A 115343-nucleotide genomic window follows, 5' to 3' on the forward strand; every position below is an offset into this window, starting at 1 on the left:
CTGCTCATGGCCGGCGTGTTCCTGGGCTCGATCGGGTTCCCGGTGATCTTCGCGCTGTGGCGCCACCACCTTCACGTGCGGCGGTGGTCGCTGCACGCCAAGCTGACACTCATCACGACCGTCATCCTCTTCTTCGTGGGCGCGGCGGTGTTCCTGCTGCTCGAGTACGACAACCCGAAGACCTTCGGCGGAATGGATGCCTGGGACACCACCTTCCAGGCGTTCTTCCTGTCGGCCATGACCCGCTCCGGCGGCTTCTCGATCGTCGACATCGGCCAACTGCACGGGTCGTCGCTGGTCGTCGGATCGATGCTGATGTTCATCGGCGGAGGATCGGCGTCGACGGCGGGCGGCATCAAGGTCACCACGCTCGCCGTGCTGGCTCTTGCGGTGTGGTCGGAGGCGAAGGGGCGCCCGAGCGTGCAGGCGTTCGGCCGCCGCATCCCCAGCGACGTGCAGCGCGTCGCGCTGTCGGTCGTGGCGTGGGGCTCGACAATCGTCGCGGTGTCGACCATCACGATCGCCCAGATCACCCGATATCCGGTCGAATACGTGCTCTTCGACGTGGTCTCGGGGTTCGCCACCGTGGGCCTGTCCACGGGCATCACACAGAACCTGCCGGATGTCGCGGTCTATGTGATGGCCGCGACGATGTTCATGGGGCGCGTTGGTACAGTGACTCTCGCCGCGGCCGTGGCCGCGACATCCCGTTCGCAGCACTATTCGCTGCCTGTGGAAAGGCCCATCGTTGGTTGAGCAGATCCGGAGCGATGCTCCCGTCCTGGTGATCGGCCTCGGCCGTTTCGGCGCCGCGTGCGCCGGCGAGCTCGACCGCCTCGACCGCGAGGTGCTCGCGATCGACGACAACCTCGAGCTCGTGCAGAAGTGGTCCGAGCGTGTCACCCACACCGTGCAGGCCGACGCGAAGAACATCGAGGCGCTCAAACAGATCGGCGCGCAGGACTTCCAGGTCGCCGTGGTCGCCGTGGGCTCCTCGATCGAGGCGTCCGTGCTGATCACCGCGAACCTCGTCGATCTGAAGGTGCCGCAGATCTGGGCCAAGGCGGTGTCGCAGAGCCACGGCAAGATCCTCGCTCGCGTGGGCGCCAACCACGTCATCTACCCCGAACGCGAGGCGGGCGAGCGGGTCGCGCACCTCGTCAGCGGCCGGATGCTGGACTTCATCCGCTTCGACGACGACTTCGTGCTGGCCAAGATGTACCCGCCGAAGTTCATCCGCGGCATCGGCCTGAACGAGTCGGGCGTGCGCTCGAAGTACAGTGTCACGGTGGTGGGTGTGAAGAGCCCGGGAAAGCCCTTCCGCTACGCGGAGGCCGACACCGTGGTCACCAACCACGACCTGATCATCGTGTCGGGCACCAACAGCGACATCGAGCGTTTCGCCTCCCTCGACCGCTGACCGCCGCGGCATCCGTCCGCGAGCGTCAGGCGCCGGCGGCCATCTCTTTGGCGCGGGCGAGAGCAGCGTCGGTGGCTTCGGCGAACACGCCGTCCAGGCGAGCGCCCTGCAGCACCGCGATCGCCCGCTCCGTCGTGCCCTTGGGGCTGGTGACGCGGCGGCGCAGCTCGGCGGGGTCCTCCCCCGTGGCATCCAGCAGAGTCGCCGCCCCGATGAAGGTCTGCTCGGCCATCAGGCGCGCGTCGGCGTCGGAGAAGCCCTTGCCGCGCGCGGCTTCGGTGAGGTCCTCGATCAGCAGAAAGACGTAGGCCGGCCCCGAGCCGGAGATGGTCGAAAGGGCATCGATCTGCGACTCGGGAACCTCGATCACCACGCCGCACGTCTCGAAGAGCCGGCGCACCAGCGCGAGATCGTCGGCGGATGCCGCGCCACCCGCCGACAGGCCGGTCACCGCCTTGCCGACGACAGCGGGGGTGTTCGGCATCGAGCGGATCACCGCGACACCCTCACCCACGATCGAGGCGAAGGTGGCCAGGGTGACGCCCGCGGCGAGGCTCACCACGATCACGCCGGGACGGAGGACGGGGGCGATCTCTCGCAGCAGATCGGGCACCATGACCGGCTTCACGCCGATGAGGACGATGTCGGCCTCGGCGGCCGCGGTCGTGTTGGCCGAGGCATCCGCCTCGAGCGAGAGACTCGTGACACCGTCGAGATCGGCCAGTGCCGCCGCCGATGCTGCGGTGCGATTGGTGACCGTCACCCGGGGCGCCTGCCCCGACCGGACGAGCCCCTGCAAGATGGCGCCGCCCATCGAACCGGCACCGAGAATCGCGATCGAAGGAAGCGGAGAAGCCATGTCTCCATCCTCGCAGAGGCGGGTCCGTCGCACGCTCCGATGTGTTCACCTGAGGCCTCTCTGAGCTCACCAGGCGGCGGAGTAGGATGCGGCTATGACGCTCCTCGACGGCATCACCTCCCGGATTCTCGACACCGATCGCCTTCGCGTCAGCATCCTGGAGCGCGTCGGCGACGACCCGTCAGCGCGCGCTGATCAGACCGTCGTACTCGTGCACGGCAACGTCTCATCGAGCCTGTTCTGGCAGGAACTGATGCAGGATCTGCCGAGCGATCTGCGCGTCATCGCGGTGGATCTGCGGGGCTTCGGCGAGACGGAGAGCGCGCCCGTCGATGCCACCCGCGGCGTTCGCGACTTCAGCGACGATCTGTTCGCGACGCTGCAGGCGCTGGAGCTGCCGACGGCTCACCTGGTCGGCTGGTCGATGGGCGGCGGCGTCGTCATGCAGTACGCGATCGACCACCCCGCGCTCTCGCTCACCCTGCAGGCTCCGGTGTCACCGTTCGGGTTCGGCGGCACGCGTCGCGACGGGTCGCGCCTCACCGACGACGATGCCGGCTGCGGCGGGGGCGGCGCGAACCCCGACTTCGTGGAGCGCCTCACCGACCGTGACACCACTGACGAGTCGCCGACCTCGCCGCGGAGCGTCTTCCGGACGGCGTATGTCTCGCCCGACTACACCAGCGAACACGAAGACCTGTGGGTCGAATCGATGAACACCACATCGACGGCGACCGGCAACTATCCGGGAGACGGTGCGTCGAGCGAGAACTGGCCGGGATTCGCGGCGGGCACGATCGGTGTGCTCAACACGATGGCACCGCGCTACTTCGATACCTCGGGCATCGTCGCTCTCTCGCCGAAGCCGCCGATTCTGTGGGTGCGCGGTTCGGCCGACGCGATCGTGTCGGACGCCTCCTTCTTCGACATCAACCACCTGGGTGCACTGGGGGCGATACCCGGCTGGCCCGGTGCCGAGATCGCCCCGGCGCAGGAGATGGTCTCGCAGACCCGTGACGTGTTCGACGCCTACCGCGCCGCGGGCGGGTCGGTCACCGAGGTCGTTTTCGAGGGCGTCGGGCATGCGCCGCATCTGGAGCGCCCCGCCGCCTTCCGCCGCGCACTGCTGGAGAACATCGGCTACATCGGTCGACCCGCCGACCCGGCGCCGCCCACCGAAGCGATCATCCTCAGCTCGTCGGACTGACGACGCCAGCCACTCAGCGGAGGGCGTCGAAGAAGTCGCGCAGCAGCACGCGCGCATCATCTTCGAGGATGCCGCCGACGACCTCCGCCCGCACCGGCAAGCGCCGGTCGCGCAGCACGTCGTACACCGACCCGGCCGCCCCTGCCTTCTCATCCCAGGCCCCGAACACCACACGCCCGACGCGCGCCTGCAAGATGGCGCCGGCGCACATGAGGCACGGCTCGAGCGTCACCGCCAGCGTGCAGCCCTCGAGGTTCCACGAGCCGACGGATGCCGCGGCCTCACGGAGCGCGACGATCTCGGCATGGGCGGTGGGGTCGGCGGTCGCTTCGCGCAGATTGCGTCCCCGACCGATCACGGCACCCGTGGCATCCGCCACCACCGCTCCGACCGGGATCTCGCCGGCCGCGGCCGCCTCCCGCGCGAGGACGAGGGCGAGGCGCATGACCGTCTCGTCGTCGCGGCGGGTCGGCAGGCTCATGCGTTCAGCGTAGGGCCGGACGACGCCATCGGAGGGCGGGGCGGACGCGTAGGCTGAGGCTATGCGCGTGCACGTTGCCGATCACCCCCTCATCACCCACAAACTCACGGTACTCCGCGATGAGCGCACGCCGTCGCCGGTGTTCCGCCAGCTCACCGAGGAGCTGCTCACCCTCCTCGCGTATGAGGCGACCCGCGGCGTGCGCGTCGAAGAGGTCGAGATCCAGACGCCCGTGACGACCACGACGGGTGTGCGCATCTCCGAGCCGCGTCCATTGGTGGTGCCGATCCTGCGCGCCGGGCTCGGCATGCTCGACGGCATGGTGAAGCTGCTGCCCACCGCCGAGATCGGCTTTCTCGGCATGGCGCGCAACGAAGAGACGCTGCAGCCGTACACGTACGCCGAACGCCTGCCCAGTGACCTCAGCGACCGCCAGTGCTTCGTGCTCGATCCGATGCTCGCGACCGGCGGGTCGCTGGGCGCAGCGATCGACTTCCTCTTCGCCCGCGGCGCACAGGACGTCACGGCGATCTGCATCCTCGGAGCCCCCGAGGGCGTCGCGAAGATCGAAGAGCTCGTCGGCGACCGCGATGTGACGCTGGTGCTCGGGGCGCTCGATGAGCGTCTGAACGAGAAGGGCTACATCGTGCCCGGGCTCGGCGACGCCGGCGACCGCCTCTACGGCACCGTGTGACGCCTCACAACCAGCGGCGACGCTTGAAGATGAGGTAGAGCACCGCCGGAAAGGCGACCATCACGGCGAGCGCCACCGGGTACCCGTACTCCCAGTGCAACTCGGGCATGACGTCGAAGTTCATGCCGTAGACCGTGCCCACGAGCGTGGGCGCGAAGATGATCGCCGCCCATGACGAGATGCGCTTGACCTGCTCGTTCTGCGCCAGGTTGACCTCGGTCTGACGGCGCGAGACCAGCGCCGAGTGCACGGTGAGAGCTTTGTCGAGCACGGCGCGGAAGCCGTCGATACGCTCGGTCACGCGAAGGGCGTGGTCGCGGACATCGCGCAGGCGCCGCTGCAGTTCGATGTCGACGTGATACACGTCGTGACCGCGCTGAAGCCACTCGATGATCGGCACCAGCGGGTGGGTCGCGCGGGCGAAGCGGTTGAGCTCGCCGGACAATTCGTAGATGCGCCGCGACAGCGCATCGTCGTCGGCATCCCCGAACAGGTCGTCTTCGATCTCGTCGATGTCGTTCTCGATGCCATCGACGAGCGGTTCGTACTCGTCGACGACACGGTCCAGCACCGCGTAGAGCACGGCCTCCGATCCGAGGGCGAGCAACTCGGGCTGCTGCTCGAGTCGGCGGCGCACCGCGCCCAGATCCGGTGACTCGGCGTGACGGATCGTGATGACGAAGTCGGGTCCGACGAACAGGTGCAGCTCGCCGATGTCGAGCTCCTCGCGCTCGTCGTCGTAGCGCGCCGGACGCAGCACCACGAACAGCGTGTCTCCGTAGCGCTCCACCTTCGAGCGCTGGTGACCGAGGGCAGCATCCTCGATCGCGAGCGGATGCAGTTCGAACTCGGCCGCCACCGAGGCCAGCTCTGCGTCGGTAGGTCGGTAGAGCCCGATCCACGCGAATCCGGCGTGGGCTTCTTGCAGCGCGTACGCCTCGTCGAGCGACGCGGGCGTCGCCACGCGCACGCCCTCCTTGTACACGGCGTTGTCGATCAGGGTCATGGTCATCTCCTCCGGGATGCGCGACGCGCGCGCGGTCATCGTTCGCGTCGAACGCCGAGCGCCGATGCCAACGGGAGTGCGCACCCCGCGACGGGCGGGGTCGCACGCGAGTGCCGCGGAGGGGCCGAATCTCAGAGCGAGAGCATGTCGGCGACGCCCACCGCGGCGCGCCTACTATCGTCTGCCATGGTGTCTCACCGCCTTCGTCCACGGCTCTGCGTGACCGGAACAAGGTCGGGAGCCTCGGCGAGTATAGCCCGCGCGGGTGACGTGTGCGTCACCCTTCGGCGCGGCGGCCCGTCTCCTGCTCCCAGAACTCCAGCTGCTGGGTGAGAGCCTTCGCGAGCTCGAACACTTGCTGAGGCGGAATGCGAACCCGCTGCACCACGCGGCCCGGAACCACGGTGATCGGGGAACCGTCGGCATCCACACCCGCCTGCGGCGGACGCGCGAGCGAGACGAAGTCCATGACGAAGACGTCGGGGGTGTGCCAGACGTTCGCGAAGTCGGCGAAGCTGCCCGTGATGAGCTCCGGCGGCAGATCGATCTCGAACTGGCGGGGCATCTCGTCGCTCATGCCGTGCTCCTTTTCCCCGGGGGTGTGCGGCGAGTCTACGTGCGGTCGGCGTCGACCAGGCGGGCGAACGCGCTCAGGCGTGCGACGCCGTCGGGCGTGCGCGGGAGGTCGTCGAGCAACCCCGTGCTGTAGACGACGTAGGCCGTGTGCTCGGCGCGCGAGACCGCCACGTTCAGTCGGTTCTGCAGCAGCAGGAACTCGAGGCCGCGTGGGGCGTCACGACCACTGGATGCCGCGAGTGAGACGATGGCGACGGCGGCCTCCTGCCCCTGGAACTTGTCGACGGTGCCCACCGGCACCGCGGCGAGGCCGGCGGCGGCGAGCGCTTCTTCGACCATCACCTGCTGTGCGTTGTACGGAGTGACGACGATCAGATCGTCCGCGCCGAGCGGGCGCGGATCGGCTCCCTCACTCGCCGTCCAGGCCCGACCCACCAGGTCGCGCACGATCGCAACCACGGCCTCAGCCTCTTCGGGCGACTGCGTGGCATTGCCGAGGTGGGCGAGCGGCACCGGCACCACGCCCGGTCGGACGCCGTCGAGGCGGCGTGCCGAGGTCGATGCATGAGCGGCGAGGCGCCCGTCGTAGGACAGTTGCGAGACGGGTACGGCGACTTCGGGGCGCATGCGACGGGTCTCGGCGAGGAAGAAACCGCGGTCGTCGGCGATGACGGCCGCACCGTCCATCACCCACCCCAGCGCCGACGTGTCCACCGGTTCGGGGTGCGTGCCTTGACTCACCTGCGGCAGTTGCTGCGGGTCGCCCAGCAGCAGCAACCGCTGCGCGGCGACCGATACGGCGATGGTGGAGGCGAGCGAGAACTGGCCGGCCTCGTCGACCACGAGCAGGTCGAGGCTGCCGCGGGGCACGCGTCCCGCGTGGCTGAGGTCCCATGCTGTTCCCCCGATGACGAAACCGTCGGGGTGGTCGGCGGCGAACGCCGCATAGCCGTCTTTGGCGATCGGCGTGAACGACTCGCTTCCCGTCGGGGCGCCTTTGGTCGCCTTTGCGACACGCTCCGCCGACACCCCCGCCTCAGAGATGCGCTCGAGCATGTTCTCGACGACCGCGTGCGACTGCGCGACGACACCCACTCGATAGCCGTGCTCGCGCACCAGCCGCGCCACGACATGCGAACCGACGTAGGTCTTGCCGGTTCCGGGGGGCCCCTGCACGGCGAGATAGCTGCGGTCGAGGTCGTGCACGGTGCGCGCGATGTCGTCGACGTCGTCACGGGGTGCGGCGTGGCCGCGTGTGAGCGATCCCGATCGTGTGCGTGGAGGTCGGCGAAGGAGAAGGTCGGTCGCGGGATCGCGGGGGAAGTCCGCGGCGCGGACGGGTGACGCGGTGATGACGGCATCGGCCCACTGGTCGATCGCCGCCTGCTGGGAGCCGGCTTGCGGTGGCGCGGGCGGCGTGAGCGCGAGGGGAAGCTCCTGCCACGTGAAGCCCTGGATCGAGTTCTCCTCCACGACCACGCCGTCGTCGAGGACGTCGACGATCCGCACCGATCGGGCTGCGTGGATCCAGCGGGGGCTCGTGTCGATGGGGAAGGGCGCCGGCAGCTCATAGAGCACGAAGGCTCCCCCGCCCGCTGACAGCTTCGTGCCCGGAGCGAGGTCGCCCCGCAGCTCGAGGACGCGACGCTGCACGCGACCGCCTTCGGGGATGTGCCAGTCGCTGAGCACACGGCAGCGGTCGTGGTCGAACACGACCACATCACGGGTGTCTTCCCAGATCGAGACAGGCTCGCGCAGGCGCAGGAAATGGGTCGCCCAGAACGTCTTGGCCTCACGGGGGTAGTAGTCGATCGCGGCCGCGCCCAACTTGAGGGCGGTGACGGCAGCCTCATCGGGGTCTGCTCCGGAGGCCGCGGCATCCGCCCCCCGCGAGAGCGCCTCGGCGCGCGGCGACGGCTCGTAGGGTCGTTCAGTGGCGTCGATGTCGGCAGACGGGACGAGCTTGGCCTCGCGGGCGCGCTCGACGAGCCAGTTGCGCAAGCGCCGCGTCGAGACGCAGTCGTAGCGGTTGTAGTCGGCCAGGTCTGCGAGGATGGCCGCCCCGGCGGCATCTTCTCCCGCGTCGATCAGCTCCCGCGCTTCGACGTATCTCACGATCGAGTCATCGCCGCGCTGGACGTCGCTCGTGCGCACCTCGGCGCCCATGTAGAGGGGTTCGAGCTTCTTGATGGAGTACGAGCGGGATCCGACCCGCAAAGAGCGACGGACGATGGGATAGAGGTCGACGAACACACCTTCCCTGAGGAGGGTGTCGACTTCGGCCTCGCGCACGCCGTAGCGGGCCGCCATCGCCAGCAGATGCGTGGGCTCGTAGGGGGCGTAGTGGTAGATGTGCAGACCGGGGTGGGTGCGGCGGCGCAGGGCGACGAGATCGAGGAAAGCTTCGAGCGCACGTCGCTCCTCGTCGAACGAGTGCGCCCAGAGCGCCGAGTACTGCTCGTCGTCGTCGACCCACCCGAAGAGGTAGTCGATCCCCCACGATGCGCCGACCGCGCCGTCGGCGGACTCCGTGTACAGCGGGTCGCCCTCGAAGTCGAAGAACAGGTCGCCCCGGTCGGGACGCGGCAGAGCGCCGATCGCCTTGGGGAAGACGACCTCGTAGGTCGGCACGGGAGGCTCGTTCGCGGTCACCGCCTGACGCACCCCGCCCGCCGGACTGTCGAGCTGGAGCCGGGCCTGGGTGCGCAATCCCGCGAAGGTATCCGCCGACATGCGCTCGGGCGCTGCGTCTGCGGCCGCGAGTTGATCGATCGTGCTGATGCCGTCGGCGCGCAGCCGGTCGCGCTGCACCGGGCGCATGCCGGCGACGAGCAGGAGGTCGCGGTGGGTGACGACCTCGGCATCGCACGTCGCGCATCGACCGCACGCCACCACCCGCAAGGCGCCCCGATCGTCACCCCAGGAGATGGGCGCGCCACGGTCACCGGCGGCGATATCGCGGTCGGCGATGAGCGCGCGGAGCCGCTCTCTGCGCAGGCGGAACACGGGCATGAGGTCACGCACGGCGTGGGTGGAGGTGGAACCGTCACCGAGGAGCAACTCGACACGCTCGCTCCGGGGGACGCCGAGCCGGTCGAGCTGGTCGACGTATGCCGCGAGCTGCATAAGCGCGGTCACACGGGCGTGGCGGGCGAGCTTGGTGTCTTGGACCACCCATCGGGACGGAGGGTTCGCTTCGGGGTCTTCGCGAACGAGGAAGTCGGCGAAGCCCACGAACTCGTCGGTGGCGAACACCGCCTGGTAGATGACCGCGACGTCGGGATCGGCGAGCGCCGCATCGGTGGCCGCGACAGCCGCGGCGAGCGCCTCCGCATCCGAGGAGCGGGTCTCGGGCAGTTCGACCACGCGGCCGGGATACTGCGCGCGGTAGGCCTCGAGCTGACGCAGCTCGTGCTGCGTCCCCAGTCGGCCGGCGCGCGCGAGGGTGAGGTCTTCGGGTTCGACGACCGCGGCGACGCGCCCGAGCTTCGCATCGAGGGCGCGCAGCCAGGCGAACTCGCACTCGGCCGCAGCCTTCAGATCGCTGGCGCTCCAGACGATGCGCGCTGCCCGGCCGGTGTCTTCGATGTATCGCATGTCGCCCTTCCACCCCCGACGTTAGCCGCAGGCCCCGACACCGCCGACCCAGAACGGCCGCGCGCCGGTGCGACGCACCTGACAGACTGGGAACGTGACCGAGAACCTGCCGTTCGAGAGCATCTACCGGCACGGCTTCGCGCGTGTCGCCGCGTGCACGATCCCCGTCGTCATCGCCGACCCGGCACGAAACGCCGAGGCCGTGATCGACGCCGCCCGGGCGCTGAGCGATGACGCCGTAGCGGTCGCGGTCTTTCCGGAACTATGCCTGACCGGATACGCGATCGACGACCTCGTGATGCAGGACGCCGTGCTCGATGCGGTACACGCGGCCGTCGCCGCCCTCGCCGAGGCATCGGTCGCGCTGCGGCCGCTGATCGCGGTCGGTGCTCCGCTGCGGTTGGGCGACCGTCTCTACAACTGCGCCGTCGTGATCCACCGGGGCCGGATCCTGGGCATCACCCCGAAGAGCTATCTGCCGACCTACCGCGAGTTCTACGAGGCGCGCTGGTACGCCGCGGGAACGGACGCACCGGCATCCGTGCACCTCGCCGGGCAGGAGGTGCCGGTCGGCACCGACCTGCTGTTCGCGGCGACCGACGTGCCCGGGCTCGTCGTACACGCCGAGGTGTGCGAAGACATGTGGGTGCCGATCCCGCCGTCGTCCAACGCTGCTCTGGCCGGTGCGACAGTGCTGCTCAACCTCTCCGGAAGCCCCATCACCGTCGCGCGCGCCGACGATCGGCATCTCCTCGCCAAATCACAGTCGTTCCGTTGCCTCGCCGCGTACGTGTACGCCGCGGCGGGCGCCGGCGAATCGACCAACGATGTGTCGTGGGACGGCCAGACGATGATCTACGAATCCGGCACCATGCTGGCCGAGACGGAGCGCTTCCCCGACGGTCCGCGGAGCGCGATCGCCGACGTGGACCTCGACCGCATCCGGCAGGATCGCCTTCGCCAGGGCACGTTCGACGACAATCGGCGTGTTCGGGGAGGGACGAGTCGCACCGTGTCGTTCACGGTTGATCCGCCGGCATCCGATGTGGGGCTGCACCGCACCCTCGATCGCTTCCCGTTCGTTCCGGACGATCCCGCACGACTCGACCAGGACTGCTACGAAGCGTTCAGCATCCAGGTGTCGGCATTGGAACAGCGAATGCGCGCCATCGGGTCGCCGAAACCGGTGATCGGCGTCTCCGGCGGGCTCGATTCGACCCACGCGCTTCTGGTCGTCGCCCAGGCGATGGATCGCATGGGCCGCCCCCGCAGCGACATCCTCGCGTACACGATGCCCGGGTTCGCCACGAGCGACCATACGAAATCGAACGCCATCGCTCTGGCCGAGGCAATCGGTGCGTCGATCGAGACGATCGACATCCGCCCGATGGCGAACGAACTCCTGAAGGGCATCGGGCATGCGTATGCCGACGGCGAGCCGGTGTACGACGTGACCTTCGAGAATGTGCAGGCCGGCGCGCGCACCGACTTCCTGTTCCGTCTGGCGAACCAGCGCGGCGGGTTCGTCGTGGGTACCTCCGACCTGTCTGAACTCGCGCTGGGCTGGGCCACGTACGGCGTGGGCGACCAGATGAGCCACTACGCGGTGAACGCGGGCGTACCCAAGACACTGATCCAGCACCTGATCCGCTGGGTCATCGCCCACTCCGACGGCGCCGGCACCGCCCTCACCGACGCTGCGAAAGCGGTGCTGCAGTCGGTGCTCGACACCGAGATCAGTCCCGAGCTCGTGCCCGCGGGGCAGGACGGCAAAGTGCAGTCCACCCAGGACGCCATCGGCCCCTATGCCTTGCACGACTTCACCCTGTTCCACGTGTTGCGCTACGGGCTGCGGCCGTCGAAGATCGCCTTCCTGGCGGAGCGCGTGTGGCGCGATGCGGATGCCGGCGCGTGGCCGCCCGGTTTCCCCGTAACCGACCGCTACGCCTACGATCGCGACACGATCGTGCGCTGGCTGCGGGTGTTCCTGAACCGCTACTTCGGGTTCGCGCAGTTCAAGCGCACCGCGATACCGAACGGGCCCAAGGTACTGCCGGCCGGTTCGCTGTCGCCTCGCGGCGACTGGCGCGCACCCAGCGACGGCAACCCCGCCGTCTGGCTGGCGGAGTTGGATCGGGCACTGCCGCCGCGTTGAGCGGCATCCGTCCGCTGCGCTCAGGCCGCAGGCAGGGTACCCACGGCGATGGTGATCACCCAACTGTCGCGGGAGGCGTCGACGAGCGTGTACTTCATGTTGCGGTCGGGGATCCAGCCCTTGAGTCGCCCGGTGTCCAGTCTCACCCGGTCGGGGGCGACGCGGACGCCGCGGCCGTCTGCTTCGAGCACGGCCTGCACCCGCACCCAGTGCTGCAGCAGGTCGGGGATGTTGTTCGGGTCGAACAGATGCGAGTGCTTCTGCATGAGCCGGATATCGGCCGGATCCGGCGTCATGTCACGGATGTCGATGCCGAGCGGCAGGCCGGGATCGCAGATGGCCGCCACCGTGGCCGCACGGTAGCTCGCCGTGACGATCGCGATGGGTAGCTCCTCGCCGCCCCGAGACGCGATCAGACGCGTGTGATACCCGAAGCCACGGGGAGCCTCACGCTCGATACGGATGTCGCTCGGATCGCAGCCCAAGCGCGAGGCGATGAGCTCCTTCGCGAGGATGCGTCGACGGTCGTGCACGGTGGTGCCCGGGTCCCAGCCGAGACGGGCAGCGACCGAGGAGGGCGTGTCGAGGAGTACCGAGGTGAGAGTCATGTCGTCCTTCCGATCCCGCGAACCCGTCGACGCGGTGCCGCGCACGGCGGGATGAGGTGTCGTCCCATCTTTGCTCACCCGCCCGCATTCAGCGCTGCAGATGCGGCGTGAGAAAGGCCCCGCACGACGGGCCACTCGATAGTGTGGGAGCAACCCGCGCATCGCCCACCCCGACGGTGATGTTGCGCTGTGACGCACGAGACGAAGGAACCCGTTCATGTCGACACCTCCGCCCAGCGAACCGCACGCGAGCGACGGCGACACCCCCGACGCCCCGGACGTGCAGCCCACCGACGTACAGCCCACCGAGGTACAGCCCACCGAGGTACAGCCCACCGAGGCCTACCCCACGGCGACCGGCGGATACGGAGACGCATACGTCGCGCCGACCGCCCCGCCGCTGCCCCCGATGCCGCCGAGCCTTGCGCCGCAGGCACCCTACGGACAGCAGCCGTACGGTGCGCCAACGCCGCCGCCGCACGGCCAGGCGCCCTACGGCCAGCCGGGCTATGGCCCGCAGCCGACGGCGCCCGACACGCGCTCCAAGGCGATCGCCTGGACGGCGCTGTCCCTCGCCGCCGTCGGCACTGTCCTCAGCCTCATCGGCCTCGTCCCCGTGCCGTGGGTCGGTCTGGTCGCGGTGATCATCGGCGGCTTGCTGCTGCTGGCGGGCTTCATCTTCTCGATCGTCGGCCTTGCCGGGAAGCGCTACGGCGGCAAGCCGCTGAGCGTCACGGCGCTGGTCCTGTCGATCGTTGGAGCAACCATCGGCTCGTTCGCTCTGATCTGGTCGCTGGTGACCCTGGGGCTGTCGGCCGCGGGGGCATCGATCGATGACATGGTTGCCACACCGTCGCCGGTGCCGTCCGCCGAAATCTCCCAGGGCGGCACGCCGTCTCCCGAGGCTGACGACGCGACCCTGTCGGTGGCCCAACAGGCATTCATCGCCGATGTGCGCCCGAAGGTCAACGACATCTTCGCGGAGGTGGACCCGACGGCGACCCCCGATGTCATCGAGCAGGTCCTGCCCGACTCTACGCTGATCACGATCGGTCAGACCCTGCTGGTGACCGGCGACTCCGGGGTCGAAGACCTCGTGCAGCAGACGATCACCAGCATCGGTGGCGACGAGAGTTCAGCCGACCTGCTGCGCACCCTGTACCGCGAAATCCTCGCGTCGGCGAAGACCTCCCTGCAGTAACGCTCAGCGCACCTTGCGATCCACGAAGGGTCGAGCGGCATCCTGTCGGATGATGCTCGGCCCTTCGGACGTCGAGACGACGAGGATCTGCGCCGGCAGTTGCTCCTTCATGGCCTCGACGTGGCTGATCACCCCGACGGTGCGCCCACCCGCACGCAGGTCGTCCAGGGTGCGCATGGCGAGTTCGAGGGTCTCGGGATCGAGCGAGCCGAAACCCTCATCGACGAACAGCGTGTCGAGTCGGATGCCGCCCGCACGCGAAGTCACCACTTCGCCCAGCCCCAGTGCCAGTGCGAGCGAGGCCAAGAACGTCTCTCCCCCCGACAGCGACTGCGGCGACCGCAGCCTCCCGGTGTGGGAGTCCAGTACCTCGATGCCCAGACCCGAGGCGCGGCCGCGGGCGGCCCGTGCATCGGAGTGGTGGAGCGAATAGCGCCCCGACGACATCTCGGCTAGCCGGAGGTTCGCGGCGGCGACGATCTCTTCGAGCTCCGCCGCGAGCACGAAGGTCTCGAGGTCCATCTTCATCGCATTCGGTGCACGGCCGGCCACGGTGTCGGCCAATCGCCGGATGGCGGCCACCTCGTCGGCGCTGTCGCGCACGCTCTCGATCGCTTCGTCGATGCGCTCCAGGAGCTCGATGAGGCGGGCCTTCATCGCCCGCGCATCGCTGTGCGCCGCGATCGCGGCCGATCGCGCCGCATCGGTTTCTGCGACGGCCGCCGCGGCTGCGGCCAAACGCTCGTCGTCGACGTCGTCGCCGACGGCGTCGAGTTCGAGGTCGAGCAGGCGGGCGCGCGTCGCCGTCAGCTGCGCCGCGTGATCCGCCACGGCCGCCTCGAGCGCGTCGATCTCGGCGGCGCTGCGCACCGCGTCGCGCGCCTCGGCGGCGTCGTCGAAGGGCGACGCCGTGAGGAGCGTGTCGAGTTCTCCGCGCGCGGCGGCACGGGCGCGCTCCTGCTCGTCGCGGAGAGCAATGGCTGCCATCAGAGCGCGAGCGCGATCTCGCTCGGCGACGGATGCCGCGACGCGCGCGGCCACCGTATCGAAGTCACCCCTCGCCGCCGCGACCGCCACCGTCAGCCGGGCGACGTCGGCGGCGGCGGCGCGGTGACGCTCGCGGGTTGCAGCCAGACGCTCGCTCAGCGCGACCCGCTCGACCTCGGCCGAGGCGGCCGCGTCATCGAGTGCGGTGCGGCGAGCGCGGAGTTCGTCGAGCTCGTGCACCGCGGCCACCGCCTCGGAGAGGTCTCCGGCGACGCGGGCGAGGTGCTGTTCGGCCGTCGCCGTGTCCATCCCGGCAGCGTCGACGCGGGCGAGGGCGAGGGTCTCCCGGGCGGCGACGGCGGCCTGGCGCGCCGCGACCTCCGCCGCGGAGGCTTCATCGCGCAGGCTCTCCGCGGCGGTGAGGACATCATCGGTCACCGGGTCATCGCTCGGGCGCGCAGGTTGCGGGTGCGTGGTCGACCCGCACACCGCACACGCCTCGCCCGGCACCAGCGCGGCAGCGAGCTCCCCGGCATAGCCCGCCATCCGACGTCGCAGCAGCGCGCCCACGGTGGCCGTCGCGCTCGCTGCGGCGGCGACCGCCTCGGCGTATCGCGACTCGAACAGCGACAGCTCCTCTGCACGAGCGGTCACCACCCGCGCGGCGTCGAGCACACGGACGAGACGGTCGTGCTCGACCTGCAACTCGCCGCGGCGTGCGGCACGCGGGTCGACGCGGGCGAGGTCGGCGTCGATGCCGGCGCGCTCGGCAGGCACCGTCGCGCGCTGCGCATCGGCGACGACGAGCGCCGCCTCGAGCTCGGCGATCGTGCGCGTTGCCGCCTCGTGCTCGGCCTCGCTGACGGCCAGCTCGCGCTCACGATCGAGCGCGTCTTCGGCTCGCGCGATGTCACCGGTGAGCGCCTCGATATGGACGGGGAGATCGGCCTGGGGGTCGCCGCCGGCGTCGACCCACTGCCTCAGAGCGACCGTCGCTGCCTCGTCGGCTCGCGCGTGCGCCTGCGCGGCACGCTCGTGTGCGTCGAGCGGCGCACGCAGAGTCGCCGCGGCGCGGGCGCGCCCGAGAAGTCGTGCCGCGTCGGCGACCTCGGCAGACCGATCCTCGAGCGCGCTCAGCCGCGCGGAGAGCGCTGCGCGTTCACGCGCCCGCTCGGCCGCGGCGAGGAGCACACTCTGCGCGGCGGCGGATGCCGCGGCATCCGCATCGGCACGGGTCCGCGCGAGCTCCGTCTGCTCGATGCGGTACTCCGCACGCTGGGCGGCGCTCGCGAGAGCTTCGCGGCGCACGTCCAGCGGCACCTCACCGCCATCGCCGACCGCCGTGAGGGTCGGTTCCGACGCGGCACCGAACACGTGGTCCTCGGCGAGGCGCTCCGCCTCGCCGAGGAGCGTGCGGACCCGCTCGGTCTTCGCCTCCCAGGAGCTCTGCACATCACGTCGCTGTTGTTCGAGCTGGTCGCGGTACTGCTCGAACCGCCGCGTGCCGAAAAGTGTCCGCAGCAGCGTCTGGCGCTCGTCGCCGGGGGCGAGCAGGAAACGCGAGAACTTGTTCTGCGCGAGGAGGATCACCTGCTGGAACTGTGCGGCGTTGAGACCCAGCACCTCGCCCAACGCCTCCCCCACGGTGCGCGGCTTGGCTGCGCGACCCACCCACACCCCGTCGACGAATTCGTCGAGTTCGGCGCGGGCGGGCTCGGTGGTCAACCCGCCGCCGCGCTTGGCCGGCCGATCGTATTCGGGCGCCCGAGTCACCCGCCATCTGCGGTCGCCGACCGTGAACTCCAGCCGCACCTCTGTGGGATCGGTGAGGTGACTGTGATCGCTGCGCAATCGCTTCTCGCCGCCCTCGTACCGCGGCACCGTGCCGTAGAGCGCGAAGCTCACCCCGTCGAGGATGCTCGATTTGCCCGTCCCGGTGCGCCCGGAGATGAGGAAGAGTCCGTCGTCGTCGAACGCGTCGAAGTCGACCAGCTGGCGGTCGCGGAAAGGACCGAACCCCGTCAGCTCGAGCCGGTGCAGCTTCATGCGGACCGCCCCCGGCGCGGCCCACCGCTCACGCGAACGCCTCGACGCGCGTGCGTTCGTCGATCACGTCTCGCAACAGCTCGCGCTCGCGCTCGGTCGCCCCCTCGCCGCCGCGCACGTGGGCGAGGAAGGCGTCGACCAACTCGGTGTCGCTGCGCGTCGAGCGCACGCGCTGAGAATACGTGCGCGCATCGGACTCGGGCACCATCGCCGGCACGTGCACCACCTTGGCGCAGTGGGGGAAGCGCTCCTGCAACCGGCGCAACGGGTCGCGTTCGGGCAGGGCGTCTGTGTACTCCACGCTCACCCACGCCTCTGCGTCCGCGGCATGCTCGGCCGAAGTGAGGATGTCGTCGAAACCGCCCCGCAGTGTCACCAGCCGACGAGGGACGGGCAGCGCGAGCCATGTCACGTCGGCGAGCCCGGCGGCATCCAGCTCGACCAGCCACGAGCCTCGGGGCTTATGACCCTCGCCGAAGCTGTAATGCAGCGGCGCACCGGCGTAGCGCACATGCGGGGCGAGCTGCTGTCGGCCGTGGATGTGGCCGAGCGCGACGTAGTCGACGCCGGAGAACGTCGACAGCGGAACCACGTCGAGGCCGCCCTGCTGGATGTCGCGTTCGAGGTGGGGCGTCGGCTCGACCCCGGCGGTGAAGCAGTGGGCGATCGCGACCGAGCGACCGCCCCGCGCGGCGAGGTCGGCGCGCACCAGGTCCATCGCGTGACCGAGCACGTCGGCGTGACTGCGGGCCTGCGGCCACACCGCGCGCAGCAGGGCGGGCTCGAGGTAGGGGATGCCGTAGAGATGCACAGGCCCGTGCGCGTCCGACACGGTGACCGGCGTGCCGATGTCGGCGGGATCGGTGAGCATGTGGATGCCGCTGCGCAACAGTCCGGCCTGAAAGCCCAGGCGCGCCGCGGAGTCGTGGTTTCCGCTCGTGACGACCACCTGCGCGCCGGTGTCGGCGAGCGCCCGCAACGTCTGCGTGAGCAGCGTGTAACAGGCCGCGGCGGGGGTGGCCGAATCGAAGACATCGCCGGCGATGATGACCACATCGACGTCGTGCGCGCGCACCTGATCGGTGAGGGCATCGAGCACGCCGCGCAGCGCCTCGAGCGTGGAGTGACCGTGGAAGGTCCGCCCGATGTGCCAGTCGGAGGTGTGCAGGATGCGCATGACTCCACGGTAGGCGGAGCCGACGACATCGGCCGCGAGGCCCGCGGGTCAGTGCGTATCGAGGTCTTCGGGAGCGTGGCGACGTGCGTTCAGATCGAGCACGCCGATGAGCAGGGCGAGTGCCACGAACACCCCCACCGCGACCATGCCGTAGGCGTAAGCCTCGTGGAACACCTCGAGGCCCCGATGGTCCAGGCTCTGCTGGCGGTAGACGGTCGAGTAGAACAGCGACAGTCCGATGGCCGTGCCGACGGCGGTACCGACGCGCTGTCCGAGCTGGCCCACCGAGCCGGCCAGACCGCCCTCTCGGGTCGGGATGTCCGCCAGGGTGAGCGTCTGGTTGGGGGCGACGACGAAGCCGGCGCCCGCACCGGCGACGATCATCACCGCCGCCATCGCGTACTCCACCGCACCGGCCGGCACGGTGGAGGCGACGATGGCGAGCGCCACGATGCTGACGAGCACGACCGCGAGCCCCCACACCACGAGCGGGCGGCCGAAGCGGGCCACGAGAGTGCCGCCGAACCAGGCGGTGATGGCGCTCGCGACGGCGAAGCCGATCGACACCATTCCGGCGAACACCGGCTCCGTGCCGACGCCGATCTGGAGGAACAGGGTCGTCAGCAGGAACATCGCCGGTATCGCGGTGAAATACGTCGTGATGACGAGCGTGCCGTTGCGAAACGACGAGATCGAGAACAGCGAGAACGGCACGAGCGGAGCACGACCGGATGCCGCGTAGCGGCGTTCCCACCCGGTGAACGCCGCTACGAAGACGACGAAGAGCACGAGGGTCCACCAGCGCCTCGGATCGTCGGTGGGAGCCCCGGTGGTGAGCAGGAACGGCCACATCAGGGTGAGGATCGTGAGGGCGAGCAGCACGAGTCCGACGGGGTCGAGATGCACCCGGCCGGGCGTCGATCGGCGTGTGCGGGGCAGCACGCCGAGCACTCCCGCGATCACCAGGGCGCAGAGCGGAACGTTGATCCAGAAGATCCACCGCCAACCGTCCTGCGCGCCCCCCAGTGCGATCATCAGTCCCCCGAACGTGGGGCCGATGGCCGTCGCGATGCCGATCGTGGCGCCGAAGAGACCGAAGGCTCGGCCTCGCTGGGTACCGACGAAGATCTGTTGGATCGTCCCGATCACCTGCGGCATCTGGATGCCTGCCGCGAGCCCCTGCACGAGGCGCCCGACGATCAGCACCTCGATGGTGGGGGCGACGGCGCACACGATCGAGGTCACCAGGAACAGACTGAGCCCGATGAGGAACAGGGTCTTGCGCGAACGCTGATCACCCAGTCGACCGAAGGGCACCAGCGCCAGCCCGAACATGAGGACGTAGCCGGAGACCACGATCTGCAGTTGCGTCGAATCGGCCCCGAGAGCGTGCTCGATCGACGGCAGGGCGACGTTGACCTTGCTGAGATCGAGGATCGTGAGCGCGGCCACCGATACGCACACCCAGAAGGCGCGCCACCGCTGGCCCTCGTCGAGCGAGATGCTGGCTGTTGCGGGGTTCGTCACCTCTTCACGCTATCGCCCGCGCTCACCACCACGTCTCGACAAGGGACGCAATCACTCGACGAGGCGTCGGCGACGCCGCACCACGAGGATCGCACCACCGACGAGCAGGATCAGCGCCGCCGCGGCCGTGCCGATCACCAGTGCGGGACTCTGCCCGGATGAGGCGAGCGGATCCGACGCGTCGACCGGCGGTGCTGCGGTCACGCTCGGTGAGGGGCTCGGCGTGGGGGTCGCGCCCGCATCCGCCAGTGCCACCGCCGCGGCGCTCGAGGCGCCGACGAGCCCGTCTCGGTAGCCGTCGTACCTCGCCGACACGGCCGAGATGCCCGCGGGTACGACGACCTGTGCGGTGGCGCCGGAGGCTGCCGCAAGGGACATGCGTGCGGCGACGCCGACCCGAGCGCTCCCGCCCGAGACCGGCACGGTGGCACTCCAGCCACCGCCCGAGAACGTCACCGTCCCGGCGACATCGCCGCCGTCGCCAGCGGTGACGGTCGCCGTCACCGTACGCTGCTCAGCGGCGAGAGTCGTGGTCGAGGTGACCGCTGCCACGGGGCCCCACGCGTGCATGGCATCGAGGACCGACTGGGTGACGCTCACAAAAGCACCATGGCGCGGGCTGGCCGGTAGGCCGCCCTGTGCTCGCACCCTCCACTCGGCGCGCTGCGAGAGCCGGTCGTTCTGCGTGCTCGACGCGATCGCGCCACCGTCGGTGAGGAAGGCGCGATAGCCGCCGGCCCCGTAGTTGTCGACGAGGAACACGTAGCCGTCGCCGGAGTTGTTCGGGTCGCCCTCGTTGAGCTTCACGATCTCCGGGCCTTCGCCGGCCTGACCGGTCTGGAGCGAGGTCATGTGGGTGTCGGTGAGCTGCCAGCCGGTCGCGGGATCAGCCGTCCAGTTCGACGAGGTGGTCGGCGCCGTCAGGACCTGGGAGCGCTCGAGGAAGATGTCCTTGCCCGCTTCCAGCGGACCCGCGGCGCCTCCTTCTTCGTTCTTGGTGAAGCGGTAGTAATAGTCGCCGATCTTGGTGACCGTGGAGTCGATGCGGGCGTATCCCGTGTCCTGCCAGCTCGTCGGTGGTGCGGTGAACGTGTGGAAGTCACGGGTGATCACGGCGAACATGCGGGCGTACAGGTTGTCGCTGTTCGTGTGGCTCGCATCGGAGTACAGACGCGACGCGAAGAACACCACGTATGACTGCAGCTGGTCATCCCAATACGCCTCGGGAGCCCACGTCATGCCGGCGGCCGGCTGGTTGACGGTGATGCCGGAGTTCTCGCCGTTGGTGCGGGTCCAGGAGACGAGGTCGGTCGACTCCCACACCTCGATCTTGAGGCTGCCGTTCGATTGAGCCGGCCCCCATCCGGTGCCGCAGCTGATGCACAGGTCGGTAGCGACCATGTAGTACTTGTCGCCGTCCTTCGAGCGAAGGATGTACGGGTCACGCAGACCGGTGGTGTCCGTGGTGGAGGTGATGACGGCCTTACCCCCGTTGACGGGCGTGAAAGTGAAGAAGTCGTTGCCGGTGGTCGCCGCCTGGTAGATCTTCTCGTCGCCGTCGGACTTGAAGTACGCCGCCGCATAGCCGGCATCCGGCGCCCAACGCCCGAGTTCAGCGACGCTGACCGTGAAGGTGCGCTCGGCGCTGGCGCCGTTCAGCACCGCGTGCGCGGTCAGGGTCACGTTGCTATCGCCCGCTCCATAGGCTGGCCGGCTGACGAGCCCGCCGCCGCGGTAGGGATCGGCCACACCGACCGCGGGAGCGGTGTAGGCGGCATCCGTGGGCGTGACGAGCGACGCGTCCGAGGACGACCACGTGATCGCCGCGCCGTTGACGGCGCCGACAGTGACCAGCGGTAGGTTCTCCGTCGTGCGAGGAGCGAGGGCGATCGCGTCGAGGTCCGCCGCGATGCGCGGAGCGACGACGGTGACATCGAAGGTGAGTGTCGAGCCGAGCGAGGTCACAGCGCTCAGGGTGACGGGCGTGTCGCTGGAGATCGCGCGTGTCACCACTCCGGCGGTCGAGACGACCGTCGGAGCCGAGGACGACCAGGTCAGGGTGATGCCGTTCACCGCTGCCGGGAGCGTGAGGTTCGACGACACGCTCGCTAGCGCCGTGTTGGCACCGAGCATCTGGGCGAGCACGTCGCCGCGCAGCAGCGCCGCGGTCGTCGCCGTCTTCTCCTGCGCGGTCGGCATGCTCGCCGACACCTCGGTCGACGAGAGTGCCACGTCCCACAACTTCACATCGGAGACGTCGGCCCGCAGCAGCGGGTCGCCCTGGTAGAGCGAACGCCCGAGGTAGCCCAGCACTGAGCCGGTCGGGATGATCGAGCTCATCGAACGGTTGTGGGTGAGGCTGGAGATGACCACGCCGTCGCGGTAGAGCGTGAGCGTGTTGCCCGAGCCGACCATGGTGAGCGTCGTGAATCCGGGGTTCAGCCCGCCGCCCGCGGGCAGGCGCGACTCGCCGTTGTCGTTGCCGCTCTTGACGCGGATTGCCGCCAGCACCTGGTCGTTGTAGCCGCCCTGCGCTGACCGCGGGCTGAGGAAGATGTGATTTCCGAGCTGGCTGGTGTTCCAGGGCCCCACACCGTCACCGATGACCCACCCGAAGTGGTTGGCGGAGGTCTGCGTCGACACGGTGTACTCGACGGTGAAGTCGTTGTCCGTGCCGGTGATCGGTCCCTGCGGCAGCGCCGCATAGCCGTCTGCCCGGAAGCGCAGCACCGCGTCACCGGCCGCGTCGACGAATGACCCGTCGGTGAATCCGGTGAGAGTCGCGTTGCGTCCGTTGCCCGAGACGTCGAGCAGCGTCGATCCGCTGTGCGACATGTCGTAGTGGGCGGTCGGCGTCGGAACGCCGGCGGCGGTCGCGGCGACGGGCAGCGCCATGCCGACCCCAGTCAGGGCCAAGACACCGGCGACCGCCACGGCGATCGTCCGGCGAACGGTGGCGGCGGATGCCGCGGAAGCGCGCGGAAGTACGGCTGATCTCATCATCGAGACGGTCCTCTTTCGGGGGGGGAGGTGTGTGGGGAAGGGTGAGGTGTCAGAGTCCCTGCGCCAGGCGGTAGTACGCCTGGTTCCAGCGCAGTTCCTTCTGGAATCCGCGGACGGTCGTGTCTTCGTCGATCACCAGCAGTTCTGTGCCGGCCATGTCAGCGAAGTCACGGAAGACCTCGATGCCGACCGCCGTCGTCATGACCGTGTGGTGAGCGGCACCGGCCGTCAGCCAGCAGGCGGCGCTGGTGGCGAAGTCGGGCGCCGGCTTCCAGATCGCCCGACCGACCGGCAGCTGGGGAAGGTCGGGAGCCTCGACGTTCTCGACCACGTTCGCGACGAGACGGAACCGGTCGCGCATGTCGCTCATCGCGACGACCACGGCGGGACCGGGGTCGGCCGTGAAGACCAGACGCACCGGGTCGTCCTTGCCGCCGATGCCGAGCGCGTGGATCTCCAGGCGCGGCTTCTGCGTGGTCAGCGACGGCGACACCTCGAGCATGTGCGCCCCGAGGATCTTCTCGTCGCCCTCGACCAGGTCGTAGGTGTAGTCCTCCATGAGGCTCGCCCCGCCGGGCAGGCCCGCGCCCATCACGTTGGCGACGCGCACCAGGATGGCGGTCTTCCAGTCGCCCTCGGCGCCGAAGCCGTAGCCCTCCGCCATCAGCCGCTGCACGGCGAGGCCGGGCAGCTGCGTGAGGGCGCCCAGGTCTTCGAACGAGGTTGTGAAGGCGCCGAAGCCGCCGGCCTCCAGGAACGTCCGCAGACCGATCTCGATGGCCGCACCGTCGCGCAGCGACGAGTGGCGCTCGGCCCCGGGAAGCAACTCCGCCGCGACGTCGTACTCGGCGAGGTACACCTGCACCAGGGCGTCGATGTCCGACTCGGATGCCGCGGCGACGGCATCCGCCAGTTCGTTGACGCCCCACGTGTTCACCTGCACACCGAAGCGCAGTTCGGCTTCGGTCTTGTCACCCTCGGTGACGGCGACGTAGCGCATGTTGTCGCCGAATCGCGCGAGCTTCAGCGTGCGGGCGGCCTGCCATCCGGCGGCGGCGCGCTGCCAGTCCTCCACCTGCCGGCGAACGGCCGGGTTCGAGACGTGACCGACGACGGTCTTACGCGGAACACCCAGACGCGTCTGGATGTAGCCGAACTCCCGGTCGCCATGCGCGGCCTGGTTGAGGTTCATGAAGTCGAAGTCGATGTCCTCCCACGGCAGCTCGACGTTCGCCTGCGTGTGCAGGTGCAGAAGCGGCTTCTGGAGGGCATCCAGGCCCGCGATCCACATCTTGGCGGGGCTGAACGTGTGCATCCACGCGACGATGCCGATCACCGAATCGTCGCTGTTGGCGTCGAGGGCGAGGCGGCGGATGCTGTCGGAATCGGTGAGCACCGGCTTCCACTCGATCGTCACGGGAAGTCCCGCCAGGCCGGCAGCGACCTGCTGCGACTGGGCGGCGACCTGCTTCAGCGTCTCTTCGCCGTACAGCCCCTGGCTGCCGGTCACGAACCAGACGGTGTAGTTCTCGAGAGTGGTGGAGAGGGTCATGGTGTCTTTCCGGTCGTTGAGCGCGGCACGAGGCCGAGGGGGAATCGTGGGTCAGAGGGCGGAAACGGCCGCGGCCTCGACGGCGAGGCCGGCGCGGTAGCGGTCGAGGTAGGCGGCGAAGCCGGCCGTGTCGGCCGCATCGGGGGCGACGACGGAGGCCGCGGCATCCGCGAACACCACGTCGTCGAGGTAGGCACCGAGCGTGTGGGCCGTCTTTGCGGCGACCGCGCGGCGGAAGGCGGCGAGCACGGCGATGCCCCATGCGCCCCCCTCGCTGGCGGTATCGCCGACGGCGACGGGCGCGTCGAGGGCTGCGGCGAGGAAGCGCTGCGCGACGCCGGCCGTGCGGAATACGCCGCCGTGCGCATACATGCGGTCGAGCTGCACACCCTCGGCGTCGAGCACGTGCATACCCAGAGCAAGCGTGCCGAACACGCCGTAGACCTGGGCGCGCATGACGTTGGCGAGGCTGAAGGCGGAATCGGGGGTGCGCACGAACAGCGGCCGGCCCGCGGTGAGTCCGGCGATCGGCTCGCCCGCCAGGTGGTTGTAGGCGAGGAGGCCGCCCGCGTCGGCGGCGCCGTCGAGCGCTTCGCGCAGGAGCACCTCGAACACGGCGTCGTCGTCGAGCGGCGTTCCGGATGCGGCGGCGAAGCGGCCGAACAGGCCCGCCCACGCCGCGAGCTCGCTCGCACCGTTGTTGCAGTGGACCATCGCGACCGGATCGCCCGCGGGCGTGGTGACGAGGTCGAGTTCGTGGTGCTGGGCCGCGAGCGGACGCTCGAGCACGACCATCGCGAAGATGCTGGTACCGGCGCTCACATTGCCCGTGCGCGGAGCCACAGCATTGGTGGCGACCATTCCGGTACCCGCGTCACCCTCGGGGGGACAGAACGGGATGCCGGGCCGCAGCGTGCCGCGCGGATCGAGCAGTGCTGCCCCCTCGGCACTCAAGATGCCGGCGTCGGCACCGGCCGGCAGCACCTCGGGAAGCAGGGCGCGCAGCGGCGGGATATCCCCCGGCGCCAGGGCATCGAAATGCGCGACCAGATGCTCGTCGTAGTCGGCCGTGCCGGCGCCGATCGGGAAGACGCCCGACGCATCGCCGACGCCCAGCACGCGACGACCGGTCAGCTTCTCGTGGACGTAACCGGCGAGCGTGGTGACCGCGGCCAGCCGTGACACGTGGGGTTCGCGGTCACGCACGGCTTGGCGCAGGTGTGCGATCGACCACCGGAGCGGAATGTTCACGTCGAACAGTGCCGACAGCTCCGCCGCCGCCGGGGCGGTATTGGTGTTGCGCCAGGTGCGGAACGGCACCAGCAGTTCTCCGTCGGCGTCGAACGCCAGGTAGCCGTGCATCATCGCCGAGATGCCGATGGCGCCCACGGTCTCGAGGCTCACGCCGTGGCGACGTTCCACATCGGCAGCGAGATCGGCGTAGGCATCCTGAAGCCCGGCCCAGACCGCGTCCAGCGGATAGGTCCAGAGTCCGTCCTCCAGGCGATTCTCCCAGGCGTGCGAGCCGACGCCGAGCACGGTCGCCGGATGGGCGGCGTCGATGAGGCATGCCTTGATGCGCGTCGACCCGAACTCGATGCCGAGAGTCGTGCGTCCCGTGCGGACCGCGTCGGCCGCGGCATCCTGGATGTCGGTCATCGCCGGTCGTCCGATCCCTGCCCGTACACGTTCTGATAGCGGTTGTAGAGCGCGTCGATCTTGTCCTGCGGGATCGGGATGAGCTCGCCGCCCTGACGGGCCAGATGCACCGTGCGGGCGACGTCCTCGCACATGACCGCTGCCTTGACGGCATCCTTCGCGTTCACTCCGATGGTGAACGGTCCGTGGTTCTGCATGAGCACCGCGCGGCTGCGGTGGCCACGCAGCGTCTCGACGATGCCGCGACCGATCGAGTCGTCGCCGATGATCGCGAACGGTCCGACCGGGATCGGTCCGCCGAACTCGTCGGCCATCGCCGTGATCACGCACGGAATCTCCTCGCCGCGGGCCGCCCACGCCACGGCGTAGTCGGAGTGCGTGTGCACGACCCCGCCGACCTCGGGCATGTTCCGGTAGACGTAGGCATGTGCAGCGGTGTCGCTCGAGGGGCTGCGCTCGCTGCCGGCAGTGCCGGCGATGACGGCGCCGTCGAGATCGCAGAGGATCATGTTCTCGGGCGCGAGGTCGTCGTACGAGACGCCGGACGGCTTGATGACGAACAGGTCACTGTCCGGAACCCGACCCGACACGTTACCGCCGGTCCAGACCACAAGGCCGTAGCGGACGAGTTCGCCATGCAGTGCCGCCACGTCGGCGCGCACCGCGTCGATCCGCTCCTGCAAGGCGGCGTCGATCACGATCGCCTCGCCACTCATCCGTTCCTCCGTTTCGTCAGCGCCCTCTGGAGCAGAACGAAGACGAGGAGGATGCCGCCGGTGATGATCGTCAGGTACTCCGGCTTGATCGAGCCGTCCTTCGTGATGATCATCCAAAGCGCGGCCAGCACGAGCGTGCCGACGACGGAACCGAGCACGTAGCCCACCCCGCCGGTCAGGAGTGTGCCGCCGATGACGACCGCGGCGATGGCGTCGAGCTCCCAGCCGATGCCGGTGACGTTCTGCGCCTTGCCGCCGACCTCGGCGGTGTAGACCACGGCCGCAAGGCCGGCGAGCGCACCGCTGAGGACGTAGATCCACACGCGGGTACGTGCCACCGGGAGGCCCATGAGTTGCGCCGACGATTCCGCGCCGCCGATCGCGTAGATCGTGCGACCGGTGCGGGTGCGGTGCAAGAAGAAGACGGCGGCAATCACGACGATCACGGCGACGAAGAAGCCCGGCGTGAGGACGAGGTCGTTCGTCTTGGGGCCGTCGATGAGCTTGAAGTCCGTGGCCAGCAGGAGGATCGGCGAATCATCCGGTGCGTGCACGGGAACCGTCGAGAGGATCGAGGCGAGCCCGCGTGCCAGGAACATCATCGCCAGCGTCGCGATGAACGGCTGCACGTTGAAGAACTGGATGAGCACACCCGAGACGAGTCCGAACAACGCGCCGAAGACGATCATCAGCACGATCGCCACCCAGCCGTTGACCCCGATCGACATGAGCATCACGCCCGCCACCGAAGTGAAGGCAACGACCGCGCCGACGGAGAGGTCGATGCCGCCGGAGAGGATGACGATCGTCATAGCGACCGCGAGGATGATCGTCGGCGCGAAGCTGACGAGCAGGCTCGACATGGTGCCCAGGTGGAACACGCGGCCGTAGGCCACCTCGGCGTAGACGAGCATGCTGATGAAGAGCACGACCGCCGCGAGACTCGGGATGAGCGACTGGCTGCGACCCCAGAGTCGCGACCATGTCGTGCCCCGCGGGGTGACGATCGTCGCCGTGCCGCCGGACGGCTCGGTGCGTTCGCGAGTGGTGGATGCGTCGCTCATGCGACGACCTCCTTCGGCTGCGTGGACTCGGCAAGAGGGGCCTCGGGGGTGCGTGAGCGGTTACCGCGACGCAACACGAGGGAACGGACGCGCTCGGACTGCAGCAGCACCAGCGCGACGATCACGACCGCCTTGAAGGCCGGAGTGGCCGCCGCCGAGACACCGAGGAAGAGCACGGTTTTGTTCAGCGTGGCGATCAGCAGTGCGCCGATGGTCGAACCCACGATCGAGAACTTGCCCCCGGCGAGCGAGGTGCCGCCGATGACCACGGCCAGGATCGCGTCGAGCTCCATCTGATAGCCCGTGCCCGACACGTCGACGGTCATGACCTCCGACACGGTGAACAGGCCGCCGATCGACGCGAGCACGGCCGAGAGGACGTACACCGCAATGAGGATCGGGCGCGGCCGGATGCCGGCAAGACGGCTGGCCTGCGGGTTGATGCCGATCGATTCGATCATGAGTCCGAGAGCGGTGCGGCGCATCACGAGCGCGACGATCACGACGATCGCGATCGCCAGGACGAAGCTGAGCGGCAGCCCGAGGAACTGGCCGTTGGCCAGGGCGCGGAAGGGCGCGTTCTCGGCATTCGTGTTCTGCCCGCCCGTGATGACGCGGGCGATGCCGCGGCCGGCGAGCATCATGACCAGGGTGCTGATGAACGGTTGCAATCCGACGACCGCGACGAGGAAGCCGTTGACCGCGCCGAGCACGATGCCCAACAGCACGGCGAGACCGATCGCAGCGAGCATCGCCCCGACCGAGGTCGGCTGACCGAGGCCGCTCAAGGTGACCATCGCGATCGCACCGCCGACGGCCATGACCGATCCGACGGAGAGGTCGATGCCGCTGGTCGCGATGACGAACGTCATACCCAGGGCGATCATGACGATGGGCGCCGACACCCGCAGGATGTCGAGCACGTTGCCCGACAGCTGCCCGGTCGTGGGGTTGACGCCGACCGAGAGGTACGACGGGTCTTTGACTGTGTTCAGCGCCAGCAGCAGAACGATGCCGACGATCCCCCAGAACCAGGGGGTGCGCACGAGCGCCCTCAGACGGTTCATGCCTGTTCTCCTTCGACCTTGTCGGCGAGCGCGTCGGCGCGCGCTTCGGCAGCGGCTTCCGAGTCGGCGGCGATGATCGACACGATCCGCTCCGCGGTGACATCGGGGCCGTTGACGACTTCGCCGATCTTCTGGTGGTCCTTCATGATCACGATGCGCTCGGAGAGGCGGACGACCTCTTCCAGCTCCGATGAGATGAAGACGACGCTCATGCCGCCTTCGGCCAGCTCGGCGACGGTCTCCTGGATGTCGGCCTTCGCGCCGACGTCGATACCGCGCGTGGGCTCGTCGAGCAGCAGGAGCTCCGGGTCGGTGGCGAGCCAGCGGCCGAGCAGCACCTTCTGCTGATTGCCACCGGAGAGCAGCCGGATGGGACGGTCGGGATCGTTGGGTCGCACGCTGAAGCGCTCCATGTACATGGTGACGAGGCGATCGACCTCTTTCGCGGGGACGCGGCGCAGCCAGCCGCGCTGCGCCTGGACGGCGAGCATGATGTTCTCGCGGATGCTGAGGTCGCCGACGATGCCGTCTTCACGGCGATTTTCCGTGGAGTACGCGATGTGGTTGCCGAGGCCGGCCACCGGCGAGGCGATGCCCGCCTTCGCACCCTTCAGGCGCACGGTGCCGGCATCGGGCTTATCGGCGCCGAAGATGAGGCGGGCAAGCTCCGTGCGGCCGGAGCCGAGGAGCCCCGCGAACCCGACGACCTCGCCCTTGTGGATCTCGATGTCGGTGGGAGCAAGCGCACCCTTGCGGGCGATGCCCTCCGCGGCGTACACGGGCGTGGCGGTGCGGTCGCGCTCGTCGACCTGACGGTTCGAGCCGAGGGCACGCAGCGCGCCGAGGTCTTTGCCGATCATCTTCGAGATGAGAGCGGTGCGATCGAGGTCGCGCTTGAGGTACTCGCCCACGAACCGGCCGTTGCGCAGCACCGTGATGCGGTCGCTGATCGCGTACACCTGGTCGAGGAAGTGCGAGACGAAGAGGATAGCCACGCCCTGATCGCGCAGCTGACGGATGACGCCGAAGAGGGTCTCGACCTCTGCGGCATCCAAGCTCGACGTCGGCTCGTCGAGGATGAGCACCTTCGACTTGGTGACCATGGCGCGGCTGATCGCGACGAGTTGCTGGAGTGCGATGGAGATGGACTGCAGGGGGGCGCGGGGGTCGAGGTCGGCGAGACCCATCTCGGCGAGCACCTCGTGCGCCCTGGCGTGGGTCTTGCGCCAGTCGATGCCGAACAGTGAACGGGTCTCGTGCCCGAGCATCACGTTCTCGCCGATGGAGAGGTTCGTGCAGAGGTTGACCTCTTGATACACGGTGGAGATTCCGGCGGCTTGAGCGGAGGCCGTTCCGGAGAAGCGGCGCTCCTCGCCGAAGACGAGGATCGAGCCGGAGTCGATCTGGTACACGCCCGTCAGCGCTTTGATCAGCGTCGACTTTCCGGCGCCGTTCTCGCCCATGAGGGTGTGGACCTCGCCAGGCAGCAGGCGGAAGTTCACGTCATCCAGCGCCTTGACGCCGGGGAACGTGATCGACGCGCCGCGGACTTCGACGATCGGGAGGGGTTCGGTCACCACGTGCAGACTTCCTCGTTGAGGGGGTGGGATCACCACGGCGGGTGAGGTGGTGGGACGGGGAGCGCCGGACAGACGCTCCCCGTCCCCGCTTTTTCGAGAGGGTTCGCTCGTCGCGGCTTAGAAGCCGAGACCCTTGTCGAGGGCCGTCTTGGCGGCCTCCGGGGAGTCGAACGTGGCGCTCTTGACGATGATGGTCGAGTCGACCTTCTCGCCCGCGAGGGCCTTCTTGACGGCGTCGACGGCGTCGGTTCCGAAGAAGGGGTTGTACTGAGCGACGAAGCTCAGGTCACCCTTCGACAGCGCCTCGAGGGCGCCCTTGGTGCCGTCGATCGTGGCGATCTTGACGTCGGTGCCGGGCTTGAGGCCCGCAGCGGTGACGGCCTGCGCCGCACCGATGCCCATCTCGTCGTTCTGAGCGAAGATGAACTGGATGTTGTTGTTGTTCGCCTTGAGGACGGTCTCGATGACGGACTTACCCTCGTCGGTCTTCCAGTTGGCGGTCTGCGCGCCGACCTTGTTCCAGCCGGACTTGCCCGACAGAGCGGCGTCGAAACCCTCGTTGCGCTCGTTGACGACAGACAGACCCGGAACGCCCTCGAGCACGAAGTAGTTCGCGCCGCTCGGGAATGCCGTGGCGGCCCAGTCGCCGACCGACTTCGCAACCTGCTTGTTGTCCGGCGCGATGCGGGTGACGTAGAGGTCGGACGACGCGTCGACACCGCGGTCGAGCAGGATGACCGGGATGTTGGCTTCCTTGGCCTTCTTCAGCTCATCGCCCCAGCCCGAAGCCTCGGTGGCGGTCAGCAGGATGACGTCGACCTCGTCGTTGACGAAGGTCGAGAAAGCGTCGAGCTGCGACTTCTGGTCGCTGGGGCTGGCGGCCGGGGCGTACTTCAGGTCGAAGCCGGCGTCCTTGGTGAAGGCGTCCTTGATGGCCTGCTCGTTGGCGTTGCGCCAGCCGCCTTCGGGGCCGACCGCGACGAAGCCGACCGTGATGGGCTTGTCTCCACCGGCAGCGGCGCTGCCACTGCCTGCAGGCTCAGCGTTGCCCGAGCATGCGCTCAGACCGATGACCATGGCGCCGGCGGCTGCGACCGTGAGCAGTCCACGGAATCCGCGTGTGCTGATGTCCATTCTTTCTCCTCCTTGAGAGTTCCCCCGCGGCGATTGCGGAAGATGTGTGGTGCCCCGGGGGGCGCATGGATGGTGCAAGGTCGATTGTGCGCGCTAACAATTCGCGAACACAAGACCCTCTTCGGCTTTCGTTACCAGTTTGTTACCGCGAACAGGTGCGGGGCGAATCCGCGCGCCGCAAGCGGTCAGGCGGAGGGCGCCGCCGTCGAAGACCGCAGGATCAGCTCGGGGGCGATCAGCGCGTGCTTTCCCGTGTCATTGCCATCGATGGCGGCGATGATCAGGCGGAGGGCGAGGGCCCCGAGCGACGCGAAATCCTGACGCACCGTCGTCAGCGGCGGAAGGAAGTGGCGCGCATCGGGGAGGTCGTCGAAGCCGATGACGCTGACATCCTCCGGCACCCGTCGTCCGCGCTCGAGCAGGCCGTGCACGATGCCCAGCGCCATCTGGTCGTTGGCGGCGAACACCGCAGTGGCCGAGGCGAGCTGACGGGACCGACCGATCTCGTAGCCGCGGTCGCTGGTCCAGTCCCCCTGCACCATCGGGCCTTCAGGCAATCCCGATGCCTCGAGCTCGTCACGCCAGCCCTGCCAGCGCGCACGCGCGTCGTACCAGTCGAGCGGACCCGCGACGTGTGCGATCGTGCGATGGCCGAGCGAGATGAGGTGCGACACGGCGGTGCGCGCACCCGTGTACTGATCGACGGCCACCGTGTGCAGGTGCGGATCGGGCTCGGCCTTGATCACGAGCGTCGGCATGTTGGAGCTGTGCTCGCGGAAGAGCTCCAACGCCGACGAGCGCGGAGCGATGACGCACAGGGCATCGATGCCCTGTGCGACCAGATCGTTGATACCGGTCGAGATGCTCTCGGCATCCTCGTCGGAGGTCGAGAAGACGCTCACAGAGTACGCGCTCGCCCGCGCAGCCTGTTCGATGGCTCGCAGGGTGCTGTTCGGTCCCCACTGCACGGGGCTGTCGACCAGCACGCCGATGCGCATCGATTTGCTCGTCGCCAGGGCGCGGGCGATGGAGCTGCGCGTGTACTGCATCTCGTCGATCGCCTGCAGCACCCGAGTGCGCGTGGACTCGCGGATGTTCGGGTGACCGTTGAGCACCCGAGACACGGTCATGTGCGAGACACCGGCGTGATTGGCCACGTCGTAGATGCTGGGTTTGGCCCATCCACGGCCGCTCTGCTCAGCCATCTGCGCCCCTCCCCTGAGAAAGCCTCGCACCCACGCTCTGCCGGCGCGACCGTTCCGATGGAGATCTCACACGCTCGGGAGCGGATGCCTCATCGTTTCACACTCCATCCGACACCCCGCGCGCCGACGCGCCGACGGCGCGAACGCCTCAACATCACGGCACCGACGACCAGCGCGGCGAGACCGAGAAGTCCGAGCTCCACAGAGACGGTGCCGCCGGTCGCCGGCAGCGAAGTCACCCCCGCCGTCCCCGGCAGAGGGGCGATCACGACAGTGAGCTCGACGCCCGACGCGCCCGCCTCGGGCGTCGCGTCGACGAGCGGGAGGCCCTCAGCCACGAGCGCCCTCCGAGGTCCGTTCCTCGACCGCCGCACGGCGGCCCTGCTCGCGGGCATCCGCCACGAGACTGTCGACGCGGCGACGCGAACGCAGGCGACCCCAGAACGCAGCGAGAACGAGGAGGACCATGCCCACGACGACGAGCAGCTGCGATACCGGCGGCGCCCAGAGCGCCGTACTCGCCGACGTTGCAGCCACCGCCGGGGTATCACCACCGATGGTGAGGGCACGCGGCGTGAGCGAAATCGTCGCCGGAATGTAGACGGACGGCCACACGTCGTCGACGACGACCCGAATCGTGCGCCGATCTCCCGGCAGCAGGTCGGCGACCGCCTCCCCCGGCGCGGGGAACTCCACGGTGCGCCCGCCCAGCGCGACGGTGCCGACGGCCTGCACGCGTGTGTTCCCGTCGTTGACCACGTCGAAATCCACCACGGCAGACCCGGGACGCAGGGGGTTCCATCCGATGTGATACGAGCCCGCGGCAGCATGCAACGAGGCCGCCGGCTCGATCGTTCCCGCGACGCGGGCCGCGATACGGAATCCGACCCGACTTTCGACGCCGACGCGCGCGGCGCCATCAGACCGCTTCACCGAAAGCACCGACGCAGTGATTCCCGCCGAGTGATCTCCGGGTTGCGCCGTGGCCGGAACGGCGATCGTGAACGGGACGATCACCGTCGCGCCGGCGGGAACAGTGACGCTGTCGGCGACCGAGATCCACCGGCCGGCATCGACCGAGGCTGCTCCGTCGGCGAGGATGTCGAATCGACCGGTCGGGGTGGTGAAGCCGTCGGCGGCGGTCAACCGGAACGTCACCTCCGCGTCGCCGACGTTGCGTACGGCGAAATGGTCGGCCGCGCTCTGACCCGGATCGAGCCTGACCTCCACCGAACGCCGCCCGTCGGGCCCGCTGGCATCGGCCGGCACGACCGACCACCGAACGCCCGGCGCGGCATCGTCCGCGTGCGCCTCCAGGGCCGGCGCGATGGCGAGAGCCGGCGCCGCGCTCAGCACCACGGCGACGGCGAGCGCGCTGGCGAGACGAGCGAGGCGGGCGACCATGGCCGGTCGGAGGGGGGTGCGCATAAGTGCGGCTCCTCGGGTGGGACAAGAGGGACGAAGGGAGAGCCGGATCGCCGGTCGGCGTCACGGCGACGTCTGCTCGCCCTCCCAGAGAGTGATCGTGATGGTGCCCGAGTACGCGCCGGGGGCGACGGTCTTCGGCACCTTGAGGAGCAGGTCGGCCCCGGCCGTCCAGCTGCCGACAGCGGCGGCGCTCTGCGCGTCGAGCGAGAGCGCGAGGAGCTCGTTGCCCACGAGCCCGACGTTGTTCTTCACTCCCTGCACGGGGTCGGGGTCGAGAACCGTCGTGACCGGGTCGCCCTCGGCCACCTCGCCGTTGCCCTGTGCGATGACCATCTTCGGCGTCCAGCCGAGGTGACCGGCGTCGATGCTGTTCTGGCCGGAGGTGAGCGCACTGGCCTGTCCGGTCACGTACCAGAAGACGCCGGCGGGGACGTTTTGACGGTCGTCGGTGACGGTGACGTCGGGCAGCGCCCCGCTGAACGCACGGATATCCGGATCGGTGGAGGCGACCTCGCTGAGCGCAGTCGATCCGGACGCCACGCTGAGTGTGAGCGCGCCGATTGCATCGATCTGCACGGCGACGCCGACCTGCTGGTTGCCCATCTCATCGTCGTTGTTCGCGGCGAATGCAGAGCCAGCACCGCCGACCACGAGCACACACCCGAGGGCCGCGGCGGCAGCGCGCAGCAAGACGGCGTTGTTCATTGCATGTCTCCGTTCTCCGAACGGCGTCTGTGCCGATCTGGATGCTGTCGACCCGACGGTGGGTCTAGGACTCCGAGAGATGTTAGCGATAACGATCAGCGAAAACGGTAACGCTTTCATAACGCGCCGAGCCGAGACCAGCGAGAGGACCTCCCCCTCGTGACGACGCACAGATGGACCCTTGACACCCTCTCCGACCGCCCTCTACGGTTGGCCGCGCCGGCATTGTTTCCGGTAACACAAGCGCCGACCGCTTCACGGTCGTCGACAGAGCGATGGTGCCCACCCCGCGCCGAGACGGAGAGGTCTCGGCGCCCCTCTGGCGGCGCCACGGTGATCGAAGCGATCGAGATGATCGATCGAGATGATGCAGAGGAGCCCGCGCATGACCACGCGCCCCAGAGCCCGATTCCCCCATTCCCGCGCGCGGAGCTCCCGATTGAGAACCCGCGGCGGCGCCGCCCTCACGGCGATCGCACTCTCGGTCGCGGGTGCCGTCGCGCCGATGGCCGCCCACGCGGATGCCGGGTCGAGCCCGATCATCCACTATTCCTTCGATGCGGCGTCCGGCACCTCCGTCGCCGACACGAGCGGCAACGGAAACGACGCGACACTCCGCCTCAGCGGCGCCAGCGTGGCGGACGGGATGCTGTCTCTGCCGGGCGGATCGTCGGCCACCGCTGCCTACCTCGACATCCCGACGAGCTCCCTCGTGGGCAAGAAGAACGTCACCATCTCGACGTGGCTCTCGCCGCGCACCGGTGCGGCGAACACCGCCGCCGCCTTCATCGGTGCTCCGCTCGCGTCCGGCGCATCGTTCTCATCGGGCTACTGGCTGCTCAACCCCACCAACCCCGCGGGCTACGTGAAGTCCGTCGTGACGAACGGTACCGACGCGGGCGCACCGTGGGGTACCGAGGTCGGGGCAGGGTCGACGAGCGCCGCCACCTCCGGAGCGCGCACCCCCGCGGGACTCAGCCTCTACACGACCGTCATCGACGGAGCGAACGGCCAGCTGCGTGTCTACCTCAACGGCACACGGATCGCGCAGAACACGATCACCCGCGATCTGTCCTCGTTCGGATCCTCGCTGGTGGCCACCCTGGGCCGTTCCACCTACAACGATCCCGGCTGGAGCGGGCTCGTCGACGACTTCGCCGTCTATGCGAGCGCGATGTCGGATGCCGATGTCGCGAGCCTTTACAGCGCTCAGGCTCTCGATCGCGCCGTCGCCGCTGTCACCGTGCCGAGCACCGTGACCGACAACTTCACCCTGCCCACCCGCAGCGCCGGTGTCGCGGTGGCCTGGCAATCGGATGGCGCCGCCATCGCGTTCTCGGGCGGATCGGCCACAGTCACCCGCCCCTTCGGTGGCGCGGGCGATGCCCGGGTGACCGTGACCGCCACATTCACCAGCGGCACGGCGACACGTACGCGCACCTACACGGTGCTCGTCGCCCAGCAGCTCACCGATTCGCAACGCGTGACGCAGGACCTCGCGGCCCTCAGCGTGCCGGGTCTCGACGACATCCGGACCAACTTCTCGGTCCCCACGCTCGGCGCACAGGGCTCGGCCCTGACCTGGTCGGTGACCACCGGTGCCGCATCGGCGACGGTGCGTGATGGCGTGCGCTCCGACTCCCGCACCGTCGCCGTCGCCCGTCCCGCCGCGGGCGCCGCGGCGGCGACCGTCGAACTGACGGCGACCGCGCACAGCGGCACCGCCAGCGCGACCCGCACCTTCACCGCGCGGGTGCAGCCCATGCCCGGGGGCTCCACCCTCACCGAGGCCTACTTCTGGACCTTCTTCACGGGTGAAGGCCAGGGCGCCGAACGCGTGAGCATCGCGGCATCCAAGGGCAATGACGCCCTGAGCTGGAACACGCTCAACGGGGGCCAGCCCGTTTTCACATCCACTGTGGGCACGCAAGGCTTGCGTGACCCGTTCATCCTCCGCGCACCGGGCGGTGACCGGTTCTACATGATCGCCACCGACTTGAAGGTCGACGGCCTGGCCGGTGGTTTCACGACGGCGCAGATCTCCGGCTCGCGGTACATCGAGGTGTGGGAGTCGAACGATCTCGTCACCTGGTCGGCGCAGCGACACGTCAAGGTGTCCAGCGATTTCGCGGGCAACACATGGGCTCCCGAGGCGTACTGGGACGACGAACTCGACACCTTCGTCGTGTTCTGGGCCTCCAACCTGTACCCGACGGCGAACGATGCCGACCGCACCGCGGTCACGTACAACCGCATGATGTACGCCACCACCGACGACTTCGTGACGTTCTCCGACCCGAAGCCGTGGATCGATGTCCGCCGCGGCGCCGGTCTCGGCACCATCGATTCGACGGTGGCCAAGGTCGGCGACGTCTACTACCGGTTCACGAAGGACGAGGCGAGCATGACGATCCGCGAGGAGAAGTCGACGAACCTGCTCGCGACGATCGCCGGGTCGCTTCCGGGCGCAACGGGCGCGGCAGACCAGTGGACGCTCGTCAAGGACCAGGTCGCCACCGGTCTCGCCAACGGCGAGCCCAACGGCCTCTATTCCAGCGGCGAAGGGCCCAACATCTTCCCCGCGAACCCCGGTGACGTGAACGGGCTGAACTGGTTCTTGTTCATCGACCAGCCGAACTACCACGGAGGCCCGAACCACTACGTACCGTTCGGAACCACCTCCCTCGACGGCGCCGCGTGGCAGCCGCTGGGCCAGAAGCTGCGTCAGGGCCTGCCGCAGAACGCCGATGGGGGCAAGCCACGCCACGGCACGGTGCTGCCGATCACCCGTGCCGAGTACCAGAAGGTGCTCGCCGCTTACGCACCGGACATCGCGGTCGCGTCGGTGTCCGCGATGGACGTCACGACGACCGCCGGCACCGCGCCTACGCTGCCGCGAGCATCGCTCACGACCGTCAGCGGCGCTGCGCGCACCGTCGACGTCGTGTGGGACGCCATCGCGCCTGCGGCCTACTCCCGACCGGGGACGTTCACGGTGCGCGGCATCGCGCAGGATGACTCCCGCATGCCGGTCGAGGCTACGGTTACCGTCACGGCCGCCTCCCACGTCGCGTTCACGACGACGGCACGGTGCGTCGTGGGCAAGGTGGCACTGGTGGTGACGGCGACGAATGAGGGCGGTGGAGCCGCCACGATCGCCCTGCAGTCGCCGTACGGGTCGAAGACGGCCGCGCTCGCCGACGGCGCCACAGCGTCGTACGCCTTCACGACGCGCATGACGACCATGCCTGCGGGCTCCCTGTCGGCGACGATCACCCAGAGCGGGATCACCTCGACGGTCGCGGTCGCCTACGCAGCGCGCAGCTGCGGCTGACACCTCGACATCCGCTCGGATAGGCGGCGGGGTCCGCGCTTTCGGCGCCGGGCCCCGCCGTCGTACCCTCGATGCATGTCCGTGGACGATTCGACCCGCGATTCCAGCCCTGCCGTCGCGGCCGCCGCGGTCGACGCGGTCGGCACCGTCGTGGACGCCGTCGACCGCGCGATCGACGAGATCACCGGGATGCCGACCGACGACGGTCGCATCGAGGTGTTCGCCCACGGTGGCGCGAGCCTCATCGGTGAGCGGCGCGGGCCGGTTGACGCCGCGCGCACCGTCGTGCTCGTGCACGGCATCGGGATGGGGCGCAAGGTCTTCGGCGATCTCGTGCAGCGCCTCGAGGAGGACACACTCGTCGTGGCCGTCGACCTCCCCGGCTACGGCGATTCCCCCGAGCCGCAGCGCACGCCGACGATGGAGCGGATGGCCGATCTCGTGGCGGCGTACCTGCGACACCTGGACCGCGGGCCCGTCGTACTGCTCGGCCATTCGATGGGCACGCAGGTCGTCACCGAGGTCGCCGTGCGCCACCCCGCGGCGGTGTCGCACCTCGTGCTGGTGGCGCCGACCGTCGACCGGAGGCGCCGGCATCCGTTGACACAGCTGTCCCGCCTGGCCCGCGATCTGTGGGGCGAGAGCCCGAAGGTGCTGCTGCTCGGCGCACGCGAATACGTCCGAGCCGGGCCGCATCTGCGGCGCAAGATGCGGGCGATGCTGGTGCACCGCCCGGAACACGCGTTTCCGCGGGTTGCGGCGCCGGCGCTGGTCGTGCGCGGCGAGCGTGACCTGGTCGTCCCCCCGGAGTGGTTCGAGGAAGTGGTCGCGACCCTTCCGAACGCCCGTTCCTTCGTGGTCGAGGGCCACCGTCACGAGACTCTCATCCGCACGGCCGCGCCGATGGCGGCGGAGCTTCGACGGTGGCTGGCCGCAGGGTGAACCGTGGCGGGGGTCAGGTTGAGGAGAGCTCGGCGACCAGCCGTGTGATGGTGTCCTCGTCCGCCGCGACTCCGGTCTCCGCCAGGCGCGTGCGCACGGCCTTGTCGACGGTCGCGGTGTTCTCGCCCTGAACATCGGCGCGCAACTGGGCGACGATGCCGTCGAGGCGCTCCTGTTGCGTCGTCGCGTGCATCTCGAGACGCGGTTCGTCCTGCGAGTTCTCCGCCCCCGCCCCGCCGGGCTCCTCTGCGGCGCTCACTGCTCTGCCTGCTCGTCGGTGCGCAGATCGGGATCCATCCCCGCCTGGATCGCCGCGCTCTCCACAAACCCGTCCGGCACCGATACGGGGTCGGCGGTCTCGCGCTGACCCGACTCGACGGTCTCGCCGTCGGCCACGCTCCCGCTTTCCCACCCGCCGGCCGGGTCGGCGTTGATCACGCCCTCGGGCAGGTCGTCACGATCGTTGGTCATGGGATTCTCCTCACGTCGAGTGAGAACACTGTCTCCGCTCGTTCCGGCGCCGCCCAGGCCCTTGACGTCGCCGACCGAGACAGAGTAGTCGGGGCGTCGTCGCATCTCAGACGGCGCGTTCGGCGAGCAGCGCGCGATGCTCGGGGTGCGCGGCGAACCAGTCGGCGACATACCAGCACACCGGGCTGATCACCCGGTGTCCGCTGGCGGCGACCTCCGCCACCGCACGCGCGACGACCTCGCCCGCATATCCGTGACCGCGGAACGTCGGCACGGTGTAGGCGCGCGTCATCGCGACAGTCCGGCCGTCATCGCGGTAGTCGAGGACGCTCACGATGTCATGGCCCTTGCGCAGGGTGTAGCGCGACGCGTCGGTCTCGTTCGTGAACGAAAGATCATCGCGTTGCTCTGCGGTCATGGCGTCTACGCTACGCCGAAGCCCGCGCCACGAGGGCCGGGCGCGGCAGGGCGGACGGGATCAGCGGGCAGAGACGCGAGCCACGCGTCGACCTCGCGCTGGCCGCGGAGTCGCACCACGGGGTCGCCCGCTGCGATGCGCGCCTGCATGCGGGCACGCGTCTTCGGATAGCTGGTCCACGCCCACCGGATGATGTTCTCCTCCGGTTCCCACCGGAACCACGACGCGATGCGCTCACGGTTGCCGTGCCAGAGCTCTTCGCGCAGGATGCCGCGGCGCACGGTGCGCGCGACGACCCGCCGCATCACGAGGTTGCGAGGATGGTCCAGCCAGACGACGATGTGCGCACCGCCGGGGGTGCCCGGCTCCATCAAACCCTCGAGACGCGTGTTCCAGTTGCCGTCCGCCACCCAGCCGTCGGGGTGCGCGTCGAGGAAGACGCGCACGCGTCGGCGGGCCTCATCGACGTCGCGATAGGTCCATCCCTCGTCCCAGAACACCTCGTCGAGTTCGAGCCGCGGAACTCCCGTGCGCGCGGCGACCATCTGCGCGAGCCGCGACTTTCCCGAACCCGATGTCCCGACGATGCGGATGCGGGTGGGGTGGGAAGCGTTCACGACCATGCACTCTGTCACATTCCGTCATCTTGCGGCGCCGACACCCGTGCGGTTTGACACATCGCGACGCGGTTCGTCATAATCGGCCTCATGACTGACAACGCACGCACTCTGTCCGCCCTGGAGGCGAACGGACCTGCCGGCATCATGATGATGCCGCGCGTTGCCCTGTGTTGCCGAATGTGCCACTGACGGTGAACCCCGCCGGGTGCGCCCGCCGACTCTGACCCACTCGGTCGGTCGGCCGCCACCCCCCGAGCACCGCGCCGCGCACAACGCGGATGCCGGCTGTCTCGCACTGGCCCTCGCATCGCATCCGATGCGGACCTCTCCGGGCCCCTCGCAACACACGCTCGAACCCGCTCTCGGCTCACTGCCCGGGTTCCGCCTCCGAAGGACATTCCCGTGTCGAACACCGCTCTTCTCGCCTCGCCCGCCCCCGTCCGCCACCTGCACGCCGTCAGCGACACCGCTCCGCGCCGCCCGGCTCTCGCCGTCCCGGCCGCGCCGCCCGCCCCGACCACGGCGACCGGCAGCATCCCGGTGGGCACCGCCCCGCGCGGCTTCGCCCTGTACGTCGGCATCGATGAGGTCAAAGCCGCCGCCGACGGCGTCTCGCTCTCGACTCTCGTCGAGGCCCTCCGCCGCACGCTCGGCGAACTCGCGCCCCACGCCGAGACATACGCCACGGTCGCTCTGGCGCCTGCGGCAGCCGGCGGCCGCGATGTCGACGTCGTGCGCCTCGCCCTGCACGAGCCGAGCGCCGTCGCCCGCACCAAGCAGGACGAGCCCGAAGACGATCACGTTCCCGGAGGCGTCACGATCGACATCTCGCGTCGACGCGTGCACATCGAGGGCGAGTCGGCGCAGCTGACCTTCAAGGAGTTCGAGCTGCTGCAGTACCTCGTGCTGCGCGAGGGACGCACCATCGAGCGCACCGAGCTCGTGTCGTCGCTGTGGAGCCACGCCGACGCCGACGACGCACCGGGCGAGCGCACGATCGACGTGCACGTGCGCCGTCTTCGCGCCAAGCTCGGCCGGTACGAGGAGATCGTGCGCACCGTGCGCGGCATCGGCTACCGCTTCGACCGTCACGCCGACGTCGTCATCCGCTACGGTCACGGCACGCCCTCCCCCGACCGGTTCTGATCGCCGCCGGCGGCCGACGACCGCCGGAGTGTCGGAGGCGGTGACATAGGGTGGCCGCATGACCACGCGGGAGAGGATGCCGGTGCGCCCGCCGGCGCCCCCGCGACCGGCATCGACACCCGATCCGCGGCCCGCGCCGTCCCGACCGATCGAGACCGAGTACCGGCCCGCGACGCCGATCGACGCCGCCCGGGCGATCCGTTACCAGCAGCGGGGAACGCACGACCCGTCACAGCTCGACGACCAGGGCGTCATCTGGCGGGCGATGCGCACACCAGAGGGCGTCGCGACGATCGCGATCCGCGTCGAGCGGACGCGGATCCGCGCCGCCGCGTGGGGCGGCGGAGCGTCGTGGAGCCTCGATCAGCTTCCCCGCCTGTGCGGCGCGGACGACGATCCCGACGGCTTCGAGGCGCACCGGCATCCGGTGATCGCCGACACCCACCACCGGCACCCCGGCCTCCGCCTCGGGCGCACCGACCTTCTGTTCGACGCGCTCGTCAGCGCGATCTTCGAGCAGAAGGTGACCGCCGTGCAGGCGTTCGGTGCGTGGCGGATGATCCTGACCTGGTGCGGGGAGCGCGCCCCCGGCCCCACCCCTCGGCCGATGTTCGCTCCGCCCGCCGACTGGCACCGCATCCCCAGCTGGACATGGCACCGGGCGGGACTCGAGCCGCCGCAATCGCGCACCATCGTCGAGACCGCCGCGCGGCGCACGTCGCTGGAGCGGACGGCGCACGATGCGACCTCCGCCGATCGGGCGCTCACGAGTCTGCGCGGCGTGGGAGCGTGGACGAGTGCGGAGACGCGCATCCGGGCGTTCGGCGATGCGGATGCCGTCAGCGTCGGCGACTACCACCTCGCCCATCAGGTGGGCTACGCGTTGACCGGACTCCGCGTGGACGACGACGGGATGCTGGAGCTTCTCGAGCCGTGGCGGGGGCACCGCCAGCGGGTGATCCGCCTGCTCGGTCTCAGCGGCCGCCTCGAGCCGCGTCGGGGTCCGCGCCTGGCGCCCGAAGACCACCGGGCCCGCTGACGGGGCGGACCGGCGCGGCATCTCCTAGGCTGACACCATGACGCACAACGGGTGGCCACGCGGCCGCATCGGCTGGATGATCGGAACGATCGTTCTGCTGGCGGCCGGCGTGCTGTTCGGTCTCATCATGCAGAACGTGTGGCTCGGCCTCGTGCTCGCCGTCATCATCTCCATCGGCTGGCTGATCGCCTACGAGTCGTGGCGTGGACGCAGCCCGCACCTCGACGATCCCTGGGACGACGGCGCTCAGCTCTGACGCATCGGCGACGCGCTCCATCACGCGCAGTCGCGTTGCCCGCAGGGATGAGCCGACCCCTAACATGAGCGCATGATCGTGAGCTCCCGCATCCTCGCCTTCGGCTATCGCGCGGTAGCCGCGCTCGTCATCATGATCGGCATCGCGCGCGTGTCGGGACTGTGGACGGCGAATCCCAGCTGGTCTTCGTTCCTCTACTACACGGTGCTCAGCAACGTGCTGTGCCTGGGCTGGATGGTGGCCTCGGCGATCGTCACCCTGCGCGACGCGCAGCGTGAGGGCTGGAGCGGAGCGTCGACACCATCGGCGCGCGGAGCCGCCGCCGTCATGGAGGCGATCACCGTCACGATGCTGATCTACCTCTTCGTCTTGACCCCCGCGCTGTTCACGCAACCGGGCGCCTACCAGCCGTTCACCCTCACCGACAACCTGGTGCACATCATCACGCCGATCCTCGTCATCGTCGATTGGCTGCTGTTCGTACCGAAGGGTTTGCTGCGTCGCTATGACCCGCTGCTGTGGGCGCTCATCCCCTACGCCTACCTCGTCTTCGCGTTCGGGTGCAGCGCGCTGGGCGGACGGTTCGCCGGGGGTACGAGGGCACCCTACCCGTTCATGAATGTCGCCACGAACGGCGTCGGCGGGGTGGCGCTGTGGATCGTCGGGCTCACGGTCGCGCTCATCGCCGTCGGCTACGCGTTCTTCGGCCTCGATAGGCTTCTCGCCCGCACCGGACGCGAACCGCGCCCTGCCGGCTGACCGCTCACGCGCTACATCTCCTCGTGGGTGTCGGGGTCGCCGCCCCACAGCCGACCGCGCTCCAGCGCGCTGATCGCCGTGATCTCGGCATCCGTCAGAGTGAAACCGAACACATCGGCGTTCTCCGCCTGCCGCGCAGGTGTCGCTGACTTGGGAATCGGCGTCGCGTCGAGCTGGGTGTGCCACCGCAGCACCGCCTGAGTCGGCGTCGCGCCGTGGGCCGCGGCGACGTCGGCGACGACCTGCTCCGTCAGCAGTTCGCTGCGCCGCGCCAGCGGGCTCCAGCTCTCGGTGCGGATGCCGTGGGCGGCGTGGAAGGCACGCAGCGCACGCTGCGGAAAGTAGGGGTGCATCTCGACCTGATTGACGGCCGGCGTCACGCCGGTCTCGTCGATCAGGCGGGTCAGCATCGCTTCGGTGAAGTTCGAGACACCGACCGAGCCGACTTTGCCTTCCTTCTGCAAGTCGATCATCGCGCGGAAGGTCTCGACGTAGCGGTTGACGCTCGGGTTGGGCCAGTGGATGAGGTACAGATCGATGCGCTCCAGACCGAGTCGCTCGAGCGACGCATGGGCGCTCTGGATGGTCTCCTCGTAGCCGTGCTCGCGTCCGGGCACCTTCGTCGTGACGAGGAGCTCGTCTCGGATGCCGCTCTGGCGAACGGCCTCGCCGACCTCGGCCTCGTTCTCGTAGTTCACGGCGGAATCGAGCAGGCGGTAGCCCGTCTCGATCGCCGCGACGACCGCGGCGATGCCGTCGCCTTCGCGCAGGTTGTAGGTGCCGAAGCCCAGCTCGGGAAAGGCGACGCCGTCGTTGAGGGTGACCGTGGGAATCGTGACCATGCCCCCACGCTACGCGCCGGTGGCTCCGCGTGCGCGGCGGTGTCAGTCGCCGATGAGCTCTTCGATGACAGTGAGCACCCCGGCATCCGCGTTGGACGGGGCCCGGAAGCGAGCGACGGCCGCCACGTCGGGATGGGCGTCGGCCATCGCGTACGACCACTCTGCCGCCTCGAGCAGTTCGATGTCGTTGAGGTAGTCGCCGAACGCCGCGGTCTGTGCGGCGCTCACTCCCAGCGCCGCCTGCAACGCGCGCAGAGCCACGCCCTTGTTGACCGTCGAATTCATGATGTCCACCCACCGCTCGCCCGACACGACCACCCGGTGGGTCTGGGCGAGGTCGGCGAAAGCCGGAGCCGTGTGCTGCTCGCCGCCGTCGACGTCGTAGATGGCGAGCTTCAAGATCTGGTCGTCGACCGCGAGCAGATCGGGCACGACCTGCATGCGCGCGTAGTAGGTGTCGACCTCGGACAGGAAAGCGGGGTCCGTGTCTTCGACATAAGCGGAGCGTTTGCCGCACACCACGAGTCCGGCGCGCAGGGTGCCGTCCGCGACCAGCGCGCGCAAGCGCCGCACGACGGATGCCGCGACGTCGGGATCGACCGCATCGGAGCTGACCTCGACATCCCCGCAGACGACGTAGGCACCGTTCTCTGCGATGAAGTCGAGTCCGGCCTCGACGCCCGTGAAGGCGCGCTGCAGAGTGGCGAGCTGGCGACCGCTGGCCGGCGCGAACGCGATGCCGCGCTGGCGCAACCGATCGAGCAGGGGCCAGAGGCCGTCCGGGATCGACCCGTCGGGCCGCAGCAGGGTGCCGTCCATGTCGACGGCGATCAGTCGAATGTCGGCGGCACTCACCCCTTCATCCTCCCCCACCGCACGTCGGCGGCGAGCGCCGCGAGCGGGGGATAACCCGAAGACGATCCGGGGGCGGGCACCCCTGCGTCGGCAGGCGGGCGCGCCCTAGCGTGGAGTCATGACCCAGCCTCCCTCCATCGGCGCCCCGCCGGCGCCGGCATCTGTGCCCGTGACCGCGACCGCCCCCCGCATCGGTCTGCTCGCACATCTGGGCGCGATCGCCCAGGTCGCCGCGATGGGCGTCGCAGGCACGGTCGTCTTCTCGGTACTCCTGGTGCTGCTGAGCGTCGGCGTCGGGTTGCTGCCCGCCCTCGGCATCGGCGCGTTCCTGCTCGTCGGGCTGGTCTACGCGATGTGGGCCACAGCATGGCTCGAGTACGCGCGGGTCGACGGGCTCTACGGCTACGGCCTGCCCGTCCCCCCGCTGCGCTCCAGCGGTCGGCCCGGCTTCAGCGGGTGGCTGCGCACCCTGTGGCAGCAGTTCGCGGACGGGTCGATGTGGCGCGGGATCGCATCATCGGCAGTCACGACGATCCTCGGACTCGTCGTCCTGTCGGTCATCGGCGCACTGGCCTCGAGCGTCGCGCTGCTGTTCACCCCCCTGCTCGGCAGCGCCACGGTGCGCATCCCCGTCACCGACACGTACGTGGGCGGCGAGTGGGCGATTCTCGTCGGCGTTCTCGGCGCGATCGTCTCTCTCGCGATGCTCGTGGGCGCGGCGCTGCTGCACGCGGTGCTGACCCGCGCGATCCTGGTCCCGAGCCGCGAAGCCATGCTCCTCGAGCAGGCCCGCACGGCGGGAACGCAGCGCGAGAGCGCCGTGCGGGCAGGCGAGGTCGAGCGCACACGCATCGAACGCGACCTGCACGACGGCGTCCAGCCCCGGCTCGTTTCGGTGGGAATGACGCTGGGTCTGGCGCAGCAGAAGATCGACACCGACCCGGCCGCCGCGAAGGCGCTCATCGATGAAGCCCACACCTCCACCAAGGCCGCCATCACCGAGCTTCGTCAGCTGGCCCGCGGCATCCACGCGTCCGTCCTCGACGACCGAGGACTGGATGCGGCGCTCAGCGCCCTCGCCGCCCGCTCGCACGTGCCTGTGCAGTTGGACGTGCGCCTCCCCGACCCGCAGACGGGTCGGTGCAGCCGCACGGCCGAGGCTGCCGTCTACTTCGCCATCGCCGAATCGCTCACCAACGCCGCCAAGCACTCCCGCGGCAGCGAGGTGCGCGTCACCGTGCGCCTACGCGACGCGCCCGAGCAAGCCGTGCCCACGCTCTGGGTGCGCGTGGAGGACAACGGCGTGGGCGGAGCGCAGGTGCTTCCGGGCGGCGGACTCGACGGCATCGCCCACCGCATCGCCGCCGCCGGCGGCATCAGCCGACTCGACAGCCCGCAGGGCGGACCGACCGCTCTGGAGGTGAGCGTCCCGTGCGCATCCTGATCTGCGAAGACTCCGCGCTGCTGCGCGAGGGGCTCGTACGCCTCCTCGACGATGCCGGCCACGACGTCGTCGCGGCGCTGCCCGACGCCAGCGATCTGACGACGACCGTCGCCGAGGTGCGGCCCGACCTCTGCATCCTCGATGTGCGCCTGCCGCCCACGTTCACCGACGAGGGCATCCGCGCGGCCGTGCACCTGCGCCGCACCGATCCCCGCCTGGCCGTGCTCGTGCTCAGCCAGTACGTCGAGGAGCGCTACGCCGGCGAGCTGATCGCCGGCCAGACCGGTGCCCTCGGCTACCTGCTCAAAGACCGGGTCGCCGACGTCGGCGAGTTTCTCGAGGCCGTCGAACGCATCGGCGCCGGGGCCACCGTGCTCGACCCCGAAGTCGTCGCCCAACTGCTGGCCCGCCGTGGCCGCGATGCGCGAATGGATCGCCTCACCGACCGGGAGCGCACCGTGCTGGCGCTCATCGCCGAAGGCAAGAGCAACCAAGCCATCGCCCAAACGCTCTTCGTCACCGAAGCCAGCGTCGAGAAGCACATCACCTCGCTGTTCCAGAAGCTCGATCTGGAACAGGACGAACACGGCAACCGCCGTGTGCTCGCCGCCCTCATCCACTGGGAGAACGGAACGAACCGATGACCACCACGCTCACTCCGCCTCCGGTACCGCCGGCGCCGCCGTCCGACGGTGGCGTCACCGGGCCCGTCTCCCCGCAGCCCCCCGCACACAGACCGGGCTCGCGCGTCGTGGCGATTCTCACGATCGTCCTCGGCATCGCGCTCATCCTCGGCGCGCTCGGCACCTCCGTCCTCGCCGCGATCGGCACGAGTCAGCGCGGCGCGAGCGGCACTCTCACGGCGGATGCCGTCGGCATCCAGAGCCTGAAGGTCGACGTCGCGGCAGCCGATCTGACGATCGTCTACGGCGGCGAGAGCGTCGTGCTCGACGTCAACGGCGCGGCGAGCGACTGGCGCGTGCGCCGCGACGGCCCGACCCTCGTCGTCGCGACCCAGCGCACCTGGTGGAGCGCTTTGCGCCCCTTCAACGAGAGCGACACGGCGGTGCTCACGCTCCCCCAGTCGCTCAAGGGCTCTGCACTGGACGCCGACCTCTCCCTGAGCGCGGGCTCGCTGCGGGCCGACGGTGACTTCGGCCGCCTCGACGTCACCGTGAGCGCCGGCGCGATGAACCTCTCAGGACGTGCAGCGACCCTCGACGCCGAGGTATCGGCGGGCCGTCTCGTCTTCGATCTGGCCCGCGTCGACACCGCTCGACTCAAGCTCAGCGCGGGCTCCGTCGACGGAAGCCTCGCAGGCTCGGCACCGAGCGCCGTGTCGGTCGACCTCAGCGCAGGTCGGTTGGCGCTCGTCCTGCCGGACGATCGCTACGCGGTGTCGTCCAATGCGTCGGCCGGTGACATCGAGAACCGGCTGCGTGTCGATTCGACGTCACCGCACCGGATCACCGTCGGGGTGTCGGCGGGCTACGTATCGCTGCGCTCCTGAGCACGCAGACCGATTTCTGACAGGACCGTATGCGAACGGTATGCACTCGGTAGACGGTCCGCCCCGCGCGGGCGGACCGTCATACGCTCTCTTCATCGCCTCCCCGACGACCGACTCCATGATCAGACGGAGGGCGAAGCAGGACTCTCCCCCTGCGACTGTGGTGCAACGGATTGCAGGGCCGGTCGTCCATTCGGACGACCGGCCCTTTCTCACAGGACACACATCTGCCCACCCCTCCCGCTGAGCGCTAGCGTGGTGGCGTGAGCACTCCCATCGACGCCACCCGCACTCCCGCCTGGGCCGCCCTCTCCGACCGCGCCGCGAGCTTCGCGCCGGATCTGCGCGCCTGGTTCGCCGCCGACCCCACGCGGGTCGAGCGCCTGACCCTCGACGCCGCCGACCTGCACGTCGACCTCTCCAAGAACCTGGTAGACGACGACATCCTCGCCTCGCTCCTCACGCTCGCCGACGATGTGCACCTCGGCGCGCGCATCGCCGCAATGTTCCGCGGCGAACACATCAACACCACCGAAGATCGCGCGGTGCTGCACACGGCCCTCCGCCGTCCCGCGGGCGCGACGGCCGAGCTGGTCGTCGACGGCCAGGATGTGGATGCCGATGTGCAGGCCGTGCTCGAGGCGATGAGCGCTTTCGCCGATCGCGTGCGCTCGGGCGAGTGGACGGGCATCACCGGCAAGACGGTGACGCACGTCGTCAACATCGGCATCGGCGGCTCCGACCTCGGGCCCGCAATGATCTCCGCGGCCCTGGAACCGTATGCGACCGCCGGCATCGACGCCCGCTTCGTGTCGAACATCGATCCGTTCGACCTCGCCCACAAGACCAAGGACCTCGACCCCGAGACGACGTTGTTCGTCGTGGCATCCAAGACCTTCACGACCCTCGAGACCCTCACCAACGCACGCCTCGCACGCGACTGGCTGTGGACGGGTCTGGCTGCCGCCGGCGCCATCGACGGCTCCGACGCGCAGAACCAGGATGCTGTCGCGCACCACTTCGTCGCGGTCTCGACGGCCCTCGACAAGGTCGCGGCTTTCGGAATCGACCCGGCGAACGCCTTCGGATTCTGGGACTGGGTGGGCGGGCGCTACTCGGTCGATTCGGCCATCGGACTCTCGCTCATGGTCGAGCTCGGCCCCGACGCGTTCCGTGAGCTCCTGGCCGGGTTCCACGCGATCGACGAGCATTTCCGGACGACGCCGTTCGCCCGCAATGTGCCGGTGCTGATGGGACTGCTCAATGTCTGGTACACCAATTTCCTCGGCGCCCAGTCGCACGCCGTCCTCCCGTATGCGCAGCAGCTGAGCCGCTTCGCCGCCTACCTCCAGCAGCTCACGATGGAATCCAACGGCAAGCGCGTGCGCTGGGACGGCTCGCCCGTCACGAGCGACACCGGCGAGATCTTCTGGGGCGAGCCGGGTACCAACGGGCAGCACGCGTTCTACCAGTTGATCCACCAGGGCACGCGGCTCATCCCCGCCGACTTCATCGGGTTCGCCAACCCGGCGTACGCGCTCACCGACGACGGCCGCGACGTGCATGGGCTCTTCCTCGCGAACTTCCTCGCCCAGACGAAGGCCCTCGCCTTCGGCAAGACGGCCGAAGAGGTCGAGGCGGAGGGCACGACCGGCGCTCTCGTCGCGGCGCGCACGTTCCCCGGCAACCGCCCGACCACGTCGATCTTCGCGCCAGCGCTCACGCCCCGCGTGCTCGGCGAGCTCATCGCCCTGTACGAGCACATCACCTTCACCCAGGGCGTGATCTGGGGCATCAACTCCTTCGACCAGTGGGGTGTCGAGCTCGGCAAGCAGCTCGCACTGCAGATCGCGCCCGCGATCGAGGGCGACGCCGAGGCGACCGCCGCGCAGGACGCCTCGACCCGCGCCCTGTTGGAGTACTACCGCGCTCATCGCAACGCCTGAGGGGCGCGGGCGCGGTTCCGCGCGGTCAGGCGAGGCGGGTGTGGAAGCGTTCGCCCGCGGCACTGAAGATGCTGAGCACCTCGGCCGCCCCCTCGGCGGTGGCACTGATCGAGTGGGGCACGCGGGTGTCGAACTCCGCCGCCTCCCCCGGTTCGAGCAGGTGCTCGGTGCCGTCGAGGGCAAGACGCACCCGTCCGCTCAAGACGTAGAGCCACTCGTAGCCGTCGTGGATGCGGGCGGCGGGCGCGCCGTCCAGCGGCGGGTAGACGATCTTCAGCGCCTGCACCGGTGACTTCTCGAGGGTCAGCGGCGCGATGAGCATCCCGTCCCGGCGCTCCACGGCGCGGCGCACCCGAGGGTCGGGCGTCTCCGCGGGGACGAGATCGTCGAGGCGGATGCCGAGCTGGCGTGTCAGCGGCAGCAGCAGCTCCAGGGAGGCGTGACGCTTGCCCGCCTCGAGCCGCGACAGGGTGCTCACCGAGATGCCCGCGGGCATCGCGAGCTCTTCCAACGTCCAGCCACGCGCTTGTCGTGCGGCGCGCAGTCGCGCACCCACCTGGTCGATCCCCGATGCCATGTTCACATCTTGCCATTCCTGCAAACCAGATTGCTGAAATCCTGCCCCGTCGCGCAGAGTGGAGACATGCGAGAACGAGAGTGGGATGCCGTCGTCATCGGCGGCGGAGCGGCGGGCCTGAGCGCCGCGCAGATGCTGGGCCGGGCGCGGCGACGCACCCTGGTGATCGACGGCGGGCGTCCGCGCAACCGCTTCGCGCCGCAGATGCACGGCGTCCTCGGCCACGACGGCGTCGCCCCCGGCGACGTGCTGGCGCGCGGCCTCGAAGAACTGGCGCGCTACGGCGTGCGCGTCGAGGCGGGCGAGGTCGCCGGCATCGTCGACGACGGGCTCACCCTGCGCGTTCTCCGCGTCGACGGCACCGTCGACACCGCGCGGGCGGTCATCATCGCCAGCGGCATCCGAGACGAGCTGCCGGCCGTGGACGGCATCGAGCAGTTGTGGGGGCGGGGCGTGCTGCACTGCCCGTACTGCCATGGCTACGAGGTGGCCGATGCGCGACTCGGCGTGCTGGCGACTTCGCCGCAGAGCATCCACCAGATCGAGCTCGTGCGACAGTGGACCGCCGACCTCACCGCGTTCACGGCGGCGATCGAGCCTCTCGGCGAGGAGGTGCGCGTTCGACTGCACGCCCGCGGCATCCGCATCGTGTCGACGCCGATCGTCGGGCTCGTCGCCGAGGACGGGGTGCTGCGCGCAGCCCGCGATGCCGAGGGCATCGAGCACGACATCGATGCCCTTTTCGTCGCGGCAACGCCCGTCATCGATCTCGACTTCGCGGAGCCGCTGGGCCTCGACCGCGCCGATCAACCGGGCTCCCCCGTTGCCGTCGACATGCTCGGAGCGACCAGCCACCCGCGGGTGTGGGCGGCGGGCAACGTCGCCGCCCCCTATGGAAACGTGCCGGTGGCGATGGCGACCGGATCGATGGCCGGAGCCGGCGCCAACGCAGCCCTGGCCGCGGAAGACGCCGAGCTCGCTGTGCTCGAGCGCGCGCGACAGCGAGATGCCGACTGGGAACTGCGCTACGCCGAACGCGACCGGATCTGGTCGGGGCGGGTCAACCCGGCCATGGCCGATGTCGTGACGAACCTGCCCGTCGGCACCGCGCTGGAGATCGGATGCGGAGAGGGCGCGGATGCCGTGTGGCTCGCCGAACGCGGCTGGCGGGTCAGCGCGGTGGATGTCTCGGAGACGGCGATCCGCCGTGCGGCGGGCGCCGCCCGCGAACGGCGCCTCGGCGAGCGCCTGTCGTTCTTCGTCGGCAGTGGCGCGGCGGCGGCACCGGCCGGGACATTCGACCTCGTCACCGCGAGCTTCCTGCACTCATGGGAGCCCGACTTTCCGCGGATCTCACTGCTGCGCGAAGCCGCCGACCGGGTGGCTGCCGGCGGTCATCTGCTGGTCATCTCGCACGCTGCACCACCGCCCTGGTCACGCCACGGCATCGGGGACAGCCAACAGCACGAGCACGGTCCACGACTGCTCTCACCCGAGGAGGAACTCGGCCTGCTCACCCTGGCGCCCGACGAGTGGGAGCCCGTCATCGTCGGCATCCGCCCGCGCGAAGCGCAAGGTCCCGACGGTGAGAGCGCGCTACTCGACGACGGGGTGCTCCTGTTGCGCCGCCGCTGACGCGGCCTCGGCGGCGCGCGCCACCCAGACGGGCGTCGTCCCGTAGCGCTGCGACGGAATCAATCGCCCCGCGGCGCAGTCCACCACCAGGGCGGCCAGGCGTGCGTCACGGGTCACCGCGCGCTGCGCGCCGTGCACCCAGTGGGCGCAGATGCGGTGATAACCGGGGGTTGCGGCATCCCAGAACGCCTGCGCCGCGGGTACGGCGGCAATGGCCGACAGCTCGACCGTCTCGAGCTCGTCGCGGGACTCGTACGAGTAGATCGCGGTGCGCTCCGGTCGGCGCCGCTCGAACGCGGCGATCCCCGCCGGGTGCATACGGCCTTCTGCGGTCAGTTTCTCAATGAGCGCGATGTTCACCGCGCTCCACGTCGACGCGGACTTGCGGGGCGTCCAGCGCTGGACGCGCGCATCGTCGTCGAGACGGCGGCTGATGGAGTCGATCCAGCCGAAACACAAGGCCTCCGGCACCGCGTCCTCCCAGAGAAGCCCCTGTTCGGGATGCCCCTTGCGGCGGCGCACCATCCACAATTCGGTAGCGGAGTCATGGTTCTGCTCCAGCCAGGCGCGGAAGGATGCGGCATCCGCGAAGAAGACCGGCTCACCCCCGTCGACGCCCATGGCGCGACGCTACCAGCGACGGCTGACACGCAACAGAGATCGCTCGCGAGACGGATGCGGGGTACACCCCGGGACCGACGACGCCGAGCCTGCCGCCGCGAAGACTGGAGGACATGAATGCACCCGTCCTGTCCGCCACCGGCCTGCTCAAGCGCTACGGCGATCTCCTCGCACTCGCGGGCGTCGACGTGACCATCTCCGCCGGCGAATCCGTCGCGGTGATGGGCGCCTCGGGCTCGGGAAAGACCACGCTGCTGCACTGTCTGGCGGCGATCATCCCTCCGGACGCCGGCTCCGTGCGCCTGAACGCACCGAACGCGGCGCCCGTCGAGCTGGTCGGAATGACCGAGAATCAGAGATCTGCCGTACGCCGCACGCAGCTGGGCTTCGTCTTCCAGGAGCACCTTCTGCTGCCCGAGCTCACGGCCGTCGAGAACGCCGCCCTCCCGCTGCTGCTGCAGGGGATGCCGCGCACACCGGCCGAGGCGCGGGCGGCCGGGTGGCTGGCGGCGTTGGGACTGTCCGGCATGGAGCAGCGCCGTATCGGCCAGCTCTCCGGCGGTCAGGCCCAACGCGTCGCGATCGCACGCGCTCAGGTGACGGGCGCGCCGATCGTCTTCGCCGATGAGCCGACCGGGGCACTCGACTCGCGCACCTCCGACGAGGTGATGTCGGCCCTCTTGCACGCGACCACCGGCCAGGGGCGCAGCCTGGTCGTCGTGACACACGACCCCGGCGTCGCCGCGCGCTGCGACCGCACCCTGCAGATGGTCGACGGCCGCATCGCAGCGCCGGGCGCGGTCACCGGGGTCAGCACCATCGGCGCCACCGCCCCGGCCGGTGAATCCCGATGAGCGCGATCCTCAGCGGCGTCCCCACCTCGGCGCCCTCGCGCGGGGCGCTTCGCCGCGCGCTCACCCTCACCGTCCTGCTCGCCCGCCCCGCTCGTCAGGGCCGTGCCGCGCTGGTGCTGCCCGTCGTCGCCTTCGCCGTGACCGCGGCTCTGCTGCTGGTCGTCGCCGGGGGCGTGCGCATGTTCTTCACCGACCCTCGCGCCGCGGGCGAGACGGCGCTGCTCTACCAGACGCTCAGCGCGCTCGCTCTCGTGCTGCTCACGGTGCCCATCGCGACGCTCGGCGCTGCAGCCGCGCGACTGTCGGCACGCCGGCGCAATGACCGGCTGGCCACCCTGCGGCTGCTGGGCGCGACCGTCGGCGAGGTCAGCACCATGACGGTCGTCGAGGCGGCCGCGACGGCGCTGCTGGGCGGCATCCTCGGGGTCGGACTGTACGCCGCCCTGCTCCCGGTCGTGGGCGTGCTCCCGTTCTTCGGTGGTCCGATCGGCGCCTCCGCCGCGTGGGCGGGCCTGGATATCACGCTTGCTGCGGTGGGCGCCGTGGTGGTGATCGCGACGGCGAGCGCGGCGCTGAGCCTGCGCCGCGTGCAGGTGACACCGCTGGGCGTCGCCCGCCGCACCGATCCTCCCCGCCGAAGGACCGCCGCGCTGATCATGGGGGTGCTGGGCGTCATCGCCGTGGCTGTGCTGGTGTCGAACATCTCGACGGTCGTACAGGTCTGGGGCGTCGCCATGGCCATCGTCGTGCTGCTCGGCCTTTTCGGCACCGCTCTGCTCATCGTGAACCTGATCGGCACGCCGCTGGTGGCGGCGCGCGGGCGGACGATGGCCCGCACCACGTCGTCGCCGGCGCGGCTGATCGCGGGGCGAGAGCTGTCCGCCCACGCCGCCTCCGCATGGCGCCGGGTGTCGGGCATCGCAATGATCGCTTTCATCGCGGTGGTCGGCGGTGCGGGTGCAAGCCTCGCGACGCTGGCGGGCGACGAGGGCGGGAGCGCGGCCGGGGCCGTGATCTTCGACGACATGCGCACGGGCGTGCTGGTGACCCTCGCCGTCGGATTCGCCCTGCTCGCCTGTTCGGTAGGGGTGACGCAGGCGGCCGCCGTGCTCGAAGATCGCGAGCTCATCGTGGGGCTCGACCGCCTCGGCATGCCGGAACGCGAGCTCGACCGTGCCCGCGCCCTGACGGTCATGGTGCCGCTGCGCTGGGCGGCCGTCGGCGGAGCGGTCGTGGGGGTCGTGCTCGCGCTGCCGATCGTCGGCGTCACCGTGCTGGTGGCGCCCGTGTCGCTCGTCATCATCGCGGCGACCTTCGTCGGCGGCATCCTGCTCGTGCGGCTGTCGCTGCTGGCCTCACGGCCGCTGGTCGCGGCGATCCGGCGGGGCTGAGCCGTCTCGGCGAGGCCTACTCAGTCGAGCCGCGGACGGTTCCATTGCCCCGGCTGGTCAAACTCGGCGTAGCGGACGTCCATGCCGCCTGCCACTCCCGCCCCCAGCGCGACGGTGCAGACCAGCAGCGAGAGAGTGGGGTAGCCGAACGGGCGGTTGTCACGCACGATGGCGCGGTCATCGGTCGACCCGACCGCGCTCGTCGCCTCGAGTGTGTCGAGCCACCTCTCCCACCAGCGCTCGTCATCGGCGGCGGGAACAGGGAAGGCATCGCGCCACGCGACGATACGGGCCGTGCCCTCGTCGTCGACGTCGTCGTGGGCGATCATGTGGATGCCGGGACTCAGCGCCACGCGGCGGACGGCCGCCCCATCCCACATCGTCACGGTCACGCCGCCGGCTGTCGCTTCGACGAGGTTGAAGCCCTGCGTGTGCGGCGGGTCGCTCGGGCTGCGGCCGGCGACCGCATCGAGCACGATCCTGCCGCGCGAGCGAGGCGGTTCGGCCGTGCCGGTCGGGTCGATGGGCAGAACATCGGCGCGGTTGAGGATCACGGCGACCCGGCGCGAGGCGGCATCCGCTGCCAGCCACGCGCCGCCCGCACGCCGATCGCGTACGCCCTGTACCTCGGGACGCTCCGGCCACCAGGGACCGAGCGGATCCCAGGCGCGGTGAGGGTCTTCGTCGCGCACCGCGAGCAGCCGCACCGGCTCATCCGGGCCGGTCGGGACGTGGACGATGACGGTGCACACGGTGGTGACGGCCTCTCCGTCCGCTCCTCGGCACCCGCCGCATCCGGCGTGGGAGGATCGGACCATGTTCGTTGTGGTGGGCGTGACGGGCGGCATCGCCGCGTACAAGACGGTGCACCTCGTTCGCGCCCTGGTGACCAACGGGCACGAGGTGCACGTTGTTCCCACCGCCGATTCGCTGCGCTTCGTCGGGACGACCACGTGGGAGGCCGTCAGCAGAAATCCTGTCACGACGAGCGTTCACGACGATGTGGCGCGCGTACGCCACGTCGCCCTCGGCACCTCTGCCGATCTCGTCGTCATCGCTCCCGCGACCGCCAACACCCTCGCGAAGATGGCGGCCGGCATCGCCGACGATCTGCTCGGCGTGACACTGCTGGCCACGACCGCACCCGTCGTCGTCGCGCCCGCGATGCACACGGCGATGTGGGAGCACGCCGCGACGCGGGCCAACATCGCGACGCTGCGCCGACGCGGCGTGCACATCGTCGGCCCCGCCGACGGCGCGCTGACCGGCGGTGACAGCGGCCCCGGACGCATGGTCGAGCCCGATGAGCTCGTTACGGCGGCGCTGACGGTCGCGGCACCGCGAGCCGCCGACCTCGCGGGCCTTCGCGTGGCCGTCTCGACCGGAGGCACCCGCGAGCCGATCGACCCCGTGCGCTACCTCGGCAACCGCTCGAGTGGTCGGCAGGGCGCCGAGCTGGCCCTCGCCGCCGCCGAGCGGGGCGCCACCGTGACGCTCGTGGCGGCACATACCGACGACGGCGTGCTGACCTCGGCATCCCGCCATCCCCGCATCGACGTGGTGCGCGCGTACACCGCCGACGCTGTGCAGGCGGCGATGACGAACGCCGCGACCACCGCGGACGTGGTGGCCATGGTCGCCGCGGTCGCCGACTTCCGCGTCGCGGAGGTGTCTCGGCACAAGATCCGCAAGGAAGACGGCATCCCTCGTCTTGAGCTCGTTGCCAACCCCGACGTCCTGGCGGGCCTGGTCGCGGCGCAGCGGCCGGGGCAGACGGTGTTCGGCTTCGCCGCCGAAACTGCGGAGAGCGACGACGATCTGCTCGCCCGCGGCCGCCGCAAGCGCGAGCGCAAGGGGGTCGACTTCCTCGCCGTCAACCGCGTGGGCGAGGGCCACGGCTTCGAATCTTCGGAGAACCGGGTGATCCTTCTGGATGCCGCGGGCGCCGTGGTCACCGACGTCGCCGGGTCGAAGCGCGCGGTCGCCGACGCGATCTGGGACGCGGTCGTCGCGGCGCGTTGAACGGTGCGGCGCGTGTGACCTCGTCACTGCGCGTCTCGCTCCACGCCCGGAAGACGCCCAACGACCGGGGGCGGAACACATCCCCCGGTCGTTGAGCGGGCGCAGCGAGTCGAATCGCCCCGCGCCGCGTCAGGCCTTCTTCTGCACGTCCAGCAGCGGTGCGCCGTGGTCCACCGGGCCGAGCTTCACCGGGTCGACGGTGTCGAACGTGTCGCCGTTGAGGACGATCACCGGGGTGATCAGCGGGTAGCCCGCCTTCTCGATCACGGCGCGATCGAAGGTCACGAGCGGCGTGCCGGTCTCGACGCGGTCGCCGTTCTTCACCTTGACGTCGAAGCCTTCACCCTTCAAGTTGACCGTGTCGATGCCGACATGGATGAGGATCTCGGCTCCGTTGTCCAGCTGAAGACCGAACGCATGACCGGTCGGCTGCGCCGCGACCACGACGCCGGCGCCCGGCGCGTAGACGGTGGTGCCCGTCGGTTCGATCGCCACCCCGGGACCCATCACGCCGCCCGCGAAGACGGGGTCGGGTACCTTGTCGAGTGCCACGACGGTGCCGTCCAGTGGTGCGGCGACCTGGATGAGCTCACCCACAGCGGCGGTGCGCTCGGCGACCGCGGTCGCTGTCGCGGTGCCCTCGCCCGCCACCCCGGCGAGCTGGCCACCACCGGCGACGGCCGGGATCGTGTCACGCGCCACGCTCGGAGCGACCGACGTCGCACCGGCGGTCGCGACAGCCGCTGCAGCCTCGGCCGGCTCGGGGTTCTTGTAGCCCGAGATGATGACGAGCACCATGGCGACCACGAAGGCGCCGACGACGGCGACGAGGTACAGGCCGATCGGGTTGAACGCCGGGATCGTCAGCAGCGAGGTGAACACGAACGCCTGCGTGGTGATGCCGTGGGGCAGACCCAGCAGCAGCGATCCGACCCCGATGATCAGACCACCCGTGAGGCAGCCCACCAGCATCCGCGGATAGATGCGCTTGTACCGCAGATGGATGCCGTAGAGCGACGGCTCGGAGATGCCACCGAGCAGACCTGCGGCGAGCGCGCCCGTGGCCGTCTGCTTCATCTGCTTGTCCTTCTCGCGCCAGGCGAGCACCAGCACACCGGCCGTCGCGCCGAAACAGGCGAAGTTCCACGCACCCATGGGGCCCTGGATGAAGTCGTATCCCAAGGTCTGGATGTTCAGCAGCATGATCGCGTTGATCGGCCAGTGCAGGCCCAGCGGCACCATGAACGGGTACGCCAGCGGGATGACGATGGCGAAGATGAACGGGGAGAACGTGTTGATCGCGCTCAGCGCGTTCGCCAGCGCCGCACCGGCGTACACGCCGATCGGGCCGATGAGGAAAGCCGTCAGCGGGATCATCACGAGCATCGAGATGAACGGCACGAAGATCAGCTGGAGGTTCTCCGGGATGACCCGCTTGAGCCCCTTGTAGACGAGCCCCAGCACGGCCGCCATCAGCAGCGGCGGGAACACCTGCGAGCTGTAGTCGAAGATCGTCAGCGGCATGCCGAAGACCTGCACGGTCGTGATCTGCGATCCGAGGAAGGTCGTCTGTACCGCATCGGCCGTCTTGCCCAGTCCGGTGAACCCGGGGAGCATCGTGACCGCCATGATCGAGAAGCCGACCCACGGGTCGGCGCCGATCTTCTGCGACGCGTTGTAGGCGACCATCAGCGGCAGGAAGATGAACACGCACTGCCACATGAGGTTGACGAACGCCCACGACGGCGGCAGGACCACACCCGGCGCGTTCCACGCCGGGATCCAGCCGAGGGTCGCCGCGAGCGCCATGAAGGTGATGAACAGTGAGGCACCGAGGAGCGCGCCCAGGATGGGGCGGAACGAGTCCGAGAGGAACTCGAACAGGGTGTCGAGCCACGCGTTGGTGCCGCGCGGCCCCTTGGAGCGCTCTCGCGCCTTGATGTCGGCGTCACTGTCTCCTGCGCCCGCCGCCGGGGCGGATCCGCCGCCCGCCATGACGGGCAACGCCATGATCTCGTTGTAGACGGTCTGAACGCCGCCGCCGATGACCACCTGGAAGCGGTCGCCGGCCTGCGGGACAGCGCCGAGCACTCCCGGAATTGCTTCGACGGCGGTCTTGTCAACCTTTTCTCCGTCATTGAGCTGGAAGCGCAATCGTGTCGCGCAATGGGTCAGACTCGCGATGTTTCCGGGTCCGCCGACGGCGTCGACGATCTCGGATGCCGAATTGGATGCCATTTTTTCGCCTCTTTTTCGTTATGCGACGTCCTGTCGATGACGATCTGTCGCAGGCGACTATATCTCCGCTCCAGGACCGGCCGCAGGGCTCACGCCGTGCCAAAAGGAGGTACTCCGACCGCACCCGCGGGCTCGTCCACGCCCAGGATTCACTCAGGTTCTGTGCCGGGGACGTCCAGAAAACGTTGTGAAGCTGTGACCTTCGTGTCCACCCGAGGACGCACATCGCTCGCGCTGACGCGCCTGGGCGGTGCTGATTCACCGGAAGTTCTCCTTTATGCCCCGTATGCCTTACCGCTCCGTGACGTCTGCCCTTCTCGGCCTCGGCCTTGTGATCGGCGCCGCGACCACCACCGCGGGGGCCCTGCCGGCCTTCGCTGCATCCGAGATTCCCGCCGCATCGAGCGGCACCGCCACGCAGACCACGTCCGCCCCGCTGAGCGCGATCACCGCCGGCGGCGTGACCGCGATGAGCCAGGCGCAGGCCGCCGTCGCCGCCGCCGCGAAGGTGACGATGGACGTGTCCGCCTCGGGCCTCGACATCGGGACGACCGACACGGTGGTCGACACCACCAAACTCGGCAGCCTCATCAGCAAGCTCCGGGCGATCGATGTCACCCCCGCGATGATGATCCCCTCACTCACCTCCGAGGCGTCCGCGGAGACCGACGCCGTTGTGGCGAAGACCTCGTCCCTGCGCAGCGCACTCGAAGGCGCCGTCCAGCGCAAAGCGGCGGCGGATGCCGCAGCCAAGGCCGCCGCCGAAGCAGCCGCCGCCAAGGCCGCCGCCGATGCCGCCGCCGCCGCGCAGGCGAAGGCCGAAGAGGAAGCCGCCGCGAAGGCGAAGGCCTCCGTTGCGTCGTCGTCGTCGCGCCCCGCGGTCGACGTCAACGTCGACCCGGCATCGGCTCAGGGCATCGCCCGCTCGATGGCCGCCGCCAACTACGGCTGGGGCGACGATCAGTTCGCCTGCCTCGTCTCGCTCTGGAACCGGGAGTCGGGCTGGCGCGTGAATGCTGCCAACGGCAGCGGCGCGTACGGCATCCCGCAGGCCCTCCCCGGCAGCAAGATGGCCTCGGCGGGTGCCGACTGGGAGACCAACCCTGCGACGCAGATCGCGTGGGGCATGGGCTACATCGCCGGGCGCTACGGCACGCCATGCGGCGCGTGGGACCACTCCGAGTCCTCGGGCTGGTACTGACAACCGCTAGCTCATCTGATCCGAACGGCCCCGACGATCGCGTCCGGGCCGTTCGGCGTCTCGACCCGTTCTAGGGTGGGCGCATGACCTGGCAGACGCGCGGAACGCGCGCGGTGTACGAGAATCGCTGGATCCGCGTCGACGAGTACGACGTCGTCGGCCCCCACGGCGAGGGCATCTACGGCGTGGTGGAGATGCAGCACCCCGCCGTGTTCGTTGTCGCGATCGACGACGACGATCGTGTGTGTCTGCTCTCGCTCGAGCGTTTCACGACCGGCACGTCGTGGGAGGTTCCTGCCGGGGGCTCCGACGGGGAGGAGCCGCTGCTGGCCGCTCAGCGCGAGCTGGCGGAGGAGACCGGACTCACGGCACGGGAGTGGACGCCGCTCGGCACGATGAACGCTCTGAACGGCATCGCACGAGCGTCGGAGCACGTCTTCCTCGCGCGCGGCATCGCGCGCACGAGCGACGCCGCCACCACGCAGCACGAGGAAGGCATCGACGAGGTGCGGTGGGTTTCCTGGGGCGAAGTGCTCGAGATGATCCGCGCCGGCATCATCACCGACGGGGAGACGATCGCGGCGCTGGCATACGCCGGCATCCACCTCGGCCGCTTCTCCTGACACGCGCTGAAACAGACAACGGGTGGGGGCTCAGCCCTGCCGGCCCTTGAATCGCGGGTTCAGCTTGTTGATGACGAAGACGCGACCGCGGCGGCGGACGACCTGCGCGCCGGGCTGGTTCTTCAGGGACTTGAGCGAGGCACGGACTTTCATGGCGACTCCTTATTGAGAATCTTTGTCAATAAGAGGCTAAAGTAGGACGGCCCGTCCGTCAACGTGAAAGCAGGCTCGTCGTGCTGCCCTCCCCTCTCATCGTCGCCGGCGTGTGCAGCTCAGAACGGCGGATCTACGCGGCCGGACTCGCGGCGGCGACGCGGCGAGGACTGCTGCGGGTGGCCCCGTCTCGCGGACAATCGATGCAGTCCACACCTTCGGAGCCTCTGCCCGTGAAGATCACGCACGACCGGCGCGACGTCGAGCGTTTCGTGATCGACGCCGATATCGAAGTAGATGTGCTGCACCTCGACGTCGTCATGCGCGCCCCATCGGCCCCGATCGTCTGCGTCGTCGATGCGCGCCACATGCTCGACGACCTGCGCAACCCTGCCCCCCTGTCCGACACGGCGGCTGCCGGTGATCCCGACGGGGATGTCGGCGGGAGGGCTCGACGAGCGGTCACCCTCCTCGAGGCCGCATCGCTCATCTGCCTCGTGCGGTGGGAGCGGGCGGAAACGGCGGAGTTGTCGCTGCTGATGGCTCTCGCATCGCATCTCGCGCCGCGGGCCCGGGTGCGACTGTCGCGCGGGCCGGCCGAAGATCTGCAGGCGTTGGCCGGATCCTCCCCGCACGGCGATGAATCGACGACGCTCGAGCGCAGCGGGTGGGTGCACGCCCTGAACGACGAGCACGATCCGTACATGACCGACCCCCGCGTCAGCACCCTCCGCTACGAGCGGTTGCGCCCCTTTCATCCGACACGGCTCACCTGCGCGCTCGACGAGATCGATTCGGGACGGCACGGCACCGTCATGCGGTCGGCCGGGTTCTGCCGCCTGGCAACGCGCGCCGGCATCCTCGCACGGTGGGATCAGGTCGGATCGGCGATGTGGATCGACCCGCAGGACGCCAGCATGGAAGCGAGCCTCACCGCTCAAGACCTCGCCCTCACCGGCATCGATCTCATCCACAGAACGATCATGTCGACGCTCGACGCGGCACTCCTCTCCGACGCCGAACTCGAAGCCGGGCCCGCCGGGTGGGCGCGCTTCGATGACCCACTGCCCGAGTGGCCCCGCGTCACCGACGACAGCGTGCCGCGCGACCCGCCGATCTGAGGCATCCTTCCGCAGGCGCACGCCTAGTCGCTGGCTGCGCGATCGTCAACCCACTGCCGCTACGGCGACGTCACTTCTAGCCTTGAGGCAGAACTACCAGAGAAAGGACGACACCATGGGTCTCGACGACAAGATCAAGAACGCGGCTGAGGACCTCGGCGGCAAGGTGAAGGAAGGCGTCGGCAAGCTGACGCACAACGAGCGCCTCGAAGCCGAGGGCGAGGCCGATCAGGCGAAGGCCCACGTCAAGAAGGCCGGCGAGGACGTCAAAGACGCGTTCAAGTAAGCCGCACTTCTCTGAATGGACGCCCTCACCCCGTCTCGGGTGGGGGCGTCTTCCTATGCTGCGCGAGACTCGCCGCCGTAGAGTAGAGCCCCAATGTCAGAGCACATCGAGCCCTTCTTCACGGTCGTCGCCATCGTGTTCGAGATGCTCGGCGCCCTCGCGATGGTCGCGGGCTTCGTCATCGCCGTCGTGCTGGCGCTGCGTTCCCTGCGGCGCGACCGCAACGGCCACGGTGCCTATCTGGTGCTGCGAAACACGCTCGGTGCAGCGATTCTGCTGGGCCTCGAAGTGCTCGTCGCCGCGGACCTGATCCGCACCATCACCTCCAAGCCTTCGATCGAGGATGCCGTGATCCTCGGCCTCATCGTCGTCATCCGCACGGTGCTCTCGATGTCGATCCAGATCGAGATCGAAGGCACGCTCCCCTGGCGTCGGGCGCTGTTGACCAGCGGCGGTCAGGTCCTTGCTCAGACGGTTGCGCGCGAGCGCGCGGCAGACCGCGACGCGCGCGAATCCTGACGCCCCGCGCAGGTCACACGCCGCCGCCGGGCTGAGCTCCGGCCACGCGGCGTGCCGCGAGCGTGCGCTCGCGCATCGCAAGGAACAGCGGGAAGACGAAGGCGAACGCGGTGACCAGAGACGCCAGGACGTACAGCCACGGGCGGCGCATGCCGAGCCTGCGCCCCTCGACGATGATCAGGATGCTGCCGGCCACCGCCGCCACCATGATGTCGACGCCGATCGATCCCACCGCCGGGCCGGATTGCACGAGGTCGAGCAGGTAGTTGCGCATGAGTACCACCGACCACACGTTCAGCGAGAAGGTGCCGACCAGGCCGGCGATCGCCAGGACGAGGTAGGTGAGGGCGAGAGGAGACCAGCGAGGCGTCATGGGGACATTCTGCTCCGCGACGCGGCGGGGTCGGCGACGGGCTACGAGCTAGGACGACACGGTGACGAGCACGCGGTGCCACCCGGTCGAGCCATTCGGTGCGATCGGGGCACGGTCCTGGCTCTGGAGCTCGCCCTTCTTGTTGCGCGCCCGCACCGCGATGTAGTGCGTGCCCGGCGTGGCATCCCATTCGTACATCCACTGCACCCACGTGTCGTCGTTCACCGCGTTCGAGAGCATCGCCGGAATCCAGGCACCGTCGTCGATCCTCACCTCGACACGATCGATCCCCACGGTCTGAGCCCAAGCCATGCCCGCCACCGCCACCCGGCCGGGAGCCACAGGGGTGTCGATCTTCGGCACATCGACGCGCGATGAGAGCTTGATCGGCGCCTCCGCGCTGTATCCGCGCGGCGTCCAGTAGGCCTGATCGGCGGCGAACGTGGTGACCTTCAGTTCGGTCAGCCATTTGGTCGCCGAGACGTAGCCATAGAGGCCCGGCACGACCATCCGCACCGGAAAGCCGTGCTCGGCAGGCAGCGGCTCGCCGTTCATGGCGACCGCGAGGATCGCATCCAGCCCGTCGTCGGTGAGGGAGGCGAGCGGAGTGCTCGCGGTGTAGCCGTCGATGCTGCGGGAGAGCACCATGTCGGCTCCGGCCTGAGGGCCCGCCATCCGAAGGATGTCGCGCACCGGCACGCCGAGCCACGTCGCGTTTCCGACCAGTCCGCCCCCGACCTCGTTCGACACACAGGTGAGGGTGATGCCGTACTCATCGACACCCATGTTGAGCAGCTCGTCGAAGCTCAGCTCGACGCGTCGGTCGACCATGCCGTCGACGACGAGCCGCCACGTGTTGGGGTCGATGGTCGGCACCGTCAGTGCGGTGTCGACGCGGTAGAAGGCGGAGTTCGGGGTGAACAGGGGTGAGATGCCCGGGACGTTCAGCTCAGCCCCCGCAGGGATGCTCACGCGCGAGCGCGGAGTCGGCAGTCGCACGGCACCGCGGAGGGCATCGATCGACGACGTCGCGGCCGTGACGACGCGAGCGGTGACACCGACGATCACAGCCGAGACGCCGGCAACTCCGGCCAGGCGGAAGAAGCCGCGGCGATCGACGGAGCGGTCGGGGTCGCCCTCGACATCCATTCCCCCTCGCCAGCGTCGCAGGCGACGCCCGAGCACGGTGAGAACGAGGGATGCCACGACGGTGGCGACCACGGGGGGGAGGAACGAGAACGGCGTGACGACCGCGCGCGTGACGATCGCGGCGATCGACAGGGCGCCCGCGATGCCGAGGGCGACCACGCCGAGCGGGCGGCGCACGTACTGCAACACCCCGCCGATGGCCGAAGCGATCACCACCGCCAGGCCGAGTCCGGCCAGCAGAGCGATCTTGTCGTTGGATCCGAAGGTCGCGATCGCGAACTCTTTGAACGGCTGCGGCACGATGTCGATCACAAAGCCCCCGACCGCGAGGATCGGGCTGGCGTCGCGGGCGACGAGGAGGGCCAGCAACTCCGCGGTAGCGAGGAAGACCGCTCCGCTCACGAGGCCGGCGAGCGCCGCCAGGGCGATGGACCTGCCGCGGCCGGTGTGCGTCGTCACAGTGATCTCCTGCCGCCGGGGTCGGGGTACGGGTGTTGTTCGACGCGGAGAGCGGATCGGATGGGCGGGAGGGCGGATGCCTAGGCTGGCATTCCGGATGCCGCGTTGTTCGACGCCAATCACTCTGTCAGCGCGCCGGAGGATTGGCCGCGGCTTTCCGGGACCCGCGTCGGGACTCGCAGCGGCATCAGCGCCATGCAAGTTGTCAGTAGCCGAACATCCCCGCCCCGGTTGGGCCGGACGCGAGGTCCGTCGGAGATCAGATCACCTTCTCCAGGTACACAAGATTGACTAGCCGATCAGCGTTCTCGTCGACCTACCTACACGAGAGGTCGCCGTCCGTCTCTCCCGCCAGCAGATCGTTGGGTGGCGCAGCGCTCGTCCGCACCGCTGGCGGGCGGCGCGGATCAAGGTGCGTGAGCCGCGATACTCTCCGAAGGTGATCGTCATCTACCCCGACACCAATGCTCTGCACTCCGATCTCCTCATGCAGCGCAAGCTCAGTAGTGAGCTTCTTGAATTGCTGGACGAGGGTGTCGTGGAGGTGCGTCTCTCCCCGGTTGTCGTAGCGGAAGCGGATCGTCAGGTTCGCGAGAGCGTCGAGGCGACACGTAAGGACATCACCACATCGGTCACGAAGGCGAAGCGTGGTCTCGGTCTCCCCGAGGCATCAACGAAGGCACTCCTCAGCGCGCTCGCGGGGGAGATCACCGCGATGGGCGATAAGGCTCTCGCACCGCTCCTGGCGCACGATGCCTGCGAGGTCATCGAGTGGTCGGGCGTGAGCGCGCAGCACCTCGTCGAGCGCGAGTTGGAGAGACGGAAGCCCGTGCTCGAAAAGAGTGGTCAGTCGATCGGTCTCCGCGACACGATCATCTGGCACGGGTTACTGGAACTGCTCGAAACTCTCGACAGCGACGATGACTTCGTCATCTTCGTTAGCGCGGACGGCGGGTTCATTAAGGACGGTGGACTACATGACGAACTCGAAGAGGAAATTGACGGCGCCTGGTGGGACGGCAACCGCCTGCGCATTGCGTCTTCTCTGGCGTCCGCCGTGCTCGAAGCGGGGAGGCTCGCGAGCCTGATCGGTGAACGCGAAGGCACACTGAGCGCCGCGCTCATTGACTACGTTGAGCGCTTCGATGGGATCGAGTGGGGCTCATTCCCCCGAGACATGAACGTGACCCACCACAGCGCGAACGTCCCCTACGGGATGGAGGACGCGCTGCTGATTTCTGTCGATGGCGTGGAGGTCGACCATGTCGGTGACGGTAACCCGGCGGAATGCATCGGGTACGCCGACTTCACGTTCAGTGGGCGAATGTCGCCGATGGATTACTTGGACGCTGACCACTCGAACCTCGACATGACCGGCGGTGACATCAACGGGTACGAGGTCTCCGTTGAGTTCACCGCGCGCGCAGAGATCATCGCTGAAGTCGAGTTCGATCTGGAGCCGCTGTACGCGGAGGTCATCGGCGCTTCCGTGTCATGGTGACCGTTGCTCAAAGCCGACGGGCTGACACTACCTAATCGGCTGACTTCCCGCGTCGTCTCACAGCTTCTCGTCCGTTGCACCCCCGTCGACGTCTCGTGGTTCCGCATCTGGGTCTTCGTTCGACAGCCACGGGACCAGTAGCTGAGAGATGGGGCGTTCTCCAGCCTGCAGATCGCGTTCCATCTGATCGAAATCCGCTCCGGTGGGGACCCTCGACAGCGTCAGCGAAGCTGCGAAATCGAGCCGAGCGCCGGCGCGACTGATGGATTCGTTTAGCGCGTCTATGGCAACGTCGCGCAGTCGAGCAGCGAATCGGCCGAAGGAGATTGCTCGCCAGGCCTTCTCCGGATCAAGTAGGCCCTCGGTCAACATTCCTCTACCGGCCCAACCGATGGTTCTGGTGCCCTTCAGCACGATGTCATTCGACATCTTGCGGTGCACCGCAAAATCGAATCCTGAGTTGTTGCCATGGTTCCCCATCACGAAGCTCGAAGCGATTGTGATGTCGCGGTCGCTCATACGGATGAGACTGAGCGCCCGTTCGAGATCGCGCCGAAGGACTCTCGGGAGCGATGCGATCACTAAGCAACGCAAATCTAACTCTTCGACGCTCCACGTGCGTGGACCCTCAAATCGATCGCGGTCGGCGACGATGTAGCAGTAGCGGCCGCGATGTCTGATGATCCGCTCAGCGTCCAAGATCTTGATTCCGAAAGCTACGGGCTCGTCGTCCGGATTGTCCAACGCGCGGTAATACTGCACTTCGAGGTGAAGGTCGCCATCGATGAGGCGCCACAGCGCGCTATCAACGAAATCTCGTATGGAGTCCGCAAGCCGCAAGTGGTGATAAGAGGTGGACGGCAGAGCGTCGCCGATGAGCTGAGTCAGTTCTGGCTCAGCCGGTTCTATGGCGACGTCAAACCCGTCATTTGATCCCCGTCCGTATGGCAGTGCATAGGTCCGAAGGTCCTGGAGAAGCATGTGCTCGCTGGGACCTGGATAGGGGCGATCCTCGGCTGGCTGGACAGAATTGGCAGTTCTGGGCCGCGTGACACGGCGCCTTGGCACCCGAACGAAGTTTTTGAAGGGATCGTCAAGCATCGGACTCACCTTGCGCGCCCCCGCTCGCGCCCGACCCGCGGCGGTATCGCGCTATCTGATCTGCGATCATGTCAGCCTTGTGCCCTAGATTCGCGTCGTCCGCAAGGTGTTCGACGAGATACTCGGCGATGAAGAGTGCATATAGGTCGTCTTGGATGCCGTGCCCGTGAGACGCGAGCGCCGAGACGATCGCGCTCTCATGCGGACGCCACCTCGAGCCGTCCCACGTGCGCTCATCCCGATGGATCTGACGCGCCTCGAATATGCGTTCCATCTCAATTGAGCGCCGGCTTCTCTCCAGACCACCAACAGTCATCGCGAACGTCCCGTCAACGAATGACGCGGCCGTCAGGAGGAATTCAGCAACTTCGCGTTTGTCCTTCAGCAGGATGTCCCACATAGACTTGATCTCCAGCCAAATTCCCTTGCCGTCGAGTTCAAACATGAGCAGCGCGTAGCCGGCCAGATCCATTGCAGTGATCAGCGGCTCAACGGCGAAGACCACGCGAGTATTCATCTCGTGGCGCTCAAGGTCGGCAAGTATTCGCATCCGCGCAGGCTCCATCTCCAGAAGCGCCGATCGATACAAGATGAACGCCCGATCGCGGTCGCCACTGAGGATGGCGCGGAATGCTCCGTCCACGACGAACTGATAGAGCTGCCCGTATAGGTCAGGCTCACGCGGCTCGAACTTCTTGATCCGGAGTTCCGGGAGCAGGGCAGCGAGCGTGGCGAGCATTGCTGTGTGAGCATCACGGGGATCTACGACGGACGTTCCCCGCTCGGGCCATTGAGGAACACTCGCATTGTCGTTCCGGAAGCCATCCAACTTCGTCAGCGCGCGCCGAATTGTTGGCGCGTGCGTCTCGATCTTGCTCAGTAACTCAAGTGACGCCATCCCGGTGACTGCTGCAAGATCGTGCCTCCCCTTCTCCGCGAACTGCGCGACCTGCGCCGTCGTCCGGCGGCCAACTTCCTCCAGCACTCCCGACTCCGTGGCCAGCAAAGCTTCGGCCATGCTTCGCGCCGCGAAGTGGTCGATCCACCAGCGAGGGGTTACACGACGTCCCTCCGCCTCGGTCTCACGACGGATGGCGGTTGAGAACTCCTCGAGCATCTGTCGGGTGAGGGTGGGAAGGTGACCGCGATAGAGCGCATTCGGATCGGAAATTGCGGCCTCGAACTCTCCCGAAAGATCTCGACCGATGATCGAGCGCGCCGCGTACTCGAGACCAAGCACCATCTTGGTGAGGGGCAGAACAAGGCTTTCTGCGGCTGCCATCTGATTGATGCGAATCTGATAGTCCGGCGCGTCACCTTCGGCCACCTGGACCGTCATCGCTACATCGCGGATGACATCGTCCCAAGCGGACTCAATGGCAAGAGCCTCGTCGATCTGGAGTCGGGCAGCGAGGTTTGCAACGAGGTCCGCTATGGACTCCGTGATGGCCAGCGCGTTGGCGCCCGCCTGGGACTGAAACCCAACCTGCAGACTCTTCCGCAGGAGTCGCGCGACCGTGTTTTCCAACCACAAATAGTCCGGCTGCAGATCTGGCGGGTAGGTCACGGATGCGTTGAGTGCCAGTTCCAATCGACTGTGGTCGATTGTCAGCCAGTTCGAATGACTCGGCACCCGGTCCCACCAGTTGCTGTCAGTTGGTATGGCGTACTTCCAGGATGAGTAGTTGCCGACGACACCCAGCAATTGCCGGGTGAGCGACATTGGCGCACTGGCGTTTCTCAGCTCCTCGTGCCCGAGAAGGTCCACAAGATGCCTGAACGATGCCAAAGCACTGTAGACCCTGTAATGCGCCTCCGATTGACGGTGCGGCAAGGCGCGAGTCCGCGAACCGGTTGCTTCGCGAATGCCGTCCGCAATCTGGCCCAGCAGCTGCGATGACAGCTTGGAAGGATCGAAATAGTCGAAGAGACGGCTCGCCAGCACTACGAGTCCCACGCAGGCGAGCGCAGCCAGGAATCCGACGACGACGAGAGTCATCCCGGCCACCGCGTAGCCCAGAACCCCTGCCACGAGAACTACAACGCTCGTCCCGATCGTAAGAATCACGATCTTCAGGTATGCCTCGCTGTTTCGCTCAGCAATGAACAGCTCCCGTACGTCGCCCGGAACCGACTTGTAGATTGTCGATGCGATTACGCCGATCGTCGCGTAATACAGACCGAGAAGGGTCGCGCCGACGCCAATGGCCGCGGCGACCAAAGCCGACGCAGTCTCTTGGAGTGAAGAGTCGGGTGGTTCGAACCACCCAGTGGCGGACCCCCACTCGGTCCCGCGAAGGACCAGGGCTACGACCTCAAGCGCCACGACCAGCGCAATGGACAACGCCATTGTCGCCAGGCTCCGGCCCACGATCCGTCCGGCCGCGGTAGCGCGTACCCGTCTGCTAGCGAACCAGCTGCGAACACTGGCAACCGCTATTGCCCATCTCGCCGCTCGACGACCATATAGCTGTCGCCGGCTCCAGAATCTAGGAGAACCGATCTCCTTGAGTCGGTTGAGGTCGCGGTGAATCATGTGTGCCTCGCCGACTGCCCCCGCGCACTACGCACAACTTGGCCACCATACGACCATTCCAGGGCCACATAGTCCCAAGTTGTCATGAGTCCGCCACAGTGCTTGCAAAGAGCTCCGCCTGCTCAAGCACCAACTCCACGGCCTTCGCCTCGGCGTCAGGCGGATAGTCGTACCGAGCGAGGAGGCGTCTTACCTTGGAGCGCATCGCTGCGCGGACACTCTCCTTCTGATCCCAGTCGATGACCACGCTTGACCGCACCGCCCAGACGAGATCGACCGCGATCCTCTTGAGCGTGTCATCGCTCATCTGCAGCACCGCGGCGTCGTTCTGAGCGATCGCGTCGTAGAGGGCAACCTCGGCCGCAGACAGACCCAAGCGCTCATTGCGCTTCGTGTCGTCCCGCATCTGCTTGGCGAGCTTCACCAGTTCGGCGATGATCTCCGCTGTGGTGAGGGATCGGTTCGTGTAGCGATTGATCGCCTCATCGAGGAGCTCGGAGAACTTCCGTGCCTGCACGAGGTTGGTGCGCTGCACAGTGCGGATCTGATCGTTGAGGAGGCGCCGCAACAGCCCCATCTGGAGGTTCGGCTTCTCCTTGTCGGCCAGCGAGTCGAGGAACTCGTCGCTGAGGATCGACAGCTCGGGAGTCTCGACGCCGGCCAACTTGTAGATGTCGACGACCTGGTCGGCGGCGACCGCTTCATTGAGGAGCTGACCGAGTGCAGTATCGATCTCAACAGCTCCGGACCCACCGCGTCCGGAATCGGGGTTCTGGATCTTGAGGATGGCGGCACGCACGTCGGTGAAGAGGCGCATGTCGTTACGGATAGCGGCCGCTTCGTCGCGGGCGCCAGCGAGGGCGAACGCCTTGGCAAGCGCCAACACCTGATCGCTGAAGCGCGCCGTACGGTCCGGGTCGGCCATGACGAAGTCGAGCACTTTGGCGTACTCGGCGAGCCGCTGGGAAGCCGAGAGCATCGGCGACGAGTCGTAGTCGACGCCGTGGAGCAAGCCGCGGATGATGTCGTGCTTCTCCAGCATGACGTGGACCATCTCGTCGATGGGCACACCTGCCTGGTCGCGGTCAGAGGGCGAGTACTCGGCTAGCGCGGCCTGAAGGTTCGAGAAGACTCCGATGTAGTCGACGATGAGCCCGCCGGGCTTGTCGCGGAAGGTGCGGTTGACCCGGGCGATGGCCTGCATCAGCCCAGCGCCCTGCATTGTCTTGTCGACGTACATCGTGTGCATGCTCGGCGCATCGAAGCCGGTGAGCCACATGTCCCGCACGATCACCAGCTCGAGATCGTCGTCTGGATTCTTGGCGCGCAGTTTCAGATCCTTGCGGACGTCCTTCGAGTGGATGTGCGGCTGGAACTCCGGCGGGTCGGCAGCTGAGCCGGTCATGACGACTTTGATCTTGCCCTTGGCTGGGTCGTCGGAATGCCAGTCCGGTCGAAGTGCCACGATCTTCTCGTAGAGGCGCACCGCGATACGCCGGCTCATCGTGACGATCATCGCTTTGCCGAACAGCGCCTCGCGCCGCTTCTCCCAGTGATCCACGATGTCCTGGGCAATGAGGTCGAGGCGAGAGTCCGCACCGACGATCGCCTCAAGCCTGGACCAGCGGGACTTCGCGGCGGTGGCAGCGTCTTCTTCGACCGTCTCGGTGATCTCCTCGGCCAGCTCATCCAGGGCTTCGAGGTCGGCGTCGGAGAGGTCAACCTTCGCTAGCCGCGACTCGTAAAAGATCCTGACCGTCGCCCCATCCTCGACGGCCCGAGTGAGGTCATAGACGTCGATGTAGTCGCCGAACACCGAGCGCGTGCTCCTGTCACCGGACTCGATCGGTGTGCCAGTGAAGCCGAGGTAGGTCGCACCGGGCAGTGCATCACGCATGTGCTTGGCAAGACCAGCCTTGAGACGCCCCTGGCGGTCGAGGTACTCCCCGAAGCTGTACTGGCTGCGGTGTGCTTCGTCAGCCACCACAACAACGTTGCGGCGGTCGGTGAGCACAGGGTTGGCGTCGCCGTCCTCGCCGGGTGCGAACTTCTGCAGCGTCGTGAAGACAATGCCGCCGGAGGCGCGCTTCAACTTGGCGCGCAGATCGGTGCGCGTGGCCGCCTGCACTGGTGTCTCTGGCAAGATACGAGCGGGGGCGAACGTTTCCCCGAACAGTTGATCGTCGAGATCGTTGCGGTCGGTGATAAACACCAGCGTCGGGTTGGCCATCCGCGGATCGCGCATGATCTTCGCGGCGTAGAACACCATCTCGAAGCTCTTGCCGGAGCCCTGCGTGTGCCAGACGACGCCGCCTCGGCGGTCACCGTCGGGCCGGGATGCCTGCACCGTGTGCTCCACGGCAGCGTTCACTGCCCAGTACTGGTGATACTTCGCGACGCGCTTGACGAGCGCTCGAGTCGGCTGCTTCGTGGTCCTGTCCGTCGCGGTCTCGTCGCTGAACACGATGAAGTTCTGCAGCAGATCCAGGAACCGCTTCGGCTCGAAGACTCCCTTCAGCAGCACCTCGAGTGCTGGGCGGTTGCTCACCACTTCGCGGCCCTCGATGGTCTTCCACGGCGCGTAGTGCTCGAACGCGCCGGTGTAGCTGCTCATCGCTGCCGACGTACCGTCGGAGATGACCGTCACTGCATTCGGGACGAAGACCGACGGGATGTCCTTGCGGTACGTCTGCACCTGATTCCACGCCGACTTGAGCGTCGCGTGCTCGGCAGCCGGATTCTTGAGCTCTAGGAGCGCGAGCGGCACCCCGTTGACCAGCGCCAGCACGTCGGGCCGGCGATTCTTGCCGTTCTCGACGATCGTGAACTGGTTGACCACCACCCAGTCGTTGTTGTCGGGCTGATCGAAGTCGACCAGCCACAGCCGCGTCGTGCGTAGCGTCCCGTCCGCGTCGCGGTGCTCGACCGGGACGCCTTCGGTGATGAGCTGATGCAGTCGGTAGTTCTCGTCGATCGGGCTCTGCGACTCAGCCCGCCGCACCCGCTTGATCGCCTCGTCGATCAGGGCAGGGGACGTGCCGGGGTTGATCCGCCGGATTGCGTCGCGCAGACGTCCCCAGAGGAAGACGTCCTCGTAGGACGCGCGCTCTGCATCGGGCTCTCCCGGTGCAATGTCCGGGCCATGAATTGTCCGGTAGCCCAGCTCCGCGAAGTACTCGAGCGCAGCCAGCTCAACGACGTTCTCGTTAAACGCACTCACAACGCCACCTCCAGCGTTGACTCATTGACCCAGCGCGCCAGGACGCTAAGGGCGGCCAAGTACTCCAACGCTTGCTCCTCGGGCAGCTCCTGATCCACCTCGTGAGCGAGCGGGTTGCGGATCCCCGCGAACACCCCCTCGGCGAACATGCGCGCACCGCGCTGTACCGACTTGAACGTCCTGCTGCCGTCGTCCGGCATACGGTGCAGCCGCGGACTCTTCGGCGCCGCCGACTGCTCGCTGAACGCCTGGTTGAAGAGGTCAGCCTCGCTCACATCACGACGCCCAAGCTTGTTCTGCGTCTCCGCGTTCAGCTTGCGGATCGCCCCCTCGACAGCCTCACGGTAGTGCCCGGAGTTCCAGAGAGATGAAGCACCACTCCAGATCCACGAGTGCAGGTTCGCAGCTGACAGTTCGGGCGCGTCGTCCCCAAGGTTCTCTCGGATCTCTTCCTGGCGCTCCAGTTCCGCCTTCGCGCGGATGGCAGCCTCGCGGTGCCGCGTCCATCGGTTGCTACTCCGCAACTCGATCTCATTGCGCCACCCGGGGATAACACGGTCGAAGATCTTCTCGACGACCTGCGCCTGCTGTGACACCTCGGCGTCTGGCGCCGCCGTGCTCGACTTGTTGGAGATCGAGACGTACCCGGGCCCGCTGCGGCTGTTGTTGGTCATGACCGTTTGCTGGATGAACTTGTCGAGCTCCCCAATGGCCCACGCGACATTCAGGCCGGTCACGGAACGACTCCCTCGACAGGAACTCGGACACGACCCGAGAGAATCTCAGGGAGTAGCGCATCACGGAGAGCAACAAGGCGAGCTGATTCCTCGGACAGCGCGTCCATACGAGCGAGCATCGGCCGAACACTCTCGGCAAAGCGCTCCTGCTCGTCGGGGGGCACGATCGGTGCGCTCCACGTTGGCATCGCGTCTTTCGCGAGGTGAAGGACGGTCGTTCCAGTGACATGCGCCCGGCAATGCTGACGGAAGGCCTCGCTACTCAAGAGACCGTGAAGGTACTCGACGGGCATGCCCGCCAGTGGGCGCACGATGGCAAGGTCCAAAGAAGCAACGAGCGTGTCGTACCTACCTGACCTGGGCACTCGAACGCCTCTCCCGACTATTTCCGCGCCCTGAGTTAGGTCTGTCTGAGCGACAACGATCTCGCCTGGGCGGACCTCCTGTTCGGGCTTGTGTGGACCGGTGTACGGCTTCAAGCCGCTCTCCTTGTAACCCCCGTTGCGGTCGACGCTCTTCAGGGTGACGAGAGCTGTACTTGATTCCTGCAGCTCTGAACTCTTGTATGAGCGTCCATTCACGGCCCTGGCGAGTTCTCCGAGCGGCGCATACACAACCTCGTGAGATGAAATGACTTGCTCGAACAGAGCGCTTATCAGTGCCACCAACGTATCCGCCGCGTGGCGATTCGACTCGATCTTGTCGTCGAGCGCGCCGAGAGTCGCGGTGATGGCGCGCTGCTCTCCAACGTCAGGTAGCTCGAACTCGAAGTCGCCGATCTGTCCACCGCTGATGTGTGGGACTGCTGAACCGGTCTGCACCCCAATCACGTAGTTCGTGAACTCAGCGCTTCCAATGACCGCACCTAAGAACCCTTGGTCAAGGGAATCGCTCTTCGTCCTCAGCCGCGCGACACGTTGCACCAAGAGGGACGGAACGTCCTCCTCACGAACTACCGAGTACTTGAGTCCCGCTTCGATCCACGGACGATCCATTGCGATAACGGCATCGCCCACGGCCAGCTGATAGCGCTCGAATTCGCCGACACGTGTTCTGGGGAAGCGCTTGGCACCGCCCCAGCGGAGACGGCCCTGTCCAATGTTGTCACCACGCAGTAGTCGCACATCGGCGGGCTCCTCGCTGAACTCCGCGCTCCTAAACGCGAAACCGAACGTCATGTCCACAACGTCAGAAAGCCGCGTCATGATCGCAGAGCCCCCAGCCGTCGGCGGACCTCAGTCTCAAGCTCCCGTCCGCGTTCGAACTCGGAGTACAACTCCTTCGTCAATCGCTCGATCTTCTCGTCGATCGGCTCGCTGTCGGCCTCGGCCTCGGTGGCGCCGACGTAGCGGCCCGGGGTGAGCACGAAGTCGTGATTGGCGATCTCTTCCAGCGACGCGGCCTTCACGAAGCCCGGCACGTCCTCGTAGTCGCCGTCGTGCTCGCGCCAGGCGTGGTAGGTGCCGGCTATCTGCGCGATGTCGTCGTCCGTCAGCACGCGCAGACGGCGGGACTCCATCGTGCCGAGCTTGCGGGCGTCAATGAAGAGCACCTCGCCGCGGCGCTCACGGTGACCGTTACCGTGCCGATCCTTACTCACGAACCAGAGTGAGACAGGGATTCCAGTGTTGAAGAAGAGCTTGTCGGGCATCGCGACGATGCAGTCCACGAGCTCCGCTTCGACGAGCTTGCGTCGGATCTCACCTTCGCCGCTGCTCTTCGACGAGAGCGACCCGTTCGCAAGGACGAAGCCCGCTGCGCCCTTCGGGCTCAGGTGATAGATGAAGTGCTGCACCCAGGCGAAGTTGGCGTTGCCCTGCGGGGGCGTGCCGTACTTCCAGCGCGGATCGTCGGCGAGCTTCGCATCCCACCAGTCCGAGACGTTGAAGGGCGGGTTGGCGATCACGAAGTCGGCGCGCAGATCGGGGTGCAAGTCTGCGGTGAAGGAGTCGTCGGAACGAGGCCCGAGGTCTGCCTCGATGCCCCGAAGTGCGAGGTTCATCTTCGCGAGCTTCCACGTCGTGTCCGTAAACTCCTGCCCGTAGACAGAAATGTCGGTACGCTTGCCGCCGTGCGCCCGCACGAACTCCGCGGACTGCACGAACATGCCACCAGAGCCAGCCGCAGGGTCGTAGACACGTCCCTTGTACGGTTCCAGCATCTCGACGAGCGTCTTGACGACCGAACGAGGCGTGTAGAACGCTCCGGCGTCCTTGCCAGTCTCCTTGCCGGCGAACTGCCCGAGGAAGTACTCGTAGACGCGACCCAGCACGTCGTCGGCACCGTGATCGTCGGTCGCGGTGAAGCCGATGGAGCCGATCAGGTCGACCAACTCACCGAGGCGACGCTTGTCGAGACCATCGCGCCCGTAGTTGCGCGGGAGCACGCCGCGAAGCGATGGGTTCTCCTTCTCGATGAGATCCATCGCCTGGTCGATCTGCTGCCCGATCTCGGATTGCTTCGCGACTGACTGGATGTATCCCCACCGCGCTAACTCCGGCACCCAGAACACGTTGTGGCTGGTGTACTCGTCACGGTCCTCGAGGAAGGAGGCGAGTCTCTCGGGCTTGATCCCCTCCGCGACCAGCTCACCCTCAAGGGCACTGCGACGCTCCTCGAAGCGGTCGGAGATGTACTTGAGGAACACGAGCCCGAGCACGACGTGCTTGTACTCACTCGGCTCCTGGTTCCCACGCAGCTTGTCGGCGGCCTCCCAGAGGGTCTGCTCTAGAGACTTCTGGGGCTTCGGCTTCGCTACTCGGGCCATCTCACACTCTCTCGAAGGAGCACCGTAGCTCCTGACTCTCACTACACGGGGATGAATGTCACGTTATCGCGAGGGGCGGACGTGGTCCGGGATGGACGTCACGCGTGGCGAAGTGGCGAACGGGCAAACGGTGAGGGTCACCATCTTCTTACTGACAGACATCCGCTCACGCGTCGGGAGTTCGGTCCCGCTCGTCGCCGAGTTCGACCCCGAAGCGATCAGCGACATCCGCGAGCGGCACATCGCGCATCCCGGCGCGTTCACGCACGATGATCTCGACCTCACGATCGTCGATCGACTCGATTAGGTCCTCGACTACGCGATCCAGATCACGTTCGCCCAACGCGGCGAGCCTTGCGATCTCCGCTGCGGCGTCGGCGAGCGAGTAGAGACGCACCCAGGGATGCTCACCGTGACGCGCGACCACGACCGACTCCCGCGTATAGGAGTGGCCGTCGCCTGCGACGAGCCAACGCTCCTCACCCTCCGCGTTGATGAAGAAGTCCACCACGCACTCACCGCACGGCATCTTGTAGACGCCGGGCTTGGATGGCGCCGTCTCCCTGGCGCGCTCGATCATCCCCCTGATGATGCGTTCCCAATCCTCTGCCTGGCCTTCGATCCGCATTGCGACCTCCCGATTTCGAACCGGGTAGTTTCGCATCCAACGACGGAGATGTCCACGCCGTTATCGAGTCCCGTCGACTCCGACGGCGGCGCGACGTACGCGTGGATGCAAGTTTCGGGCCCGGAGAGTCGACTATCTGGCTGAAAGATCCGGCGCGGAGGCTGGCAGTAGATCGCCAAGGTCAACACTGAGCACTTGCGCGATCGCGAGGAGTGTCATCAGTCTCGGATTGGCGAGCGTGCCCGGCCTTGACTCGCCCTTCTCCAGCTTGTGGTATTGTACCTGCTCAGGTTCGCCTCATAGGCAACGCGGTCCTGACTGTAACCGCGAGCAACGCGCTGACGCTGGATGTTCGTCCCGATGGCCCGGGCGTAGTCATCCCACTCCGGGCTTGAGGACGATGCGCTGCGCACCTTCTCAGGTTCACGGCGAGGCTTGTTCCGTATGGCCTAATCGGTATGGCAATCTGGCGTTCATGATGCGTGAACGGGCGGAGCACCCGGCCTTCCGCACACTCACGAAGGACCCATTCCTCGAGGCTCTGCTCACTCTTCTTGCCGAGCCCAATGGTTCGTCTCTCGCCGCACACGCGTACGAGACCACACGAGACTGGTGGGACGAGCACGAGCGGGGGCCAACCGGTGACGAACTCCTGGCCGCGATGTTCGCGCCCGATGACTGGCGCCAAGTCGTCGATGACCCGTCCCGCCCGCTACCCGAGCGTCAGCACCAGCTCGCGCTTGTCCGCCAATGGCTCATCGTGTCGTGGGCGCGCGCCGGCGCCATCAGTGTCATGTTCGGACATGACACCGAAATCCGACCGGGCTTCTCCATCGACGTCAGTTGAGCCACTTGAGGCGCGCGACGGCGCAGGTAGCGGAAGATCGAGGTCATCGGGCACCAAGCGCGCTCGATTCAGGATGGAGTTGCGCGGCGCTCCCCAGGACGGCGGCGCGTCCCAACTACTTGGCATGCGCACCGTATCAAGGTGCCGTAGAAGGCACGCCCGGTTGGACCGGGCCGAAGCGAGGAGCGCCTTATCGAGGCCGCAACTGATGGTCTTCACCCCGTACGCCTTCTTGGCTCCGTAGGCTGCCATGACGGCATCCTGACTTCGCTCCACGACCAGCCGCGAGATCTCCCGCAGGTGCCGACCGCCCGTTCCTCCCAGCACACCTGCCACAGCCGCCTGCATGATCTCGACCTGATCCCGCGACTTGTATCGCGGGCTCAGCAGGTACCTCAGATACTCCGGATCGATCAGGATGCCAGTGAGCGCGACCGCCTCGGGGTAGAGGCAGAGCAGAGCGTCTTCGTACGCCCCTTCAAGCGAGACGCCGAGCTCGTCGGCACGTAGTTGAGCGCGCTCTGCGGCGTGAGGCGAGTCCCGAAGCGCCGCAAGGAGGAGCCTCACCGCGAGTTGCAGTTCCCCGGTGTGGAGGGAGATGCCGTGGAACCAGAGCTTTCCGCTCATCCATCGCTCTGCTCGACCGAACGCTGAGTGCATGGACACGTCGATATCACGTCCGGAGAGATGCCAGCGGCGATGATGGAGACAGACTCCGGCCCCGCGTCTCCGAGTTGTGGTCGGCGTTCCAGCTGAGCATCGTAGACACTCGGTGCGCGGCGTCTGGGGTTGAGAGCACCGTCGGCAACTGCCCGGACGCCACCCGTAGTGGCTACACCTCACGAACATGCAGTGCTTTCGGTCATTCTTCTCGAAGTAGCCCATTGCGAGCCCTCCGAGCGCCTCGACGAGACCCGGTACCTTCTCGACGTCGGGATTCGTCTCTGGCAGCTTGCCGAGGTCTCGGATGTGGAGCCGCAGGTCGCGAAAGGTTAGACCGTTGGCGGGAGCAAGTCGCCCGACGTAGCCGACGACCGTCTCTCCGGGCAGCGGTCGGATGAAGACCGGAAGCGCGACAGGCCGGATCACTGGCCGGGCCCCTCGTCGAGTTGGCGCCGCGCACGGCGGCGGCGCTCGTCATCCATCGCCGCCCGCAATCGGCTGAAGTTGAGGCGCTCCGACTCCGACTCCATGGCCTCGATCACGGCCAGCTCGATGATGCCTGCCACTTCGCCGACCCGGCCGTGGCTGGCTTCCCAGAGCAACTCGGCGTCGTCGACGATTGAGCCCGACTCCTGCGAAACCAACTTTGCGTTGGCCTCCAGATCCTCGAGCAGCGCGCACCATCGATCGCGATTGCGCTGATTGTTCAACTGGTGTGCGTCGAGGTCCATGATCCTGAATCGGGTCGCCACCTGGGCTGCCCAACCTCCGTCCAGGAGCCCCGTGTCTTCGACGTTGGCGCCGACGTACACGAAGGTCGCCTGGCACTTCTCGGATAGCTGCTTGAGATAGTTCGTCGCATCAGAGGCGCCCTGCCGGTCCTGATTCAGGTTGTGGATCTCGTCGATGATGATGAGTTCGGTACCGCACCGCTCGACGACGTCTGCCAGGCCGTTGAGTAGTTCGGGGGCGGTCATCCGCGGGCGCGTCGGCCGCCCGAGGAAGTGGTGGAACTCGACGAGCAGCGACTTCGGTGTGCAGTCAGACGGTGTCGACACGTAGATCACTGGGATCACGCTCCGTTGGCCACGCGGGTTGCCGCGGACCCGGCGCTGAATCTCGAACTCCTTCGCGAGGCGGGTGACGGTCGTCGACTTCCCCGCGTTGGGGACACCGTTGATGATGAGGCCGAACTTGCCGCCGCGTTTGCGAGCGTTCGCCACCATCCGCAGTCGAAGCTCGTCTCTGATCGGCTTGACCTCCGCGGTCAGAGAAATGCGACCGTTCGCCATGAAGTCGAGTCGGCGCAGGCAGTACGCGGTTCGCTCGCCTTCGCTGAGCGCATCAAGTGCGTCGCGAGTCATGACCTCTGGCTCGATGAGTTGCTCGCCCACGAAGTCGGACCAGCCCTCCTTCGTCTGCCAGTTGGGCTTCTTCAGCGAACCGATGCTCAGATCAATCATCGATCCGTCCTCGGGTCTCTTCTGTCTGGCTACTGAATCCGCTCGAGGCTGACCACAACCCTTCGTCGTCGATCTCGAGGAAGCCATTGCCGCCAGTACGCCTGAACCGCCCGCCCGGGGCCACGGCCTGGTCGGCTGCGTCCTCGTCGGTCGGCGGCTCTACGTGCTGATTCGACAGCGCCATTGGATCGGACATCGCGGCACGCGCTCGCGCGTCTGACCGTCCTGCGTGCGGATCACCAAACCGACCGCGGCGAATGCCTTCTTTGAGCGCAGCGGAGACCCGTCGCGGGTCAACACCCTGCGTTCCGTCGCTTGACCGGAGCTGGCGATGCAGTTCATCCCGGAAGGGCATCTCGGCATCGCCCGCTTTCCACAGAAGCGGAATGAACTCCTCGCCGTACTCGAGCCAGACCGTATAAAGATTGAACGGGTCGCGACGAATGGTCCACTTCCGACCGGCGGCATTCGGGGTCACGGCCACGACGTCACGCAAGCGTCGCGAGGAGTACCGACGCCGACCGATGTTGACGCCGTAGTCCTGGATCGTCCGATCCTCTCGTGGGAGCAGACTGATGTACTCCTCACGTCCGAACGGGATGGGCAGGTCGGGAGTGATCTGTCGCAGCAGAGTGACGGTCTCCATGGGCGTAAGCGCGCGACTCGGACGCAGCGGGTCACGCAGCCCGTCGTGGGGGCGGTGCATCCAGTGGACAGCGATCCAGTCGTCGAGCAACTCCTGGGCTTGCAGGAGCGTCGGAGGCGGATGCGGGGCGTCGCCCTTCCCCCGGTGCTCTACGCTTCGGCCCACGTGGCTGCGAAGGTACTGCGCGAACTCTTCGGCTACTGAACCGAAGTTCGCCTCGACATGCGGCTTTCCCGTTGGTGTGTACGGGTTGCACTCGATGATCGATATTCCCAACCGCTCGCAGGCCTCGGTGAATGCCGTCGATGTGAAGATCTTGCCGTGGTCGACAGTGATGTTCTCCGGGAAGATCACCGGCACCAACGATCGATAGCGATCAAGCTCCTCCTGACTGATCCCGTGTGGATCGGCCCACGCCGCTGACACTAGCTCCCGCGTCTCGCGGGCGCCTTGGGGCCGTCGCTCGTAAGGCGTGAGTGCGCGGGCGAGCAGGGTCACGAGATCGACGGACTTCGTTCCGCCGGCGCGCAGCACCGCGGCCATCGGCGTGCGACTTCGGATCTCAAACAGGATGGTCATCTCCGGGCGCTCAACCCCATTGCGCGTCGTCACGCTCCCGTTCTCCAGCGTGATCTCCGCGTCGAACTTGGTCGTGTCGATCTGGGTGTGCTCGCCGAGGCGCGGCGACTCGTGCTGCTGAAACTCGCGCTGCGGGCGGTTGGCGAGGGAGGCACGCGTCTTGGCCGACCTCGTCAGGTGCTTCGCTCGCGGCATCTCGCTCACGATGCGATCGAGCGTTCGATTACTCGGAATGTCGAACGGCGGATTCTCTCCGTACCGATCAGCGATGGCATACAGGATGTCGTCGACGATGCGTCCGCGTGTCCCGGTGGATTGCCTATCTGCTTGGCGGCACACGTCGGCGACGATTTCGAGGAGGAGAGGATCTCGACTCCTCTGCGTCTTAGTCCGGTATCGCTTGTCGATCAGCCCCAGCGCACCGAAGTCGCGGTACCCCTGCAGCTTCCGCCAGACAGTGCGGGGATCGACCGACCCTCCAGGCATTTGCACCCCAACGGCGTGCACGACCTCGGCAATGATTCGGTTCGTCTCATCTGCGTCTCTTCGCGCTGAGCTGAGGAACTGATCGAGCCGGGTCACGTGCGGCAACCACAGCTGGATCTTCGCCTGTTGGGGCGACGGCAGCGCCTTCAGCGAGTGTGGATCGAACGTCCGGACCTGACGAAGTTCTCGTTGCGGCCACTCAATGGATGGGTCCCTTTGCAGCTCATTGATGAGGGCCACGCGAACGTACCCCTCGCCCACGGCACGCAGACGGGCTGACGCCGCGTCGTACGCGATCAATTCGAAGGCCACTCCGTCCCAGAGCAGCCGGCCACCGAGCTCGAGATTCATCGCCATCCCCTCCCTGCGCATACAGCAACGGATTCGAACTCGAGTCGACGCCCAAGATCCACCTCGAGCGCGCCGTGCCAGATCGCCGCGAGGAGCAAGCCGCGCGCGGGACTACTGGTTCCGCCGAAGTACGACTCCCAGTCGCGGAGCGTGCGCGCCTCACCTCGGCGCGCCGTGAGCATCTCCGCGACCGACCCAGGGCAAACCCATCGCGTGTAGCGATACCCGGAGAGAAGACGGAGGTTCCACTCCTCAACCCTCGTCAGGTCCGCAAACAACCGGTAGTGCATCTCCAGCGAGGCGGCCCAGGCAGCCGTTATCGCGAAGAGTTCGGCGTCACGCGCCTTGATCCGTCGGCGGGGACGAACGTCGACGATGAGCCGTGACCCGTCCGACCTGCGGATCAGGAAGTCAGGGAAGTGCATCATGCCCAGGCGACCCAAGCGAAGCTTGAACGGCTGAGTGGCAATGTCGACCACGTCGGGATCGCGATCGAGAACCGACAGTGCCGTCTTCTCGTAAAGCGACTCGAACCAGTGGTGGCGTCCCGTCGTCGCCGACCAGTAGACGCCTGCGTAGTTCTGCCGCCCCGGGTACGCCCTGGAGAGCCGGATCGGAGCGATGCTCGACAACTCGAGTCCACTCAGCTGCTCGGCGTCGATGTCACACACCCGGCCGTCATACTTCACCTCGACGGTCACTGCCGCGAGTTCCGCGTCGGTGTGCTGGGATGGCGCGAAGCTTGTCAGGATCACGTGCGAGGTCTCTCGTAGTCGAGGTTCGTGAGCCTGACAATGCGTACGTCGGGTACGCGCTCGGCGCCAAGCTACGGCGGCGGATGCCCGACGCGTTGCGCGACGCGCCGGGCGACTGACAGATTCAATGGCGCGGATGACAGGCACCTGACTCCACTGACAGATCACGTGGCGCGGCTGACAAGATGCGTGGCAGCGGACAGCCGCGTACTCGACTTTCGTATGAATCACGAAAAGGTAACGGAAATCGCTTGTGGACCGTTATCTGGCCGTTATAGAGTGCTCGCACGGTAGTTGTTTTGCTGTGGCAGCTACCGGCATGTGATTGCAGGACACTCTTGGTGCAAGGGACAAGGGCCGGTCGGAAGCCTCTCCGACCGGCCCTTACTCTTGCCCGCGGCACAGGCCCCTCCGGCCCCGCGAGATGCGCCGCTTCCTCCCCAGCACACCGCCTCCGACGGTTGTCCACAATCGACTTCTGACCAGGGATTCATCTCCTTCCAATGTCGGAGGTGCCGGGCAGAATCGATGTATGGAAGCCACCGATCCGCTCTTGCCGCCGGGTGACCGCGCGCGCCTGAACGAGATCGTCGATGGCCTCGTCGACCGGCGCCGGCGCATCGCCGCACTGCAGGGCGAAGAAGCGCAGCTGCTGCACGCGGCGCAGGAGTACGCCCTGGCGCAGCGGCGAGCCCTCGACGCTCGCCCCGACGCGCCGGACGACATTGCGCTGCGGTCAATCGCCGCAGAGATCGGCGCCGCGACCGTGCAATCCGACCGCACGGTGCACGCACGGATGGGTGACGCGGCCGCGCTCGTCGAGCGCTTCCCCATCACCCTCGCAGCCCTGCGTACCGGGCGGATCAGCCGTGCGCACGCTGCCGTGATCGCGGATGCCGGTGCGAACATCGACGCCTCAGAAGCTCGCGCCGACTACGAAGCGGCTGTCCTTCCCGTGGCCGAACGCGAAACGGTCGGGCGGCTACGCCCGGTCGCGCGACGCTTGGCCGACCGCTGCCATCCCGTCGCCGTCGACGAACGCCACCGCCAGGCGCGACACGAGCGCCGCGTGTGGGTGTCCGACCGTGACGACGGCATGGCCGAACTCGGCCTCACCGGCCCAGCGCACCTTGTGCACGGAGCATTCGATCGCCTCACCCAACTGGGGGCGGCTGTCATCGACGTGCGCCGGCGCGACGGGGCGAGATCCGTCGAACCACCGTCGAAGCCCGACACACGACGGCTCGATGAAGTACGGGTCGACGTCGCGCTCGATCTCCTCCTGACCGGCCATGCGACGAGCGAAGCCACCGCGGCGAGCATCCCCGAAGCCGAGGTGTTCCGCGCCCGCATCCAGGTGACGATTCCGGTGCGCACCCTGATCGGGGCAGCCGACCGTCCCGCGGACCTCGCCGGCTACGGCCACCTCGACGCGGCGACGGCTCGCACCCTCGCCGCCGCAGCGCCGGGCTGGGATCGACTGTTCACGCACCCGGTCACCGGAGCAGTGCTCGCTGTCGACCGGTACCGCCCCACCAACGAACAACGGCGTTTGCTCCGCGCGCGCGACGAACACTGTCGCTTTCCCGGATGCCGCCAACCCACCTCGCGCTGCGACATCGACCACACCATCGCGAGAGAACACGACGGCCCGACGGCGGTCACGAATCTCGCTCATCTGTGCCGCCGACACCACACGCTCAAACACCACTCCGCCTGGCGAGTCCGGCAACGGCCGGACGGCACCCTCCAGTGGACCAGCCCCACGGGGCGCGAATACGACGATCGTCCCGCGCGCACGCTGGCATTCGAGCCTGCCCCGTTCTGAGCACCCACCGGCCGCGTGATGGAATAGCGCCATGACCGACGACGCGATCTCTCTCACCCTCGACGGCGAACCCGATCTGCCGAGCGCGATCCTGCAGGCGATCTACCGCATCACCGGGCGTTCCACCGTCGAGCTGCGCCGCAGCATCCAGAACCACGAACCCCTCTTCACCGCGGCGTTGTTCCGCAACGACCACATCGACGTCGTCCCGCGCCTCGAGAAGACCATCGCCTACGTCACCGAACTCGGCTTGCCGTTCACCCTGCACGAACAGGTCGACGGCACGCGCGAGGAGATCGATCTAGCCACCCTGCGCAATATCCTCGAAGGCACCGACGGCCAGTTCACCTGAGTGCGCGAAAACCCCACCGCACGAGAGCCGGCGGGGCTCAGACGCCGCCGCCGCCCCCGCCGCCTCCGCCACCACCGGCCGATCCTCCGCCACCGGAGCCGCCTGAGGTCGACGACGAGGACGTCGCCGCGCTCGACAGCGTTCCGATGCTCGACGAGAACGCCGACGCGTCGAACGCTCCCGTCCCGTAGTACCAGATCGGGCCGGCTGCTCCTACCGTCGTGTACAACACGGCCAGGTGCTTCGACCACTCCTTCTCTTGACCGAACACCACGGCGTAGGGAAGCAACTTCTCGTACAGCGCCAGCTTCTGCCGCGGGTCGTTCACATCCACGGGCACCCGCTCGGCGCCCTCCGGCGACTGCAGCATACGGATGCGGTCAGCTTCGGCCCACCGGATGAACTCTTCGAGCCCGCGCAGATGATCGCGCGTCTCGGCGCCCAACGCCGACAGCGGCTTGCGCGAGCACATGCCCACCACGACGAACGCCACGACCACGGAGGCGACCATCACCGCCCACGGCACCGCAGGCTGCACATACGAACCGAGCGCAAAGATTCCCGTGACCACCGCCACGGCCGCCCCGCCCACGGCCAAGAGAAGAGGCAGCCACCGGTCGCCCGCCGCCACCGGGCGCCGCAACCCCCGCGAGACGAGCTCGGCCTCCGCCGCCGCCAGGATCTTCTGCGCCACCTTCGAGAACCGACTGTCCTGCTTTCCGAACTGGTACTGCGCGCCAGGCATCCCCCCGGGGAAGAGTCCATCGAGCAGCATCTGACCGTCGCCGTCGGCCTTGTATCTATCGACGAGCTCGGCCGTCAGCTTCGCCTTACCGAACGGGCCGTCTGTCTCCAGAATGCGGATCGATCCCCGCACCGCCTGCTCGAGCACCTCCGCCGGAATCGCCTTCGAACTCTTGCCGAGCAGCACGGCGCTCTCCAGCGCATCCACGATGCGCGGCGGGTCGTACTCCGCGATGATCGTCGGTCGCCCGGGTTCATCGGCCAGCCGCCGACGACGCGCTCGCACACCGAGTACGCCCGCCGCGACCACGACGATGCCCGCAACCCCCTGCGCCCATCCCGCCGGCGACGCCAGATAGCTCGTGTCGAACGTCGAGAAGGTCCCGTCCGCGAAGCCCACCGCCATCGTCAGTGTCTCGTGTGGCTGCACCTCGTCGGCGACCGCCGTGATGACGGCGCCGCCATCAGCATCCGCACCCTGCGTGATCGACGCGCACGAGGCTTTCGCGCCCTGCACGCCCTGGTAACAGGACATACGGCCCGACAACTCCGACGCCAACTGCGCCGAAAGATGCAATCGAGCGGTGACCTGCCCGAAGGTCTGCGCCCAGTCGACGCCGTTGACGTCCCAGTAGAACTCCAACCCGGTATCGCCGAACACCCACGTCACGTTCTCGAGCGTGTACGTGATGACGAACGTCTGCGCACCGTGCAAGAAACCGTCGTCGCGCGAGACGATCGCGTAGGCGCCGTCGTCGGTATCGGTCTCGCTCGGCCTCTCCCGCCCGTTTTCGTCGGTGATCGACACCAGGTGTGGATGCAGCGGCTGGCCGTTGTATGCCGTCGGGATCGACCGCCGGATGCCGTGGTTCTGATCAGCCTCGGGAAACTGCGCGACCAACGTCTCCACCACCCGCAGACGGCTCGTGCCGTCGCTGCCGCGCGTCAGGGTGTAGTCGGCGGTCATCGACGAGAACGTGAAGTCGTCGACGCCGGTCTGCGCCGCCGCGGCGGGCGTGAGGGGCGCGAGCACAAGTGCCAATAGGAACGCACCGAAAAGACCCGTCAGCCCTACTCTCATGCGCCGCATATGCTCAGCCTAAACGGCGCCATATCAGCCGCCCAGTACAGTGGACGCCATGACCGATCGTCGCCTCGCCGTGGCTGCATGGGAGAGCCTCTTTCGCGCGCAGCACGAAGTCCTGCGCGAGATCAGCGACGACTTCAGCGAAGACGAGCTGACGCAGGCCGAGTACGACGTGCTGCTCACCGTGGTTCGCGGTGACGACAGCACGGCGCGGCTGCGCGACGTCACCGCCAACATGCTGATCAGCCAGCCGAGCGTCTCGCGACTCGTCGACCGCATGGTCGCGCGCGGCCTCATCAGCAAGTGCGCCGACCCGCTCGACGGCCGTGGCGCGATCGTCCGCGCCACGGAGAAGGGCTCCAGCGCGTTTCGTCGCATCGCCACGGCGCACGGGCGCTCGATCGCCGAGCGCATGTCCGTGCTCAGCGACGAAGAACTCGCGCAGCTGCACGAACTGACCGCGAAGCTGCGCGGCGCGTAGAGCCGGGCGCCGTCACCGGGTACGCAAACCGCCCCGGTGCCGAGATGGGCACCGGGGCGGTTCGACGGTCGAGTGACTACTGCTCGACGGGCTGGGGCTCCTGCGACGACTCGTGCGCCCGGATCGTGCCGGCGGAGCCGTCGGCGACGACCTGGATCTTGCGCGGCTTCGCCTTCTCACTCACGGGGATGGTCACCGTCAGCACACCGTTGCTGTACGTGGCGGCGATGCCGTCGGTGTCGATGCCCTGGCCGAGGTTGAGCTGACGCAGGAAGCTCGTGGTCTCGCGCTCGCGCGTGATCCACTTCACACCCTCGCGGTCGCTCAGCGTGCGCTCGGCGCGGATCGTCAGCAGCTGTCCGTCGACGTCGATGTCGACCGAACCGGGATCGATACCCGGAAGGTCGGCGCTCAGCACGTAGTGGTCGCCGTCGCGGTAGAGGTCCATCGGCATCCGGCGCGGTCCGCGGCGCGTGTCGAAGAAGCCAGCCGCGAGGCGGTCGAGGTCACGGAACGGGTCATACGTGGCCATTGTTCTCTCCTCCATCTCGATGAGTCCGAAAGTTGAGCCCCAACGGCTCAACTAGCTCCAGATTAGCACTCGAGGCAGGAGAGTGCCAACGGTTCACGCAGGGCGAACGCGCGAGAAATCAGCACTCGACTACGTTGACCGCGAGACCGCCTTCGCTGGTCTCCTTGTACTTCGTCGACATGTCGATGCCGGTCTGACGCATGGTCTCCACGACGGCATCCAGCGGCACATAGTGAGTGCCGTCACCACGCAACGCGAGCCGGGCAGCGGTCACCGCGGTCGATGCCGCGATCGCGTTGCGTTCGATGCACGGGATCTGCACCAGCCCGCCCACCGGATCGCACGTCAGTCCCAGGTGATGCTCCATCGCGATCTCGGCGGCGTTCTCGATCTGACGATTCGTGCCGCCCATCACCGCCGTCAAGCCGCCGGCGGCCATCGCGCAAGCCGAGCCCACCTCGGCCTGACACCCGCCCTCGGCTCCCGAGATCGACGCGTTCGCCTTGAACAGTGACCCGAGTGCCGTGGCCGTCAGCAGGAAGCGTCGGATGCCGCGGCGACGGTTCGCCTCGGCGAGCGCCTCCGAGGGGGCGGCATCGGCAGACGACGCATCCCCGTCCTGGGCGTGCAGCCCGAGCAGCGCCGAGCCGACTAGCTCGCCGTACGGGGTGACCGCGTTCTCGGCGCCGAGTCCGGCATCGGCGAGGAAACGCCACCAGTACATCGCGACGGCAGGAAGGATGCCGGCAGCCCCGTTCGTCGGCGCCGTGACCACCCGACCGCCGGCCGCGTTCTCCTCGTTGACCGCGAGCGCGAACGCCCCGAGCCACTCCCCCGGCAGCTCGCGACCGGACGCCTCCACGCTCTCCAGTTGCGCGCGGATCGCGCCGGCACGACGCTTCACCCTCAACATGCCGGGCAGGACGCCGTCGGCATGCAGACCGGCGTCGACACAGGCGGCCATCGCGTCCCAGATGGTGTCGAGGCCCTCCGCGACCTCGCTCTCCGAGCGCAGCGCCTCCTCGTTTCGGCGGGCGACCTCCGCGATCGTCAGACCGTACTCGTCGCAGACATCCAGCAGTTGCGCCGCCGTCAAGAAGGGAAGCGGAGTGGATGCCGCGGCCACCGCGCTCACCTCACCCTCGCGGCGGATGAACCCGCCGCCGATCGAGTAGTAGGTGTCTTCGCAGAGGATGGCGCCCGCGGCATCCCGCGCGATCAGCGTCATTGCGTTGGGGTGACCGGGCAGACGCGTGCGCGGGGCGAGCACGATGTCGTCGCGTGCGAACGCGACGGCGGCGCGGCCGTCGAGCAGCAGCTGCGCGCCGTCGACCCAGCCGGTCCACGCACCCCGCACGAGAGCGGGGTCGACCGTCTCGGGGGCATGGCCCTGCAGTCCGGCGACGACGGCATCGGGCGTACCGTGGCCGATGCCGGTGGCCCCCAGCGACCCGTACAGGGCGCACTCGACACGGGTGATCGCGCGGGCGCCGTCGGCCGTCGAGGCCTCCACCGCACGGCGCGCGAAGTCGCGGGCCGCGCGCAGCGGCCCCACGGTATGGGAACTCGACGGTCCTACTCCGATGGAGAACAGTTCGAATGCCGAGACGTACGCACTCACTCTTGGAGCCTACGCCGACAGCTACGCTGAGCAGTCAGAGGAGCACCATGACCGCACTGACGACGCCCGATGCCGACCGCCCCGCCGCCCTCGAGGCCTGCGAAGCGATCGGCCGCACCGACGACGGTTTCCTCGCCCGTTTCGACGCGCAGTTCCCGCGCCTGCACGCGCTGTTCGCCCGCCTGTACGGGCAGCGCGCCGACGGCCTCGAGCAGCTCGCCGCAACGGTGGCCGCGGCATCCGCTTCGTGGAACGCACGCCCGCTCGATCTGAAGGTGCGCGATGCGCAGCGTGAAGCCGATCAGGACTGGTTCCAGTCCGAACGGATGCTGGGAGGCGTCTGCTACGTCGACCGGTATGCCGGAAACCTCGCCGGCATCCGCGACCAGATCCCCTACTTCCGCGAGCTCGGGCTGACCTACCTGCACCTCATGCCGCTGTTCGACGCTCCCGCGGGTGACAACGACGGCGGCTATGCGGTCTCCAGCTACCGTCGTGTCAACCCGAGCCTGGGCACGATGCAGCAGCTCACCGAGCTCGCCGCCGATCTCCGCCTCGCGGGCATCTCGCTCGTGCTGGACTTCATCTTCAACCACACCAGCAACGAGCACGAGTGGGCGCAGAAGGCCGTTGCGGGCGACCCCGAGTTCAGCGATTTCTACCTGATCTTCCCCGATCGTGAGATGCCCGATGCCTACGAGCGCACGACGCGAGAGATCTTCCCCGACGACCATCGCGGATCTTTCGTGCAGCTCGAGGACGGCCGCTGGATCTGGTCGACCTTCTACCGCTACCAGTGGGACCTCAACTACGCGAACCCCGCAGTGTTCCGCGCGATGGCGGGCGAGATGCTCTTCCTGGCGAACCAGGGCGTCGAGGTGCTCCGGATGGATGCCGTGGCCTTCATCTGGAAGCGATTGGGCACCTCGTGCGAATCGCTGCCCGAGGCGCACCTGCTGCTGCAGGCGTTCAACGCGGTACTCGCGATGGCCGCGCCCGGGATGGTCTTCAAGTCGGAGGCGATCGTCCACCCCGACGAGGTCGTCAGTTACGTCTCACCCGACGAGTGCGAGCTGTCGTACAACCCGCTGCAGATGGCCCTCACGTGGGAGGCATTGGCCACCCGCGACGGTCGCCTCCTGCAGCAGGCCATCGACCGTCGGCACGACCTGCCCGCCGGCACCGCATGGGTCAACTACGTGCGCAGCCACGACGACATCGGCTGGACGTTCGCCGACGAGGATGCCGCGGAACTCGGCATCGACGGCTACGCGCACCGCCAGTTCCTCAACCGCTTCTACACCGGCCGCCACGAGGGCAGCTTCGCCCGCGGGGTCGCATTCCAGGAGAACCCCGCGACGGGCGACGCCCGCGTCACGGGCACGACGGCCTCGCTCGCCGGCGTCGAGTCGGGTGATATCGGCGGCGAGGATCGCGTGGTCCTCGCCCACGCTCTTGCACTCTCCACGGGCGGCATACCGCTGCTGTACCTCGGCGACGAGGTCGCCCAACTCAACGACTACACGTACGCCGACGACCCGGTGCGGCGCGGCGACTCGCGCTGGGTGCACCGCGGCAACCGCCCGCGCGACGCCTATGCGCGGCGCGGCGACGACACGACGACCGCCGGGCGCATCTTCCGCCGCCTGACCAAGCTGATCTCGGTGCGCCAGCAGTCTCCCGAACTCGCCGGCAACACGCTCATGCCGTTCCACACGCCGCACGCCGCCGTCATCGGCTACCAGCGCCCCGGCGCACCGTCGCGCCTGCTGGTGCTGGCCAACGTCGGCGACGCCGAGGTGGCGATCGATCCGCTGACCTTCTCCGGCTTCGAACGCATCGGGTTCGACCTCGTCCACGACACCGCGCACGATCTCGACGAGGGTCTGATCCTGCCGCCGCACGGTTTCGTGTGGCTGCGGGTCACCCCGGTCTGAGCCGCACGTGGATCAGAAGCCGAGCAGGCCGCCCTGCGGACGGAACACACCCGCGCGGGCGAGTGCAAGGTAGAGCAGGCATCCGAGGCAGAGCCCGAAGACGGCGTTGAGGAAGGCGGCGACGAAGGCGGCGGCGGCGGCGATGGGCAGCGCCCACGCGACGCCGGCGACGTGCAACAGAAGTCCGATCGTCACCACCGCGAACCCGATCACCTGGGCGAAGCGCGGGGGCCGCGGGTCTTCGAGGTCGGTGGGCGGCTGCAGGCGCGGGCGGATGGCCGCGCGGTAGAGGGCACCCCACGGCGCGGTCTGCGGAACGGCGAAGCCCCACACGAAGAGCAGATCCACGACGACGAGCAGGACGAAGGCCGGGTCGCTCACCCGCTCGCCGAGCGCTGCGGCCGGCTGCGTCGACGAGCCGACGAGCGCGAGGAAGACGCCGACGAGCAGCAGCAGCGCCGTGAGGGATGCCGCAAAGCGCGGCCCCCGTGGGTCGATACCGGCGGGGCGGAGGGACGACGGGGCGTCGGAGGAGTTCACCACGGTGCCACGTTAGGCGGATCGGCTGCCGGAACAGCCTGCACCGTCACAGTTCTTCATGCTCACCGCTCTTCATACTCACGGCGGCGTCACCCCGGAAACACGAAAGCCCGCGGAGATCCGCGGGCTTTCGTCAGTACTGTCTCAACACAGTGTGCGCCCGAAGGGACTCGAACCCCTAACCTTCTGATCCGTAGTCAGATGCTCTATCCATTGAGCTACGGGCGCAGTTTCGGCAACCTCTCAGAGGGCCGAGGAACAGCTTATCCTAACCGCGGGGATCCGCCGAATCGGCGGCTACTCCCACTCCCCAGGGTCGATGGCAGCCGCCTCAGAGCGCTCCGCGACGTCGTCCGGTTCGACACCGGCTGCTCGCTTCTTCTGCTGAGCGCTCACGCTGCGGCGATGCGCCCGCAGCTTCGGCAGGTCGACCAGACGCAGCGCCTGCATGCGGGCCGTGCGCATCCGTTCGTAGTCGGGATCGAGATCAGGACGGGCCGCTTCGATGCGCAGCGTGCGGTCGATGTTTCCCGCCACCTCCGACCAGGCGGCATCCCGTGCATCGTTCACCAGCTTGCGCAGCTCTACCTCGTCGGCGGCGCGGAGGCGCAGCTCGTGCGCCACATGCAGCGACTGCTTCTGACGCCGACGGAGGTTGCGCACATCGCGGCTGCGGTAGTCGTGCGTACCGTCGGAGTCGCTGTGCCGCCCGCGCGCCGTGCGCCGCTCCCGCTCGGTGCGCGCTGCATCGGCTTCAGCCTCGGCGGCGAGCATCTCGAGCGCCGCCTTCGCCTCGGGAAGATAGCGATCGGGATGGAAGTCCTCGCCGTCGGCGAGGATGTGCACGAGGATCGTGTTCTTCAGGCTCAGCCGCGTCGCCGCCGACGCGATGTACAGCCCCTCCGCGACGACGTCACGGGTGCGTATGCGTTTGCTGCTGTCTGCCACGACACTCCCTCACCCCCGATCCTACGGAAGAGCGTTAGCACGCGTGCGATGACGCGACAACCCCTTCTGCCTCGGGCGGCTTCTTCGTACCCTGGAGTCCCTACCCACGAGAGGAGTCGACCATGGGATTCATCGATGACGCCAAGGACGCTGCGGAGACGGCGGGCCGCAAGATCAAGGACGGCTTCGAAGACACCGTCGACCGCGTTTCCGACAAGGTCGACGAAGTGAAGGCGGATGCCGAGGTCAAGAAGGCCGAAGCCGAGCGCGACTCCGTCCACAAGCGCAACGAGATCAAGGAAGAGATCCGCGGAGACGAGTGACGTTTCCGAAACGAGGAAGGGCCCCGGGGGAGATATCCCCGGGGCCCTTCCTCGTGTGCAGGCGCGACGGGGGCCTCAGCGAGTGATGCCCGCGATGCGCCAGGAGGCCGACACGGACGATCCGGGCTCGACGACGAGAAGTCCCGCGTCGTAGTCGTAGCGCGGCGCGTTGAACGCGTCGGGAGCGCACGTCATCGGCTCGACGGCGAGCCCGGCCCGATGGCCGGGGTCGATACCGCCGTTCGACAGCAGCGGCAGGTCGGCCGTGTGGATCTGCACCCACGGGCACGCTCCATCCCAGACCATCTCAACACCCGTGCCCGAGGGGTCGACGACCCGCACCGTCGCCACGCCGTCGACGCGCGAAAGGCCGGTGAAGGCGTGGTCGATCTCGACGTCGCCGAGCACGCGCGGGGAGCGCCAGTCGAAGCGATCCGAACCGGCGACCTCCGCCAGCCCGATCGGAGCGAGCTGATTGTCGGTCACTTCGAGAACCTGGTCGGCCGGCAACGTCAACGACCACTCGTCCAGCGGCGCCGATCCGGCCACGAGATAGGGATGCGGGCCGGTGCCGAACGGCGCGGCATCCGCGCTCTCATTCGTGGCGACGACCGTCTGCGTGAGGCCGTCGGCACCGAGGCGATAGGTCGTCTCGACACGGAGCCGCCACGGATAGCCCGCCTGCGGAACGACGACCGCGGCGAGAGTCACCGCGTCCTCGCTCTGCGAGACCACCGCGAAGTCGAGCCAGACGGCCAGGCCGTGCAGCGCATTGGGCCTGCCCGGGTCGGTCAGGGCGAGTTTGTACGTGACGCCCGCGAACGTGTAGACGCCGTCGACGACCCGGTTGGGCCAGGGCGCCAGCGTCGCTCCGCGATAGGCGGGGCGCACCTCGTCGGCGGCGAACGGCACGACGAGATCGCGCCCGTCGAGCGTGAGTGAACGCAGCGACGCGCCGACACTGGCGATGTGCGCTTCGTACGATCCGGACCGGAGGACGACGTCGGTACCCGAAGCGGGAACGGACGTCGGGGGCGTCTGAGCAGGTGACTGTGGCATCGTGAACATCGTAGTGTCAGGCACCGTCGCCGGTGGCGACCGGCCGGTCGGGAGTATTCGACCACTGGCTCCACGAGCCCGGGTAGAGCGCAGCCTCGTGTCCGGCGATGGCGAGCGCGAGCACGGCATGCGCGGCCGTCACCCCTGACCCGCAGTACACACCGATCGTCTCGCCGTCGAGCTCCTCGTATTTCTCGCGGAGCTCACCGGCGCTGAGCAGGCCCGCACCGGCGGCGAGGTTCTCGGTGGTCGGGGCGTTACGCGCACCCGGGATGTGCCCGGCTGCCGGGTCGAGCGGTTCGACCTCACCGCGGTAGCGCTCGGGCGCCCGCGCATCGAGCAGGACGCCGGTCTGCGCCAGCTCAGCGGCCGCATCGATGTCCAGACGCGCCCGGTGACCGGGGGTCAGCGTCGCCGTGCCGGGCGCGACCTCCACATCGCCCTCCTCGAGCGCGCCGCCGCTGTCGCGCCACGCACGCAGACCCCCGTCGAGCACCCGGACGTCGACACCGCCGTCGGAGAGCATCCACCACGCGCGCGCCGCGGCGAACGAGTTCCAGTCGTCGTACACGACAACCCGATCGCCGTCATCGATCCCCCAGCGCTGCACGGCCCGCTGGAACGCCTCCGGCGACGGCAGCGGATGCCGCCCCTCCTCGGGCGCCCCGTGCGCGGCCAACTCCTCATCGAGGCTCACATAGATCGCCCCGGGCACGTGGCCGGCGCGGTACGCCGCACTGCCGTCGGGAGCGTCGAGACGGTAGCGCACATCCAGGACGACGGGCGGCTCGGCGGACGAGAGCTCCACGGCCAGCGCGCGGGCATCGATGAGGAGACTGTTCATGAGGTCGACGTTACGCCCGTGACGGCACGCGGGCGGATGCCGGTGGGTCCGGCATCCGCCCGCTCGATCATCCGATCAGCCTCGACTCAGCTGAGTCGACGACGGCGCCATGCGAGAGCACCACCGGCGGCCAACAGCAGGAGCCCCATGATCGCTCCGGTGATCAGCCCGTCGGGTGTGCCGCCCGACGCGGGCAGCGTCGATCCGCCCGCCGCCGGCTGCGGCGTCGGCGATGCCGTACCGGGGCCGGGGTCGACAGCGGCGGCGAGCACCGTGATGCCCGCCGAGGCGATGACGTCACCGGCGACGCGCACCTGGATGGTGTGCGCCCCCGGCTCGAGGTCGGCCGGAATGGTGACCTGCGTCGAGAACGATCCGCCGGTGACGTCCGCCTGCGCGAGCGCCCGGTAGGTGCTGGCGACACCCACCTCCACGCGCGAGGCGGCGATGTCGCTGCCGGTCACGGTGATCGTGTCGCCGGCGTGCACCTGCGTCGTGCTGAGCACAACTGACGGATCCTGTTCGACGGGGACGTCGGACACCGGCGCGAACGCCCAGTTGTCGACCTCGAACAGCTTCGCGTCGGTACCGCCTGCGGCAGCCGCGGCGGCCGTGGGCTGGGCGAACACGAAGAAGACGTCGTGCGTGCCGGTGGCGCCCGTGACATTCGCCGACACGGTCGTCCACTCGCCGACGGTTCCGGTGACCGGAATCGTCGCGACGACGGGGCCGTCGACGTTGTCCAGACGCACCTGGATCGACGCCCCCTCCACGAGGGGCTTCACGCGTGCCGACACCGACTTCGCACCGTCACCGAAAGCGACCTGCGACAGCGCCGCGAAGTCGCCGTCATCGATGCTCGACAGTGCCATGTTGCCGCTGCCGTTGTGCTCCGGGAACTCCGCCGACGGCTGGGTCGTCGCCGCCGTCTTGATGCCGAGCTGCCAGGCCAGCGTCTCGGCCTCGAACGTGCGGTACGGGTTGAAATTCTCGACCTGGGCGACGCCCTTGCGGGTGCCCACGACCGGCTTGATCGTGCCGTCCGCGTTGAACTCCAGTTTGTCGATGTGCACAGAGCGGTAGCCCTGCGTCTTTCCGGCTGTGCCGAGGGCCTGTGCCCACGCGGCCCCGCGCGTCTGCGCGTGGTAGGTGAAGTAGGTCTCGCCCTTGTACGTGAACATGTCGGAGTGGTTGTTGCCGCCGTTACCATCGCCGAAGAACGTGCTCTGGTTCTGGAAGGCCACGCCCGCATATTTCGAGGCCGGCAGCTTCATCGGGTCGTCGGTCATCATGTACGCGATCGCGCCCGTGGGCGGGTACAGGCCGTCCTGGGGACGCACCTGGAAGTTCGACGAGTACGAGTAGTAGTACTTGCCGTCCCGCTTGAAGATGGACGATGCCTCGAACATGCCGGGGCCGTCGATCTCGACCGGGTCGCCGTCGAGGGTGACCATGTCATCTTTCAGCTTCACGACACGCGTCGACTTCGGGTTCTGCGGACCCTGGACGTTGGCACCCGTGCCGATCTGCGAGTTGCCGCCGAAGTACAGGTAGGCCTGACCGTCGTCGTCGATGAACACCTCGGGGTCGAACAGCCACATCCCGGCAGGGAAACCGCCGCCGTTGATGTAGTCGCGCGACACGGTGTCGGGGATGATCTTCTTGCCGACGGGGTCGGTCCACGGCCCGAGCGGCGAACCGCCCACGACCACCGCGGTGCCGGTGCCGTTGTCGCAGAAGTACAGGTAGACCTTGCCGTCCTTCTCGATCGCCGCCGGAGCCCACGAGTTGCGTGACCACGGAGCGGCCCCTCCGGGGCCGGCGATCGGCACGGAGCCGTGATCGACCCAGTTGACCATGTCGGTCGTCGACATGACGTTCAGCGTCGTGATCGCGCCATAGCCGTTCGACTGCGTCGGCAGACCGTTGGCGTCCTTGCTGTTCGCCTCGTACTGCTGCGTGTCATTGGTCGAGTAGATGTAGAGGCGACCGTTGTAGATGAGGTGGTGCGGGTCGGCGCCGAACTTGTGGCCCACCAGCGGGTTGTGGTCGCCGAGGGGCTTGGTCTGCACCTTCTCGAGCGAGGTGAAGCCCGGGGTCGCCGGGGCGTCGGAGATCTTCACCAGCGAGAGCTCGTCGACCTGGAAGTCCTGGAGCGCGTTGGAGTTCCACGGGGTCTCGACGAACAGCCAGTCCATGCCCGGATGCCGCTGGTCGGCGACGAACTCCTTGGAGAACGATCCCCACTGGCCCTTCGTGAAGTTCTGGCCGTGATCGTCGCAGCCGTTGAAGTTGGCCGGGCAGAAGGTGAAGTTGAACTGCTGCGTGTCGGCGCCCTCCGTGTACTTGAGCTTCGCGGACAGGCGGTAGCCCGCCCCGGCCTCGAGCTTGCCGGTGACGCTGGCGAAGGGACCGGACTGCGTGTTCTCGCGGCCCGAGATCTTGAGCGCGTTGGCGCCGCTCGCGGCATCCGTCGTCAGCGCCAGCGTACCGCCGCGCGGGGACTGCCAGCCGGTGAAACCATCGACGAACCGGCCGTCGGGCAGCAGGTTGCCGGGAACGACCGGCACTTCGGGCACGCTCGGCGTGGTCGGTGTCGTGCTCTGGACGGTCAGCGACGCGTCGTCGACGACGAACGAGGCGACCGTGGCGCTCCACGGCGTCTCGACGAAGAGGTAGTCATACGTATCGACGGCGGGCGTGAAGGTCTTGGTCACCGTGAGCCACTCGCCGGACTTCGCCTGCCCGCTCACCACAGGAGCGCACGCACTGCGAGAAGCCGTGCAGAGGGTCACGTTGACGTTCTGCGTCGCGGGCTCACCGGTGTACTTCACCGACAGCGAGAGATCGTACGAACGGTCGGTCGTGAGTTGCCCCGTCACGGTCGCCGCAGGGCCGGACTGGAATCCGGTTCGCGCAGAGATCTGGATGGCGCCGGTGCCCGTGCGCGCATCGGAGCTGGCGGCGAGCGTGCCGCCGAACGGGGCGCTCCACCCCGTGATCCCGTTCTCGAACGTGCCGTTGGTCAGCAGTTGAGTGGTGGCCGCCGTGGCAGGCGCGGTCGTGAGGGCGGACAGCACGAGTGCGCCGATGCCTGCCAGCGCGCCCGCGCGTCGCAGCACCGCCCCGCGTGACCGAGTGGGTGGTTTTCTGTGGTGACTCACGTCGATGACTCCTTTGATTGGGTACCTCGGTGCGCCCACCGCAGGAGTCTCGGCGTTCAGTGACACCACGCAACACGAGGTGTACACTTTCGCCGTTCCGGACCGAGGCGGCTTCGCCGCCTGCGCACAGTCAGGAACACTCCGACGGCTCCTCGGACGGGGGATGCACGGATACGTGCAGCGGCGGATCGTGCCGGCAAGCACGACCCATCGGCCCCCGACCGGGGAGTCGTCCGGTCTGTGCGGGAACGGCAGCGCTCGGGTGAGCGACACTGCCCCCGACATCCCGTTTCGGATGGAACGTTCGCGATGTTACCGGTACCAGAGTGGCGAGGCAACGTTTTCGCGGCCATTTCTCCGGGCTATCGATAACACGGCCCGGAGGCCTGGACACGCGCCGCCGCAGGGGCGCATACTTTCAGCATGACTGAAGGATTACAGGAGGCGGCGCCGTCTCGGCGGGAATGGATGGGGCTGGCCGTGCTCGCGGCCGGCCTGGGCATGATCGTGCTCGACGGCACGATCGTCGGCGTCGCGATGCCCGACATCATCCGGGATCTTCGTCTCGACCTCACCGATGCACAGTGGGTGTCGAGCCTCTATGCCGTTCTCTTGGCGGCTCTCCTGCTCTCCACCGGCAAACTCGCAGACCGCTTCGGCCGCAAGGCTCTCTTCCTGCTCGGCATCGTGGTCTTCGTCGGCGGGAGCGTGTGGGCCGCGGCATCCACCACGGGAGGCGCTCTCATCACGGCGCGCGCCGCGCAGGCCGTCGGCGCCGCGTTCATCATGCCGTCGACTCTGTCGACCGTGAACGCGGTGTTCCGCGGCCGCTACCGCGCGGCTGCCTTCGGAGTGTGGGGTGCCGTCATCTCCGGAGCAGCCGCGATCGGGCCTCTCGTGGGCGGAGTGCTCACCCAGTACGCGTCGTGGCCGTGGGTGTTTCTGGTGAATCTGCCGCTGGGCGCGGTCATCTTCGCGCTGGCGGTGTGGGCGGTTCCCGAAACACGCGGCTCCGGTTTCCGCCGCGGCGCCGACGTCGACGGCGCCCTGCTGTCCGCGATCGGCTTCGGTGCGCTCGTCTTCGCGATCATCGAGGGACCCGACCTCGGCTGGTGGTCGCCGAAATCAGATCTGAAGCTCGGTTCGTGGGTCTGGCCGGCATCTGCACCGATCTCGATCGTGCCCGTGTGTCTCGCGGTCGCCGCGGTGGCTCTCACTCTGTTCGTCCTCTGGGAGCGGCACCGCGAACGCGTGCAGCGTGACGCCCTGCTCGATCTCCATCTGTTCTCCCTGCGGACGTTCTCGTGGGGCAACGTCACGGCCGCGATGGTGGCCGTCGGCGAATTCGCGATCATCTTCGTCCTGCCGCTCTACCTCACGGCATCCCTGGGCCTGTCGATCATGCAGACCGGGCTGGTGCTCGCCGCGATGGCGTTCGGCGCCTTCGCGTCGGGGGCGGCGGCCCGACACCTCGCCGCCCGCTTCGGCTCCCCCGGCACGGTGCTGATCGGGCTGGCCCTCGAAGTCCTCGGCATCCTGATCCTCGCGCTCATCGCCGGTGCAACCACGCCCGGCGGGCTCATCGCCCTGCCACTGGTCGTCTACGGTCTGGGCCTCGGCCTCGCGTCGGCGCAGCTGACGGGCACCGTGCTGCGCGACGTGCCGGTCGAGATCAGCGGTCAAGGCTCGGCGACGCAGTCGACCGTCCGTCAGATCGGCACCGCTCTCGGGACGGCATTCGCCGGGGCGGCCCTGTCTGTGTCACTGACCCTGACGCTTCCCGGAGCGCTGACGGCTGCCGGGATCACCGGTCCCGCGGCATCCCAACTCGCCGACGCCACCCGCACCTCTGCGGGGACCCTCATCTCCCAGCTGCGGGCGGAGGGCACGGCGAGCGCACTCGGCACGCAGACGGATGCCGCAGTGCAGGCCCTCTCCGCGGGTTTCGCCGACGCAACCCGCTGGTCGTTGTTGATCGCATCGGCGTTCTTGTTGCTCGGACTCATCGGCGCCGCCCGGCTGCGCGCGATCGACCGGCGCTAGGCTCGGGCAGATGCGAGCGGAAGAGGCCAACGCGCAGGGTGTTGTCACCACACACGACGATCCGCGGTTTCGCCTCTACACCTTCGCGAGCGCGGAACCGGCGGTGACGGCGACGGACATCTGGGACTGTGCGGTGGATGCCGCGCTCGAGACCGGCCATCGCGGGGACGAATCGTGGCTGTGGTCCCTGGCGCTCGTCTGCGGTGACGAAGAACCCGAGACGCTGACCTGGCTCTCCGGCTACGACTATCGAGAGCCGCCACGGTCGCCTCGCCAGTGGGCGGCACGCCGCGTCATGCAGGACCGGTACCTGTCCGCGCAGGCCCGGACCGGGCGGCCGGTCGTCCTGCCGGACGGCCTGCGGGTGATCCGCATGTTCCTGGGGTGGGCGCAGAGCCCGCTCTGGGAGAGCTTCACCGAGAACTACCCCGCCTCCCCCGCAGCACTCGGGCTGAGTCCGGCGCTGGTCGGCGACCTCGACTCCTGGAACGCACGCTGGAACGACCACGATCCCGAAGAGCCGATGCCCGACCATGCGGCATTCCTCGACGAAGGGCGGCGGCTTCACCGGCGGGTGCAGGCCGAGCTCGACGGCATCGCGGAGGTCCGCCCCGAGTTCGACCGCGGGTAGGCTCGGGCCCATGCGCATCGCTGTCACCGGGGCATCCGGAAAGCTGGGAACCGTTGTCGTCCGCGAGCTCAGAGAGGCCGGCCACGACGTCATCGGTATGGACGTCGTCGGCACGCGCGGCGGGGGCTTCGTGCAGGTCGACTTCACCGACTACGGCCAGACGGTCGACGCCCTCCAGGCCGTCGACGACCAGCACAGCGGTCTCGACGCGGTCGTGCATCTGGCGGCCATTCCGGCTCCCGGCATCCGCTCTGACGTGGCGACGTTCCACAACAACATCGCGGTGACCTTCAACGTCATGTGGGCCGCGATCCGCCTCGGCATCACGCGCATCGTCACCGCGTCGAGCGAGACGGTGCAGGGGCTCCCGTTCGATGTTCCGCCGCCCTACCTGCCCGTCGACGAGGCGTACGACGCCCGACCGGAGACGGTGTACTCGCTGGTCAAGCACCTCGAGGAGACGATGGAGAAGGAGCTCGTGCGCTGGCACCCCGAGGTGTCGATCACCGCACTGCGCTTCTCGAACGTGATGGTTCCCGAGGACTATGCCGAGTTCCCGTCGTTCGACGCGGATGCCACCCAGCGCAAGTGGAACGTGTGGAGCTACATCGATGCGCGGGACGGCGCCGCGGTCATCGCCCGCGCGCTCGAAGTGGCACCCGCCGGTTTCGACCACTTCCTCATCGCCGCGGGCGACACCGTGATGAGCCGCCCCAACAGCGCGCTCGTCGCCGAGGTGTTCCCCGACGTGGAAATCAGAGGGGAGCTCGGCGTCAACGACTCGCTGTTCTCGACCGCCAAGGCCGAGCGCCTGCTGGGCTGGACACCGCACCACTCCTGGCGCGACGAGGTCTGACCCGGCGACCGGGCGCTAGAGCCAGCCCTTCTCCTGCGCGATGCGCACAGCCTGCGACCGATTCGACGCGCCCAGCTTGCCGATCGCGGCGGAGAGGTTGTTGCGCACCGTTCCCGACGAGAGGAACACCTCGGCGGCGATCGCCGGAGCATCCCGACCGTCGGCGGCGAGCCGGAGGATCTGGCGCTCACGATCGGTCAGCGGATTCGCCCCCTCGAACAGGCTCATCTCGGCAAGCGCCGGGTCAACCACACGAAGACCCGCGTGTACCCGGCGGATGGCATCAGCGAGCTGCTCGACAGAGGCGTCCTTCACCACGAAGCCGTGCGCACCGGCATCCAGGGCGGCCCGCAAGTAGCCGGGACGTGCGAACGTCGTCACGATGAGGACGCGGGTGCCGGGGCTGACCGATCGGAGAGCGCGCGTCGCCTCCAGGCCGTCCATGCCGGGCATCTGGATGTCCATCAGGCAGATATCGGGGCGGGTCGCCGCCACCACGCGGATGGCCTCGTCACCGTCGCCCGCAGCTCCCACCACTTTCATGTCGGGTTCGAGATCGAGCCACGCTGCGACGGCGCCGCGGAGCATAGCCTGGTCATCGGCGAGGACGATGCTGATCGGCTCGACGGTGTCTGCGCTCACCACGTGACCTCCACCGCCGTGCCGCCCTGCCTGACCGGGCTCACCGACATGCGCGCCCCGGCCATCGCCGCGCGCTCGCGCATGCCCCTCATCCCGTTGCCTTCCGTGCCTCGGATGCCGCGGCCGTCATCGCTGACCCGGAGCCCCCCGGGATCGATCCGCACCTTCACGACGGAGGCGTCCGCGTGACGCAAGACGTTGGTCGTCGCCTCCCGCAGAATCCAACTCGCGGTGATCGCCTGCGCGGGCGAGAGCGCTTCGGCGTCGCCCTCGACGACGAACCCGACGCCCGCAGACCGCAGCACGTCACGACTCGTGACGAGCTCGTCGGCGAGCGTCGCACCGCGTACCCCGGCAACGGTCTCGCGCACCCCCGCCAGCGCTTCCGCCGTGAGCGCCTCGATGTCGGCCAGCTCGGCGTCGGCTCGCTCCGGGTCGGTCGCGATGAGTCGGCGCGCCAACTGGGCCTTGACCCGCACCACGGTGAGCGAGTGCCCGATGAGATCGTGCACGTCACGCGCGACCGCTTCGCGCCCTTCGCTCGTGGCGAGCTCGACTTCGAGCTGCTGGGCCTGGACCGAGCGGACGATCAGCGCCGTGGTGACGGTGTTGACGGTCGCCAGGAGCACGATGATCGCGAGCACGGCCACGTAGTCGATTCCGTCGGGAAGCAGGATCACGACCGCGCCCGCGACACCGATGCCTCCGGCGATCGTTATCCAGTGCGCGGAGCGCGTGAGACCGTACGACGCGAACGACATGATGAACGGCACGAAACTGAGGGCGTTTCCGCCCACGGCGGGGATCGTCAGGGCAGCGCAGGCGATGAGTGCCGCGAAAGCGACCCACTGGATCGGTCGCGGCGGGGTGAGAAGTCCCCCGCCGTCGCCGCTCATGCCGTTGAGGAACGCGGCGATGTAGACGACGACGAAGGAGACGAGCGCGATCCAGCCGGTGACGATCCAGCCCGCACCGACCGCGGACCGCAGCAACCCGGCGACGGGATAGATGAGGAAGACCAGCCAGACGGCGGCCATCACCCAGCCGTACCGTTCCCACACCGAACCGGAGCCCTTGCCGCGAACGCGCGCCTGCTGCAGCGTCATGGTCTCGACCCTACCGACGTGCACGCGCGCGCTTCACACCCCAAGCCACCAGGGCCCCGAAGACGACGGACCAGACCACGATGTTGAGTGCGACGGCCCACGGCGGGTCGATCTGACCGGTCGTGAGCACACCATCGGTCAGCGGCCATCGTGCCAGCGCGACCACCCCGTACATCGGGGTGAACCGCGCGATGTCGAGCATCACACCGTCCAACGGCATGAAGACATTGCCGAAGAATCCGAAGAATGTCAGCGAGATCGACGCGAGTGTCGCCGCCCCGTCGGAGCGGAACACCAAACCCATGCCCAACCCGTACAGCCCGAACAGCAACGCCCCGCCGAGAATGAGGCCGGCGCTCGCCGCCCAGCGCCATCCGTCCGCCGCCTGCGCTCCGGTGGCAGCGCCGACGATGAAGACGAGCCCTACCGCGAGCGCCGCGCCGGCCATCGCTGTGATGAGCTTCGTCACCGCGTATCCCGCGGTGCGAAGAGGAGTCATCGCCAATTGGCGACCCCATCCCTGCGCCGCCTCGACCGCCGCATTCGAGGTCGTCGAGGTCATCGCGACGGCGGCGCCGTAGGCCGCCATCGAGACCATCACGTAGAAGCGGACGTTGCCGTGTCCGGCCGGCATCGCTCCGTACGAAGCTCCGGCGCCGAACAGCGCGTACATCCCGACGGGCATGGCGAGGGTGAAGGCCAGCGTGTACGGGTTGCGCAGTTGGCGCAGCGCCTCCACACGCAACATCGTGGGCGAGATCGTGAGCGCGTGAGCCATGGGTCAGTCCTCCGTCAGAGCCGTGAAAGCGGTTTCCAGCGTCGGCGCGGTCACCTCGAGGTCGCGAGCGCCGGCGCGCAGCAAGACGAACGCAGCGGCATCCGCGTCGACAGCACGGAGCCGGATCCTCCCGGCATCCTCGCGAAGTTCCGTCACACCGTCGGTGGCGGCGAGAGAGGCGACGAGCCGTGCCGCGGCGTCGGCGTCGGCGGGGAGCGTCGCAGCGACGGTGCGCGCGCCGAGGCTCGCCCTCAGCTGCGCGGTCGGGGCGTCCGCCACGATACGTCCGCGGTGCATGACGACCGTGCGACGGGCGAACTGCTCAGCCTCCTCGAGGTAATGGGTGGCGAAGACGATGGTGCGCCCGGCATCCGCTTCCGCCCGCATGACGTCCCAGAAACGATGCCGCGCGGTCACATCCATTCCGGCGGTGGGTTCATCCAGCACAAGGATGTCGGGATCGGCCACCAGCGCCAGTGCGAAGCGCACCCGCTGCTGCTCTCCCCCCGAGCACTTCGACACACGGCGCCGCGCAAGCGGCTCGAGTCCTGCCCGCCGCATCGTGTCGGGCACGCGCCGCAGGGCCTGGCGCCCGTGCAGCGACGCGATCACTTCGACCGTCTCGCGCACTGTGATATCCCCCAGGAGGCCGCCGGTCTGCAACACGGCGGCAATGCGACCGGATGCCGCGGCATCGACGGCCCGCTCGCCGAGTACGCGCACGGTGCCCGCACTCGGGTCGATCAACCCGAGCAGCAGGTCGAGGGTCGTCGTCTTGCCCGCACCGTTCGGGCCGAGCAGAGCGACGATTTCTCCACGCCGGACCGTGAGGTCGACGCCGGCGACGGCGCGGACGGTGCGCACGCCGACGCCGAACGATCGCTCGATTCCGTCGAGACGAAGGACGATCGGCGCCTGGTCGCCCGCGAGAGCGGCGGGCGTCGCGGGCGAGGCTGCGGTCGCGGGCGCTGGGGTCATGGTTCCACCCTCGCCGAGGGCAACGCGCTGGTCAGGAGGGCGGTGTCATCCGCTCGACATGACACGTGTCACGTCGGCGCCCACACCCCGGCGCGCGACCGGCTCAGGGGCGGAGCATCACCTTGAGCGCTTCGCGACGATCCATCAGCTCGTATCCGCGCGCAGTGTCGTCGAGACTCAGCTCCACGTCGAAAACGCGACCCGGGTCGACGGAGCGGTCGAGGATGCCGGGCAGCAGCCGCTCGGCGTAGGCGCGCACCGGCGCGACTCCCCCGGTGATACTGACGTTGCGCGCGAACTGGGCGCGGCCGATCGGGCCGTCGCTGTACTGCGGCACGCCGACGCGGGCGATGCGCCCACCGGCGCGCACGATGCCGAGCGCCTGCTCGAACGCCGGCAGATGACCGACGGCCTCGAGTACGGCGTGGCATCCATCGCCATCGGTGAGTTCCCGCACGCGCTCGATGCCCTCGTCGCCGCGTTCCTCCACCACGTCGGTGGCCCCGAACTCGCGGCCGAGGTCAGTGCGCGAGCGATGACGGCCCATCAGAATGATGCGCTCAGCGCCGAGCAGCCGGGCCGACAGCACGGCGAGCAGTCCGACGGCACCGTCGCCGATGACCGCAACCGTAGTGTCGGGACCGACTCCACCGGTGAGTGCGGCGTGATAGCCCGTACCGTACACGTCGCTGAGCGTGAGGAAGCTGGCGAGGAACTCGCTGTGCTCATCACCGGGCACCGGCACGAGAGTCCCGTCGGCGAGCGGCGCCCGCAGCATCCCGGCCTGTGCGCCCGCCGTGCCCCGGTTGGCCAACCCCGCGAGGCGGCAGGAGGTGTGCAGCCCTTCGCGGCAGAACGTGCACACGCCGCAGGAGAACACGAACGGCACCACGACGAGGTCGCCGGGACGCACGGTCGTGACGTCGGCACCGACCTCTTCGACGATTCCGAGATACTCGTGCCCCATCGATGATCCACCTTCGTCGGGCGCCATCGAGTGGTACGGATGCAGGTCGCTGCCGCAGACGCAGGTACGTACGAGACGAAGGAGAGCATCGGTGGGCTCTTCGATCCGAGGATCGGCGGCGTCGATCACTCGGACGTCACCGGCACCGAACATATAGGCAGCACGCATAGGTCAAGTCAAACACGGCGCGCGGGTCGACCGCGCTTGGGTTTTTCGGCAGACAGTTCCAAGGCCATTGCCCGCGGCGGGTGCGAGGCCAGACGCTGCTCGACGTGGGCGAGCCACCGCAGTTCGCCTTCGGCGGCGAAAAGCGCCGCAGACAACGGCAACGCGGCGATGACGGAGGCGGGATCGCCGGCGTCGACCTGGGCGTACCTCGCGGTGAGATCGTCCCAACGCGCACGCGATGCGACTTCCTGCGCCCGCACGACGGCGGCGATATCCACGCCGGGCAAGGTCGCGGCGAGCGTCAATTTGAGCGTCAGCTCATCGCGAGTACCCTCGGTCCGTGCGACAGGAGCATCGAGCCAGTCGCGCACCGCGGCGGAACCGGCGCGGGTGATGCGCCAGTACACGTGCCCCTCGGCATCCACCTCGTCTTTGGTGACGAGGCCGTCGCGCTCCAGGCGATCAAGCGTGTTGTAGATCTGCCCCACGTTCAACGAAGAGATCGAGCCGGTGCGGCGATCGAACTCGGTGCGCAGCTGATATCCGTAGCAGGGGCCCTGATCGAGGATCGCCAACAGGCTCTGTCGAACCGACATGCTCCCCCGATGCGTCGCTGTGTTATCTGCTTTCCCAGTATATGCATACACGGAAACGGCACTCGCTCGAAGAACACGCGCACCACATCTGCCCCACAGCATCCGCTGAGGCCCGCCCGCTACCGTCGGGATCATGGAAGCGACACCGCATGCCCTGTCCGTCTCGACCGACGAGGGAGTGGCGACGTTCTCCGCCGAGCAGCTGCGGATGATGCGCGACGAGTTCCAGCGGTTTCTGCTCGAGTACCAGTTCGGACTCCGCGAGGTGGAGACCAAACTCGGCATCCTGCGCGACGAGTTCTTGCTGATGCACGACTACAACCCGATCGAGCACGTCTCCAGTCGGGTGAAGACGGCCGACAGCCTCGTCGACAAGATCACGCGGAAGGGCGTCGAGCCCACGTTCGACGCGATCCGTGCGCAGATCACCGACATCGCCGGCATCCGCGTGACCACGAGCTTCACGAAAGACGCCTATCGCCTGTTCGACCTCCTGACGCAGCAGGACGACATCGTCGTCCGCGAGGTCAAGGACTACATCGCCCGACCCAAGGCCAACGGCTACAAGAGCTTGCACGTGATCGTGGAGGTGCCGGTCTTCCTCTCCTCCGGGCGGGTGGACGTCGCCGTCGAGGTGCAGTTCCGCACGATCGCGATGGACTTCTGGGCGAGCCTGGAACACAAGATCTACTACAAGTACGCCGGCGCCGTTCCCGACGGCCTGCTCGCCGAGCTGACGGATGCTGCCGACTCGGCCGCGCAGCTCGACGCGCGGATGGAGCGCCTGCACGGCCAGCTCCACGGCGCACCGTCGCCGGTCGTCCGCGCCGTCTGAGCCTGCACAGAAGCGGGGTTCGCCGCCGGGTGATCCCGCTCAGCCCAGGGCGGCGCGCCAGTCGGCCAGCAACCGTGCCGTCGTGCGGGTGTGCAACCACGGCATCTCGGGCGCCTCGGTGCGGCCGTCCCGCAGCGCGAGGATGGTCGCGTCGGCCTCGGCGGCCATCGGGCTGACGGTCGGGGTTCGGATGTGCTCGACCGAACCGTCGGGGCGGCGCAGCACTGCATCCGCCGTCGAGACGATGCGGCTGCCCCACACGTTCGCGATCTCCAACACACCCGCGGTGCCGCGGATGACGGCCGTCCGCGGCAGATCGGCGGTGATCGCCGTGGCGATCCGCGCCTCGAACGCACCGAACGCAATCCGCGCACGCGCCTGTTCGTCGACGGCGCCGACCACACCGTCCACCTCGACGACGACCGGCTCGGCATCGATGCCCGCCCAGGCGGCGAGACCCACGACGAGGGATGCCGGATAGCACCCCACATCGAGAATCGCCCCGCCCGCGATCTCGGGATCGAACAGGCGGCCCTCGTGCACGCTCGCGGCGAAGCCCAACGTCGAGTCGACGGAGATCAGCTCGCCGAGCACCCCGGCGGAGATCAGCGCGCGCAGGCGGTCGGCAAACGGCCCGAAGCGGTACTTGAACGCCTCGACGACCGGAAGGCCGACCCCGCCGGCGTGCGCCAGCACGTCTTCGGTTTCGGAGACCGTCACCCCCAGCGGCTTCTCGCACAGCACGGCTTTTCCCGCGGCGAGGGCGGCGTTCGCGAGCTCGGCATGGGTCGTGTGCACCGTGCCGATGTACACGGCATCCACGTCGCCCCGCGCGAGCACCTCGTCGTAGGTGCCGGCGACCGGGGCGCCGTGGGCATCGGCGAAAGCCCGCGCCCGCATGCCGTCGCGCGCGCCGACGGCATGCAGAACCCCGTGCTCGGCCTGCGGCAGCGCCGCGACGAAATCGCCCGTGATGACACCGGCGCCCAGGACCGCCCAGCGTGCTCTGTCGCTCATCCCCCCACGCTAGCGGGGTGTCACGCCCGCAGTGCCCGGTCGAGGTCGTCCACCAGGTCGTCGACGTCTTCGATGCCCACCGACAGCCGCACGACCTCCACCGGAACTGCCGCGTCGGTGCCGCGGACGGAGGCGTGCGTCATGGCATCCGGGTAGTTGACGAGCGATTCGACCCCGCCGAGCGACTCCGCGAGCTGGAAGAGCCGGGTCGATTCGGCGAACCGGCGCGCCGCCGGGCCCGACTCCAGCGCCACCGAGACGATGCCGCCGAAGCCGCTCATCTGCCGCACCGCGATGTCGTGGCCCGGATGGTCGGCGAGCCCCGGATAGAACACGCGGGCGACGCGATCGCTCGACGTCAGGAACGCGGCGACGGCGGCGGCGTTCTCACTGTGGCGCTGCATCCGCACGGCCAGAGTCTTGATGCCGCGCGTCGTGAGCCACGCGTCGAGCGGTCCCGAGACGGCACCGACGGCGAACTGCAGGAATCCGATCTTCTCGGCGAGCGCCTCATCGTTGACCACGAGCGCGCCGCCCACGACATCGGAGTGACCGCCCAGGTACTTCGTCGTGGAATGCACGACGACATCGGCGCCAAGGGCGAGCGGTCGCTGCAGCGCCGGGGTGGCGAAGGTGTTGTCGACGACGACGAGCGCACCCGCGTCGTGTCCGATGCGGGCAAGACCGGCGATGTCGGTGATGCGCAGCAGCGGATTCGACGGCGTCTCCACCCACATCAGACGCGGCGCGCGCTCGGCGACCGCGGCGCGCACGGCATCCCCATCGCTCATGTCGACGACCCGCAGCCGCACTCCCCACGGTCCGAGCACGCGCGCCAGCAGCCGGTAGGTGCCGCCGTACACGTCACTGCCGAGCAGCACCTCGTCGCCCGGCGCCAACGCGGCCCGCAGCAGAGTGTCTTCGGCGGCGAGCCCCGACGCGAACGAGAACGCGTGGGCACCGCCCTCGATCGCCGCCAGCTGGGTCTGCAGCGCGGTGCGCGTGGGATTGCCGCTGCGCCCGTACTCGTAGCCCTGGCGGAGCCCGCCGATCCCGTCCTGCGCGAACGTCGTGGAGAAGTGCACGGGCGGGATGACTGCCCCGGTGCTCTCGTCGGGGTCCTGCCCGGCGTGGACGGCGAGACTGGCGAAACGGCGGGCGGCGTCGGTGGTCATGCGGATGCTCCTTCGGTGAGGGTGTCGAGGTGGATGCCGCGGGCGTCGAGCCACGCGTCGTCGTAGAGCTTGGTGAGATAGCCACGGCCGTGATCGGGCAGCACGACCACGACGACGGCGTCGGCGGGGAGCTCCTTCGCGGTGCGCAGCGCGGCGACCACGGCCAGCCCCGACGAGCCCCCGACGAACAGCCCCTCCTCGCGGGCGAGCCGGCGGGTCATGGCGAAGCTCTCGGCATCCGACACCCGTTCGAAGCGGTCGACGACGGTGGCGTCGAAGGTCTCGGGGAAGAAGTCCTCGCCGACGCCCTCGACGGCGTAGCCGTGGATCGGCCCTCCCGAATAGATGGATCCCTCCGGGTCGGCCCCCACGACGACGACCTCGCCCCGCGAGACTTCTTTCAGGTAGCGCCCCGTGCCACTGATGGTGCCGCCGGTGCCGATTCCGGCGACGAGGTGGGTGACGCGACCGTCGGTGTCGCGCCAGATCTCCGGGCCCGTCGTCTCATAATGGGCGCGCGGACCGTTCGGGTTGGCGAACTGGTTGGGCTTGAACGCGCCGGGGATTTCGCGGGCGAGCCGGTCGGAGACGCTGTAGTACGAGTCGGGATGCTCCGGCGGGACGTTCGTGGGCACCTCCACGACCTCCGCCCCGTAGGCCCGCAGCACCGCGGTCTTCTCCCCCGTGAACTTGTCGGGGACGACGAAGATCATCCGGTACCCGCGCTGGAGCGCGACGAGGGCGAGACCGACGCCGGTGTTGCCGCTGGTGGGCTCGACGATCGTGCCGCCGGGGCGGATCAGCCCGTCGCGCTCGGCCGCGTCGATGATATTGCGGGCGATGCGGTCCTTGGCGGAGCCGCCCGGGTTGAAGTACTCGACCTTCGCGAGCACCGTGGCCTGCACCTCGGCGGCGACGGCGTTCAGACGGACGAGCGGGGTGTTGCCGACGACGTCGGCGATGTGCGAGGCATAGCGCATGCGGGTGTCCTGAAGATGATGCCGCGGCGCGGATCGCGCGAGAAGGCGGCGGGCTGACGGGTCGTCGAAGGGAGCGCGAAGCGCTCAGCGACAACAACGACAGGTCAGGCTCACCCGAGGATGCTAACCCGAGGTGACCGGATGCCGCGAAGTGTGACGACCGATCCGTCACATTCTGCCCCGCCGCCCTACTCTGTGCTGGTGGGCACGCATGACAACACCGATGAGTACGGCTTCGACACCCGCCAGGTGCACGCCGGCGAGGTCGACGAGCGCAACCACGGCGCCCGCATCACCCCGATCTATCTGACCGCCGCGTACCGTTTCGACTCGTTCGCGCAGGCCGAAGACCGCTTCACCGGGGCGGAGGCCGGGCAGGTCTACTCCCGCAACCTCAACCCCACGCACGAGGTCGCAGAGCGGCGCATCGCCTCGCTCGAAGGCGGCACCGGCGCGATCGTGGTCGGCTCCGGTCAAGCTGCCATCACCGCACTGCTGCTGGGACTCGCGGGCGCGGGCGAGCGCATCGTGTCGACGGCGAGCATCTACAGCGGCACCCGCATCCTGTTCGACCGCACCTTCGCCCGCCTCGGCGTCGCCGCGGACTACGTGCGCGACCCCGCCGACGAGGCCGAGTGGGAACGGCTCATCACTGCGCAGACCAAGGCGATCTTCGTCGAGACGATCCCGAATCCGAAGAACGATCTCGTCGACGTGGCCGCAATCGCGCGCATCGCCCGGCGCCACACGATTCCCCTCATCGTGGACAACACGGTCGCCACGCCGTACCTGATCCGACCGATCGAACACGGCGCCGACGCCGTCGTGCACTCCTCGACGAAGTTCCTCACCGGTCACGGGGCAGCACTGTCGGGAGTCATCGTCGACGGCGGCCGTTTCGACTGGGCGGGCTCGACGCGTTCCTACCCGGGCCTCACCGACCCCCTCGCCGCAGGTCGTTCCTCGCTGGTGGAGAGCCACGGCGCCCGCGCGCTCGAGGCCTATCTGCGCTTCGGCATCGTCAACGACTTCGGCGCGGCCCTCTCGCCGGTCAACTCGTTCCTGCTGCAGCAGGGCATCGAGACCCTGTCGCTGCGCATGGCGAAACACCTCGAGAATGCCGAGATCGTCGCCGCCTGGCTCGACGCTCACCCGGCCGTGGAGAGCGTCGACTTCGCTGGCCTGCCCACGAGTGCGTACCACCGCATCGCACAGGAGCGCTTCGGCGGCCACGCCGGCTCGGTGTTCGCCTTCACGGTGCGCGGTGGGCGGGATGGGGCCGAGCGGTTCTTCGACGCGCTCCGCCTGATCAGCCGTATGACGAACATCGGCGACGTCCGTTCGATGGCGCTGCATCCCGCCACCACGACGCATGCCTCCTTTTCGGCCGAGGAGCGCGCTCGGCTCGGCATCGGCGACGGCCTCATCCGCTTGTCGGTCGGCATCGAGACGGCGGCAGACCTCATCGCCGACCTCGACCGGGCGCTGGCGGCGGCCGCCGCATCCTGAACGCCTGCTCCCGGTCGGCGGATGCCGGAGATGTCGCCGTATTGCGCGTTTCGGCGCCGGCGTGCGTCGAGGCGCCTAACGTGGATGTATGACCTCGTCGCCCACCGCACCCATCGACGTGCCGTTCGACGGTCCCGCAGCGCGGAGCACCGACCTGTCGTCGCCGGGGTTCTCGTCGTCGCTGTCGGCGGATGAGTTCAAGGCGTTGTTTCGCGGTCACCCCGGCGGCGTCGCCGTCATCACCGCCGACGCCGGCAATGGGCCGGTGGCCCTGACCGCGACGAGCGTGTCCAGCGTCAGCGCCGAGCCGCCGCTTCTGATCTTCTCCGTGTCGTCGCAGTCGTCGTCCGCCGCGGTCCTCGTGGCAGCCGAAACGGTCGTCGTGCACCTTCTCGACGCGCACGACCTCGACCTCGCCCGGCTCGGAGCCACGAGCGGCGTCGACCGGTTCGACGGTTCGCGGCCGTGGTCGCGTCTGGTCACCGGCGAGCCCGTGTATCACGATGTCCGGGCCTGGGTGCGCTGCGCGATCATCGAGCGGATGGATGCCGGCGGTTCCACCGTCTTCGCGGCGCACGCGCTGCAGTCACAGCTCGAGCGTGACGTCGACGCGGGCGCGCACGGCGACGCGTTGGTCTACCACAACCGCACGTGGCACCGCCTCGGCGACCACTCCCGCATCTCCTGAGACAGGCCCGCTCACGCGTCGGCGGATGCCGATGCGCCCACCGCCGACAAGAACCCACCGACGAAGCTGTCGCCGAGCCCGATCGTGGTCGGCGCGTCGGTGGTGACGACGACCGCCGCCACACCGACGGCATCCGGTCGGTGCGCCTGGACGGCAGCGACGACCCGCTCCCCGTCGGGGTGGCGCGGCAGACGTGCGGTCTCGGCGAGATCGTCGCCGTCGAAGACGTCGCCGAGACGGTAGCGCGTGGCCGACACCCGCACCGCAGCATCGACGGCGGCGCGGTGGCGAGCGGCGCCCGGGCCGACCGCGATCGACCAGAAACGCGTGTGCACGACGAGCGCCGGCACCGGGATGAGCCGGTGCGCCTGGTCGAGGGCGTCGGCGACGTCGACGGGATCGGTGAGGTCGATGTCGCGGCGGACATACTCCTGAAGTTCGTCCTCGTTCATGCCGTAGACGTCGATGCGTGCGAGCAACCGATCGCGGACGATCGCGGCGAACTCCCGTCGATAGAACCCGGCATCCTCGTAGTAGACGAGCGCGCGCGCTGGCAAACGCACCATCGCGGTCTGCAGCTCGTCGAGGCGATGTTCCAGCAGGGCGGCGTCCTGCATCGTGTTGAACCCGGAGATCAGAAACGCATCGGCATCCGCGAGCTCGCCGCCGAGCTCCGCAGCGATCGCCATCTCGCGGTTGGGACGATCGTTCGCGACGATGACGCGGTTGGCCGCCGGCGCGACGACATCGCCGTCGGCGAGGTGGACGACCGATCCCGCGGGGTACTGCACGATCAGGTGCGGGTCGAGAGTGTCGTCGGTGGCTGAGCACACCCAGTCGATGATCGGCGGCATGAGGCGGCGCACGTTGTCGTCGATACTGACGAGGTGCTGCGTGCTCGGGATGCCGAGATTGGCCAGCGCGATGCCCGCCCGCACCCCCGTCCCGCCGAGGGTCACCACCGCCTCGAAGCGCGCGGCGAACCGCTCGAGGATGTCGGAGGAGGCGGCGAACCGCTCTCCCCCGACGCCTCGGTCGACGAAGGCGAGGATCGCGACGAGCAGACTGCGCTCGTCGTCGATGGGCGCGGTCGTCGACAGCTCGGCGCGGCGCACATCGTGCTCCGCCGCCAGAGCGCCCACGACCGCGGCATCCCATCGGATCTCGTAGTCGACG

100 protein-coding genes and 1 tRNA gene (2 of these 101 running past the window's edge) are annotated in these 115343 nt (G+C 68.4%); 37 read left to right on the forward strand and 64 right to left on the reverse strand.

Annotated features, from left to right (window positions below; genetic code table 11):
* Both ITJ43_RS07650 and ITJ43_RS07655 read left to right on the forward strand, forming a co-directional pair.
* Positions 1–756, forward strand: the 3' portion of a protein-coding gene (locus ITJ43_RS07650; protein ID WP_228495661.1) for a TrkH family potassium uptake protein. It extends 636 nt beyond the left edge of the window; only the last 756 of its 1392 coding nucleotides appear in the window; its start codon lies beyond the left edge, outside the window; its stop codon occupies positions 754–756.
* The gene (locus ITJ43_RS07655; protein WP_005049780.1) at positions 749–1420 is read left to right on the forward strand and encodes a potassium channel family protein; all 672 of its coding nucleotides are present in this window, start codon (positions 749–751) and stop codon (positions 1418–1420) included. Before ITJ43_RS07650 ends, ITJ43_RS07655 begins: the two co-directional genes overlap by 8 nt.
* A 25-nt stretch (positions 1421–1445) precedes the next feature.
* On the opposite strand, the gene proC is transcribed toward ITJ43_RS07655, so the two are convergent.
* Positions 1446–2279: a pyrroline-5-carboxylate reductase gene (gene proC / locus ITJ43_RS07660; RefSeq protein ID WP_194583265.1), complete on the reverse strand. Its 834-nt coding sequence runs from the start codon at positions 2277–2279 to the stop codon at positions 1446–1448.
* Positions 2280–2373: 94 nt separating this feature from the next.
* Between proC and ITJ43_RS07665 the strand changes: the two genes are divergently transcribed.
* Complete coding sequence (locus tag ITJ43_RS07665) at positions 2374–3486, forward strand: alpha/beta hydrolase (RefSeq protein WP_194583266.1); 1113 nt, start codon at positions 2374–2376, stop codon at positions 3484–3486.
* 13 nt (positions 3487–3499) lie between these two features.
* On the opposite strand, the gene ITJ43_RS07670 is transcribed toward ITJ43_RS07665, so the two are convergent.
* Positions 3500–3967, reverse strand: a complete 468-nt coding sequence (locus ITJ43_RS07670; RefSeq protein WP_194583267.1) for a nucleoside deaminase — start codon at positions 3965–3967, stop codon at positions 3500–3502.
* A gap of 61 nt (positions 3968–4028) precedes the next feature.
* Here ITJ43_RS07670 and upp point away from each other — a divergent pair, with 61 nt between their 5' ends.
* A complete protein-coding gene (gene upp / locus ITJ43_RS07675) occupies positions 4029–4661 on the forward strand; it encodes a uracil phosphoribosyltransferase (RefSeq protein ID WP_194583268.1) in 633 nt (210 codons plus the stop codon).
* A gap of 4 nt (positions 4662–4665) precedes the next feature.
* On the opposite strand, the gene ITJ43_RS07680 is transcribed toward upp, so the two are convergent.
* The 3 genes from ITJ43_RS07680 to ITJ43_RS07690 form a co-directional block, all read right to left on the reverse strand.
* Complete coding sequence (locus ITJ43_RS07680; protein ID WP_194583269.1) at positions 4666–5667, reverse strand: magnesium and cobalt transport protein CorA; 1002 nt, start codon at positions 5665–5667, stop codon at positions 4666–4668.
* A gap of 277 nt (positions 5668–5944) precedes the next feature.
* On the reverse strand, positions 5945–6244 hold the full coding sequence (locus ITJ43_RS07685; protein ID WP_194583270.1) for a DUF3467 domain-containing protein: 300 nt from the start codon (positions 6242–6244) through the stop codon (positions 5945–5947).
* A 35-nt stretch (positions 6245–6279) separates the two neighbouring features.
* Positions 6280–9840 carry a TM0106 family RecB-like putative nuclease gene (locus tag ITJ43_RS07690; protein ID WP_194583271.1) on the reverse strand — a complete coding sequence of 1187 codons (3561 nt, stop codon included), beginning with the start codon at positions 9838–9840 and terminating at the stop codon, positions 6280–6282.
* Between the two features lie 94 nt (positions 9841–9934).
* Between ITJ43_RS07690 and ITJ43_RS07695 the strand changes: the two genes are divergently transcribed.
* A complete protein-coding gene (locus ITJ43_RS07695; protein ID WP_194583272.1) occupies positions 9935–11995 on the forward strand; it encodes an NAD(+) synthase in 2061 nt (686 codons plus the stop codon).
* Positions 11996–12015: 20 nt separating this feature from the next.
* Here the strand turns inward: ITJ43_RS07695 and ITJ43_RS07700 are convergent, their stop codons facing one another.
* Entirely contained in the window at positions 12016–12603 is a 588-nt protein-coding gene (locus tag ITJ43_RS07700) for a hypothetical protein (protein WP_194583273.1), read from the reverse strand.
* Between the two features lie 217 nt (positions 12604–12820).
* Here ITJ43_RS07700 and ITJ43_RS07705 point away from each other — a divergent pair, with 217 nt between their 5' ends.
* The gene (locus ITJ43_RS07705; RefSeq protein WP_194583274.1) at positions 12821–13804 is read left to right on the forward strand and encodes a hypothetical protein; all 984 of its coding nucleotides are present in this window, start codon (positions 12821–12823) and stop codon (positions 13802–13804) included.
* Positions 13805–13807: 3 nt separating this feature from the next.
* Here ITJ43_RS07705 and ITJ43_RS07710 read toward each other — a convergent pair whose 3' ends face one another.
* The 15 genes from ITJ43_RS07710 to ITJ43_RS07780 form a co-directional block, all read right to left on the reverse strand.
* A complete protein-coding gene (locus ITJ43_RS07710; protein ID WP_194583275.1) occupies positions 13808–16837 on the reverse strand; it encodes an AAA family ATPase in 3030 nt (1009 codons plus the stop codon).
* A gap of 28 nt (positions 16838–16865) precedes the next feature.
* A complete protein-coding gene (locus tag ITJ43_RS07715) occupies positions 16866–18014 on the reverse strand; it encodes an exonuclease SbcCD subunit D (protein WP_194583276.1) in 1149 nt (382 codons plus the stop codon).
* A gap of 48 nt (positions 18015–18062) precedes the next feature.
* Positions 18063–19541, reverse strand: coding sequence for an MFS transporter (locus ITJ43_RS07720; protein WP_194583277.1), 1479 nt, complete (start codon positions 19539–19541; stop codon positions 18063–18065).
* Between the two features lie 51 nt (positions 19542–19592).
* The gene (locus tag ITJ43_RS07725) at positions 19593–22544 is read right to left on the reverse strand and encodes an immunoglobulin-like domain-containing protein (RefSeq protein WP_194583278.1); all 2952 of its coding nucleotides are present in this window, start codon (positions 22542–22544) and stop codon (positions 19593–19595) included.
* A gap of 49 nt (positions 22545–22593) precedes the next feature.
* Positions 22594–24096, reverse strand: a complete 1503-nt coding sequence (gene araA / locus ITJ43_RS07730) for an L-arabinose isomerase (protein WP_194583279.1) — start codon at positions 24094–24096, stop codon at positions 22594–22596.
* A gap of 51 nt (positions 24097–24147) precedes the next feature.
* Complete coding sequence (locus tag ITJ43_RS07735) at positions 24148–25755, reverse strand: xylulokinase (protein ID WP_194583280.1); 1608 nt, start codon at positions 25753–25755, stop codon at positions 24148–24150.
* The gene (locus ITJ43_RS07740; RefSeq protein WP_194583281.1) at positions 25752–26471 is read right to left on the reverse strand and encodes an L-ribulose-5-phosphate 4-epimerase; all 720 of its coding nucleotides are present in this window, start codon (positions 26469–26471) and stop codon (positions 25752–25754) included. Before ITJ43_RS07740 ends, ITJ43_RS07735 begins: the two co-directional genes overlap by 4 nt.
* Entirely contained in the window at positions 26468–27535 is a 1068-nt protein-coding gene (locus tag ITJ43_RS07745; protein WP_228495608.1) for an ABC transporter permease, read from the reverse strand. Before ITJ43_RS07745 ends, ITJ43_RS07740 begins: the two co-directional genes overlap by 4 nt.
* Positions 27532–28602, reverse strand: coding sequence for an ABC transporter permease (locus ITJ43_RS07750; RefSeq protein ID WP_194583282.1), 1071 nt, complete (start codon positions 28600–28602; stop codon positions 27532–27534). The genes ITJ43_RS07745 and ITJ43_RS07750 overlap by 4 nt, the downstream gene beginning before the upstream one ends.
* Positions 28599–30182 (reverse strand): sugar ABC transporter ATP-binding protein, encoded by a 1584-nt coding sequence (locus ITJ43_RS07755; RefSeq protein WP_194583283.1) that lies wholly within the window; start codon positions 30180–30182, stop codon positions 28599–28601. The genes ITJ43_RS07750 and ITJ43_RS07755 overlap by 4 nt, the downstream gene beginning before the upstream one ends.
* 117 nt (positions 30183–30299) lie before the next feature.
* Entirely contained in the window at positions 30300–31316 is a 1017-nt protein-coding gene (locus ITJ43_RS07760) for an ABC transporter substrate-binding protein (protein ID WP_194583284.1), read from the reverse strand.
* 185 nt (positions 31317–31501) lie between these two features.
* On the reverse strand, positions 31502–32521 hold the full coding sequence (locus ITJ43_RS07765) for a LacI family DNA-binding transcriptional regulator (protein WP_194583285.1): 1020 nt from the start codon (positions 32519–32521) through the stop codon (positions 31502–31504).
* A gap of 89 nt (positions 32522–32610) precedes the next feature.
* The gene (locus tag ITJ43_RS07770) at positions 32611–32859 is read right to left on the reverse strand and encodes an LPXTG cell wall anchor domain-containing protein (RefSeq protein ID WP_194583286.1); all 249 of its coding nucleotides are present in this window, start codon (positions 32857–32859) and stop codon (positions 32611–32613) included.
* Positions 32852–33949, reverse strand: coding sequence for a WxL protein peptidoglycan domain-containing protein (locus ITJ43_RS07775; protein ID WP_194583287.1), 1098 nt, complete (start codon positions 33947–33949; stop codon positions 32852–32854). Before ITJ43_RS07775 ends, ITJ43_RS07770 begins: the two co-directional genes overlap by 8 nt.
* Positions 33950–34009: 60 nt before the next feature.
* The gene (locus ITJ43_RS07780; RefSeq protein WP_194583288.1) at positions 34010–34654 is read right to left on the reverse strand and encodes a hypothetical protein; all 645 of its coding nucleotides are present in this window, start codon (positions 34652–34654) and stop codon (positions 34010–34012) included.
* Between the two features lie 439 nt (positions 34655–35093).
* Between ITJ43_RS07780 and ITJ43_RS07785 the strand changes: the two genes are divergently transcribed.
* Both ITJ43_RS07785 and ITJ43_RS07790 read left to right on the forward strand, forming a co-directional pair.
* Complete coding sequence (locus ITJ43_RS07785) at positions 35094–37988, forward strand: immunoglobulin-like domain-containing protein (RefSeq protein WP_194583289.1); 2895 nt, start codon at positions 35094–35096, stop codon at positions 37986–37988.
* Positions 37989–38063: 75 nt separating this feature from the next.
* On the forward strand, positions 38064–38930 hold the full coding sequence (locus ITJ43_RS07790; RefSeq protein WP_194583290.1) for an alpha/beta fold hydrolase: 867 nt from the start codon (positions 38064–38066) through the stop codon (positions 38928–38930).
* A gap of 13 nt (positions 38931–38943) precedes the next feature.
* Here the strand turns inward: ITJ43_RS07790 and ITJ43_RS07795 are convergent, their stop codons facing one another.
* The 4 genes from ITJ43_RS07795 to ITJ43_RS07810 form a co-directional block, all read right to left on the reverse strand.
* A complete protein-coding gene (locus ITJ43_RS07795; protein WP_194583291.1) occupies positions 38944–39189 on the reverse strand; it encodes a hypothetical protein in 246 nt (81 codons plus the stop codon).
* The gene (locus tag ITJ43_RS07800; protein WP_194583292.1) at positions 39186–39401 is read right to left on the reverse strand and encodes a hypothetical protein; all 216 of its coding nucleotides are present in this window, start codon (positions 39399–39401) and stop codon (positions 39186–39188) included. Before ITJ43_RS07800 ends, ITJ43_RS07795 begins: the two co-directional genes overlap by 4 nt.
* A gap of 106 nt (positions 39402–39507) precedes the next feature.
* Positions 39508–39819, reverse strand: a complete 312-nt coding sequence (locus ITJ43_RS07805) for a GNAT family N-acetyltransferase (RefSeq protein WP_194583293.1) — start codon at positions 39817–39819, stop codon at positions 39508–39510.
* 5 nt (positions 39820–39824) lie between these two features.
* Positions 39825–40442, reverse strand: coding sequence for a toxin (locus ITJ43_RS07810; protein WP_194583817.1), 618 nt, complete (start codon positions 40440–40442; stop codon positions 39825–39827).
* 399 nt (positions 40443–40841) lie between these two features.
* Between ITJ43_RS07810 and ITJ43_RS07815 the strand changes: the two genes are divergently transcribed.
* The 4 genes from ITJ43_RS07815 (at position 40842) to ITJ43_RS07830 (ending at position 43639) form a co-directional block, all read left to right on the forward strand.
* Positions 40842–41585, forward strand: a complete 744-nt coding sequence (locus ITJ43_RS07815) for a winged helix-turn-helix domain-containing protein (RefSeq protein WP_194583294.1) — start codon at positions 40842–40844, stop codon at positions 41583–41585.
* Between the two features lie 58 nt (positions 41586–41643).
* On the forward strand, positions 41644–42624 hold the full coding sequence (locus ITJ43_RS07820) for a DNA-3-methyladenine glycosylase family protein (RefSeq protein ID WP_194583295.1): 981 nt from the start codon (positions 41644–41646) through the stop codon (positions 42622–42624).
* 37 nt (positions 42625–42661) lie between these two features.
* Positions 42662–42880 (forward strand): hypothetical protein, encoded by a 219-nt coding sequence (locus tag ITJ43_RS07825; protein ID WP_194583296.1) that lies wholly within the window; start codon positions 42662–42664, stop codon positions 42878–42880.
* A 72-nt stretch (positions 42881–42952) separates the two neighbouring features.
* On the forward strand, positions 42953–43639 hold the full coding sequence (locus tag ITJ43_RS07830; RefSeq protein WP_194583297.1) for a Pr6Pr family membrane protein: 687 nt from the start codon (positions 42953–42955) through the stop codon (positions 43637–43639).
* An 11-nt stretch (positions 43640–43650) separates the two neighbouring features.
* Here the strand turns inward: ITJ43_RS07830 and ITJ43_RS07835 are convergent, their stop codons facing one another.
* Both ITJ43_RS07835 and ITJ43_RS07840 read right to left on the reverse strand, forming a co-directional pair.
* On the reverse strand, positions 43651–44481 hold the full coding sequence (locus ITJ43_RS07835) for an aldo/keto reductase (protein ID WP_194583298.1): 831 nt from the start codon (positions 44479–44481) through the stop codon (positions 43651–43653).
* A 42-nt stretch (positions 44482–44523) separates the two neighbouring features.
* Positions 44524–45336 (reverse strand): Cof-type HAD-IIB family hydrolase, encoded by an 813-nt coding sequence (locus ITJ43_RS07840; protein WP_194583299.1) that lies wholly within the window; start codon positions 45334–45336, stop codon positions 44524–44526.
* Between the two features lie 118 nt (positions 45337–45454).
* Between ITJ43_RS07840 and ITJ43_RS07845 the strand changes: the two genes are divergently transcribed.
* The 4 genes from ITJ43_RS07845 (at position 45455) to pgi (ending at position 50236) form a co-directional block, all read left to right on the forward strand.
* Complete coding sequence (locus tag ITJ43_RS07845; protein WP_194583300.1) at positions 45455–46780, forward strand: sensor histidine kinase; 1326 nt, start codon at positions 45455–45457, stop codon at positions 46778–46780.
* The gene (locus ITJ43_RS07850; protein WP_194583301.1) at positions 46768–47424 is read left to right on the forward strand and encodes a response regulator; all 657 of its coding nucleotides are present in this window, start codon (positions 46768–46770) and stop codon (positions 47422–47424) included. Before ITJ43_RS07845 ends, ITJ43_RS07850 begins: the two co-directional genes overlap by 13 nt.
* On the forward strand, positions 47421–48290 hold the full coding sequence (locus tag ITJ43_RS07855; protein WP_194583302.1) for a hypothetical protein: 870 nt from the start codon (positions 47421–47423) through the stop codon (positions 48288–48290). The genes ITJ43_RS07850 and ITJ43_RS07855 overlap by 4 nt, the downstream gene beginning before the upstream one ends.
* Before the next feature lie 263 nt (positions 48291–48553).
* The gene (gene pgi, locus ITJ43_RS07860; protein WP_194583303.1) at positions 48554–50236 is read left to right on the forward strand and encodes a glucose-6-phosphate isomerase; all 1683 of its coding nucleotides are present in this window, start codon (positions 48554–48556) and stop codon (positions 50234–50236) included.
* Positions 50237–50261: 25 nt separating this feature from the next.
* Here pgi and ITJ43_RS07865 read toward each other — a convergent pair whose 3' ends face one another.
* Positions 50262–50813, reverse strand: a complete 552-nt coding sequence (locus ITJ43_RS07865; RefSeq protein WP_194583304.1) for a helix-turn-helix domain-containing protein — start codon at positions 50811–50813, stop codon at positions 50262–50264.
* A 66-nt stretch (positions 50814–50879) separates the two neighbouring features.
* On the opposite strand from ITJ43_RS07865, the gene ITJ43_RS07870 reads away from it, so the two are divergent.
* A complete protein-coding gene (locus ITJ43_RS07870) occupies positions 50880–52448 on the forward strand; it encodes an FAD-dependent oxidoreductase (protein WP_194583305.1) in 1569 nt (522 codons plus the stop codon).
* On the opposite strand, the gene ITJ43_RS07875 is transcribed toward ITJ43_RS07870, so the two are convergent.
* Positions 52410–53069, reverse strand: coding sequence for a YdeI/OmpD-associated family protein (locus tag ITJ43_RS07875; protein ID WP_194583306.1), 660 nt, complete (start codon positions 53067–53069; stop codon positions 52410–52412). The genes ITJ43_RS07870 and ITJ43_RS07875 overlap by 39 nt on opposite strands.
* A 113-nt stretch (positions 53070–53182) precedes the next feature.
* Here ITJ43_RS07875 and ITJ43_RS07880 point away from each other — a divergent pair, with 113 nt between their 5' ends.
* Positions 53183–53923, forward strand: a complete 741-nt coding sequence (locus ITJ43_RS07880) for an ABC transporter ATP-binding protein (protein WP_194583307.1) — start codon at positions 53183–53185, stop codon at positions 53921–53923.
* Positions 53920–55314, forward strand: a complete 1395-nt coding sequence (locus ITJ43_RS07885; protein ID WP_194583308.1) for an FtsX-like permease family protein — start codon at positions 53920–53922, stop codon at positions 55312–55314. The genes ITJ43_RS07880 and ITJ43_RS07885 overlap by 4 nt, the downstream gene beginning before the upstream one ends.
* 20 nt (positions 55315–55334) lie before the next feature.
* Here the strand turns inward: ITJ43_RS07885 and ITJ43_RS07890 are convergent, their stop codons facing one another.
* Entirely contained in the window at positions 55335–56066 is a 732-nt protein-coding gene (locus ITJ43_RS07890) for an NRDE family protein (protein ID WP_194583818.1), read from the reverse strand.
* A 64-nt stretch (positions 56067–56130) separates the two neighbouring features.
* Here ITJ43_RS07890 and coaBC point away from each other — a divergent pair, with 64 nt between their 5' ends.
* Entirely contained in the window at positions 56131–57336 is a 1206-nt protein-coding gene (coaBC, locus tag ITJ43_RS07895; RefSeq protein WP_194583309.1) for a bifunctional phosphopantothenoylcysteine decarboxylase/phosphopantothenate--cysteine ligase CoaBC, read from the forward strand.
* A gap of 129 nt (positions 57337–57465) precedes the next feature.
* Here the strand turns inward: coaBC and ITJ43_RS07900 are convergent, their stop codons facing one another.
* The gene (locus ITJ43_RS07900) at positions 57466–59574 is read right to left on the reverse strand and encodes a glucose PTS transporter subunit IIA (protein ID WP_194583310.1); all 2109 of its coding nucleotides are present in this window, start codon (positions 59572–59574) and stop codon (positions 57466–57468) included.
* A gap of 277 nt (positions 59575–59851) precedes the next feature.
* Between ITJ43_RS07900 and ITJ43_RS07905 the strand changes: the two genes are divergently transcribed.
* Both ITJ43_RS07905 and ITJ43_RS07910 read left to right on the forward strand, forming a co-directional pair.
* The gene (locus tag ITJ43_RS07905) at positions 59852–60775 is read left to right on the forward strand and encodes a lytic transglycosylase domain-containing protein (RefSeq protein ID WP_194583311.1); all 924 of its coding nucleotides are present in this window, start codon (positions 59852–59854) and stop codon (positions 60773–60775) included.
* Positions 60776–60858: 83 nt separating this feature from the next.
* Entirely contained in the window at positions 60859–61398 is a 540-nt protein-coding gene (locus ITJ43_RS07910) for an NUDIX domain-containing protein (protein ID WP_194583312.1), read from the forward strand.
* Between the two features lie 30 nt (positions 61399–61428).
* Here the strand turns inward: ITJ43_RS07910 and ykgO are convergent, their stop codons facing one another.
* Entirely contained in the window at positions 61429–61551 is a 123-nt protein-coding gene (ykgO, locus tag ITJ43_RS07915) for a type B 50S ribosomal protein L36 (protein ID WP_036311902.1), read from the reverse strand.
* Between the two features lie 233 nt (positions 61552–61784).
* Between ykgO and ITJ43_RS07920 the strand changes: the two genes are divergently transcribed.
* The 3 genes from ITJ43_RS07920 to ITJ43_RS07930 all read left to right on the forward strand — a co-directional run bounded on the left by ITJ43_RS07920 (position 61785) and on the right by ITJ43_RS07930 (position 63477).
* Positions 61785–62672, forward strand: coding sequence for a GTP-binding protein (locus ITJ43_RS07920; protein WP_323741159.1), 888 nt, complete (start codon positions 61785–61787; stop codon positions 62670–62672).
* 115 nt (positions 62673–62787) lie between these two features.
* Positions 62788–62958 (forward strand): CsbD family protein, encoded by a 171-nt coding sequence (locus ITJ43_RS07925; protein ID WP_194583314.1) that lies wholly within the window; start codon positions 62788–62790, stop codon positions 62956–62958.
* Between the two features lie 93 nt (positions 62959–63051).
* Positions 63052–63477, forward strand: coding sequence for a DUF1622 domain-containing protein (locus tag ITJ43_RS07930; protein WP_194583315.1), 426 nt, complete (start codon positions 63052–63054; stop codon positions 63475–63477).
* A gap of 13 nt (positions 63478–63490) precedes the next feature.
* Here the strand turns inward: ITJ43_RS07930 and ITJ43_RS07935 are convergent, their stop codons facing one another.
* Both ITJ43_RS07935 and ITJ43_RS07940 read right to left on the reverse strand, forming a co-directional pair.
* Entirely contained in the window at positions 63491–63850 is a 360-nt protein-coding gene (locus ITJ43_RS07935; RefSeq protein ID WP_194583316.1) for a DUF2834 domain-containing protein, read from the reverse strand.
* Positions 63851–63898: 48 nt separating this feature from the next.
* On the reverse strand, positions 63899–65458 hold the full coding sequence (locus ITJ43_RS07940) for a molybdopterin-dependent oxidoreductase (RefSeq protein WP_194583317.1): 1560 nt from the start codon (positions 65456–65458) through the stop codon (positions 63899–63901).
* A 439-nt stretch (positions 65459–65897) separates the two neighbouring features.
* Here ITJ43_RS07940 and ITJ43_RS07945 point away from each other — a divergent pair, with 439 nt between their 5' ends.
* A complete protein-coding gene (locus ITJ43_RS07945; RefSeq protein ID WP_323741160.1) occupies positions 65898–66959 on the forward strand; it encodes a PIN domain-containing protein in 1062 nt (353 codons plus the stop codon).
* A 57-nt stretch (positions 66960–67016) separates the two neighbouring features.
* Here ITJ43_RS07945 and ITJ43_RS07950 read toward each other — a convergent pair whose 3' ends face one another.
* The 11 genes from ITJ43_RS07950 to ITJ43_RS08000 all read right to left on the reverse strand — a co-directional run bounded on the left by ITJ43_RS07950 (position 67017) and on the right by ITJ43_RS08000 (position 83738).
* Entirely contained in the window at positions 67017–68060 is a 1044-nt protein-coding gene (locus ITJ43_RS07950; protein WP_194583319.1) for a hypothetical protein, read from the reverse strand.
* Positions 68053–70410: a hypothetical protein gene (locus tag ITJ43_RS07955; RefSeq protein WP_194583320.1), complete on the reverse strand. Its 2358-nt coding sequence runs from the start codon at positions 70408–70410 to the stop codon at positions 68053–68055. Before ITJ43_RS07955 ends, ITJ43_RS07950 begins: the two co-directional genes overlap by 8 nt.
* A gap of 268 nt (positions 70411–70678) precedes the next feature.
* A complete protein-coding gene (locus tag ITJ43_RS07960) occupies positions 70679–73816 on the reverse strand; it encodes a type I restriction endonuclease subunit R (RefSeq protein WP_194583321.1) in 3138 nt (1045 codons plus the stop codon).
* The gene (locus tag ITJ43_RS07965) at positions 73813–74553 is read right to left on the reverse strand and encodes a TIGR02391 family protein (RefSeq protein ID WP_194583322.1); all 741 of its coding nucleotides are present in this window, start codon (positions 74551–74553) and stop codon (positions 73813–73815) included. The genes ITJ43_RS07960 and ITJ43_RS07965 overlap by 4 nt, the downstream gene beginning before the upstream one ends.
* On the reverse strand, positions 74550–75758 hold the full coding sequence (locus tag ITJ43_RS07970) for a restriction endonuclease subunit S (protein ID WP_194583323.1): 1209 nt from the start codon (positions 75756–75758) through the stop codon (positions 74550–74552). The genes ITJ43_RS07965 and ITJ43_RS07970 overlap by 4 nt, the downstream gene beginning before the upstream one ends.
* Positions 75755–77320, reverse strand: coding sequence for a type I restriction-modification system subunit M (locus ITJ43_RS07975; RefSeq protein WP_194583324.1), 1566 nt, complete (start codon positions 77318–77320; stop codon positions 75755–75757). Before ITJ43_RS07975 ends, ITJ43_RS07970 begins: the two co-directional genes overlap by 4 nt.
* Positions 77321–77486: 166 nt before the next feature.
* A complete protein-coding gene (locus tag ITJ43_RS07980) occupies positions 77487–77900 on the reverse strand; it encodes a zinc ABC transporter ATPase (protein WP_228495611.1) in 414 nt (137 codons plus the stop codon).
* Between the two features lie 760 nt (positions 77901–78660).
* On the reverse strand, positions 78661–79422 hold the full coding sequence (locus ITJ43_RS07985; RefSeq protein WP_194583326.1) for a hypothetical protein: 762 nt from the start codon (positions 79420–79422) through the stop codon (positions 78661–78663).
* A 458-nt stretch (positions 79423–79880) separates the two neighbouring features.
* Positions 79881–80921: a TniB family NTP-binding protein gene (locus ITJ43_RS07990; RefSeq protein WP_194583327.1), complete on the reverse strand. Its 1041-nt coding sequence runs from the start codon at positions 80919–80921 to the stop codon at positions 79881–79883.
* Positions 80914–82983 (reverse strand): Mu transposase C-terminal domain-containing protein, encoded by a 2070-nt coding sequence (locus ITJ43_RS07995; protein ID WP_194583328.1) that lies wholly within the window; start codon positions 82981–82983, stop codon positions 80914–80916. The genes ITJ43_RS07990 and ITJ43_RS07995 overlap by 8 nt, the downstream gene beginning before the upstream one ends.
* Entirely contained in the window at positions 82980–83738 is a 759-nt protein-coding gene (locus ITJ43_RS08000; protein WP_194583329.1) for a TnsA-like heteromeric transposase endonuclease subunit, read from the reverse strand. Before ITJ43_RS08000 ends, ITJ43_RS07995 begins: the two co-directional genes overlap by 4 nt.
* A gap of 532 nt (positions 83739–84270) precedes the next feature.
* On the opposite strand from ITJ43_RS08000, the gene ITJ43_RS08005 reads away from it, so the two are divergent.
* Positions 84271–85566, forward strand: a complete 1296-nt coding sequence (locus ITJ43_RS08005; protein ID WP_194583330.1) for an HNH endonuclease signature motif containing protein — start codon at positions 84271–84273, stop codon at positions 85564–85566.
* Positions 85567–85597: 31 nt separating this feature from the next.
* Positions 85598–85918, forward strand: coding sequence for a hypothetical protein (locus ITJ43_RS08010; protein ID WP_194583331.1), 321 nt, complete (start codon positions 85598–85600; stop codon positions 85916–85918).
* A 37-nt stretch (positions 85919–85955) separates the two neighbouring features.
* Here ITJ43_RS08010 and ITJ43_RS08015 read toward each other — a convergent pair whose 3' ends face one another.
* Positions 85956–87695 carry a DUF2207 family protein gene (locus tag ITJ43_RS08015; RefSeq protein ID WP_323741161.1) on the reverse strand — a complete coding sequence of 580 codons (1740 nt, stop codon included), beginning with the start codon at positions 87693–87695 and terminating at the stop codon, positions 85956–85958.
* A gap of 106 nt (positions 87696–87801) precedes the next feature.
* Here ITJ43_RS08015 and ITJ43_RS08020 point away from each other — a divergent pair, with 106 nt between their 5' ends.
* Positions 87802–88230 carry a MarR family winged helix-turn-helix transcriptional regulator gene (locus ITJ43_RS08020; protein ID WP_194583333.1) on the forward strand — a complete coding sequence of 143 codons (429 nt, stop codon included), beginning with the start codon at positions 87802–87804 and terminating at the stop codon, positions 88228–88230.
* 76 nt (positions 88231–88306) lie between these two features.
* Here ITJ43_RS08020 and ITJ43_RS08025 read toward each other — a convergent pair whose 3' ends face one another.
* Entirely contained in the window at positions 88307–88762 is a 456-nt protein-coding gene (locus tag ITJ43_RS08025) for an Hsp20/alpha crystallin family protein (RefSeq protein WP_194583334.1), read from the reverse strand.
* Positions 88763–88880: 118 nt separating this feature from the next.
* Positions 88881–90383 (reverse strand): L-serine ammonia-lyase, iron-sulfur-dependent, subunit alpha, encoded by a 1503-nt coding sequence (locus tag ITJ43_RS08030; RefSeq protein WP_194583335.1) that lies wholly within the window; start codon positions 90381–90383, stop codon positions 88881–88883.
* A 47-nt stretch (positions 90384–90430) separates the two neighbouring features.
* Between ITJ43_RS08030 and ITJ43_RS08035 the strand changes: the two genes are divergently transcribed.
* Entirely contained in the window at positions 90431–92320 is a 1890-nt protein-coding gene (locus ITJ43_RS08035; RefSeq protein ID WP_194583336.1) for an alpha-amylase family protein, read from the forward strand.
* A 12-nt stretch (positions 92321–92332) separates the two neighbouring features.
* Here ITJ43_RS08035 and ITJ43_RS08040 read toward each other — a convergent pair whose 3' ends face one another.
* From ITJ43_RS08040 to ITJ43_RS08050, 3 genes are all read right to left on the reverse strand, one after another.
* Entirely contained in the window at positions 92333–92863 is a 531-nt protein-coding gene (locus tag ITJ43_RS08040; protein WP_323741162.1) for a DUF4395 family protein, read from the reverse strand.
* A gap of 152 nt (positions 92864–93015) precedes the next feature.
* Positions 93016–93088, reverse strand: a tRNA-Arg gene (locus tag ITJ43_RS08045).
* Between the two features lie 69 nt (positions 93089–93157).
* On the reverse strand, positions 93158–93808 hold the full coding sequence (locus ITJ43_RS08050) for an asparagine synthase (protein ID WP_194583337.1): 651 nt from the start codon (positions 93806–93808) through the stop codon (positions 93158–93160).
* Between the two features lie 122 nt (positions 93809–93930).
* On the opposite strand from ITJ43_RS08050, the gene ITJ43_RS08055 reads away from it, so the two are divergent.
* Entirely contained in the window at positions 93931–94131 is a 201-nt protein-coding gene (locus tag ITJ43_RS08055) for a hypothetical protein (RefSeq protein WP_194583338.1), read from the forward strand.
* Between the two features lie 75 nt (positions 94132–94206).
* On the opposite strand, the gene ITJ43_RS08060 is transcribed toward ITJ43_RS08055, so the two are convergent.
* The 3 genes from ITJ43_RS08060 to ITJ43_RS08070 all read right to left on the reverse strand — a co-directional run bounded on the left by ITJ43_RS08060 (position 94207) and on the right by ITJ43_RS08070 (position 99198).
* Positions 94207–95190: an aldose 1-epimerase family protein gene (locus tag ITJ43_RS08060; RefSeq protein WP_194583339.1), complete on the reverse strand. Its 984-nt coding sequence runs from the start codon at positions 95188–95190 to the stop codon at positions 94207–94209.
* 16 nt (positions 95191–95206) lie between these two features.
* Complete coding sequence (locus tag ITJ43_RS08065; protein ID WP_194583340.1) at positions 95207–96034, reverse strand: sulfurtransferase; 828 nt, start codon at positions 96032–96034, stop codon at positions 95207–95209.
* An 86-nt stretch (positions 96035–96120) separates the two neighbouring features.
* Positions 96121–99198: a family 43 glycosylhydrolase gene (locus tag ITJ43_RS08070; protein ID WP_323741163.1), complete on the reverse strand. Its 3078-nt coding sequence runs from the start codon at positions 99196–99198 to the stop codon at positions 96121–96123.
* 423 nt (positions 99199–99621) lie between these two features.
* On the opposite strand from ITJ43_RS08070, the gene ITJ43_RS08075 reads away from it, so the two are divergent.
* The 3 genes from ITJ43_RS08075 to ITJ43_RS08085 are packed head-to-tail and all read left to right on the forward strand — an operon-like array spanning position 99622 to position 102728.
* Positions 99622–101241 (forward strand): MFS transporter, encoded by a 1620-nt coding sequence (locus ITJ43_RS08075; protein ID WP_194583341.1) that lies wholly within the window; start codon positions 99622–99624, stop codon positions 101239–101241.
* Positions 101242–101251: 10 nt separating this feature from the next.
* Complete coding sequence (locus ITJ43_RS08080; protein WP_194583342.1) at positions 101252–101872, forward strand: hypothetical protein; 621 nt, start codon at positions 101252–101254, stop codon at positions 101870–101872.
* A gap of 10 nt (positions 101873–101882) precedes the next feature.
* Positions 101883–102728, forward strand: coding sequence for an NAD-dependent epimerase/dehydratase family protein (locus ITJ43_RS08085; protein WP_194583343.1), 846 nt, complete (start codon positions 101883–101885; stop codon positions 102726–102728).
* A 15-nt stretch (positions 102729–102743) separates the two neighbouring features.
* Here the strand turns inward: ITJ43_RS08085 and ITJ43_RS08090 are convergent, their stop codons facing one another.
* The 6 genes from ITJ43_RS08090 to ITJ43_RS08115 form a co-directional block, all read right to left on the reverse strand.
* Positions 102744–103370: a response regulator transcription factor gene (locus tag ITJ43_RS08090; protein WP_323741164.1), complete on the reverse strand. Its 627-nt coding sequence runs from the start codon at positions 103368–103370 to the stop codon at positions 102744–102746.
* Positions 103367–104476 (reverse strand): sensor histidine kinase, encoded by a 1110-nt coding sequence (locus ITJ43_RS08095; protein WP_194583345.1) that lies wholly within the window; start codon positions 104474–104476, stop codon positions 103367–103369. The genes ITJ43_RS08090 and ITJ43_RS08095 overlap by 4 nt, the downstream gene beginning before the upstream one ends.
* A gap of 10 nt (positions 104477–104486) precedes the next feature.
* On the reverse strand, positions 104487–105254 hold the full coding sequence (locus ITJ43_RS08100) for an ABC transporter permease (protein ID WP_194583346.1): 768 nt from the start codon (positions 105252–105254) through the stop codon (positions 104487–104489).
* 3 nt (positions 105255–105257) lie between these two features.
* On the reverse strand, positions 105258–106232 hold the full coding sequence (locus ITJ43_RS08105) for an ABC transporter ATP-binding protein (RefSeq protein WP_194583347.1): 975 nt from the start codon (positions 106230–106232) through the stop codon (positions 105258–105260).
* Positions 106233–106335: 103 nt separating this feature from the next.
* Positions 106336–107367: a zinc-binding dehydrogenase gene (locus ITJ43_RS08110; RefSeq protein WP_194583348.1), complete on the reverse strand. Its 1032-nt coding sequence runs from the start codon at positions 107365–107367 to the stop codon at positions 106336–106338.
* A gap of 8 nt (positions 107368–107375) precedes the next feature.
* Positions 107376–107963: a PadR family transcriptional regulator gene (locus ITJ43_RS08115; RefSeq protein ID WP_194583349.1), complete on the reverse strand. Its 588-nt coding sequence runs from the start codon at positions 107961–107963 to the stop codon at positions 107376–107378.
* A 133-nt stretch (positions 107964–108096) separates the two neighbouring features.
* Here ITJ43_RS08115 and ITJ43_RS08120 point away from each other — a divergent pair, with 133 nt between their 5' ends.
* The gene (locus ITJ43_RS08120; protein ID WP_194583350.1) at positions 108097–108798 is read left to right on the forward strand and encodes a GTP pyrophosphokinase; all 702 of its coding nucleotides are present in this window, start codon (positions 108097–108099) and stop codon (positions 108796–108798) included.
* Positions 108799–108837: 39 nt separating this feature from the next.
* Here ITJ43_RS08120 and ITJ43_RS08125 read toward each other — a convergent pair whose 3' ends face one another.
* Genes ITJ43_RS08125 through ITJ43_RS08135 form a run of 3 tightly spaced genes read right to left on the reverse strand, consistent with a single transcriptional unit; the run spans position 108838 to position 111970 of the window.
* Positions 108838–109815 (reverse strand): Gfo/Idh/MocA family protein, encoded by a 978-nt coding sequence (locus ITJ43_RS08125; RefSeq protein WP_194583351.1) that lies wholly within the window; start codon positions 109813–109815, stop codon positions 108838–108840.
* A 20-nt stretch (positions 109816–109835) separates the two neighbouring features.
* Positions 109836–110990, reverse strand: a complete 1155-nt coding sequence (locus tag ITJ43_RS08130; RefSeq protein ID WP_194583352.1) for a cystathionine gamma-synthase — start codon at positions 110988–110990, stop codon at positions 109836–109838.
* Complete coding sequence (locus tag ITJ43_RS08135) at positions 110987–111970, reverse strand: PLP-dependent cysteine synthase family protein (protein WP_194583353.1); 984 nt, start codon at positions 111968–111970, stop codon at positions 110987–110989. Before ITJ43_RS08135 ends, ITJ43_RS08130 begins: the two co-directional genes overlap by 4 nt.
* 201 nt (positions 111971–112171) lie before the next feature.
* Between ITJ43_RS08135 and ITJ43_RS08140 the strand changes: the two genes are divergently transcribed.
* Together ITJ43_RS08140 and ITJ43_RS08145 are read left to right on the forward strand one after the other, a co-directional pair.
* Positions 112172–113479 carry an O-acetylhomoserine aminocarboxypropyltransferase/cysteine synthase family protein gene (locus ITJ43_RS08140; protein ID WP_416361066.1) on the forward strand — a complete coding sequence of 436 codons (1308 nt, stop codon included), beginning with the start codon at positions 112172–112174 and terminating at the stop codon, positions 113477–113479.
* Between the two features lie 88 nt (positions 113480–113567).
* Positions 113568–114167, forward strand: coding sequence for a flavin reductase family protein (locus ITJ43_RS08145; RefSeq protein ID WP_194583355.1), 600 nt, complete (start codon positions 113568–113570; stop codon positions 114165–114167).
* 11 nt (positions 114168–114178) lie between these two features.
* Here ITJ43_RS08145 and ITJ43_RS08150 read toward each other — a convergent pair whose 3' ends face one another.
* Positions 114179–115343 carry the 3' portion of an ADP-dependent glucokinase/phosphofructokinase gene (locus tag ITJ43_RS08150; protein ID WP_194583356.1) on the reverse strand. 35 nt of this gene lie beyond the right edge of the window, so the window shows 1165 of its 1200 coding nt (coding positions 36–1200); its start codon lies off the right edge, out of view; it ends in the stop codon at positions 114179–114181.

Source organism: Microbacterium sp. VKM Ac-2870 (assembly GCF_015350795.1).
Lineage (GTDB): Bacteria > Actinomycetota > Actinomycetes > Actinomycetales > Microbacteriaceae > Microbacterium.

Excerpts from the sequence above, each read along its gene's own strand:
- ITJ43_RS08055 (WP_194583338.1), top strand. The coding sequence starts at position 93,931 with ATGGGATTCATCGATGACGCCAAGGACGCTGCGGAGACGGCGGGCCGC.
- ITJ43_RS07780 (WP_194583288.1), bottom strand. The coding sequence starts at position 34,654 with ATGAACAACGCCGTCTTGCTGCGCGCTGCCGCCGCGGCCCTCGGGTGT.
- ITJ43_RS07745 (WP_228495608.1), bottom strand. The coding sequence starts at position 27,535 with ATGAGCGACGCATCCACCACTCGCGAACGCACCGAGCCGTCCGGCGGC.
- ITJ43_RS07670 (WP_194583267.1), bottom strand. The coding sequence starts at position 3,967 with ATGAGCCTGCCGACCCGCCGCGACGACGAGACGGTCATGCGCCTCGCC.
- ITJ43_RS08080 (WP_194583342.1), top strand. The coding sequence starts at position 101,252 with ATGCGAGCGGAAGAGGCCAACGCGCAGGGTGTTGTCACCACACACGAC.
- ITJ43_RS07830 (WP_194583297.1), top strand. The coding sequence starts at position 42,953 with ATGATCGTGAGCTCCCGCATCCTCGCCTTCGGCTATCGCGCGGTAGCC.
- ITJ43_RS07750 (WP_194583282.1), bottom strand. The coding sequence starts at position 28,602 with ATGAACCGTCTGAGGGCGCTCGTGCGCACCCCCTGGTTCTGGGGGATC.
- ITJ43_RS08100 (WP_194583346.1), bottom strand. The coding sequence starts at position 105,254 with ATGGCTCACGCGCTCACGATCTCGCCCACGATGTTGCGTGTGGAGGCG.
- ITJ43_RS07680 (WP_194583269.1), bottom strand. The coding sequence starts at position 5,667 with ATGACCCTGATCGACAACGCCGTGTACAAGGAGGGCGTGCGCGTGGCG.
- ITJ43_RS08020 (WP_194583333.1), top strand. The coding sequence starts at position 87,802 with ATGACCGATCGTCGCCTCGCCGTGGCTGCATGGGAGAGCCTCTTTCGC.
- ITJ43_RS07820 (WP_194583295.1), top strand. The coding sequence starts at position 41,644 with ATGACCACGCGGGAGAGGATGCCGGTGCGCCCGCCGGCGCCCCCGCGA.
- ITJ43_RS07735 (WP_194583280.1), bottom strand. The coding sequence starts at position 25,755 with ATGACCGACATCCAGGATGCCGCGGCCGACGCGGTCCGCACGGGACGC.
- ITJ43_RS07990 (WP_194583327.1), bottom strand. The coding sequence starts at position 80,921 with ATGATTGATCTGAGCATCGGTTCGCTGAAGAAGCCCAACTGGCAGACG.
- ITJ43_RS07715 (WP_194583276.1), bottom strand. The coding sequence starts at position 18,014 with ATGCGCATCCTGCACACCTCCGACTGGCACATCGGGCGGACCTTCCAC.
- ITJ43_RS07855 (WP_194583302.1), top strand. The coding sequence starts at position 47,421 with ATGACCACCACGCTCACTCCGCCTCCGGTACCGCCGGCGCCGCCGTCC.
- ITJ43_RS07910 (WP_194583312.1), top strand. The coding sequence starts at position 60,859 with ATGACCTGGCAGACGCGCGGAACGCGCGCGGTGTACGAGAATCGCTGG.
- ITJ43_RS08085 (WP_194583343.1), top strand. The coding sequence starts at position 101,883 with ATGCGCATCGCTGTCACCGGGGCATCCGGAAAGCTGGGAACCGTTGTC.
- ITJ43_RS07885 (WP_194583308.1), top strand. The coding sequence starts at position 53,920 with ATGAGCGCGATCCTCAGCGGCGTCCCCACCTCGGCGCCCTCGCGCGGG.
- ITJ43_RS07740 (WP_194583281.1), bottom strand. The coding sequence starts at position 26,471 with ATGAGTGGCGAGGCGATCGTGATCGACGCCGCCTTGCAGGAGCGGATC.
- ITJ43_RS07925 (WP_194583314.1), top strand. The coding sequence starts at position 62,788 with ATGGGTCTCGACGACAAGATCAAGAACGCGGCTGAGGACCTCGGCGGC.
- ITJ43_RS07845 (WP_194583300.1), top strand. The coding sequence starts at position 45,455 with ATGACCCAGCCTCCCTCCATCGGCGCCCCGCCGGCGCCGGCATCTGTG.
- ITJ43_RS07765 (WP_194583285.1), bottom strand. The coding sequence starts at position 32,521 with ATGGCTGAGCAGAGCGGCCGTGGATGGGCCAAACCCAGCATCTACGAC.
- ITJ43_RS08115 (WP_194583349.1), bottom strand. The coding sequence starts at position 107,963 with ATGTCGGTTCGACAGAGCCTGTTGGCGATCCTCGATCAGGGCCCCTGC.
- ITJ43_RS07975 (WP_194583324.1), bottom strand. The coding sequence starts at position 77,320 with ATGGCCCGAGTAGCGAAGCCGAAGCCCCAGAAGTCTCTAGAGCAGACC.
- araA (WP_194583279.1), bottom strand. The coding sequence starts at position 24,096 with ATGACCCTCTCCACCACTCTCGAGAACTACACCGTCTGGTTCGTGACC.
- ITJ43_RS07900 (WP_194583310.1), bottom strand. The coding sequence starts at position 59,574 with ATGGCATCCAATTCGGCATCCGAGATCGTCGACGCCGTCGGCGGACCC.
- ITJ43_RS07805 (WP_194583293.1), bottom strand. The coding sequence starts at position 39,819 with ATGACCGCAGAGCAACGCGATGATCTTTCGTTCACGAACGAGACCGAC.
- ITJ43_RS07825 (WP_194583296.1), top strand. The coding sequence starts at position 42,662 with ATGACGCACAACGGGTGGCCACGCGGCCGCATCGGCTGGATGATCGGA.
- ITJ43_RS08110 (WP_194583348.1), bottom strand. The coding sequence starts at position 107,367 with ATGCGTGCTGCCTATATGTTCGGTGCCGGTGACGTCCGAGTGATCGAC.
- ITJ43_RS07710 (WP_194583275.1), bottom strand. The coding sequence starts at position 16,837 with ATGAAGCTGCACCGGCTCGAGCTGACGGGGTTCGGTCCTTTCCGCGAC.
- ITJ43_RS08125 (WP_194583351.1), bottom strand. The coding sequence starts at position 109,815 with ATGAGCGACAGAGCACGCTGGGCGGTCCTGGGCGCCGGTGTCATCACG.
- ITJ43_RS07685 (WP_194583270.1), bottom strand. The coding sequence starts at position 6,244 with ATGAGCGACGAGATGCCCCGCCAGTTCGAGATCGATCTGCCGCCGGAG.
- ITJ43_RS07760 (WP_194583284.1), bottom strand. The coding sequence starts at position 31,316 with ATGGACATCAGCACACGCGGATTCCGTGGACTGCTCACGGTCGCAGCC.
- ITJ43_RS07665 (WP_194583266.1), top strand. The coding sequence starts at position 2,374 with ATGACGCTCCTCGACGGCATCACCTCCCGGATTCTCGACACCGATCGC.
- ITJ43_RS07705 (WP_194583274.1), top strand. The coding sequence starts at position 12,821 with ATGTCGACACCTCCGCCCAGCGAACCGCACGCGAGCGACGGCGACACC.
- ITJ43_RS07905 (WP_194583311.1), top strand. The coding sequence starts at position 59,852 with ATGCCCCGTATGCCTTACCGCTCCGTGACGTCTGCCCTTCTCGGCCTC.
- ITJ43_RS07930 (WP_194583315.1), top strand. The coding sequence starts at position 63,052 with ATGTCAGAGCACATCGAGCCCTTCTTCACGGTCGTCGCCATCGTGTTC.
- ITJ43_RS07985 (WP_194583326.1), bottom strand. The coding sequence starts at position 79,422 with ATGAGCGGAAAGCTCTGGTTCCACGGCATCTCCCTCCACACCGGGGAA.
- upp (WP_194583268.1), top strand. The coding sequence starts at position 4,029 with ATGCGCGTGCACGTTGCCGATCACCCCCTCATCACCCACAAACTCACG.
- ITJ43_RS07950 (WP_194583319.1), bottom strand. The coding sequence starts at position 68,060 with ATGCTTGACGATCCCTTCAAAAACTTCGTTCGGGTGCCAAGGCGCCGT.
- ITJ43_RS07790 (WP_194583290.1), top strand. The coding sequence starts at position 38,064 with ATGTCCGTGGACGATTCGACCCGCGATTCCAGCCCTGCCGTCGCGGCC.
- ITJ43_RS07880 (WP_194583307.1), top strand. The coding sequence starts at position 53,183 with ATGAATGCACCCGTCCTGTCCGCCACCGGCCTGCTCAAGCGCTACGGC.
- ITJ43_RS08060 (WP_194583339.1), bottom strand. The coding sequence starts at position 95,190 with ATGCCACAGTCACCTGCTCAGACGCCCCCGACGTCCGTTCCCGCTTCG.
- ITJ43_RS07775 (WP_194583287.1), bottom strand. The coding sequence starts at position 33,949 with ATGCGCACCCCCCTCCGACCGGCCATGGTCGCCCGCCTCGCTCGTCTC.
- ITJ43_RS08145 (WP_194583355.1), top strand. The coding sequence starts at position 113,568 with ATGACCTCGTCGCCCACCGCACCCATCGACGTGCCGTTCGACGGTCCC.
- ITJ43_RS08010 (WP_194583331.1), top strand. The coding sequence starts at position 85,598 with ATGACCGACGACGCGATCTCTCTCACCCTCGACGGCGAACCCGATCTG.
- ITJ43_RS08135 (WP_194583353.1), bottom strand. The coding sequence starts at position 111,970 with ATGCGCTATGCCTCGCACATCGCCGACGTCGTCGGCAACACCCCGCTC.
- ITJ43_RS08065 (WP_194583340.1), bottom strand. The coding sequence starts at position 96,034 with ATGAACAGTCTCCTCATCGATGCCCGCGCGCTGGCCGTGGAGCTCTCG.
- ITJ43_RS07810 (WP_194583817.1), bottom strand. The coding sequence starts at position 40,442 with ATGGTCGTGAACGCTTCCCACCCCACCCGCATCCGCATCGTCGGGACA.
- ykgO (WP_036311902.1), bottom strand. The coding sequence starts at position 61,551 with ATGAAAGTCCGTGCCTCGCTCAAGTCCCTGAAGAACCAGCCCGGCGCG.
- ITJ43_RS08095 (WP_194583345.1), bottom strand. The coding sequence starts at position 104,476 with ATGACGCTGCAGCAGGCGCGCGTTCGCGGCAAGGGCTCCGGTTCGGTG.
- ITJ43_RS07935 (WP_194583316.1), bottom strand. The coding sequence starts at position 63,850 with ATGACGCCTCGCTGGTCTCCTCTCGCCCTCACCTACCTCGTCCTGGCG.
- ITJ43_RS07865 (WP_194583304.1), bottom strand. The coding sequence starts at position 50,813 with ATGGCATCGGGGATCGACCAGGTGGGTGCGCGACTGCGCGCCGCACGA.
- ITJ43_RS07800 (WP_194583292.1), bottom strand. The coding sequence starts at position 39,401 with ATGACCAACGATCGTGACGACCTGCCCGAGGGCGTGATCAACGCCGAC.
- ITJ43_RS07970 (WP_194583323.1), bottom strand. The coding sequence starts at position 75,758 with ATGACGCGGCTTTCTGACGTTGTGGACATGACGTTCGGTTTCGCGTTT.
- ITJ43_RS08025 (WP_194583334.1), bottom strand. The coding sequence starts at position 88,762 with ATGGCCACGTATGACCCGTTCCGTGACCTCGACCGCCTCGCGGCTGGC.
- ITJ43_RS08035 (WP_194583336.1), top strand. The coding sequence starts at position 90,431 with ATGACCGCACTGACGACGCCCGATGCCGACCGCCCCGCCGCCCTCGAG.
- ITJ43_RS07690 (WP_194583271.1), bottom strand. The coding sequence starts at position 9,840 with ATGCGATACATCGAAGACACCGGCCGGGCAGCGCGCATCGTCTGGAGC.
- ITJ43_RS08130 (WP_194583352.1), bottom strand. The coding sequence starts at position 110,990 with ATGACCACCGACGCCGCCCGCCGTTTCGCCAGTCTCGCCGTCCACGCC.
- ITJ43_RS08120 (WP_194583350.1), top strand. The coding sequence starts at position 108,097 with ATGGAAGCGACACCGCATGCCCTGTCCGTCTCGACCGACGAGGGAGTG.
- ITJ43_RS07875 (WP_194583306.1), bottom strand. The coding sequence starts at position 53,069 with ATGGGCGTCGACGGGGGTGAGCCGGTCTTCTTCGCGGATGCCGCATCC.
- ITJ43_RS08005 (WP_194583330.1), top strand. The coding sequence starts at position 84,271 with ATGGAAGCCACCGATCCGCTCTTGCCGCCGGGTGACCGCGCGCGCCTG.
- ITJ43_RS07980 (WP_228495611.1), bottom strand. The coding sequence starts at position 77,900 with ATGATCGAGCGCGCCAGGGAGACGGCGCCATCCAAGCCCGGCGTCTAC.
- ITJ43_RS07725 (WP_194583278.1), bottom strand. The coding sequence starts at position 22,544 with ATGATGAGATCAGCCGTACTTCCGCGCGCTTCCGCGGCATCCGCCGCC.
- proC (WP_194583265.1), bottom strand. The coding sequence starts at position 2,279 with ATGGCTTCTCCGCTTCCTTCGATCGCGATTCTCGGTGCCGGTTCGATG.
- ITJ43_RS08105 (WP_194583347.1), bottom strand. The coding sequence starts at position 106,232 with ATGACCCCAGCGCCCGCGACCGCAGCCTCGCCCGCGACGCCCGCCGCT.
- ITJ43_RS07700 (WP_194583273.1), bottom strand. The coding sequence starts at position 12,603 with ATGACTCTCACCTCGGTACTCCTCGACACGCCCTCCTCGGTCGCTGCC.
- ITJ43_RS07955 (WP_194583320.1), bottom strand. The coding sequence starts at position 70,410 with ATGGCGTTGTCCATTGCGCTGGTCGTGGCGCTTGAGGTCGTAGCCCTG.
- ITJ43_RS07835 (WP_194583298.1), bottom strand. The coding sequence starts at position 44,481 with ATGGTCACGATTCCCACGGTCACCCTCAACGACGGCGTCGCCTTTCCC.
- ITJ43_RS07870 (WP_194583305.1), top strand. The coding sequence starts at position 50,880 with ATGCGAGAACGAGAGTGGGATGCCGTCGTCATCGGCGGCGGAGCGGCG.
- ITJ43_RS08075 (WP_194583341.1), top strand. The coding sequence starts at position 99,622 with ATGACTGAAGGATTACAGGAGGCGGCGCCGTCTCGGCGGGAATGGATG.
- coaBC (WP_194583309.1), top strand. The coding sequence starts at position 56,131 with ATGTTCGTTGTGGTGGGCGTGACGGGCGGCATCGCCGCGTACAAGACG.
- ITJ43_RS07995 (WP_194583328.1), bottom strand. The coding sequence starts at position 82,983 with ATGAATCTCGAGCTCGGTGGCCGGCTGCTCTGGGACGGAGTGGCCTTC.